The sequence below is a fragment of the Yoonia sp. BS5-3 genome (assembly GCF_038069655.2).
In the GTDB taxonomy this organism is placed as follows: Bacteria; Pseudomonadota; Alphaproteobacteria; order Rhodobacterales; family Rhodobacteraceae; genus Yoonia; species Yoonia phaeophyticola.
Map to the genome: position 1 here is coordinate 3032242 of NZ_CP150951.2, position 113919 is coordinate 3146160.

Below are 113919 nucleotides of genomic sequence, written 5' to 3' on the forward strand. Positions count from 1 at the left end.
GGCGCTTTTTTGAGGTGAAGGGGCGCGGTGAGTTTAGTCTGGGTTATCTCGACCTTGGTGCCGCATGGCGCACACGCTTTGTTGAGCTGTGCAATGCTGGTCACATGCAACGCGACCGGTTGCTGGATGCATCGCTTGCGGCGTTGAATCGCGACTTCAACGAAGCCGAGACACGCTGCTTTGTGCGCCTATATACCGAGCTTGAGCCAACGGCAGAGGAACAGCATGTCCGTTGCGGCAAATTGCTTGCGCTTCTTGATGCAGAGGTATCGTCGACGGTGTCTTTTGCGGTGAAGGCCATAAAGCAATTGAACAAGCATGACCCTATCCCTGCGGCAGACTTGATCAAGGCATTGCGACCGGTTTTTCTATCACCGGGCAAAGGGGTGGTCATGGACGCGATTGGGCTGGTGAAAGACGCCGCGAAGCGCGCGCCGGACACAAAGCCAGAGGCCATAGACGCCATTATGCAAGCTTTGCGTCATAAGCATGAGAGTGTTTCGAACGCGTCTCTTGCGGCCCTAGAGAATTGGGCCGCAGACCTTGATCCTAAGGCACTGCGAGAATTGCAGGCGTCGGTGCCTGCATTACTGCCTTCCGTTCAGGCACGCGCGCTGGCACTTCTTGACACAACCGGGCGCGCTGCTTTGAGCTAGACCGGTCATTTTTTGTGCAGCAACTTTGAACCCGGTATGTATACACTAGGCAATTCTTATCGTCGGATCTGGTCGCGCGACAAGCCGGACGATGGATGTGCATGTCGTGCAACTACGTAAAGTGTTAACGCGACACAGGGAGGAAGTGATCCGGTGGGCACGGCCCCTGACACCCGCTTAGCTAGCGACCCAGCATCGGACTTTCAGGCAGCAATATTCTGTACATACGCCGTGGTAGCAAACCAAATTGGCGAAAAGACAGTTGCCGTTTCAACGCTGCGACAACTGTCTTGGTAAGTTCTTAGTCGATTTTTTCCATTGCAATACCCAGCATGCCGTAGTTGACCGCCAAGTAGCCATTGGGTTGCATCACGACGGCCTCTGGTGTGTGCATCAAGACATCCTGGGCCATAACGCCTGAGTAAAGCTGTGTGTCGCCGATGTAACGGAAGCTGTAAAGCGGTAACCCGTTTGAGGTGGATCCGATTTGCGTGATGTCCTCTTTCAGGCGGATATCACTGGTCGCGATGACTTCCTCTTCCTCCTCCTCGTCTTCTCTGAGTGCTAAAGCGAGAAGCAGTGCAGCGACCACGCCCACAATTACGTAGGTACCGTTAATCGATGATCCAGTCGGGGACTCCACCTCCATGACTTCAACAGGGGCCTCAACGATTTCGTCTGAAAGACCGCCAGCTTGGGACGCGCTAGTAGTGACAAGCAGCGCGCTGGCTGCTAGAAATGATGTTGTGAAACGCATATTGCTTACCCTCCTCCAGGTTGCGTTGGGGGAAGTTATCATGCGCAATAATTGTTAAGCAACGATAACTTACAGCGACTTGCCCCACGGCCCGTGTTGTCCGCTGCCGCTATCGACGCGCGCGAACTGTGATCGCCGTCTTGTCGCAAAAGTAGCTCAGGTTGATTTAGACCTATCGCTTCGAGGTATCGTGCTCGCACCCGAACTATCAGGTGCGAGCATAGACTTACTGACTAGATATTAGAATTTATATGCAGCTCGCACTGACAGCGCAGTCGATTCTACACTTGCGTCGGGCGCTTCCAACCCGTCAACTTCAACAGAGTCGCCGGCGCGGAAAATAAACTCGCCACCCACAACGAAGTTATCGGAAACGGCATAGTCAACGCCAGCGCCAAAGCCCAAACCAGATGCAGTTGTATCATCATCATCATCTGAAAAGACGGCGGCAGAGACAGACAGCAAAGCGTAGGGTAGGATTTGCCCTAAATCGTAACCAGCGCGAAACTTCAAATCCCCATAGACAGCGTCTGCATCGGCCCCATTCGCTTCTACTGCCGAGAATGAGACGGCGTATTCTGCGCCATAGACAAACTGGTTGCTTTGGGCCTGATAACCCGCGAAAAATCCGATTGGATTGTGGTTTTCAGTTTCAAACTCCGTTACGCCAAATTGCTCAGCTTCATCTGTTGCTGTCACGCCCAGACTTCCGCCGAGGTAGCCACCGGCCCAGTCGGCGAAAGCTGATGTCGGTAAAAGGGCGATGCCCGCCAAGGCGAGTGATTGAACGATTTTCATAACGATTCTCCTATAACAAATCAGTCCCCAGCGCCGAATACCAAAGCTGGTTGTCGCTTGCGATATTGCGATTTAGGTAATGTTTAGATGTGGTGCATCTACCACATGACATACATCTTCTGGCCTGAATTAGCTGCCCCACGGCCCGTGATGTCCGCTGCCGCCATCGACACGCGCAAATCCGTGTGCACCAAAGAAATCCCGTTGCCCCTGGATCATATTCGCAGTACCGCGCCCAGTGCGCATTGTGTCAAAATAAGCCAGCCCGGACGAAAGCGCGGGCAGGGGGAGGCCGTGCAGCGCGGCTTGTGCCACGACCTGCCGCAAGGCGTTGTGGTTTTCCTGTAGTAAAGTCGCAAAGCGTGGTGCGAACATCAGGTTGCGGCCAGTGTCTTCGCCAAGCGCCGTTGCCATGTCATCCAGCATCGCCGAGCGGATGATACAGCCCGCCCGCCAGACCTTGGCGATTTCGGGCAAAGGCAGTGCCCAGCCGAAGCTTTCCGAGGCTTTGACGATCATGTCGAACCCTTGCGCGTAGCATAGGATCTTACCGGCCATCAGCGCCTGCTCTAACGTGCCAAGTGTCAGGGTGTCATGGGGCAGGTGATGCGGGGCTGCGCCAAAAAGCGCCTCGCCCGCCTGCCGTGTTTCCAGTTGTGACGACAGGTTGCGTGCCACAACAGCCGCCTCGATCGCGGGGATGGGGGCGGCCAGATGCTGCGCTTCGATTACCGTCCAGCGGCCGGTGCCTTTTTGGCCGGCTGCGTCGACAATCACCTCCAGCATTGGTTTGCCGGTTTTGGGGTCTGTCGCTGCAGCGACCTTGCCAGAGATTTCCACCAGATAGGATTTCAGCGGCCCGTCATCCCATGCTGCAAAGGTTTCGCCGATCGCTGCCGGAGCCATATCCATTCCGTCGCGCATGATGCCGTACACTTCGGCGATCATTTGCATATCGGCATATTCAATCCCGTTATGGACCGCTTTGACAAAATGTCCGGCTCCGCCTTCGCCCATCCAGGTTGCGCAAGCTGTGTCATCATGCTTGGCCGCGATGGCGTTCAATACGTCAGAGACCCGGTCCCAATAGGCGCGTTTGCCACCGCCCATGATCGACGGGCCGAAACGCGCGCCTTCTTCGCCCCCCGACACGCCGATCCCAAGGAAAGGCAGATCGCCTGCTGCGTCGGCACGGCGGTTTGTGTCATGGAAATTGGCGTTGCCCGCATCGATGATCAGATCGTCATCATCCAGCAGCGGGCGCAGCGCGGCGATTTGGTCATCAACCGCTTGGCCTGCTGGCACCATCAAGATGATCGCGCGGGGCTTTGCGATGCTTGCCACCAGCTCTTCAAGGGTTTCGGTCGGGGTGATCATCCCGGCCAGATCACCTGCGCCTGCGTGAAATTCTTGCGTTGTCGCTGTTGTCCGGTTCCAGACTGCAATCGGAAAACCGTTATCTGCGATGTTGAGCGCAAGTGCTGCCCCCATGGTGCCAAGTCCAATCAGACCGATCCGTGCATTACTCATGAGAGCTTTCCTTAATATGTTGAATTGCGGGTCATATACGCGTTTACTTTACGGAAGAAAACCGTTCTGCGTGGGAATTCCGGGTCGCTTGGTCTTGCCATTGCCATTTTCGTGAGCAATGTTCATTTACCGAGTGTGAGGGAATTTTAGGACTGATATGAAGATCGCAGGGATCGGATCCTATTTGCCACGGCAAATTCTCAGCGCAGAGGCGCTGGATCAACGGCATGATCTGCCGCCCGGTTCGGTTTTTCGCGCGACCGGCGTGCAGACCCGCCATTACTGCGCGTCAGATGAGGATCAGATTTCGATGGGTGCCGCTGCAGCCATGGCTGCGTTGGATGATGCGGATGTTCAGGTTTCGGATATCGATCTGGTCATTGCAGCGCAGGCCGTGCCCTATCAGCCCATTCCGGCCACTGCCCCGGCCTATATGCGCGCTTTGGAAATGCCCCCTGGACAGGCCTTTGGCCTTGATCTGAATAGCACATGTCTAAGCTTTCTATCTGCGATGGAACATGCGGCAGCTTTGTTGCAGCAGGGCCGTTACCGTCGCGCGTTGATCGTCACGTCTGAGGTTGCATCGCGCGCCTTGCCTTGGCCGGACAAGCCGCAGGTGGCTGGCCTGTTTGGTGATGGCGCGGCGGCGATGGTTTTGACGGATGGCGGCGTGTTACCGGTGATGCGCTTTGCCACATATCCCGCCCATTATGATGCTTGCGGCATCGGCGCGGGCGGGACGCGGTTTGATTTCCACACCGCGCCTGCGGACTTTGCCGCCCATGCGATGTTCGATATGGAGGGAAAAACCCTGTTCCGCCTGACCGCGACCCATTTTGTCCCATTCGTCGATGCGCTGCTGGATGATGCAGGTTGGCACCGCGATGAGATTGATCTGATCATTCCCCATCAAGCAAGCCCTGCCGGCCTGTCGCATATCGTGCGTCAATGCGGGTTTGATCCTGCCAAGGTCATCGATATCAGTCGCGATAAGGGCAATCAGATCGCGGCCTCCATCCCGATAGCCTTGGCGCAGGTCTGGCCGGGTTTGAAACCCGGCGCGAAGCTGCTGTTTCTGGGTACCTCTGCAGGCGTGTCCTTTGGCGGCGCGGCGGTGACGCTCTGATGGTGGTGCTTGTGACGGGCGCGACGGGGTTTTTGGGATCGCATGTGGCGATGGCTCTGAAATCGGAAGGGGTTGTCGCCACAGGCCGGAATAAGCGGGCATTAGCCCGGCTAGCAACCTATGGTCTGCGAGCTGTACCGATCGATTTGCGTGCCCCGATTGCGCAAGCGGATCGTGACCGCATCGGCCCTGTTACAGCGATTGTCCATTGTGCTGGTCTGTCATCGCCTTGGGGCAGCCCGGCGGCCTTTCATCAGGCGAATGTCGCGGCGACCCATCATCTGCTGGACATGGCCAGTGATATGGGCGTGTGCCGTTTTGTTTATATCTCGACCGCGAGCGTCTATTTTCGCTTTGCCGATCAGGATGGTTTGCAGGAGGACCAGTTGCCGCCGCGTTTCGTCAATGCCTATGCGCAGACCAAACGGCAGGCGGAATTGGCTGTGCTGGCTCGCGCTGAAGTGGGACCGGTTGTGATCCGTCCGCGCGGGATTTACGGGGCAGGGGATAACGCGCTGCTGCCGCGCCTGATGCGTGTTGCCCGCCGCGGCCCATTGCCCCGGTTTGCAGAGGATGGCGCGACCGATATCACCCATGTTGATGATGTTGTGGCGGCCATTCTGGCCGCTTTGCGGTCAGATGTGACAGGCGAGGTGCTGAATATATCGGGCGGGGTCGGCTTGCCCTTGCCGCAGATCATTGCCGCGGCCTGCACAGCAACCAATGTGCCGCTGCGCTGGCGCCATCTGCCCTTTGGCCCCACCCTGGCCGCAACGCGTATGGTTGAGGCCGCCGCCCGCATTCTGCCCGGCCGCCCAGAGCCGCCGGTTACCGCCTATGCGCTGGGTCTGCTGCGGTACCGTCAGACCATTGATATCAGCAAAGCGGCCCGGCTTTTGGGCTGGACCCCGCAGATCAGTTTTGAAGAAGGGCTGGATCGCAGTTTTGCCGATGGAAAAATGCGCGAGGGGGTGCTGTGATCCGGCCGGTTTTTGCAAATACGGCCTTTGTGCAGACCCGCGAACGTTTTGTTCTGCGCGGTGGCCGTGGCCGGGTGCGCCTGCGCGTCAGGTGCGGTTTGATCGTGCATCCTGTTCATGGGCCGGTCCTGATTGATGCTGGCTATGGGCCGCGCGTGACCGCCGCGCCGGGACGCAGTTGGGCGCTACGTGCTTATGCGGCAGCGATCCCGATTGCGCTGAACCCGCTCGAAAACCCGCTGGCCTTGCTGGCCGATCATGGGTTTTTGCCAGAGGATGTGAAAACGGTGATCGTCACCCATCTTCACGCCGATCACGTCAGCTATTTGCGGGATTTTCCGAATGCTCGCTTTTTGACGGATGATCAGCAAAGCGGCACGCTGCGCCATGCGATGTTCAACGAATTGCTGCCTGATGATTTCGCCGCGCGGCAGGATGCGATCCGCAGTCACACTGTGACTGATCTGCCTTTTGGGCAGGGGCAGGGGCATGATCTGTTGGGCGACGGGTCGGTGCTTGCCGTGCCCTTGCCCGGTCATGCGCCGGGGCATTTCGGCTTGTGTTTTCCGGGCGAGACGCCGCTGCTTTATGCGGTTGATACCCAATGGGTCTGTGCTGCGATATTAGAGGACAGGATGCCGGGCCCACCGCTGAGCCTAACCGCAGCAGACAGTCTGGCCGCAAAAGACAGCGCCGCATTTGCCCGGCGGTTTGCCCAATCAGGCGGGCAGATTTTGACCTGCCATGATCCGGCGCAATCGCCCTATGATTGGACGCCCCAAGGTGTTTGAACCGGTGCATGCTTTGACGGCCTATTGGCGGGCGGTGCGGTGCCGGGATGAGGCGCAGCTTGCAGCGTTGGCCAATCGCAGGCTGGACCATTGGTTGCGCCATTCAGTGCCGCGTGTGCCGTATTATGCGGGGCGCCAAATCCGCCGGTTGGATGATCTGCCGATCATCGACAAAGAGACCGTGATGGCCGATTTTGCAGCCTTCAACCGGGCCGGGATCACGGCAGAGGCCGGGTGGGACGCCTTTGCTGGCGACAAGATGATCGGCCCCTATATCGTGGGGGCAAGCACCGGGACCAGCGGCAATCGCGGCCTGTTTGTGGTTTCCCAGCAAGAGCGGTTTCGTTGGCTTGGGACAATCCTGGCCAAGGCCTTGCCCGGCTTTTGGCGCCGTCCACATCGGGTTGCGGTGCTGCTGCCCCTGAATACCCCGCTTTACGACAGTGCCAATCGGCTTAGCCGTCTGAAGCTGCGGTTTTTTGATATCGGCGAGGACTATTTTGACGATTTATGTGCCTTTGCACCCAGCGTTGTCATTGCGCCGCCCAAGATCCTGCGCGCTCTGGCAGAGGCAAAGGCGCCGATAGATCCGTCGCATGTCTTTTCGGGTGCAGAGGTGTTGGATGATCTGGATCGGGCGATCATCGAGCGTCATTTTCCCGCGCCTCTTGGCCAGATTTACATGGCAACCGAAGGGCTGATGGCGGTCAGTTGCGCGCATGGCAATTTGCATCTGTGCGAAGACACCATGCATTTTGAATTGCCCCAAGCCGGGGCTGATCCCGACTTGCGCGCGGTGATTATCAGCGATTTTTCCCGCGATGTGCAGATCATGGCGCGCTACCGGATGAATGACCTGATCCGGCTTGGCCCGCCTTGCCCCTGCGGTCTGCCGCACCGGACGGTGGCTGCCGTGGTTGGACGGGCGGATGATTGCTTTGATCTGCCGGGCGGTCTGGTCACGCCGGATATTCTGCGCAATGCTGTCGTGGATGCGGATCGGCGTATTACCGATTTCCGCGTGTTGCAAACCGGAGCAGAGCAGGTGGAGGTCGTAGTGCCGGAAGGGGTTGATTTGGCCGCCGTTGAACGGGCTTTTGCTGCGCTCTTTGAACGTAAAGGGATTGCGGCGGACGTTGCTGTGAAAAGCGGCCCATTGGCACCGCAGGCGGGCTGCAAGCTGCGCCGGGTTGAGAACCGCTATAGGCCCGGATGAGGCGGATTTTGATCACCGGCGCGCGCGCCCCGGCGGCGTTGCATCTGGCCCGGCTTTTCCATGGCGCAGGGCATCATGTGGTCATGGCCGACAGTTTGCATCACGTCGTTTCGCGTGTCTCGCGGGCCTGTGCCGCCTATGTCAAACTGCCCGCCGCAAATGGTGACCGCGCGGTTTATGCCGAAGCGATCCGCAAGGCCCTTTCTGATCATCAGATCGATTTGGTCATCCCTACCTGTGAAGAGGTCCTTCATCTGGCGGCTGTCTGGCAGGATGGCGGGATCACAGTGCCCCTTTTTGCGCCCGAATTTGGGGTGCTGAGCCGCGCCCATGACAAACACCGTTTTACGCAAATGGCGGCCTCTTTTGGCTTGGCTGTGCCTGAAACCCGGCTATTGCAGAGTGAGGCGGATGTCGCCCTATTACGCGATCGTGCCGCGCAATTTGTGTTCAAACCCGTTTGGTCCCGCTTTGCCACCGATGTTTTGATTTGTCCCGAAGAGGCGACAATTGCCCCGACGTCTGCCCGCCCGTGGGTGGCGCAGGATTTTGTCGCAGGCGAGGAAGTCAGCGTCTATGCCGTGGCGGACAAGGGCAAGATGATGACTTGGTCCGCCTATCGTTCCCCTTATCGGGCGGGCAAGGGGGCAGGTATTGCATTTTTGCGCGATGATGATCCGGCGATCGGCGCATTTGTGAACCGGTTTATTGGCCGCAGCGGTTGGCATGGGCAGGTTTCATTTGACCTGATCCGTAAACCGGATGGCGGTCTGGTTGCGCTTGAATGCAATCCACGCGCCACAAGCGGGGTGCATTTCTTTCGCCAGCCGGCGGCCTTTGCCGCAGCCTGTTTAGATGGGGTGCCCGTGCGCCCCGAGGTTCAGGGGTTGCAGGCAGTCAAAGCCGCCATGTGGGTCTACGGTCCCTGGCAGGCCCCGCGCCGTTTTTGGCGCGATATCAAGGCGTTGCAAGATGTTATGGTCTGGCCCGATGACCCGGCGCCTGCGCGCCAGCAATGGCTAGCTAGCTGGGAAATTCTAAAACTTGCCCTGCGCCACCACATCAGCCCGGCAGAAGCGACCACACTGGATATCGCATGGGACGGCTAGCGCTATAGGGCGAAGCGCCGCAGAACCCGGACCCCGATCGTTGTCAAAAGCGCTTTGATCACGCGTGTCGCGATCCGTTGCCGCCATTTCAGATGCCGGACGTAAACGGCTGTATATTCAATCGTTGCCACCGCGCCGCGATGGCGTTTGAAGGACGCGGCACCCGCGCTCATGTTATAGAACTGCTGCGTTTTGGCGGCCCGTTGCTGCCCGAGGCTGTTGAGCATCCGGTAAAGCCCGGTCTCTTGCGGTTTTGAGATGTCATAGCCCAGGATCGGGACAGTCATTGTATTGCCATTGGAAAACAGTCCAATCACCCCGTCCAATTGATCATCGGGCCCCCGTAGCCCGATGATTTCAAGCAACCCAATTTGATGTGCTTGTGCCAGAAAACTGGCGGTGTAATGCGGGTTTAGCTGCGTGTATTTGTCCAGATAGAGCATGTTATATAGCTGCTCAGCCCGGCTGAAATCATTTGCGCTGAAGGACGCGGCTGGCACGATCCGGTAGGGGCTATCTGCCAGCAGCTTGGCATCGCGTTTGATGTCGGGTTTGCTGCTTTGATCTGCCGCGGGATCGAGAACGTAGATTTGCCGCGAGGGCAGTAGCGCAAAGCCAGCGCCCTTCAGCGCATCGATGCTACTGTTATCTGCCATTGCGTTCAGTGAGCGGATCACAATGGCCCGGTCATGATGGGCCTGTATCATATCGTCACGCAATGCGGCGACGCTCTGCTGCGTCAATGGCGGCACCGGGTTTGTCGAAAAGAGCCAATTATTGGCCTGCACCTGATGATCAAGCCGCGCCAAAGCCAACAACGGCCTGCAGGCCGCGATCAGCCCCAGAAGTGGTTTTTGCACCCAAGGTTTCGTGGTGAAATGCCGTGTTTCTTCAATGGCATAGTCAATATAAGCGGTGCCTGGATCGCAGATGTAACAATTGCGCCCGCTGGACAGGCTGACGGGCATATGGATGCCGCCTGCTTGGGTCACATCCATGCTGGCGTCCAGATTGCCGACCAGATCCTGCATCGGCCCGCGCCCGCAGATTTTGACCAGCTTTGCGATCAGTTCGGGATCATTGCTGGGCGCGCTGGGGGCGGGCTCAGGCTGCGAAGCTTGGGACAAGATACTGGGCCAAGGTGAAAATGACATAAGCCCCGACCATGGCGTAGCCGACCGGTTTGGTGATCTTGCCGATTGTCAGCATCCAGGCGGTGAAACCCACGCTGACGGCCACAGTGGCCCACATCTGCAAGCCGGTCAGTACCGGATCGACCGGAAGCGGTTTAATGATCGCAGTCAAGGCGATGATCGACAGGATGTTGAATGTGTTCGAGCCGATGATGTTGCCCAAGATCAGCCCCAAAGAGCGTTTGCGTGCGGCAGAAATGCAGGTCGATAGTTCGGGAAGAGAGGTGCCGAATGCAACAACTGTCATGCCGATAATCGCCTCGGGCACACCGATGATACGGCCCGTGACCACAGCGCCTTTGACCAGCATTTCCGAGCCAACGGCCAAGGCGAGCAGTCCGCCCAGAAGGATAATCAGCGCGCCCTTCATCGTCTGAATGCCAGCGCCGTCTTCATCATCATCCTCTTCCTCAAGCTCCAGCGTGTTGGTGGCGTATTGATAGCCAACAAAGCCCACAAGGATGGCGAACATGATCAGCCCCAGCACCAGTGAAAACTGCCCCGTCATCATCCCATAGACCAAAATCGCCGTCGCGATCAGCATCATGACAAGGTCTTTGATCAGATCCTTGGCCTTGCCTTCGACCGTCAGGATCGTGGCCGTGGCCCCCAGAACCAACAAGATATTGGCGATATTGGACCCCAGCACATTGCCCAGAGAAATCCCCGGGTAGCCTGCAAGGTTGGCATTCACAGAGGCGAACAGCTCAGGCACGGAGGTGCCGAATGACAGGATCGTTGCCCCGATAAAGAGCGGGGACAGCCCGGTGCGTTCGGCGATGAATACGGCGGCATCAATGGTCCAATCACCGCCTTTGATCAAAAGAAACAGGCCGAAAAGGATGGCCCCTGCGGCCAGAACGAACAGGTCGTATGAAGAGATGTCCAAAGGATAAATTCCTGATCAGAGGTCAGTGGCAGAGCCGGGGATGCGCCGGGCCTGGGATTGCGTTGCAAATAGCTTTGCAGGTGATTGGGTCAAGACAGCGGCAGGCTGCGCGAGATTGCTCGCTGCGTCGTTTTTTGATGGCCCAAGCCGCATCTGTCCCCCCGGATTTGTTTCATCCCGCACTGCCGCGTCGATCACGGCTAGTGCGGGCGCTTCATATCAAAGTGACCGGCGGCATCAAGCCCGGCAGGTCGACTGTTTTGTTTTCGATAGGTTTTGGCGCGCTTTGGTCGCCCATTGATCGATAAAACCGGGCATTCGCGCGAATTTTTGGCGTTTATGGCTAGATATGCTGCTGCGCATCCGGCACCAGCTGATCAGCCGTCCGCCCATTCCCCGGAACCCCGATGGCCTTTAGCTGCCAATCACCGTCATTGCGCGTGATCACCGCCATCACGACGCCGGTATGCGCACCCTGATCGGACAGGGTGAAACGGCAAAGTTCGGTCTCGGTGTCATCGTCAAGCACCCGGCAAAAGGCGTTGTCGACCTCATCAAAGCTTTGGCCCTGATAGGAATTCACAAAAAGAACGAGGCTTTCGATTTTCGGATCAAGCTGGGTCAGGTCGACTTTGATCACCTCATCATCGCCGATATCATCACCTGTCAGGTTATCGCCGCTATGCACGATTGCCCCATCAGCAGATTTCAACTGACCAAAATAGACGATCCCAATGGGCTTTTTCCCCGCATCAAACGTGATCAGTGAGGCATCCAGATCGATATCTTTGGGGCTGGTCAGCTTGCCCAGAAACCCGTTTGGCATCACTGGGTCCCAGCCCACGCCGATATGCAATTTGCGCAGGCCAACAGTGTCGGCACCAAGGCTGATCGTCTGCCCTTTGGAAAGTGACAGTGTCATCACTACGTCCTCTTGCGATATTTCGCCTGCCTTACAATGTAGGGCACCCTGAGGAAAGGTGAAATCGGATCACGCAACCTTGTCTGATTAGGGTTTTGGCCCGTTCTTGGCCCTTTGGTAGATATAGAACAAAAGCAGTAGCACGCTGGCAAACAGCATCAACACGAGCAAGACTGGGGCAACAAATGCGCCCGTATCACAGATGCTGAGTGCGATGAGTCCGGCAAAAATGATACCGGTGCCAATCCAGACAAACCCGAATTTAAATGCCAGCTTATCCATGAAGCCGCTATAAAATGACCGCCAGACCAGTAGTGCGGTGAGCAGGAAGATCGCCAGCATCCCCGCTGCAAAATAGCTACGATTGGGGCAGATAAAGGTGCAGGCGCGGTCGGCTTCATCTTCGAAACTGGACAGCAGTGATGGCATGGTTTGTAAAAGCCATAGGTCCTGGAAAATGGCATTGATACTTTCAGCCTCGTTGCTGAAAGGGTCAGGTGCGGGCCAAAAACCTACGCCGGCGAAATTATCCTGAAAATATACCAGATCATCTACAAACTGGCTGAAATCCGCAGCTGCGGGCGTTGCTGTGGCTTGTCCTGTATGCACCAACTGATGCGCGGCGGGCGGTAAGACGGGCACGATCCGCCGCAGGATTTCGGCCCGGTCACTGCCCCCGAATACCCCGCTTTCCATCCGCGCGCGCAGGATTTTCTTACTGTCGGTTGTGGGCCGTTCAAGAAACAGAAGGATCAGATCCACCTTCGGATCTGCGCCGACCAGAAGCTCGGAGATGTCTTGAAACATCTTATCGCGCCCGTCTGTTGCCCCCAAATCAAGGTCAAAGGCCAGATTGATGCTTTGCCCCCGTGCCGACAAGGTACCCTGTAGCCGTGAGACCAATGAATTCAGGACCTGAATATTTTCGGCAGGGTCCGCTGTTCCGTCGTAATCATTGACGATCAACGTCACCCCGTCTGCCCGTGCCGGATCAAGGATGGTGGGAAATGCGGCAGCGAGGGCTGTGAAATCTGCGCTATCGGCCCGCGCGAAGGGGGCAATCGCATCGGTGATTTGCTGGGCTGCATCGCTGATTTGCAGATCCGACCAGTCTTGCCAGCCGCTTAGGGTGATCGCGAGATCCGCCTTGGCCCGGTGCCGATGGGCCGCCCGCACAAAGTCGCGCATCCCGAGTGTCCATTGTTCCTCATTGCGCAGATAAAGGTTGCCGCCATCGGTCAGGTCGAATTCCAGCCCGTAAAAGGCGGCCCGGTTCACGATCCCGAAATCAATCAAACGGCCAGCGGGCGCGCCGTCAGCGGCGGCGGCATCTTCGGCGATTTCACTGTCTGCGCTGTCTGCGCTGACGCGGGGCGGGGCCATCCAGAATGGCATAAATCCGTAAACCAGCGTATTGTCCTCGCGCCGGTTGGTGCAGCCGCAATCGGGCAGGGCGATATTTGTATCAAGACCGTCATTGGGCCCAAGGGCTGGGGCACTTTGTGCGGCGCTGGCGCGGATGTCATTGGCGATGATGCCCGATGCGAAGGGCGCAATTGCCGCATCAAAAAGCCGGGCTGTCGGATATTCCACGCCGATCAGTTCGGTCAGCCTTTGGGTGATTTCTGCGGTCTGCGCCGCATCTGGAACGCCTTGGGCGGCGGGGGCTGCGGCAATGGCGGCGCTGAGCGTATCTGTCAGCCCCCAAGATGTGTCCACGGCCGGTTGCAGTTGCACCATGGCGCGGTTCACGGCGGTTGCGATCTTCTCGGCGGCGATTGGATCAAGAATTTTGCGCGCGTCACTTTTCAGCACCTCGGCATTCGGGGCAGCCTGGTAATCGGCATCGAGCAAGGCATTGCGGAATTCGGCGTCCGCCACCGTTGCCTCAACCGCGCTATCGGTGTTGAGCGTCACGCCGATTGTCGGGTTGATGGTCAGCGGATCGAATTCCGGGACACCCTCAGGCCGGGTATCAAAAGTATCGCTGACCGGTTCGGCGGCGCTGGCCAGGACATCGGCTGCGGCCTCAACCTCGGCATCGATTTCGGCAGCTGTGGCGTTTTGCAAAGCGCCTCGGATGGCGGCCAAAAGACTGGCCCTGCTGGGTGAGCTTAGCCCGACAAAGGGCTCAACTATGGCCGCGTTTTGTGCGAAATCGTCTTGCAGGGCCAGGTTGGCGGCCTTTTCTGCATTAAGCATATAAGCCTGCCCGAAGTTTTCGGGGCTGTTCAGCGCCAGCAGAACCTGATCCATCGTGCATTCATTCACCTGCCCAACCAGCGCCGTTTCAATGGCCGAAATCAGGGCGGCATTGCTATCAAAGCTTTGCCCTGCAAGATCGCCAAGCAGGCTGTTCACATCAACCGGGGCCACAAGACTGTCGAATGCGCGTTGATCAAAGCTGATGTAATCCGTCGCCCGGCTTCCGGCCCCATGTGCACAGCTATCGGGCAGGTTTTGATAGATTGTGCTGAAATCACGGGGGGCTGCGGCGCGGTTTTCCCCCCGATACTCGGCCACCAAGGCCACGACCGCAGGGGGATTGCCCAACAGCCGCGGCCCCCGCAATGCGATATCCTCGCCCAGCCAAAGCGCAAAGTCAGGCGCAAGCAGTTGATTGATGCTGCCGGGCAAACCGGCCTCTATCATACCGATATTGCTGAGGATTTCGGCACTGGCTGCGGCCCCGCCGGCCAGATCAAGCTGGGTGCAGGTGGCGGCGGCGTCCGGCCAGATATCGGGATCAAGCCCGTTCAAAACAAGCTGTCCTGCCTGGGCGGACGGCCCCAGTGCCGCATCGATCTGCCCGGCGCAATCGGCGGCGCCGGTTTGATTTTCTAAGCTTTCGGTTGTTGTGCTGGCCGGTCCAATCAGGGCCAGGATCCGCGTGTTAAGGGCGCTGTCATCGCTGGGCAATAGCCGATCAGCGAAGGCATCTGCGCTGGCTATGTCCTTCCAGTCCGGGACATCTGCGGCCAGCTGCCCATAGGCGGCCGCAAGCGCCAATGTCGCATCCACATCCCCAGGTTTGCCCGGCAAGGGGAACAGGCGGCAGAATTCCACAAGCTGATCGCGCGTATAGTCCCCAAGCCTGCCATCGGACAAAAGTGGGTTGTTGTCGGAAAGCGCTGTGCGCAAACCGCGCTGGATCAATCCGATCTCTTCCGGTTCGGGTGGCACGCCCGTTACTTTGTTCAGATCGGAGCAATTGGCCAGTGTCATCGCGGGCAGCCATGCAAAGAGTAGCGTGAAAAGCAGGGTCCTTATTATGTTCATCCGGTCCGTCCTTCTTTGCGCATTTCGCCTGCAATGGCCTGTTGGATATCGCGTTGGGAAATGGTGTCAGCCTCGCGCCGCAGCGCCGAAATCGCCGCATGGCGTGCTACGTTGATAATGGCTCCGCCGGCTAAAATGTGGGCCTGGCCCAACGCGTCTGGGTTCACATCGTCACTAAGCGGCATTTTCCCCAAAACACTGCGCCATAGCGCGGCGCGCAGGGTCGCGTCTGGCTTGGGAAAGCCAATGGCCATTTGGAACCGGCGAAAGAACGCTTCATCAATATTGCTGCGCAGGTTCGTGGCCAGGATCACAAGCCCGCTGCATTCCTCAATCCGTTGCAACAGATAGGCGACCTCTTGATTGGCGTGGCGGTCATTGGCTGATGTTGTCGCACCGCGCGCGCCAAAAAGCGCGTCCGCTTCGTCAAAGAACAGGATCCAATCGCGCTGCTCGGCCATATCAAAAACCTGGGCGAGGTTCTTTTCCGTCTCGCCGATATATTTGGACACGACCATGGATAGATCGATCCGGTAGACCTCAAGCCCGGTGCGTTGCCCAAGCAGCGTGGCGGTCAGCGTCTTGCCAGTGCCGGGCGGGCCATAAAACAGGGTCTTGAACCCCGCGCCAAGCCGCGCTTGCATGCCCCAATCATGCAGGATGGTTTTACGGTTGCGCAGCCAGGCGGCGATGTGGTCAAGCCCATGAACCACCTCGCGCGGCAGGATCAGATCATCCCAGCAAAGCCCGGTTTTCAACCGCCGCGCTGGAAATTGCGGCGAGAAATCAGGTGCAGGGGTTCGTCCTTCGCAAAGCGCAGCCACCTTATGCGGCGCAATCAGCAAGGCACCTGACAACAGCGCATCAGAGCGATCCAGCGACACGCCCGCCATGCTGCGCAGCGGATGATCTGGCGCAAAAAGCCCCATCGCCGCGATCCGCCGGTCTGTGTCGCCACCGCCCAGCAGAAAAAGCGCGGTCTGGCCGGTGGGTTGAAAGAAGGTGCTGTCCTGGCGCAATGCCCCAAATTCGGTGAAAGGGCGATCAATCCCGGTATTGCGCACAAAGAACGGGTCCAGCACGGCAGGCTGGATTTGCGGTGCCAATGCGAGCGCAAGCACGAGGCGCCCTGCAGTATCCAGCGGTGCCTTGTTGATCAGCTGCGCGAGCGCCGCGCCTTCGGGCAACGTGGGGGCCGCTGGTGGTGCAAAGGGCGTATCCGTTCCGCCAAAGAAATGCGACAGGCGCGCTGCGATCACCGCAGAAAGCCATTCCAGCTCTGCTGTGATGGCTGCCGCATGGACATTGGATGGATGGCTTTGGTCAGTCATCGGATTGTCTCCAATCGACGTGAAGGGGCGCGTGCATCCATGGTAGGTGGACCATGTTCAGCGCCCAGGGCAGCCCATCGAGCAGCATGTCATAGGGGCCGGTATTAACGGTCAGCATCTGCCGGTCGCCATCGCAGCGCAGCACACCGCCGCGCTGGATAAATGCGGCCCGCAGCCCATCGGGCGAGGTGTTTCCAAGCCGACCCCATTGGCTGATGACCGACTGGATCAGCCCATCGATCAGATCTGTATCTGCGCCTGTCAGCACGTCCGGATCGGGCGATGCTGCGTCAGGTGCCAACCCCATCAAGCATTTTTGCAGCGCATCGGCAGGGATATCGGGCGGATGCGCGCCATGGATCAGATGATCAAAGGCCGCCCGAACCCGGCCGAGCCCCGCAGCGGCGAGCGCTTTACCGTTCCGCGCAACCTCCAACCGATCGCAGAGCATCGCGATATAGGGATGGAACAAGACCAACCCGGCAGCGGCGGTATCATAGCGCAGATCGCTGCGCGGTGCCGGAACGGGCTGGGGCTGGGGTTGTGGGTGTCCGTAAAGCATTGTTTCCAAGATAGTCTTGGCCGCTTTTGTCATGCTTTCGTCTGCCTTTGTTTGGTAGCCGTTACGCGCGATGGCACTGCGCAAAATATGCTCTTTGTTCTCTTGCTGCTGTAAAAGATTATCTGCGAAGGTTGCCGCGATTTGCGCAACATTGGGCTTTGTGGTTCGCGCCGCAGCATGTAGAGCGGCCGCCCAAAAAACCGTACGGCGTGGGCTTTCCCCGTTGTCAATGATCAGCTGCCCAATATGCTCTAGCAGGGGCAGGGCTGCGCTTGATATCTCTGGTGCAAGGTCGTGGAAAATGTCTGTCAGCCGGTCCTCTGTTTCGGTAGTGTCGGCAGGTTCAGCGGGCTTCGTCATACCGCCATCATTGGCCGCTGCTTTTGTGTTTTCGGTGAGCATAGCAGCCGCTTTATTGCCCGGCTCGTTATCTGTTTCACGGTCATGTCCGCTGTGCGCCCGCGCGTTTGCGCTATCCTGTAGCGGCGTTGGCTGGCTGGTTGGGGACGCATGCTCTATAGGGCGATGCTGGATCTGCGCGGTGCTTTTGTGGGCCGCAGACTGGTCTTGCGAAGGCCTGTTCGGTTCTGAGACATCGTTAAGACCTGGTGCGAAGGCAGATGAGGGATTGGCCATTTCATCCCTTTCCTGCGCGACATTCGGTGTCCGTGTCTCCTGGGCGGCATTGTCGCCGGTCGCCGCTGCTGCTGGCCTCGGTTTATGGGCCTTTGCATGAGGCGTTTGATTTGCGTCCGGTTCCTCTGGCGCGACAGGGATGTCTTTTGCCGCATCGCGCCCCGTATCGGTCGGGTCATCGTCACGCGGTTCATGCGAATCCTGACGCGGGTTCAGACCGGTCGTCTGATCAAATCGCAAAGCGCTTTCATCCGCGCGGCTGGGTGATGTGATTTCCCCAATGGGTGTTGACATTGGGTCGCCTGACCACAATTTCTCGGTCTCGGTCTCGGTCTCGGTCTCGGTCTCGGTCTCGGTCTCGGTCTCGGTCTCGGTCTCGGTCTCGGTCTCGGTCTCGGTCTCGGTCTCGGTCTCGGTCTCGGTCTCGGTCTCGGTCTCGGTCTCGGTCTCGGTCTCGGTCTCGGTCTCGGTCTCGGTCTCGGTCTCGGTCTCGGTCTCGGTCTCGGTCTCGGTCTCGGAATGAGAACGAGCAAGAGTATGGTGTGTTTCCCTCAATGGCGCAGCCTGATCGGGGGTGTCGAAACCCACACTGTCATATTGGGCATCGCGTGAGGGCTTTGGGCTGTCATCCGCCGTTGTCGGTTCTGTTGGGCGGGCATGGCTGGGTAGGCCTGCGGGCGATGTTGGATCGGTTGGTGTTGAATGGGCTGGTATGTCTTTGCGAACCAGATGCGCGCTTTCATCTACAGGATTGACCACATTCGCGTCTGGCTGCGTCGGCTTTGCGTGATCAGGCGGTGCTGCTTGATCAAAGGACGGCGGATTTGCCTTGCCGTTGTTATTAGACGCGTCGATGGATCCAGACCTAGTCGCATCCGTTCCACTTTCATTGCGCAGAGGATTGGTGCCAGAGCTACGGGGCTGGGAAGACTGCGGGGCTTTCTGCCTTGCAGCCTTGATCTGACTGACCGGCGGGGTGCCTGTTTGATGGGTTTTTGCCGGGGCTGACACCATTGCTGCGCCTTGGCGGCCCTTTGATTTTGTAGCAGTTTGGGGTGGCGCATTGCGCTTGATCGCATCCGCTTGATCTGTGCGATCAGGGCGCGGTTTGTAGTCTGGATGATCAGGAGCCTTTTGGCGTCTAGGCTGGGTGACATGCGCCCGCGCTGACAGCTGTTCTTTTAGGGCAGCGCTGTCTTCCAAACCATGGGCCGCGTTTGTCGCGGGGCTGTCATGGCGCGTCTGGTCTTTTCGGCCCAGCGCCACAACGCGTTTCGCGGCGCGTTCTGCTGTATCGCCCAAGGCGACAAAAAGCTTGCCCAGCATCAAATCCGGGGTTTTGCCAGCCGAAGGGGCGGTTTGCCGGAAGGCGACAATGTCGATTGGTTCGCGGCTGAGCAAGGCCGCCAAAGCGGCCCGCCTGGCTGCGATCGGGTGTGTTGCGCTTTTCAGGCTGTCGATAGCGTCTTGCAGATGCGCCGCGGTGTCCGGTAGCTGCTTTTGTAGCAGTGTATCAAGATCATCTTCAGGTGCTAATTGGCTGAAAAGAGAGTGAAATAGCCTATCATGACTGCCGTTTTCCGACGCACTTTCGGACCCCTGAAACTGCGGTTGATCATCACGATGGCCCAGCTTGGCATCAGCCAAAATCCTGCGCAGGATTGGCAGGTCATCAGAGCCGCCGTCGCCCGATATATGTGTTTGTTCTGTGCCGCGCCCAAGCGCCTTTGCGATTGCTTGGCAGTGCTTTTCGTTGCTGGTGCCGCCCTGTGGGCCGGGGATGTCGAGGCGTGCCATGATCGATCTCAGCTGATCATCCGTACTGGACCTTAAGGCGGCCATAAGGGTGGTCAGATCGGCCAAGGGCTGTCCGGTCAGCGCCTTGATGATCTCTTGCTGCACTGAAACGGATTGGGGCAGGGCGAAATCAGTCAGCGCCGCGCGCAATCCAGGCTGGTCATCGGCCGCAAATGCGGTGCTATCTTCGCTGTTGATCCGCTGCGCCAAAGCGCGCAGTTCGCGGACGGGCAGCTTGTCGATGGCGGATTGAACGTCGCGCCGTGTTGGGTCTGTCTTGCCCGTCAGCCGCAATCGAAGCGCTTTTGCCGTGATAGTCCCTGTGGCCTGGGGGCTGACCTGCGCCAGCATGGGCTTTTCAAAGTGCGGATGCCGCAGATAAGGGGCCAGGGCGCTAAGTAGCGCGTCGCGCAGAGCCGTGCGCACATTGTCCCAATCAGGCGGGTCACCGAATGTCCCAAGTGCCAGCGTGATTTCCGGGATCTGCACATCATCCGCGCCCATCGCCGCGAAATCCAAGGCTTGGTCGATGGTGGCCAGCAATTCCTGGCGGATGGCGATCAGCATCCTGTCTGGGCTCGCGATCTTGCTGCGGTGGTCTGCGACATCAAAATCAAACGCAAGCGTCTCAATCGCGTGGCGCTGGGGGGGATGCGGTTGCGGCAGGCTCATGTTCTGGCCTCATCCGCGGACATCTGGCTGAGGGTCTGGCGCAGTGCGTCACTGGTATCCCCCGCCAGAAGCAATGGTGCCAGCACCTGCATCTGCTGTTGGCAGAGCCAGAGCGGCCGCACATGGATATGGGCCGGGGCCAGGCGCAGGATCAGATCCGTGACATAATGCCGATAACTGGGATCACGGGTGCGTGCGGTCCAACCGGGGATAAGCGCTGTGCATTGGAATGGGGCGAAATAGCCCGCATTGCCCCGCAAGGTGATATCCTCAATGCACCATATCTGCTCGGCCTGCTGATGCAGTGTGATGAAAGTCTGACGTAAACGGTTGGCCCAGTCATTGACTTTGGCGCGGTTGCGATGTGTCCCGCAAACGTAAAACCCGCCACCCGGCACCGGTTGATATAGCACGTCCCAATCGCTTTTGCGGTTACGGGCGAGGATATAAGCCTCTGGCCGGGTGGCCCGTATGAAGTCGCCTGGGTCGATCCGCCCGTCGATGATCCAGGGGCAGGCGATGGCCAGTTTGGCAAGGCTTAGCGGTGCTGCGCTTTGATCTGGCACGACAAATGTATCAAGCGGGCGTATGGGCAAGATGACATCTTCGGGCGCGATTGTGGGTTCAGGCAGGGCCAGTTCGTCATCAAGGATCAGCCCCTCATGGGTAGGCGCGCTGCCGATCTGTAGATCGGCCAGATGCGCCAGCCGGGCCAGAAAGCCGAACTGAGGATGCGCTGTGCCTGAAAAGCGGTTAAATGCGGGCAGCTGGCGCAGATAATCCTCGCGCCAGTTGATCGCCCATGAAAGCTGCTGCTGTTTGCTGCGATAGGCATGCATGGTGGCCGGATCAAAGCCTGGCATTTCCTCGCCCTGCAGCGAGATCAGGTAGTCAAGCATGGTGATCCGTTCGCGGATTGCCGCCGGGTCGGTCATGTCCATCTGCCGCGCTGCCACATAATTTGCGTCAATTTGGTCAACAGGTTGGGCCATCCGTTGTAGATGATCATCCATCATTGTCCGGTAGCGCGTCAGCGATCCTTTGCGCCGGGTCTTGCGCTCGGCGATCCGGTAGGGGGCGGGCAGCATTGCATCTATGGGGCCGGGCGCGATGTGGCGCGATTTGCCGGGCCGTAGCACATCCCAATCCTGCGCGTTGCGCAGGTTGTTGCGGGCGGTGATGCGGGCGGCCTGCAGGCGTCCCAGCTCTTCGTGCAGCGTATCGTTGTTCAGCTGCACGGGCGCCCCGTCGCGTATGGCCGTCAGCGAAAAGCGCTGCCCGGTGATCGGCAAAACGGGCTGATAATAGGTCGCTTTGCGCCCTTGCAGCGGGCTATCGATGATCGCATCTGTGCCCGGATCACGCAGTTCAAAATCAAGCACGCGCGCAAGCCCTTCAATGCCGTGCAGGGCAGGCAGCGCGATATCCAGGGGCCGCCCCGCGCGTCCGCCGGCCGGTATCTTGGGCCAAATGGCGGCTGGATCTTTGAATACATCGCCGCGTGTGGTCCCTGTGATGCTGGTCTGATCAGTATGGTTCAGAAGCAGCCCCTTAAAGGCCAGCCCGATCCGGTGGATTGCGTTGGCAATGACCCTTTCTGGCAGGGCCAGCGTGTCAATCGCCAATGACCCATGCAGCGCGACAGGGATCGGCGTGGCCATTTCGACTTTGTTGATCGCGGTGCAAAGCAGCCGGTTTTCTTCAAAACGTGCTCTGACGGCGTCCAAAGCTGTCTTGTTCCAAGAAGGCAGATCGCGATTGCGCGGCGCATTCGGATCAACTGTGTCATGCGGGATGATCATCAGATCGACCATCCCTTTATTTGGCCCTTCGCTGACGAAGACCCGTTCTAACTGATCAAGTGCGGACAAGCAGCTGGCCAGATCAGTCAGGGTCACAGGACGGCCAGGTAGCACGGCATCGGCCGCAAAAAGCGCAAGCGAACCAGGGTCAAATATGCCCTGCGCGGTCGTCAGCAGGTCGCGCGGCGCATGATCGCCTTGATAGGCAAGTTCGCTGAGCGCAAAGGCGGTTTGTTCCAGCAGCGTGACGCCGGGATCATGCAGGTTGTAATCGGTCCAGATCTTACCCGACGCGTCCTGCGCCGCGGCAATTGCCTTGGCCCGTAGCGCATCAAAGCTGAGCGGAGGAGGTGGCTGATCTTCTTTCATATCACCTCACTGTCGCGTGTGGGTCCCCCGCGTGAGCCTTCCATGGTCGGATCGAACCAAAGCTGGGTCAGGTAATAGCGGATCGTCTTGTCCTTGCCGAAATGGGCGTTTGTGCGCATCTCAAGCCGGTAACTATGCGGGGCTTTTTCGGCGACCCAGCGCAGTCTGATCCGGTCGGCATAGCTGCCATAGACGGCTGTTTGCGCCTTGATCCGCCTGCGTCCAAAGAGCCGGTTGAGAATCCAGTTGCGCGGGTGATAGGCATTCATCGCAATGGCATGAAGCAACGCATAGCGGCCCTTGCCCGGCTGGCCGCCGGCGCCTGCCGTGATCTCAAATGCATGGCATCCGGTCAGCCCGCTTAGGATTGTGTGCCAGCCCCCATCAGCAGGCACTTCGGGGGTGCCTTCGGTGGCAAAGCCGATCCGGCCCCGCATCCGCGCGACGCCATTCACATCAAGATGCCAATCGGGCGTTTGCGTATGCACGCCCAGCCGTCCCTCGGGCGAGAAACTGACCCCCGGTGCATCGGCATTCTGATCGCCGCCCCGTTTAAAATGCAGGCTGCTGTCATCCTTGCCGTGATCGATCACCCAGGCGGGATATTCGGCACTGAGGCTTTCAAACAGGCTGAGCAGCCTTTCCGAGCCGCCAACCGAGGTCAGCCGCAAACCATCGGTCGCCGTCTTGGCATAGCCATCATCGATCTGGTTCACACCGCTATCTATCAGATCACGGTAATGTTCAGCCGTCGGCAATGCCCCGTCCCGGAAATAGGCCTTCAGCGTTGTGCGATCTTTTTTGGTCATGGGCGACTCTCCTGACCCACGATCAGCATGTCACCGATGCGCAAGCGTCCAATCCCGCTTTGGCTGGGGGCGACAAGCTGGCTATCCTCAGAGACCGTGATGGCGTGATCCATGGTCGAGAGCGGCAGCGCCCATGGCCGCGAGGGCCGGATGATCGTCCCCATTTTGCCGCGCCCGTCTGATTGGGCCGTGTCCGCCAGGCTATAATTGCCCAAATCATCGGCGACAAAATGCAGCACCGAGAAGTCAGTCACATGCCGCACATCTGCCGCATCGCTGATCAAGGCCTTGAGCATGCGCACATTCAGCTCCCATCCAAAGCGCGATATTTCGGCGGCTGCGGTCCAAACGGACAGGGCCTTTGCGATATTGACCTGTAGCCGCCTTGCCGCCGCGCCATCATCAAGAAAAGGGGCGAACCGCACAGCAGCGCGGACCTGAATCCTGTCAAAGCTGGGATTGACGACCTCATATGTTGCCTGCGGGGCCCCATGGCGCTGCAAAAAGGCGCGTATCTTTTCCAAACTGCCCACGTCAAAAAGCCGCTCTTGCGCGATGGTTTGCAGATCGGCGCCGGGCTCTGCCGGGTGGCGTAGCACCACCACGGTGACATGACCGGGCCGAGCCGCCGGACCCGTGCGGGACAGATGCGGCAGGCATTTCACGCGCCAGATATCGGGAAAGGCCTCAAGCACCATCCGTTCGATGTCATGCGGCGTGACAGCCCGCTGCCGGTGGCGCAACCTTTCGCTGATGCGGGCCAGATAATGGGGGCGGGTTTCAGGGGCGCGTGGGGGGGCACGTCTATTGGCCTCAACCGGTGTTGACATGCCGGGCTGCGCAATTTCAAAGCGCCAATCGCGCGGCCCGTCAGCCTGGGCGGTTTCGGTTTGATTGCAGACGGCCCAAACCCCATTGGTGCGCACCCGCGCCAATGTCGGGTGGGTCTTAAAGCCGGGCCAACGGGCCGAGATGGCCAACCAAACCCCACCCCCCGGCATTTCGCCATCAGGCGTTTCGGCATTGTCGGGCAGATCAAGCGTGACCACGCCTGACCGAAGGAGCCCATCTGTGGTATCGGAACTGATGGCGGTGCTGGGCAGGGTGACCCAGCCCTCGGCGGTCAGATAATGCCAATCAAGCGGCACTTGATCGGGGACCAGTCGTAGATGCCCACTATCGGCAATATCAAAAAGAATGCCTAGCTGGCGCAGTGCCCCTGCACCGGCCAGTTGAATGTAAAGCGTGCCCAGCCCAAGGCGCGGCGGGAAGATACCCAGATCACGGCGGATCAAACGCGGATAGCATTCGCGGCTGCCAAAGGGGGTCACCTGCGTGACCTTGTCGCGGGGTCGGGCCGTGTCGGGGGCGGCCAGGCTGATGATGGTGCTGGCCCGGTAACCCAATGTGATATTGTCCAATTTCGGGACGTAAGGTGCGGCAGGGACGGGCGGCTCGCCGCGGTACAGCGGGCGCGGACGCATCGCTTTGACCAGGGCAAGCGGGTATTGGGCTTGCCCAAAATCGCCGCAGCCGGTCATGGTCATGCGGACAGCGCCGGCCTTGATTTGCGCGCGGGTCCGGGGGCGCTGCGATTGTGCCTTGCCGCTGGCTGCTTGGCTGCTGCCCAAAACTGGGCCCTCTGCGGACCAATGAGGATCAAGCGTCTTGTCATAGCTGCGCGTGGCTATCAGCGGGCGCTTTTCGGTGCTCACTGGCTTCCATCCATCGGCGGATAGGTAATCCAGTCGGACCTGCGGGTCGGGGATGACCGTTTCAGACGGGTAGTGGGCATAATGACTGGCAAAGCCGCCAACGCTGCGCGGCAGGTCCGCCCATGTCATATTCAGGCTGATATCGGTGACCGGTTTGCACGCCATTTCGGTTGAGCCCAGCACAAAGCTGGCGCCTTCGGTCGGGCGGATGCCAAAGGGCATAAAGGATTGGCCCGTTGCAACCGGCCCGTCATCGCTGAACCCGGTCAGATTGCGCAGGCCCTGCGCTGCGACATCGATGCCGATCTGCTCAATGCTGTAACGCTCAAGGAAGCTGACCGGACAAATCCGCGCTTGCTGGTTCCAGCGCAGCTGCAGGCTGGGGGCGGCACCGGCCGCATCGGCGGGCGGGGCGATGGGGGGCATGTCGGCGCTGAAAGCCAAACGTAGCGTCAGCCCGGCATCGCCGGATTCGATCGGCAATATCTGGGCGATTTTGGCGCTGATCATGCCTTCGGGGGTTGTCATGCGGATGTCAAAAGCATCGCCCAGCAGCTTTTCGAACATGTCCGCAGGGCTGTAGATGAAGGTCCCGTTTTCCTGGGCAAAGGCTTCAACTACATTGCCTTCATCGCGGGTATGTTGATGCTGGCCGGTCAATTCGGATGCAAAGGCAGTGATGGCCCGTTCGAGGATCTTCCAGTAGTCCCCGGTCGGCCATGGGGTGCCTTCCATCAGGCCCAGCGTGACGATCCGGCCAAGCAGCAGGCGCAACGGTGCCGGTTTCAGGATATAGCCTGCGATCACTTCGTAAATCAGGCTCATCGATGGTTTGCACTGGCGTTTGCAGGCTTCCGCATGGACCATCTGGGTGATGGCCGCCACGCCTTCACCCAGGTCAGGAAAGCCAAGCGCCCGGATTAGGGCCGGGTCTGCGCGCAGCTCAAGCGCGATATCGGGATCGGGCGTGTCGCCGGGATCAAAGGCCGCATCATGGCTGGCCGCAGGCAGGTCGGTCGCCCGTTGCATTTGCAGATGCACCTCAACCACGCGGTCCCCTTCGGCCAGCAGGAACATATCTGACGCGATATCAAGCCCGATCCGCACTTCTGCCTCAGATGGGGCGACAAAGACGCTGCGGTTCAGCGGCTGCGCGGCGGCAGGCTCATAACTGGTCCGAATGCCGGTGATCCCGCCAAGCGTGGAATAAAGCGACACTTGCGGATCGGTGTCATAGGTCAGCCCGGCGGTGGCGATCACCCTTGCGGGTGTGACGGGCACATCTGTTTCGGTCCGAAAGCGCAGCTTGGTGCCATCGGCGCGGCGTGCGATCAAGCCAGTTCCTTTGGCCAGCAACCGCGATGTGCCGCCGGATGGCAGATGCAACAACGCCCGTTCCGGGACTGCCCCGCGCCGGGCTTGGCCGATCACATCGCCATAGTAAAAATCCGTGTGCCGGGTGGTGAACTGGTTCAGGCGGGCATCGACCGCAGATGCGGCGCTTAGCTCGGCAATGATCAACCCAATGGCCGGATCAATATCGCCCGATTGTAGCCGCTTATCAAAGGCAACAGACGCCGCCGGTTTCAGCGATGCAATGGCATGCATCATTTGGCGATGTGCCGCGCTGCTTGCAGAGACAGCTGCGCGCGCGTTCTCAAGGCTGCTGCGTGCTGCACCCTGACCAAAGCCTTTGCGGTCGATCACCCCAATCAACCGGGGCGGGGTGGCCGTTGCAAGTTCACGCGCCCGGTTGCTCAGATCCATCTGTTGATCCAGTGCCACCAGCGCATCGGTAAAGGTATCGGGCCATTGCCGGCGAATACGCGTCAGCCAATCGTCAACCTTCGCGGCCAGGGCGATGATCACCTTTGCGCTTGCTGTTGGTCCCGCGTCCTGTGCCAGATCAAAGCGCCAGCTTTCATCATCCAGCCGGAAGGCCATGATCTGGGCAAGCACGATCAAAGGCTCGCCCTGCAACATGCGGTCCCATGGCGAAGGCGCGTTTTGGGCCAGCGTATCGAGCGTGTCCGCAAGGTGATCTGGCCGCAAAAAGGGATTGGCTCCGCGCAAAGAAGCGGGCAGGCGGGCCCCGTCTTGAGAGCCTGGCGTGACGCGGATATCGGACCAAAAATGTGCCAAAATATTCTTTTCGTTTCATGCTTTCAGGGAAAAAGAGAGGGCGCGGTGACAGGTTAGGGCGGCCCGCGCGACAAAAAGACGGCCGTTAGGCTGCTGGTGTCGCCCTGGATCGCAAAGACCCCGCCAATATCTGTTGGCCCGTCATCGGCGGTGCTGCCTGCAAATTGGCTGGACTCCAGAACAAGCGTCCCTGCGCCAGGGTCCGCATCGGGGCCAAGCGTCGGGAGACGTGTACCATCGGCATCAAAGAGGCTGACAATTCCCTGTCCGCTACTGACTATCCGCGCGCCGCAGAGGCCAAGCTGAGTCCATTGCAGCGACGCAAAGGGCATTTGCGGCCCGGACGTCACTTGAAACCGGTTGGCCGTGAAGGTGGCCCGGCCTGATCCAAAGCCGATCCGCATGCTGAAATCGCCGCGCGCCTCGGTTACGGACACTGCGCCTGCATCATCCACGCTTGTGTAAGTCATCATTATGCCGCCAGCCCGCGTCACCTGGCCAAGCTGGGGGATATCCTCTTGCAAGGGGGGCAGGCCCGCAACCAAAGGGCCGGTGACAGTGACACCATCGACACGGTAGCTTAGCGCATAAGCCAGTGGCAGGGTCTGGCGGGTGTTCAGCGCGGCAATCGGGGTGGCCGCGCTTTGCCGCCAACCGCGCAGCGCGCCCGCCTCATCGGCCCGCACCCCCCATATTCTGCTGTCATCAATCGCCAGGTTGCGCGGCAATGGCGCCTTGCTGGGCCCGGCGCGCCCGGAAATGGCAAAGGTCGTCCCACCCATCGAACCATCAACCAGCTGCAAATACGCGCCGGTCAGTTTTCGGGCCTCAGACCGGTCAACATCGCAGGGCAAATCCGGGCCAAGGCCGATGATTTCAAAGGCGGGTGTGTCGCGGATCTGGTTGACCGCGCCTTCAATCTTGTCGCATCCGCCAAGGGCCATCAGCGATAAGGTCAGAGGCAGAGCAGGGGCAATATTCATCGATCCGCCCCCGCACCTTGGGGTTTATCGGTGATCAACGTGCCTTCATCGATGTAAAAGGGAAAGACGATATTGCTACGCGCATTGGTCTGGCGGATCCGGTAGGTCAGATCAGCGGCCAGCCGGCCCTCAAGCGGGTCAGTGGGATGCACCTTGATCTGCTCAAGCGTGATGCGCGGCTCAAAGAACAGGATGGCGCGTTCAATTGCGGCCTCCATGGCGCGCATGGTGGGAGCGTTCATCGGATCAAACAGATAATCATGGATGCGGCAACCATAGGTGGGATGCATCACACGCTCGCCCGGGCGGGTTTCAAACAGAATGCGCAGGCTTTGCATGATATCCTCGGCCTCGGTGACCAGGGCTGGCTCTCCGGTGGCCGCGTCAAAGCGGGGCGGAAAGGACCAGCCGCGTCCAAGAAATCCGGGGTCTTCGAAGGTCATCTGTCAGCCTCCGATAATCACAGTGGGGGCGCCGGTGATGATGCTGCCGCCATGGGATGTTGTGTCGCCCATCCGGGCGGCGGGGCTGCCGCCGATCATCACCGTTGCCGAGCCCTTAGAGATCGTGGCCGGTGGCCCAACACAGGTGCAACTGTCGCCCTGAATGGCCGCAGGCAGGCTGACGATCAGCACCGTCGCCTCGCCGGGGCCGATGATTGGCCCGCCCACATGGGGCACCGGCCCGTTGGCGGCGGGGCAAGTGTGCATATCGGTCAGGCGAGCGGCGGGCGGCATGGCGGGTCCTTTCTAGTTGATCATCACGATCGAGCCTTCGACCGTGGTTTGCCCAGATGAGCTGAAACTGGCGCTGGCGCTGCCTTCGGCGGTCAGCTCAACATCGGCGCTGGCGCTGACATTCATGCCGCTGATTTCCACATCCAGATCGCTGGCGATGGTGATGTTTTGCGTGGCGGTGATGTCCAGCGTGCCCTCTGCGGCGATGGTCATGCCACTATCGGCCATGGTGATCGTATTGCCTGTCACATCCGTCAGGGTGATGGTGCTGGCTTCATCGTCGATCACGATAGATTGCCCGGCAGGGGTTTCGGCGGTCAGGATTTCCTTTTGATCGTCAAAGGTGATGTGGATGCCGGATTTGCTGGTGATGGTCTTCAGTTCATTTTCTTCGGTGGCATCATTGGTACGGGCCAGACTGCCACTATGTAACGCGCCCAGAACAACAGGGGCACCGGGGTCTGCTGATAGAAATCCGATGATCACCTCATCGCCGACCTCTGGCAGAAACTGGATACCGGCCCCGGCCGTGGCATAGGGCTGGGCATAGCGCGCCCAAAGCTCTGCGGGGGTTTCACCCATCAAGGGCACGCTGACCTGGATCATCGCATCATCGGCCATCGGGTTTGTCCCGCCGCTGTCGATGATGCCCAGAACGGTCGCCACATGTAGCCCTTGCACGGGCGCGGTCAGCCCCGCCGCGCCCGGTGCTGCCATGCCAAAGCTATCACTGCGCCAGCCCATCGGCAGCCCTAGCCGGGCGGTTGTGCTCCAACTGCCGGCGCTGATCTCATGGCTGATGCCGCAGACAAAGGCGGTTCCACCCATCCTTTCGCCGACACCGGCCAATTCAATCGTGTCGCCGGGGGTGGCCAAGGTTGAGCCGGGATATTGGCAAGTGCCGCTGATCGCAGCCAGCGGCGGACGCAGGGCGCGGGCCTTGGCCATGGTGGCCAGATCAACCTGACCCGCGGCATAAGGCGTGGCAATATTGTGTATGCGGCTGCCAGTTGCATCTGTCAGATCAGTAAAAGGGGTGTTGCCCCATTTGCCGCCATCAGCGACGTCCTCTGTTTCGGTTGTGGCGGCTTGCGATGCCGGATCCCAGCCGCTGATCTGCGCGCTGGAAAACAATGATCTTGCGTCTATTTTACAATCAAAATCAAAGATATCCATGCCAGCCGTCAGCGTCATCACTGCGCCGGTGCTTGGGGCAGGCGCGGCGCTGGTGATCGTGCCATCATCGACAGACAGAACCTGGCCATTGCGATCCGCCAGCATCCGCAGGAAATCCCAATCGGTACAATCATATTGCACGATATCGGTCGGATCACCGGTGGTGGTGGTCACATCGGCGACCAGCCCGGCATCCGTAATCACGGTAGACATCACATCGGAATCGGTGACCTGCGCCGCGCTTGTCGTTTTGCGGATATCCGTCAGGCAAATCGCCTTGTCACGGCAGGTCAGCTCAAGCGACCCACCGCCGCCCGAAAGACGCAGGCGCGTGGCGGTGATGATGCCTTTGAACAGCGACTGTTCCGCGCCGCCACCAAAAAAGGCAAAGGCCTCAATTTCGGTGCCGATTTCAAAATCGGTGCCATCGGTTAGCGGGAATTCCTGTGTGGCGACAGCCCCGTCAGCAAGGGTGATCAGGGCCTGCGGGATGCGGTTCAGATCGGTTGTCACGCGCACCGTTTCAACCGCGATATCATCTGCAATGGCAGCGCCAGAGACCTTGATGATCACGCCCAAGGGGCCATCAACGCCAGTGATTGGTGAATCGGCCATGGCTTATCTCATCGGGGGGAAACGCAAGAGCGTGTCCGGCTTCAGATTGCGGAAATTATCAAGATCGTTGAAGCGCGCGACCTCAAGGTATTTGGAGACATCTTTGTAAATCCGCTCGCAGAGCAGGGGCAGGGTGTCGCCCTCGCGGACCTGAACGATATGGGTCAGATCGGGGGATTGGTTATTGGCCTCAAGGGCAACCTGCGCTTCGGTCAGGGCTTCGATGAATTTCAGCTTCATGGCAGCGCGCAAGGGCACACCATCAGGATCAAATAAGGTATAATCGATCTCAAGGCTGGTCAGGCGGCCCTGAAAGGCCTTCAGCTCATCCCCCCAGTCGATTTGGACCGCATCGGGCTCATGTTCCTCGCCCGAATAGGCATAGGCGATATCGCGCAGCTTGTTGATCTGTTCGGCGACCGTGGTGCCTGCCGCATCGGGGACAACACCTGTGCCATCCAGGGTCAGATCGAACGATACCTCTTCGGGTTCAGAGGCCGAGAATTTTGGCACCGGCGCAGGTTTACCGATCGCCGCGCCCTGATCGGCGCTGGCCCCGGAGAATTTGGTGCCATATTTGCGGTTATAGGATGAGGGGTTGATCGTTGTGGTAAAGACATTTCCATCCCCGCTCATAGGCGAGATTTGCGATGTGCTGGTGCTGCACCGGGTGATGGTCATCTTGGACATTACAAAAGCCCTTCCTTGATGCGCTGCTCCGAGGCGGCAATCTGCTGGGCCAGCGCCTCTTGAAATTCGCGGCGCAGCCGGTTGGCCAGATCTTGGATCTGCGCCTCACTTAGCCCGCTATCACTGGGCCGCGCCTGACCAAATGAGCCGCGTACGACAAGGCTTCCAATCTCGATTGCCATCATGCCATCCTTTGTAAGGTCGTGTAGGCCAACTCTATGGTTTCAAAGGCCAATTCGTTTTTCATCGCGTCCAGATCGCTGACGGTCCATTTGACCGGAAAAGCGTTGCCAATGGACCAGACAGCAACGGGGATCCGCATTTCATTCAGCAGCGAGACGGTCATATCCTTGGGTATGATCGGCTCGGCCAGCCCGCCCTCAAGCGAAGACCGACACCATTGGACCAGCCCACTGGCTGCGGTTGTCATGCCGCGCTTGAGCTTGAGATTGCTACGCTTGGCCGGTTTGGGCAGTTGATGCACAAACCGGTTCTCGCCACCTTCTTCAAGGCTTTCCAGTTCAAGCGATGTCTCTAGCCCGCTGACCTCCTGAAACGCCATATCGGGGACTGGCGGGACGAACCCAATGAAAACCACCGAAAAATGAAACGCGACAGGAGGGTCAAAAAAGGCCATGACTTTAGGCGTTCTCGATCACAAAGCCTTCATGGGCGATCTCAATGCTTTCGACCGCGACTTCGTTACCTTCTGCTTTCAGATCGGTGCCGATCACCTTGACCGGAAAGGCATTTTGCACTTTCCAAACCATGGTCGGGGCCTGGGCCTCATCGAGCAGCGAGATCGTCAAAGCCTTGCGTGTGATTGTGTTCATCTTGATTTCGTTGAACCAATCAAAGATCGCATTGTCCTTGGCGAACACGCCTTTCTTCATGGTGATATTGCCCGATTTGATCATCCCGGGCATTTTCGAAGTCGAAAACACCGGGTTGTTGCCCGCGCGATATTCCAGCGGCTCGGTTTCGATATCGAGGCCCGAGACCTCTTGGAAGGCCAGTTCGGTGTCGTCCCATTTCACCTGAAAGTGGAACTTGGGAAGGGGCCAGATCGACGCGGATTGGGCGGAACCATCTTCTGCCATGGGTGAACTCCTTTAAAAGATTATGATTTCTGCATTTGCTGCTGGAAGGTGATTTCGATGAATTCCGCAGGGCGCACGACGGCCAACAGAACGGTGATGCGCAAAATCCCCTCAAGGATATCAACCGGGGTCATGGTCTCGCCCAGACCCACATGCACACTGAACGCGTCCGATGGCACAGCGCCAGCCAGGCCGCCTTGCTTCCAGATCGAGGTTAGGAAGTTTTCGATCATTGAGCGCATGGTCACCCATGTCTGGGCGGTATTGGGTTCGAACACATAGGCTTTGGAGGCCAGGCGGATCGATTCCTCGATCATGATCATCGTCCGGCGCACGTTGATGTAACGCCAATCCAGGCTGTTGCCGTCCAGTGTCCGCGCGCCCCAGACCAAGGTGCCTTCGCCCACAAAGGGTCGGATCGCGTTGATCGATTTGCCGGTGGTCGAGACGTTCAGGTTTTCCTGCTCTTCATGGTTGATGTTCACCATGGGCGAGGTGACCGAGCCGACGCTGACATTGGCGGGCGCTTTCCAGACGCCGCGCGTGCCGTCGACCATCGTGTAAAGTCCGGCCATCGCCGAAGAGGGCGGCATCGCGTTCAGGCGCTTGGTCATTGCCTCCATCACATCGTTATAAAGCGGGACAACGGCGCGCATCGTTTTATCGATCGTCGCAGGCGATGGCGTGTCGGTTTTGACAACGGCCAGCGGGCTGTCAGGGACCAAAATGCGCAGATCGGCAAAGGGCAGCGGGGCATCATCTTTGGTCATGGTATAGGCCACTTTGGCCTCGGCCCCGACAAATTCGGCATTGGGGGTAAAGGTCACTTTACCGCTTTCTGCCTGCCAGGTGCCGACCCCATCGATGTCCTTGGTCTTGCCATCATCGCTGGTGGCATCACGCAGCACGATGCTGTCGGGATCGGCCCCTTCATTATCGGCGGCAACGTCGATCTCAACCGGGGTTTGCTGCTGCACGCCAGACAGGTTCAACAGGCCGCCCACAACCTCAACCGCGATTTCGCTGGCATCTGTGGCGATGCCGTTTGCATCTGTGACGACAACGGCAAATTTGCCTGCCTTGGTGGTGCCATCATGGACAAAACTGACCGCACCGGTTTCCAGCTCTTCCTGGGTAAAGCTGTCGATGGCCGCATCAGGCGCATCGGTTTTGACAACCTTGCCGCCCATCTTGGCCGCATCACCAATCACGCTATAGGTCAGCGCGTCATCGCTTGTATCATCGTCCTCGGCATTGATGTCGGCCTTGGTGATCGGTGCCGTCAGGCCAGGGGTCAGTGACAGCGTAAAATCACCGGTCAGGGCCGGGGCGCTGGTTTTTTCGATCTCAGCGGCAAGTTCCTTGTCGCCCGGCACGCTCATCTTCAAGAGCTTGATCAGCTTTTGGCGGGCCTCGGGGACGATGTTTTCATATGTGACATCGCGCACCCCAAAGACCGAGGTATTGACCCATGGATAATAGGCCGCGCCAAAATCCAGCTGGTTGATCCCGATATCACTGCGGAAGGCGGCAACCGGGTTGCCCATCGGGCCACCCTGCGGCAGATGCCCGCCAAACACGTCAAGGATCGCAAAGCGGTTGCGCATCTCAAGCCCGCAGTGGGACAGCATTTTTTGCTGCACCGAAACGCAATCCTGGCGCGCAAGCCGGGTCGCTTCGGGGATCACGACCATGGTCGGCTCGGATTCCTTTTTCAACGCATCAATGGCCGCCTTCATGGCGTTCGCGTCGATGGCGTTATGCTCTTTCTCGCCAGTGTCTGAGCCTTCCACATCGACCATATATTCGCCGATCGAGACGATGTAGCAGGGGCCACCGCCATTTTCAAAGAACAGCTTCATCGACCCATAAAGGTTGAAGGCCGGGGTTTTCTGGACCAGCTCATGTTTGACCGGGCCCAGCGGTCCCTGGGTGGTGAAAACCGCGCGCGGCAGGCTGTCTTTCATCCCAACGCCATCTGCGGAGAGGGGCGAGGTGCCTTCGTGATCTTTGTAGCCGACAATGTCGAACATCGGTTCGGGCGGGCCGCCGAAATAGGTGATGAACTCGCCCATCGATGTGATGCGCTTGGGCGCCATATGCAGGGACACATTCCCATTCAGCGCTTTCTGCGTATAGCCGATAAAGGCCGGCACGGCCGTCGCGACTTGCACCACCGAATTTGGGAATGCGCTTTTTTCGACGATGTAGACGCCGGGGGTCTTCATGACCATGGGGACTTCTCCTTTACCATAGGCTGACGAAAATGTCGGATTGCAAGGGCGCGCGCGCAGCCGGATCAGCGGCGCGGCGCAGATGGACCCCGGCTGCGGGCAGCACTGGGATCAGCGTAATCGGATCAAACGGAGGGGCCTGAAGGGCCTCAAGCGTAAAGCGCGCATCCGGCCGATAACGCAGCGGGATCGCTTGGGTTGATCGAAAGACCCGCGCCAGCGCGCCATCAGGCAATGGGCTTTGGCCCAGATCTTCAAATGTGGCGTTGTTATTTTGATCAATAACTTGCAAATCCACCCCTCCCTTGCTGCCTGTCACGTAGTAGGCCCAAAGCGTCGCCACCGCAGTCAGTCGCAGTGTGATCAGACCCGTGCCCTCCGCCGCGACAGGCAGGTTAACACGCAGTAAAGGATCACCAGGAAGGCGCGGCGCGTCTGTGAGAATTGGCACATCAACCAGGGCGATATCGGTATTTTCCGTCATCCCGCTCAGGTCGAGATGCGGTGTGCGGCCCCAATCCTGTCCATCGGTCAGCGCCAGAATATCGGTGTCTGCGCTGGTGACATCGACGGTGATTATCTGATTGTTATCAAAGACATCGTCGTCCGCAATCAGATCAATGCGGGCCGGGCTGCGCTTGGCCAATACTCCGGCCATTGCCAATGCGTGCGGGTCGCTTGGAAAAATTTTTAGCGGCACAGTTTCATCGCCCCAGTAGTCATGGGCGATTTGAAACGAAAGGGCGATCCGGTGGCTCATGTGGTGGTTTCCCTTGCGGGTGCAACGCCTGCGGATGGTTTGCGGATTGTCGGTTTGATCGACTTGATGGCGCCGCTTGACAGGGTGATTGTGCGGATCTTGAACATGACAGAAGGCACATAGCGCCCGCCCAGGTTGCCCCACATCTGGCCCATTTCTTCGGGGCGAAGATTGCTGATCTCAAAGGACAGTTGCTGCATGTCGCGCGGCATCTGGGGCGTGTTTTGTGGGGTCATTACCGGGTAGGTTTGAAAAAACATCAGCGCCGCAGACAGCATTTTCAGCCCTTCGGTGTAGATGTTCGGATCGTGGTTGGCCGCCAGCATGGCGTAGATATCCAAATGCAATGGCGGGGCATCCGCCGTACGTCCCATGACTGATGCAGCGCGGCCCCGATTTTGGCGGGGCATCGGATCTTCTGCGATATTGGTGACAAACAGGGCCAGACGATTGCGTGAGATATCCGATGGTTTCCGATCGGAATCGGTGAGCGGCGCGAGAACCACGAGATCCTCAGCCGCCTCAAACCGGCCGGCCAAATGCCCATTCAAGCGCTCGGCGGTCAATGACAAAGCAGCATCAATCACCAAAACACCCCGCCAAAAAACTTGCGGACACGCGTGTAGAGTCGAGTGGCCATGCGGCCCCCTGTTTTCGTTTTACATTCGGAACAACAAACGAGAGTGGCGTCTGTCTTTTGGGGGCAAAAAAATACAAAATATGAAAAGAGGTTGCCCCTGCGTTAAGCTAGGCACAGCACTGAGTGGCTTGGCAAGAGCTGTTTTCTGAAATTTAATAAATTTAGTAATAACAGTATGTAACGCTGTACTGTTAATGTGACGTGCAGCACTGAAGCACAATAATATGCCTGAATTTCATCTATAGGGCGAGTCGGGTTGATCAGGTTTTTAGGCCGATCTTGCCCAACCGTTCTGAACGTTTTTGCGCGGTGAAAAACCTAGGTTTAGGGATATGGATCGCGTACAGAAACTGTACAGATGCTGTATGTACACCGCCCGCTTATGCGTGCAGGGCGATGGCTGCGATCCCGACACCGGCCTCGACCGCGAAAAAGATGAATTTGCGCTGTGACATTCCGTCCAAAACCAGCGATGTGAGCCGCCCGACCGCTGCGCCGCACCAACAGAACCCAAGCATCAGATAGGCGTCAGTGCTGCCCAGGATCAACGCGCCGATGCCCATGCCGACAAATAATGCGCCAACCGAGGCGCGGATTTCTGACATACCCATCGTCGTTGGTCCCGGCGAAAGATCAAGAGCGCCCATCGTGTAACGCGGTGCCAACCAGCCAAAACAGCCCAGCGCAATGCTGAGCGCGGCGAAGATGAAGTTGATGATGTCCATGGGGCCTTCCTGCGCTGCTCTGCCCTAAAAACTGGGGCAGGGCGGGCGGACATCAAGAGACTTTTGCATTTTCCTGACAAACGCATGGCGGCGGCGCGATTGTTATTGAATAACAAGGGACGTTTTTCTAGGGGCAGGCATGCATTTATTCAAAAAGGCCCGAAAAATGAACCTATTAGCGACATCGTGTTTAAGTTGTGCTTTGGTATTTGGTTTGACGCACACCGCTACTGCGCAGACGAGCGCAGAGCAAATTTGGGAGGAGGCCAGCAGCCTGTTCCTACCCAACTATCTGAGCAAGTTAGATAGCAGTGAAGTGCCATCGGTAGATCGCGCACTGGGAACGATCCACAGCTTTGAACGTGAAGATCAGGCTGACGGAAGTGTCATTATCCGTGCCCTTGAGCTTGAAGTGAAAATGGGGCGCGGCAAGGCAGTGATGCTGATCGATGAAATCACGATTGCGCAGAATGAGCAGGGCGATGTGTCTATTCAATTGCCGACGCAGTTTCTGATCAGTCATCATGAACGTGCGTCGGCTCGGCAACCGGATCTGTACAGCGTCTTTTCAAGCGGTCTGATGCTGACGGTCGAAGATTTCGACGCATATCCAACCTATCGCCTAACTGCCGACAGTGCCTCAATTGACGGTCCCGGTCATGATGAACTTGCCAGTCTTGGCTTATCGTTCCGAGATCTAGACATTAGTTATACGATTTCGGCCCCCATAGATATAGCCGGAGCGCAGGATGATACCTTGAAGTTAGCTCAACATGTTATTGAGTTGAGCGCCGGTGCTGTAAATGCAGACTTCGATATTAGTGGTCGCGACCATCAATTCGTGGTCGGTAGCGTAAATCTAGACAACCTCAGTTTCTCAGCGAACTTGGGCACTTTCGATGTTCGACAGGAGGAAATCGTGGTGTCGGGCGCTCTCTTGCCACTGCAACTGATGACACTGCAACTTTCAAATAGTCAAGGAATGCGTGACCAAATATCAAGTGGCTTTCTGGATTTCACGACTGAATTAAGGGCGCATCGGCTTTCTTACGATATTGAAATGAATAATTCCGACAACGGTTATGCGCGTTCATCTTTTGAAAGTATCCATCCCGGTTTTGAGTTTTCTGCTGACCGTGATCGACTAACTGTTTCATATAGCCTACAGGGCGCCCGCAGCAGGCAAGGGGAGCCGTTACAGCATATGGGGCGCGGGCCGTTTCCATATCAATCCCAACTCGATCGTCTGTCCGTGTTCCTTTCGATACCGTTTGGCCGCACGGAGGAACCGGAACCGTTTGAGATGCGTTTCATTTTGAACGAGTTGGAACTTGATGAAAATGGTTGGGCCGTGTTTGATCCTTCCGGCGCTTGGGAGCGTGGTCCCATTAACGCGTACGCGCGACTTGAAGGAACCGCCGAACTGCTGGTCGATATGTTTGGTCGCAATAATTTTCAGTGGATTGCGTCTTTGGATCCTCGTGCAATCAGGCTTCATTCCATTCGTTCAGCTGCTGCCTTGCCTGGTTTGCCGGATATTTTACTGTCCGGCCCAGGGACCGCTTTGGAGGCTGAGGTAGATCTGACTTTTGATCCGTCTGACACGAACACGGCCGCCGGTTTTCCGCAACCAAGTGGGGAAATCGTGTTTGAGCTGATGGGGCTGAACAGTCTGCTTGATAATCTGGTTGGTTCGGGCCTGATGGAGGACCGCGACATGACCATATTGCGCGGTATGATTGAGAGCGTCGTCCCACTTGCAGAAGATGATATTCTGCGCAAAACCGCGATCTTTGATGAAAACGGCGGGTTTTCGATTGCCGATACAGTCGCCGAAGAGTGACAGGCTATGCCGTGACCTTTTGTTTGCCGCCCGGTTTGCACCGGGCGGCTTTTTGTTTCAGGCCAACTGGTCGATAAAGCAGGATGTGATTTCGGCGATCTGCTCGGCCGTACTTTCCCGTTTGAAGAATGTCGCGAACCCGGTTTCAGGGAACATCAGATAGGTTTGCGTGCTGTGATCGACCAGATAGTAGTCTGGATCGTCATCATGGGCCCGGTAATAGGTCCGATAGGCCTTTGATGCCGCGTCAACCTGTTCGGCGCTGCCTGTCAGCCCGATCATATCCTCGTGGAAATTATCGGTGAAGTCGCGAACCACTTCGACCGTATCCCGTGGGGGATCAACAGTAATGAAGACCGTCCCGATATCGATCCCTTCATCTGCCAGCATATAGGCTGCCGCCGCGTTTCGCGCCGTATCAAGCGGGCACACATCGGGGCAGAATGTATAGCCGAAATAGACCAGCGTTGGCTTGGTGATAACGTCAACATCCGTCACCGTTTCACCGGTTTCCGAAACCAATTCGAACGGCCCGCCGATGGCCGACCCTGCAACGGCTGTATCGCCACATGGATGTGCGCCAGCGCTTTGCGTTTGCCAGGCATAAAGCCCAAGCCCGGCAGCTGCGGCCAAAGTTGTCACACCAAAGATGACATGTTTCATGATCAATCTCCGTCAAAAAAGGGGGCGGCGCCTGATTTGCACCGCCCGGAAAAGGTTAATGCCCGTCATGGCCGCTATGATCGTCGTGCCCGCTGTGATCATGCCCGTCTATGTCCCGCGTGACGATGTCAAAGCTGATTGGCACCTCGCCTGAGACCTCAAAGATCAGCGTCGCATCGACCGTTTCGCCTGCCACAAACGGCGCATCCCGCAGCCCCATGAACATTACATGCTGCCCGCCGGGCGCCAATGTTACCGTTTCACCTGCTGGAATGCTGATCCCGTCTTCCAGATGCACCATCCGGGCGACGCCTTCGCTGTTGAATTCGGTCGTGTGGATTTCGACCCGGGGGAAATCGGCCAAAACGCCGATCAGCTTGTCGTCGCTATCGCCCGTATTGGTGATCTCCATAAAGCCGCCGCCTGCCATCGCAGAGGGCGCGGTTTCAAAGGCCTTGACCTGATTGATTTGCAGGGCTGGATCGGCAAAGGCCGGTTGGCTGAGCGCGCAAAATGCGGCCAGCGCGAAGGATGTACGTGTCATTACATGTGTCTTTCGTCATGAAGGATAGGCCTGCATCGTTTCATATCTGCAGGCAGTCTGAGATCGGTTTGGGTCGATCAGACGAAAGGGGGCGCGCGGGCTGCGTGCGGCGCATAGGCTGCGGCGGTTTTCAGCTCCACCGCTGTGATCTTGCCCCTTGTTGCAATGCTTTGCCCGATCTGCCGGGCCGCAATTGCCATGCCGGGCAGGGCGCAGCCTTGGCTGATCACGCAGGCCGGGCATTCTTTGTGGATGCCTGCCGGACCGGTCCCATCCGTGCAAAGCGCGCCCAGATCGCCACCGGCCAGCACATATGCCTCAAGCTGGGCCTGTTTACCCGGTGGCAGCATGTGATGCCCCCAGCTGGTCAGCGCTAGGGCAACCAGCAAAGCGGCAGATATGATCCAGCGGGATATCATGTGGTGCGTTTGATCTTTCGGCGGTGATGGGTCAAGGCCCGACTTATGTGGCGGGGTACCTTCGGATGGATTTATCATGTCAGGTTGCGCAATCAATGCCGCTTGTATCCGAAAGGCCCTTGTGGGGCAAAGGGACGCAGACATGAATTGCGCATTTCCGTCGCCATTCAGTGTTAAATGAGACAGCCCGGTCCAAGAGCGCGCCTATGATGATCGCAACACGCATCATTATCGGAAGGAACACAAAAATGTCAGAGCGCTTAACCAATACCCGTTCGTCGGTCCCGAGCCAGCCGCCTGGGAGCGTGACGGGCGCGGATAGTGTTGATGGGGAAGCAAATCGCCTGGCGGGGCAGGCTATGTCGGTCCATGAAGGCAAGAAGCCTGCAAGTGTTCGTGCAAAAGTCTCGGGTTTGATATCACAGGCTCGCAGTGCCTATAACCGCTTTACCGCAAATTTTTCCGGCAAAAAGCCGACCGCATCTTCGGAGTTGCCGTCGGCCCAACAGCGGCAGGGCCCCCGGTTTTCAGATTTCTATTCGTCAGACGGGAGTATTTCTGAAAGTAGTACAGTAAAATGGACCAAACTTCTTTTCGAAGATTCGGAAACATCTGAGGATTCGGATACGGCAGGCGCGGGCAACAACGACGATGCTGCGCAGCGCGGGACAGGTGGTTCAGCGAAACCAGCACTGGAAATCAGAAGTAAGCTCTTGCAACAATTTGATCCGCCGGCTGCCGAAACTCCGGTCACTGATGAAACTGCGGAGGTGACATCAGATCATGCAGGCGCTGCCGATGCTACGCAACGCAGGACAGATGGGGCGCCGCGACTTAACATGGCCACTCTTTTGAGAATGCAAGAACAGGCCAGTGAACATCCGAGTTTGTCAAGCGAAGCCCAGGGCGATACAGAGCCAGTTCAGCTGGAACAAGATGGTTCAGCAAAACCACCGCTGGAAATCAGAAGTAAGCTTTTGCAACAATTTGATCCGCCAGCTGCCGAAACTCCGGTCACTGATGGAACTGTGCAGGTGAGATCGGATGATGCAGCCGCTGCCGCTGAGCGTAGGCGGGATAGTATGGAGCTGGATGCATTTTTGTACGCTGATGCCAATGACGAGTCGGAGCAGTTTTGGGACAAGGCGCATGCCGGTGAAGAATACGATCTTAAGAAATACTGGGGCGACCAAGAGGATGATGGGTCCGAGGTATAACACTGCGCCGTAGAAAAAAGGGCCCTCTCATCAAAGTCTGATGTGAGGGCCCTTTGCGCCAAAGGCGCATGAAACGAAAGCGTCCCTTAGAAACCGGCTTTGATCAGCTCAAAGGTTTCCGCCTGCCGCTCGCGCAGTTCATTGCTCATTGGCAATTGCGCCAAAACAGGCACGTCAATCACCCCAAGCCCGGACGCTTCGAGGTCGTCGGCGGTCACTTCGGATGTCAGCGCGGCCGCATTGGAGGACCCATAGCCTGCATCAAGCAGCGGCAGGACCGAACTTTCGGCCAGCATGGCGTTGATATAATCATAGGCCTTGTCTTCGCTGCCTTGCCCTTTGGCCATGTTCACATATCCGCAAAGCCAGAGCGATGATCCCTCGGCGGCTTCGCGTTGAAAGGCGATGGGCCGACCTTCTTCCACCATTGTCGGATAGGTTTCGTTCCAGGCCCAGCTGACCAAGATCTCACCCGATGCCAGCAATTGCGCCAGTTCTGCCGGATCCGTCCAGTAGGTCCGCAGGTTCGGATGCACCGCGCGCAGCCAGTCTGAGGCCGCTTCGAATTGTGCATCCGTGGCGGTGGTCCAGTTATCAACGCCGGTTGCCAGATAAGCCAGCGCATAGGCGTCATCCACATTGTCCGGCAGTGTCAGCCGCCCCGCATAGGCGGGGTTTGTGAAGACGTTCAGGCTGGCCACGTCCTCGGCCGGGACCTGATCTGGGTTATAGGCGATCGCGGTTGAGCCGAAATCGGTTGGGATAAAATAGGTGCCATCGCCGCCGACATCGGTGCCGGTCAAATTGCTGTCCAGATCCGCATAGGCGGGGATTCTGGCGGTGTCCCAAGGTTCGATAATGCCGCTTTCGGTCCATTTGCTGACCGAGCCTGCGCAGATATGTGTCACATCAGCGGCGAAACCGGCGCGGATTTTCTGGAACGCCTCATCCTCATCCCCGAAAAAGGAAAAAGTCGGGCTATCCCCATGGGCTGCGATATAATCTTGGTGAAATGCAGGGTCTTCAAAGCCCGAATAGTCAAAGACCAAAAGGTCTGCGTCCTGGGCCGTCGCTGCGGTGGTCAGGACGAGGACTGATACAGCCCCAAGATACGTGGTGCGATTCATGATAGGGTCTCCCGATTACGCTTTGACGGGCAAGCTAGAATTGCTGCATCGCGGCGGCAAGGGGAAAATGCCAGAGTATCGTTAGGTTTTGCAGCCATCCGCGCAGACCATCCGTCTCTGATCGAACAGCAAAAAAGTGACTTGACCCTGACACTAGCGTCAAACCGTTAAGGCTGGCGCTGCGTCACGATGATGCACAGGTTTTAGATAGGAAAAAGACGACATGACACAAAACAACCTTTGGCAAGATAAGGTCGCGATTGTGACCGGCGGTAGCGCAGGTATCGGCGCGGCGACAGCACATGCGCTTGCCCTGGAAGGTGCGCGCGTGCTGATCACCGGGCGTGACCCTGACAAGCTGTCCCGCGTGGCTGCAGACAGTGATACCATCGAGCCCTTGCAGGTCGACAGTGCTGACCCTCACAATGCCGCCCGCATTGTCCAGGCGGCCACCGATCGCTGGGGCCGTCTGGACCTGATCGTGAATAATGCGGGCGCGGGCCAGCCTTTGCCGATCCCCGCCTATGATGCTGATATCATCATGAAAATGGCGGCGGTTAACATCGCGGCCCCGTCGCTGTTGTTAAAAGCGGGCCTTGCCGCTTTGCGCGAAAGCAAAGGTGCTGTGGTGAACGTTGGCACAGCTGCGTCCCGCATGTCAGCGCCGATGATGGCGCATTACACAGCGACCAAGGCTGCATTGGATCAGTTGACCAGATCATGGGCCATCGAATTGGCCGGTGATGGTATCCGTGTGAACGCTGTGGCCCCTGGGCCCGTCAAGACCGGCGCTTTGACCGGGATGATGGGGTTGCCTGATCAGATGGCCCAGCAGATCGAGCAGCAAGAAGCGGCAGAAGTTCCATTAGGCCGCCGGGGCATGACAGGTGACATTGTCCCGTGGATCTTGCGTTTGGGAAGTGCCGAAAACGCGTGGTTGACGGGGCAGGTTATTGCTGTCGATGGTGGTTGGTCACAGCGAATTTGACGCAGCACTTTGGCTGGGCGAATGGGCAACCTTCGCCTGGCTCCCTTGATGCCCTTTGACTGCGTTTCCATATAGGATCGGTCGAAGCGGAGAGGGATCAATATGCAGGCGAAAGAGGCAGCTGCCCATCTGGGCATTACACCGCGCATTTTGCGCCATTATGAAAAAGAAGGTCTGATGGATGTCGCCCGTTTGGTGAATGGATACCGCAGCTACGGCGCAGCGGATCTGCGCCGTGCGCGCCGTATTCGTGACTTCATTGCATCTGGTTTTTCGACCCGCGAAATTCGTGCCATGCGCGCGTGCCTATCAGATGATGCCGACGGCCCGTGCGAAGGAGGTATTGAAAAGATGGTCGCGAAGCTGGCGCATATTGACCGCCTCATGTCTGACCTGCACGCACGCCGCCAGTCTGTGCTTGATCGCATTGAAGATTTGCAAAGGGCGCCCCTTGTTGCTGCGTCGCAGGATTGACCCACCGTATTGTCTTGTGATCACCCGCTACTTGGTTTTTTCGGCCCGCGCTGCAAAGACGCTTTGCGCAAGGTTTTGCGTTTCTTCTTCCAGCGCCGTCAGGGCCGTGGCCGTTGCTTGCCCGTCTGAGGCCGCGATTGCGTCGGCGATTTGCGTGTGCAGCGCGACGATCTTTTCCCGGTCCCGTGCCCCGAAGGTAATCATGTTCATCAAGGGTTGCATCGCCTCGACCGCCCCCGCCAGTTGATAGGACAAGACCGGGTTGCCCGCCGCATCGACCAATGCCCGGTGAAAGGCCACATCTGAGGCGCAAAAGGCTTCATCCGTCAGGCCCGGTTGCGCCTGACGATGTGCCTCGGCCCGCATTGTCGCCAAATGATCGGCCGTCCGCCTTTGGGCCGAGTAGGGCGCGCAGGCCCGTTCAAGCGCGTAACGCGCCTCGCATGCCGTGGCGAAACTGACATCATTCATCGATAATAGCAGGGTCGAGGTGGTGATTTGCTGGCCATATGCCTCTTCAAAGCGCAGGCGGTTCACAAAGGCCCCGCCCGTGGCCCCGCGCTGGGTGCGGATCAAGGATTGCGCGGCCAGCCGTTTCAGCGCTTCGCGCACGGTGGGGCGCGAGACGTCGAATTGCTCGGCCAGTTCGGCCTCGGATGGCAGGCGTTCGTCAACCGGCAACGCGCCCGAGATGATCGCGTCGCGGATTGCCTTGGCGATTTGCGCAGAAAGGTCTGCGGGGTTTGAGGGGTCAATTTTCATTTGTCAGACAATTAAACGTCTGACATATCATTGCGCAAGTCTTGAGTCGCGTTTGGGAGGACGCCCCGGTGCCGCATTTGATCCGCTCATCTCTGTGGTTGGCCTTTTTCGGGGCCATTCTGGCTGCGTGGTGGATGATGTATGTCATGGCCGTGGATATGAATCTGGACTTGCTGGGCCGCCCTAATTTGATCGAGCAGGAAATGGCGGAAATGTACCCCCGCACGTCGATGACTATGCCCATGGCGCGTTTTGGTCCGCTGTTTGCAATGTGGGCGATTATGATGGCTGCGATGATGTTGCCGACGCTGGTGCCGACGCTGACGACCTATGAACGCCTGATCGTGAGTGCAGAGGGCAGCCGTGCCGGATGGTGTGGTTTAGTGCTTGGTTATTTCATTGTTTGGGTCGGGTTTGCAGCCGTGATCGCGGGCGTACAGCTTGTCCTACTCTATGGTGGATTTATCAATATGATGGGGGTCGCCGAGATTTGGCTGTCTGCGCTGTTATTGATTATTGTTGGGGCGTTTCAATTTACCCGTATCAAAGAGGTGTGCCATGGCGTTTGCCATGCCCCGATGACCTACTTCTTGGGCCATTGGAAAACCGGATTTGGTGGTGGCTTGCGTATGGGGCTGGGCCTTGGTGCGTTTTGTGTGGTGTGCTGCTGGGGCTTCATGGCACTTGGTTTTGTAGGTGGCGTGATGAGCCTGTTATGGATGGGTCTGGCCACGCTGTTGATGATTTTCGAAAAACTGCCCGACATTGGGCATCATGTGATTAAGCCAACCGGGGTGCTGTTAATTGCAGCGGGTTTGGCTTTGGTGATTTTATAAGGAAAGGTACGAGATATGGCCGAGAACAACAGAGCCCCAAGCGACCGGTTGCCGATCTCGCAGCGCATCGATCAGCGCATGGCAAGCAACCCGCTGCGCCGCAAGAAACAGCCCACCGAATGGGCCATCAAGGGCGAGCTGTTTCTGAACTGCTCTTGCACCGTTTTTTGCCCGTGTGTGGTCAGCCTTGGTGCCCATCCCCCGACCGAGGGTCATTGCCATGCCTGGATGGCGATCGCCATTGATGAGGGACATTTTGAGGGCGAGCCGCTGGATGGGCTGAATGTGGGGCTTTTGGTGGATATCCCGGGCCGCATGGCCGAGGGCAATTGGAAAGTTGCCGCCTATGTTGATGAGCGTAGCACGCAGAAGGCTTATAACGGTATTCTAAAGATTTTCAGCGGCGTTGCCGGCGGCACGACGGGCCTGTTTACGATGCTGGTTTCCGAAATTATCGGAGCCGAGCGCGAAAAGGTTGAGATCGTCCGCGATGGCAATAAGCGTGGCATTTATATTGGCCGCAAGATCCAAGGCGAGATTGAAACGATGCAGGGCGCCAGCCCGGACCATCCGGTCATGATCAGCAATTCAAAATATTGGATGGGCCCCGATATCATCGCCGCCCAAGGGACGAAATCACGGGTCCGCGATTATGGCCGTGTCTGGGATTTTGGCGGCAAATCCGCCGAGATTTGCCCGATTGACTGGAAGGGGCCCAAACCATGATCACGCCTGAATATTGTCAAACCATGGCCCGCTATAACGCCTGGCAAAATGACGGGCTACGCAAGATGATCCCTGAGATGGAGCTTGAGGAGTTGCACAAGGATCGCGGGGCCTTTTTCGGGTCGATCATGGCAACATTGAACCATCTACTATGGGGCGACACGCTTTGGATCAGTCGCTTTGATGGTGGCGCGGGGCCTCAGGTGCCCCCGGAAGAGCATAAGGAAATGACCCCAACCCCAGCGGTTTGGGCGGCCGAACGGTTTCGTCTCGATGCGCGGATTACCCTATGGGCCAATAGCGTTAGCGCCATTGATCTGACCGGCGATCTGACTTGGTATTCCGGCATGTTTGATCGCGAGTTTTCGCGCCCCAGGGCGATTTGCGTGATGCAGCTGTTCAATCACCAGACCCATCATCGCGGGCAGGTCCATGCGATGTTGACGGCTGCAGGTCAAAAGCCGCAGGATACCGATATCCCCTTCATCCCGGACAGCGCCTGATGGCTGTCATTGCCCCATCGCGCCGCATTCGCCGCACCCCCTTTACCGAAGGGGTCGAGGCGGCGGGCGTGAAGGGCTACACAGTCTATAACCATATGCTGTTGCCGACGGTCTTTGAAAGTATTGAGGCCGATTACCATCATCTGAAATCGGCTGTGCAGGTCTGGGATGTCGCGGTAGAGCGCCAGATTGAACTGCGCGGCCCCGATGCAGCCCGGCTGATGCAGATGCTGACCCCGCGCGATCTGCGCGGCATGATGCCGGGGCAGTGCTATTACGTGCCGATCGTGGATGAAACGGGCGGCATGCTGAATGACCCTGTGGCCTTGAAACTGGCCGAGGATCGCTGGTGGATTTCCATCGCTGACAGTGATTTGCTGTTTTGGGTCAAAGGTTTGGCCTATGGGTATCGGCTGGATGTGCTGGTCGATGAACCCGATGTGTCGCCCTTGGCCGTGCAAGGACCATTGGCAGAAGAGCTGGTGGCCCGTGTCTTTGGCGATGCCGTCCGCGCCATTAAGTTCTTCCGTTTCGGCTGGTTTGATTTTGACGGCACCAGCATGGCCGTCGCCCGGTCAGGGTATTCCAAGCAGGGCGGTTTTGAGATTTATGTTGACGGCACCCAGAACGGTATGCCGCTTTGGCATGCCTTGTTCGAGGCGGGCAAGGATTTGGATGTCCGCGCCGGTTGCCCCAATCTGATTGAGCGGATTGAAGGCGGGCTGTTGTCTTATGGCAATGACATGACCCGTGAAAACACGCCCCATGAATGTGGGCTGGGCCGGTTTTGTTCGACCCAGACGGCCATTGGCTGTGTGGGCCGCGACGCATTGTTGCGCGTCGCCAAAGAGGGGCCGACCCAGCAAATTCGCGCCCTTGCGATCGCCGGAGATCTGCCGCCCTGTGATCGCCCCTGGCCGCTGATAGCCAAGAACAAGAGGGTGGGGCAGGTGACTTCGGCAGCGCTGTCGCCCCAATTTAAGACCAATGTCGCCATCGGTATGGTCAAAATGACCCATTGGGACGAAGGCACGCAGATTGCGGTGCAAACACCGGACGGGATGCGCGATGTGACCGTCCATGAAAATTTCTGGATTTAGAAGGAAAAGATGATGTTCAACGCGTTGCTTGTCGAAAAGGATGATGCGGGCAAGACCACCGCCGCCGTCCAGCCCATCAGCGAAGATCAACTGCCCGAAGGCGATGTGTTGGTGGATGTGGCCTATTCCACGGTGAATTACAAAGACGGGCTATGCATTGGCCCAGGCGGTGGACTGGTCCGCAATTATCCTCATGTCCCTGGCATTGATTTTGCCGGCACGGTCGCGGCATCCGATGACCCGCGCTACAAAATAGGCGACAAGGTCGTCCTGACCGGCTGGCGCGTGGGCGAGGCCCATTGGGGCGGATATGCCCAAAAGGCCCGCGTCAAAGCCGATTGGCTTGTGCCCTTGCCAGACGGGCTGGATGCAAGGCAGGCGATGGCTGTGGGCACCGCTGGCTTTACCGCGATGCTGGCGGTCATGGCGCTTGAGGATCATGGGATCAAGGATGGCCCGGTTCTGGTCACTGGTGCTGCGGGCGGTGTTGGTTCGGTTGCCACAGCGATCCTGGCCCAGCTGGGCTATGAGGTCGCCGCAGTCACAGGCCGCCCCGAAACGGCTGATTATCTGAAAGGATTGGGCGCAACCCAGATCATCCCGCGTGATGAGATCAATGAGACCACAAAACGCCCGCTTGAGGGTGAAACCTGGGGCGGCTGTGTCGATGCCGTCGGGGGCGCGATGCTGGCCCGTGTGCTGGGCCAGATGAAATACGGTGCCTCAGTTGCCGCTGTCGGGCTGGCTGGCGGTGCGGGTTTGCCCGCCACGGTGATCCCGTTTTTGCTGCGCGGGGTGAACATGCTGGGCATCGATAGCGTGATGCAACCTTATGAAAACCGCCTGCGCGCCTGGGAGCGGATCGCAAGTGATCTGCCCATGGACAAGCTGGAGGCGATGATCAAACCCGCCACCCTGTCTGATCTGCCCCAGCTGGGGGCGGATATTCTAAAGGGGCAGGTCCAAGGCCGTGTGGTTGTGGACGTCAACCAATGAAAAAGGGCCGGGATGTACCCGGCCCTTAGCAATTGATGACTTAGCCGCGCCGGCGTCTGCCGGACCGGCGGCGCCCTTCGCCTTCTTTGGCGGGGCTCTGGTTGAATTTGATCCATGCGCCGCCCGATGGGTCATTATCGGTCAGGAAATTGGCGGCCCGGATGGCTTCCATTTCTTTACCAGGGCGCGGTTTGGTGGATCCCATGCCGAACATCTGCACGAAAGCTTCGTCATCCATATCTTCAGGCAGCACGATCCCGGCGGCGGCGATCTCGGCCTTTTTTTCGGCGATTTTCTTGGGGCCGACGGGCAGTGCCACCGGGTTCATGATGGCTGATGTCATTCCCGCGGTCATGGCCATTGGCAGAAACGCGTTGTTAATCCCGTGCCGGTTGGGCAAGCCAAAGCTGATATTCGAGGCGCCGCAGGTCGTGTTCACGCCCAGCTCATCGCGCAGACGCCGCACCAGCGTAAAGACCTGAAGGCCAGCCGTGCCCATTGCCCCGATGGGCATCACCAGCGGGTCCACCACGATGTCATGGGCCGGAATGCCAAAATCGGCTGCCCGTTCGACAATTTTCTTGGCCACGGCAAAGCGGACATCAGGATCTTCGCTGATCCCGGTATCATCGTTCGAGATGGCAACCACGGGGACGTTGTATTTCTTAACAAGCGGCAGGACGAGTTCCAGGCGTTCTTCCTCGCCGGTGACCGAATTCAAGAGCGGGCGCCCTTCGGCGGCGGCAAGCCCGTTTTCCAGCGCGCCGGGCACTGAACTGTCGATGCAAAGCGGGATATCAGTGACGGCCTGCACCCGTTCGACCATTTCCTTCATCAATGGCGGCTCAACAAAATTGTTATCCGCATAGCGCGGATCCTCGGCCATTTTGTTGGAAAAGACTGCCCCGGAATTGATATCCAGCACATCTGCCCCAGCGGCGACCTGGGCCAGCGCATCGGCCTCAACCCGGCTGAAATCGCCTTGTTCCAGCTCGGCAGCGAGGATCTTGCGCCCGGTGGGGTTGATCCGTTCGCCAATCACGCAGAACGGTTCATCGAAGCCGATGATGGCGGTCTTTGTTTTGGATTCGATGATCGTGCGTGTCATAGGACGTCCTTAATTTTGGTTGGCCGGAATGGCCGCGTTGCCACCATTGGCGATGGCCCAATTGGCGTTGGTCTTGATCCCGCCCAATGGGAAGAAATGAACATGGCTGACATTGAAATCGGGTTTGGCGGCCTTGTGGGCGGCAAGGGCGGTCAGCACCTCGGTCGGCTCATAGGGGAGCAGCAGTTTTGAGACATCCATCGCACGTTTCTGTAGCACCTTCAACGACGGCCCGACGCCGCAGGCAATGGCGAATTTGATCAAGGTCTGCAACTTGGCCGGACCTGCAATGCCGATATGGATCGGTATTGTGATCCCCGCATCGCGCAAAGCATCTGCCCAGGCGATAATCGGGTCCGCCTCAAACGCGAATTGGGTCGCGATGGCCATGTCCGCATCGGTCGTTTCTGAAAAACGCTGTTTCCAATGCAGCGCCTCCATGACGTTTTTGTCCGAGCCGTCCTTGTCGATATCTTTGTTACCCTCGGGATGGCCCGCCACATGCAGTCTTTTAAACCCGGCCTTGTCAAAAAGCCCCGTTTCCAAGAGCTGCATGGAAGAGTGAAAATCGCCATGTGGCTGTGCGACGCCCCCGGCCAAAAGCAGCGCCTGATCGACGCCTGCTTCGCCCTGATAACGGGCGATCCAGTCGGCAAGTGTGGTCTGATCTGCGATGATCCGGGCCGGGAAATGGGGCATGACATTGTACCCATCGGCGGCCAGACGGGCGGCCGTTGCGACCATGTCATCTATCGGGGTGCCTTCGATATGGGCGATGTATACGCGGGTCCCGGCAGGCAGAAGATCGCGGAAATCGTCCACTTTCTCGGCTGTGCGCGGCATGACCTCAATCGAGTAATCCTGCAAAAACGCCTCAAGCGCGGGATTGGCCCCGGGGTCGGCAGTATCTTTGGTTTTGCGAAAGGACAGCAGGGACATGGCAAACTCCGAAAGGCGGGTGGGAAAGAACGGGCGCGGGGTCAAGCCCAGCCATCATTGGCAATCAGCGCCTTGATGCGGGTTTGATCATATTCGGTATCGATTTTGGCAACGGCAGCGGCAGCGGCTTCTGCATCGGTCCCTTCGCCTGGGATTGGGTCCGCTTTGCGGAAACCGGCCATATAATCATCAGATTCGGCCGCGCCCGATTTCATGGCCGCCCGGTCAATCGCCTGTTCGAAACGTTCAGGCAGCGGCAGCTTGGTTCCGCGGCGTCCACGCCCGACAATAACCTGCGCTGGAATATCGCGCCAAAAGACGATGGTGACGTCGGGCATATGATTCCCCTTTGGACCTTTTCTTTCGTTCTATCACCCGCATTTACCATTCAATGCCAAATTTCGACATCACGAGGCCGTTGAGCGACCGTGAAGGGTTAACCGATCCAAAGGCCCAAAGGCGAGGGCATGCCGGGGTCAAATTCTTCATCTCAAACATGTGAGAATTTCACATGATTGTTCACAAGACTTGTGCAAATGCAATTCGCGGCCTAGCTTGGGGGTAACTCGAAATGGAGGGCGTAAAAATGGCGCCCAAGCGTCCCAAAGGTGCGGGCGCGTTCCCTAAAGCGGTCGATACCCCCGCGCCAACCCCGCCTGATCCGGCGACGCTATATGCGGCATTGGATTTGGGCACAAATAGCTGTCGTATGTTGATTGCCCAACCCAAGGGCAGCCAATTTCATGTGCTCGACAGTTTTTCAAAATCCGTGCAACTGGGGCATGGGCTGGAAAGCACAGGCCGTTTGTCGCGTGCGTCAATGAACCGGACGATATCTGCCATGCGGATTTGCCGGGAAAAGTTGAAACGTCACGGGGTGAAACGGATGCGCCTTGTCGCAACCGAGGCCTGCCGGCGCGCCCTGAACGGTGAAAACTTCGTGGCCCAGGTGCGCCGTGAAACCGGCCTTGATCTGGAGATCATCAAACCTGAGGAAGAGGCGCGGCTGGCTGTGATTTCCTGCGCGCCACTGGTGAGCGTGAATACAGAACAGCTGTTGGTGGTTGATATTGGCGGCGGCTCGACCGAGCTGGTCTGGATTGATCTGACCAATGTGCCCCAACGCGAACGCCCCCGCGCGATCATGCGCCTGCATGCCGGTTTCACGTCTGATCCCGGGCCTTTTGCCGCCGCCAAGGTCGTCGACTGGATATCCGTGCCTTTGGGTGTTGCGACATTGCGCGATCAGTTTTCCGATGTCGAAGATGACGCCGCCCGTTTTGCCCTGATGAGCTGGTTTTTTGAGGAAAACCTCGAAGAGTTTTCCCCCTATGCCGCCGCCCAGGCCCGCGAAGGGTTTCAGATTATCGGCACCAGCGGCACCGTGACGACCGTTGCCGCCAGTTATCTGGGTCTGCGCCGCTATGACCGGACCAAGGTCGACGGGCTGCGCATGACCTCTGACCAGATTGACAAAGTGATCCGGGATTATCTGGCGCTGGGGCCTGCGGGCCGCCGCAATGATCCGCGTATTGGCAAGGACCGGCAGGCGCTGATCATGTCAGGCTCGGCCATTTTGCAGGCGTTGATGCGGCTGTGGCCAACGGATAGGATGTCGGTGGCCGATCGCGGGCTGCGCGAGGGTCTGCTTTATGCGCAGATGTCTGCAGATGGGGTCTTGGAAGACCGGCCGTTTTAGGGGATAGGCAGCAGATGGCCAAGAAACCCACAAAAAACAGCTCCGGTCGCGGTTATCGCGATCTGACCGTGAAGGTAAAGACCGCCAAAGGGCGCAAGATCAGCTCAACCAATTGGTTGCAGCGCCAGTTGAATGATCCTTATGTCAAGCGCGCCAAGACCGATGGCTATCGGGGCAGGGCGGCTTATAAGATATTGGAACTGGACGATAAATATCGGTTCTTGGTGCCGGGCGCGCGCGTTGTTGACCTGGGTTGCGCCCCGGGCGGCTGGTGCCAGGTTGCCGTCAAACGCGTCAATGCCCTGGGCGAGCGGACGTCAAAGGCCCAAGGCTATGTGCTGGGCATCGATCTGCAAGAGGTTGAACCGATTGCCGGGGCCGAGATCTATCAGCTGGATTTCATGGAAGACGACGCCGACGTTAAAACCCGTGAATGGCTGGGCGGGACCGCGCATGTGGTCATGTCCGATATGGCCGCCAGCGCCTCGGGGCATAAGCAGACAGACCACCTGCGGATCATCGCGCTGTGCGAAGCGGCGGCCTATTTTGCTTTTGACGTTCTCGAAGAAGGCGGGACATTCGTGGCCAAGGTTCTGGCCGGTGGTGCCGAAGGTGATCTGCAAAAGCTTCTGAAGCAACGGTTCACCAAAGTGGCCAATGTAAAACCGCCTGCATCGCGCTCGGACAGTTCGGAGAAATTCGTCGTGGCGACAGGGTTTAAAGGGTGAAGCGAAGCTAATCCTGTTCGGACGGGCGATCCGTTAGGACGTCCAATAGCTTCTGCAAATCCGCGGCGTCGATCTTAGCCGTAAGCGCGTTGTCCAACTCTGCAAACATGTGGCGGGCTGCGGCAATCAAATGCTCGCCCTGTTCGGTGATTTGAATGACCTTGCTGTTGCGCAGCGCAGGGTTCTGGGCCGTCGTCACATAGCCAAGCGCGGTCAGCTCGCGCACTGTTTTATGCACCGCCTGACGCGAAATATTCAGCCGCCGCGCGATCTCGGACGCCATGTTATCCGCGCAATCAAGCGCCGCGATAAAGGCCACGTGGGTGCTTGTCAGATCGGCAAAGCCTTTCTCGGCCAACCCGTTGATAAGCCATGCGGTTTGCCGGGTTTGATAGGCGGCTATCGCCTGCCATAGGGTCAGAGCCTGGCTATCGACAAGGGCAGTACCGGCTTGGGGTGATGTTGTAATCGTGGTTGACAAGGTGTGGCTCTCCTATATTGTCATCCTAGTTGACAAGGTGGGGGCTGGCAATGCTCAGGCGATTTCTTTGGATGAATGCGGCGAGTTGTCTTGGGTTTGGATTGCTGTTCCTTTGCGCATCGCAAGCGAGCGCGCAGTTCATAGGCGATCCGCCTGTCATCGTGGTGACTGCTCTGGGTGGCTTGCTGCTGGTCAATGCGGGTCTGCTGGCCCTTACCGCGCGCTACTGGCCGGCAAAACAGCCTTTGATCGCCTTTTTTGCTCTAGGGGATGCGACGTGGGTCATTTTGACCTTGGTGTTGCTGCTGGCGGGGCTCTGGATCAAAGGCACTGTCGCCACCCTTGCCGCAATTGCCGTGGCTTGCGGCGTTGGGGCACTGGGTTTTGGGCAGTATTACCATGGGTTACGGCAGGTGCAGCACAATGGATGATCCTTGCGCAGCTGCTGAATGCTGTGATCGCCTATTGCGTTTTTGTGGCCGAATGAAACGATGTCACCCGGCTGTTCGGGCTGGGGCATTTGGTTTGGATCTTTCCATTTTGGATGTTTGTCAAAGACATAAGATCGGAGAAATGGAACGCGTACCGGGCCTATGCGCTGACTGCGGCGGTGACGATTGCGATCAGCCTTGCCTTTGATTTTGTCGATATCTCCCTTTGGATCGGTGGCGAAAGGCAGAGCGTTTTAGAGGGTTTTGATTAGCGACACCCGCGTTTGCCAATCGATACAGCGATGGGCCAGCGCCTCGGACGGGATGTTGTCGGTGACAAAATGGTCGACCTGCGCCAGTGAGGCGATTTTTACAGGTGCCTTGCGTGTGAATTTTGATGCATCGGCCACCAGAATTGTGGCCCTCGCTGCTTTGATCACTTGCTGGCTGACCCGCACCTCTTCGGGATCGAAATCCAAAAGATCGCCGCTTTGATCAATCGCAGATGCCCCGATCACGGCAAAATCGACTTTGAACCGGTCGATGGCCAGCGCTGCGAGATCGCCCACCAGTCCGCCATCCGTGCGCCGCAGGCTGCCCCCGGCAACGATCACGTCGCAGCTTTGATTACTGGCCAGGATATTGGCGACGTTCAGATTATTGGTCACAACCATCAGATTGCGATGGGCATGCAGGGCATGGGCAACGGCCTCGGTCGTGGTGCCGATATTCAGAAATAGCGAGGCATTGTCGGGGATCAGCTGTGCCGTGCGCCGGGCGATCCCGATTTTGACATCGCGGTTCAGGGCGCGCCGGTCGTCATAACCGATATTACTGACGCCCGAGGGTAGCACCGCACCGCCATGCACGCGCTCAAGCAGGCCTGCCGCGCAAAGCTGCCGCAGATCGCGCCGAATGGTCTGGACTGCGACGCCAAGCTCGGTCGCAAGCGCCGTTGCGGCGACGCGTCCTTCGGTCTGGGCGCGGGTGCGAATGTGCTGGTGGCGGGTCTCGGTATCCATGGGTTCGTTTTTGCTGATGAACGAACGCTTGGCAAGTGGAGCCCTCACAAAATTAGTAATTTTGTGTATTCGCTTAGGGTTCGCTTGGCGGCGGGCGAACATTTGATGGCGCCAGGCTTGCGTCTGCCGGCATGGGGCTTATGACCAAAACCAACTTACTGGGGCACGCGATGCAAACCGATTTTGACATCTTTATCATTGGCGGCGGCATCAATGGCTGCGGGATCGCGCGGGATGCGGCGGGACGGGGGCTGTCGGTGGGGCTGGCCGAGATGAACGATCTGGCCTGGGCGACCTCTTCTGGGTCGACGAAACTGTTCCATGGTGGTCTGCGTTATCTTGAATTCTTTGAGTTCGGACTGGTGCGCAAGGCGCTGATCGAACGCGAAGTTCTGCTGAAAAACATGCCGCATATCAGCTGGCCCATGCGTTTTGTGCTGCCTTATCACCGTGATATGCGCTTTGAGAATGACACGCCCACATCGAAGCTGCTGTCAACGGTGATGCCTTGGATGAAAGGACGCCGCCCGGCCTGGCTGATCCGGTTGGGGCTGTTCCTCTATGACACGCTTGGCGGACGGCAGATATTGCCGGGGACGACGACGGTGGATCTGGGTGCGGACCGGGCGGGCGCGCCGCTGAGGGCGAAGTTTCAGCGGGCTTACGAATATTCCGATTGCTGGGTCGAAGATGCGCGGCTGGTGGTCCTGAACGCGCGCGATGCCGAAGAACGGGGCGCCAAGGTGATGACCCGGACCAAGGTGATCAGCGCTGCACGGGCAGGCGATCATTGGGAAATCATCACCGACACGGATGGGCAGAAGACCACGTATACTGCCCGCGCCCTTGTGAATGCAGGCGGGCCATGGGTCGAGAACATTGTGCGTTCCGTCGCCCGGCTGAACACATCAGAAGGCGTGCGTCTGGTCCGTGGCAGCCATATCGTGACCAAAAAGCTGTTTGATCACGACAAGGCCTATTTCTTTCAGGGCGAGGATGGGCGGATTATCTTTGCCATTCCGTATGAGACCGATTTCACGCTGATCGGCACCACGGATGCCGAACATGATGACCTGCACCAGGTCCCTTACGCGACCGATGCGGAACAGGACTACCTCTGCGCCTTCGCCTCGCAATATTTCGAAAAACCGGTGACCCGCGATGATATCGTCTGGACCTATTCCGGCGTCCGCCCGCTTTATGATGACGGTGCGAAATCGGCAACGGCGGCGACCCGCGATTACGTATTGTCGTTGGACGACACCGGGGCGCCTTTGCTGAATATCTTTGGCGGCAAGATCACGACGTACCGCAAACTGGCCGAAAACGCGCTGAAAAAGCTGGAGCCGATGATCGGCGGGCAGGGGCCTTGGACCGACGCTGCACCGCTGCCCGGTGGGGATTTCGCGGTGGCCGACCGCGATAAACTGTTGGATGATCTGCAGGCGGCATACCCGTTCCTGACGGACGCTTGGGCGCTGCGTTTGATCCGGGCCTACGGGACCGAGGCCAAGCTGATCCTGGGCGATGCTCAAAGCGCCGCTGATCTGGGCCAGGATTTCGGTGCGACCCTGACCGCGGCTGAGGTGGCCTGGCTGCAAAGCAAGGAATACGCCCAAACCGCCGAAGATATCGTCTGGCGGCGCAGCAAGCTGGGCCTGCGGATGAGCGCGGATGACATCGCAGCCCTTGACGCGTTCATGGCGGCTTGAAACAACACCGCAAACGGGGGATCACATGACATATATTCTGGCCATTGACCAGGGCACTACATCCAGCCGGGCCATCATTTTTGATGCGCAGATGCAGGTTGTCGCGAGCGCGCAGGAAGAATTTACCCAGCATTTTCCTAAATCAGGCTGGGTCGAACATGATCCGGCGGAAATCTGGTCGACGGTCGTCGCAACTTGCCGGGGGGCCATTGAAAAGGCGGGCATTTCAGCAGGCGACGTCGCGGGTATTGGCATCACCAATCAACGTGAAACCACGCTGATCTGGGACAAAAACACGGGCCAGCCGGTTCATAACGCAATCGTCTGGCAGGATCGGCGGACCGCCCCTTTTTGTGCAACGCTGCGGGAAGAAGGCTTTGAGCCTGAGATCACCAAGCGCACCGGATTGCTGGCCGACCCCTATTTTTCAGGCACAAAGGTGCATCACATCCTGACCCATGTAGACGGCGCCAAGGCGCGCGCGGCGTCTGGCGATCTGCTTTTCGGGACGGTTGACAGCTATCTGATCTGGAAGCTGACGGGCGGCAAGGTCCACGCCACTGACGCCACCAACGCCGCCCGGACCATGCTTTACGACATTCGCAAGGGGCAGTGGAGCCAGACCATTTGCGACCGCTTTGACATTCCTATGGCCATGCTGCCCGAGGTGCGCGATTGCGCGGCGGATTTCGGCACGACCGATGCAGATCTGCTGGGCGCGCCAATTCCCATTCTGGGCGTCGCGGGTGATCAACAGGCGGCGACCATCGGGCAAGCCTGTTTTGAACCCGGCATGTTGAAATCCACCTACGGAACCGGCTGCTTTGCGCTGCTCAACACAGGCGATACGCTGGTGGAAAGCAAAAAACGGCTGCTCGGCACAATCGCCTATCAGTTTGACGGCAAGCCGACCTATGCGTTGGAAGGGTCGATCTTTATCGCAGGCGCGGTTGTGCAATGGCTGCGCGATGGGCTGAAAATCATCAGCGCTGCGCCTGAAACGCAACCTTTGGCCGAAACAGCGGATGCGGGGCAAGAGCTTTATATGGTGCCCGCCTTTACAGGGCTGGGCGCGCCGTATTGGGACGCGGATGCGCGCGGCGCGATCTATGGCTTAACGCGCAATTCCGGCCCTGCGGAGTTCGCCCGGGCCGCCTTGGAAAGCGTCGGCTTTCAGACTCGCGATTTGCTGGAAGCGATGAAAAGCGACTGGCAAACCTCGGATACGGATGGGGTTTTGCGGGTTGATGGCGGGATGAGCGCCTCTGACTGGTCCATGCAATTTCTCTCCGACATCATCGGCGCGCCGGTGGACCGGCCAAAGGTGCTCGAGACGACGGCGCTGGGGGCTGCTTGGCTGGCCGGGATGAAGGCAGGCGTTTACCCTGATCAAGCAGGATTTGCCGCCGAATGGGCGCTGGATCGGCGGTTTGCGCCGCAAATGGACGCCGAAACGCGCAAAAGGCGCTATGCCGGATGGCAAGACGCGGTGCAGCGGACGCTGACCGCGTCGTAACTTTATCGGTTGATGGTCTGCGTGATCAGATCATTGACCAATTCCGGCGTTTCGATGGAGGATGAATGACCTGATCCTTCGAAAATCGTCAGGGTTGAACCCGCGATGGCCGCATGAATTGCCTCGGCCTCTTCGGGTTTGGTGGCGATATCTTCGGCGCCAACACCGACACCCACGGGCAGGGTGATCTGACCCAAAAGATCAAAACAGGCGGGCCGGTTGATCACCCCTGTTACGGCGCGTGTCACCCCGGTTTTGCTGGCGCCCGCGATCTCGTGCCACCATTTATCCTTTTCGGCTTTGCGTGCAGGATCATTCAGGAAGGTCTGGCCAAAGAGGTTCTTCATCGCGCTGCTGGTGACAGCCCAAAGGCCAAAGATGCGGGCGATCAGGTTCGACAGCCAGTATTTGGGCTTGTTATTCTTCGGCTCTGCCCCGGCAGAAGTATCCAGCAAGGTCACGCTTTTCAGCAGCTCAGGGTGACGGGCGGCGATGCGCATCGCGACGAAACCGCCCATGCTGAGCCCGACAAGATGGCAAGGTGGCAATTCCAGATGTTTGATCAGGGCAACGGCATCTTCGGCCAGCGTGTCCATATCGTAGCCATCTTTGGTAACGCCGCTTTGGCCCTGACCACGATGATCAAATGTGATGCAGCGATAATTGGGCGAAAAATGCGCCACCTGCGCGTCATACATCTTGCCGCTGAACAGCAACCCATGCGCGAAGACGATCACATCCCCATCCCCGCCGCTGTCAGTATAGTGAATATGTGCACCGTTTAGGTCAGCATAGGGCATAATCGGGTCCTTCCTGGCAGTTATCGTCTGCCTAATTCCCATATTTCAAATTCGGCGGCGCGCTTTTGTCTCAACTTGGCGGCGACCGCATCGGATAATTCCAAATCCATCTTGGGCGATACGTTCTTCTGCTTCAACGTAATTGTGACATCCAGCCGCTCTTCGAGATAAGCGATGACCTTGTCCCATTGTTCATATTGAAACAAATGCTCGGCCCCGACCTGACCGTCATTGATCCGCAAAAACTTGTTTTGTGAACCGACATTGGCAAAAGGGGCCGGGCTGCCTTTGCAATATTCCAGAACAAATTCATCAAAGCTGACATTGCGGGTGCTGTTTTCATGCCCAATTAGATCGTCACGCGTGCGGTATCTGTACCAACTACCCAGCCAATCAATGGGATTGCGGACCACGGCCATCAGCTCGGGTGTTTGCCCGCCCGCTTGTACAAAAAACGGCCGCAGGAATCGCTTGTAGCGATAACAGGGCGCGTGTTTGAGATGTGGCGGATCACGCAGCACCATGGATGATCGCGGCGCCAATGCGCCTTCGAGCGCCGTTGATCCGGTCTTGGGTACTGCAAGCAGAACCAGATTTTCTTTCCAGAAAACAAGCATTTGCTATGTATCCTTCGCGCACTCTTTATCCGTACACCAAACTTTAACCAGTATTGGCCAAAGGTGAACAACGAAAATTTATGTTGCAATGTTCCTGTTTTGATCTCATTAACGAATGAGAACGCAACAAGAACAAAGCAGTGATTGCCGCCTCGTCGGGCGCGTGAAATAAGGACAGGACATATGGCAACGGCAGATCTCCTACAAATGACTGATAAGAAAACCGCGGAAAAAGAAAAAGCGCTGGAAAGCGCGCTGGCCCAGATCGAACGGCAGTTTGGTAAGGGCTCGATCATGAAACTAGGGCAAAATAACCCCAATGCGGATATCGAGTCGACCTCGACCGGGTCGCTGGGCCTTGATATCGCCCTCGGCATTGGTGGTCTGCCCAAGGGCCGCATTATTGAGATTTACGGACCAGAATCGTCTGGGAAAACCACGCTGACCCTGCATGCGATTGCAGAGGAACAGAAAAAGGGCGGTGTTTGCGCCTTTGTCGATGCCGAACATGCGCTGGACCCCACTTATGCGAAGAAACTGGGTGTTGATCTGGACGAGTTGCTGATTTCGCAGCCCGACACGGGCGAACAGGCGCTTGAGATTGTGGACACGCTGGTGCGCTCTGGCGCCGTCACCATGGTCATCGTTGATTCTGTGGCCGCATTGACGCCAAAGTCTGAGCTGGAAGGCGATATGGGCGACAGCAGCGTCGGTGTGCATGCCCGGCTGATGTCCCAAGCCATGCGCAAATTGACCGGTTCGATCAATCGCTCGGGCTGTATGGTGATTTTCATCAACCAAATCCGGATGAAAATTGGCGTCATGTTCGGCTCGCCCGAAACGACGACCGGCGGGAATGCATTGAAATTCTATGCGTCCGTGCGTTTGGACATCCGTCGGATTGGTGCCCTGAAGGACCGCGATGAAGTCGTCGGTAATGCCACCCGCGTCAAGGTTGTGAAAAACAAGGTGGCCCCGCCATTCAAACAGGTCGAATTTGACATTATGTATGGCGAAGGTATTTCCAAGATGGGCGAGCTCCTTGATCTGGGGGTCAAAGCTGGCGTTGTTGAAAAATCCGGTGCGTGGTTCAGCTACGGTGATGAGCGGATCGGGCAGGGGCGTGAAAACTCCAAGCTGTTCTTGAAAGAGAACACATCTATTGCCCTGGAAATTGAGGATAAAATCCGCGCCGCGCATGGGTTGGATTTTGATTTGCCCGAAGGCAGCAGCGACGATTTGGTTGAATCCTAAACCCTACGGCAAGTTTTACAAAACAAAGGGCATCGCTGCGGCGGTGCCCTTTTTGCATGATACTGTGGACAGTACAGGGGCACGGGGCTATTTCTCGCTTTCAATGTAACGCATCTTTGGAATTGCACCATGTCCAGCCTCGCTGATATCCGATCGACCTTTCTGTCCTACTTTGAAAAGCAGGGTCACGCGGTCGTGGCCTCCAGCCCGCTGGTGCCGCGCAAAGACCCGACCATGATGTTCACCAATTCGGGGATGGTGCAGTTCAAGAACCGGTTTACCGGTGTGGAAAGCGGCGACTACCAGCGCGCGACTTCGGCACAGAAATGCGTGCGCGCTGGGGGCAAGCACAACGATCTGGATAACGTGGGCTACACCGCCCGTCACCATACTTTTTTTGAGATGATGGGAAACTTCAGCTTTGGCGATTACTTCAAAAAAGAAGCAATCCCTTTTGCCTGGGAGCTGGTGACGAAAGAGTTCGGCATCGACAAATCCCGTTTGCTGACAACGGTTTACCACACCGATGATGAAGCATTTGAGATTTGGAAATCCGTCGGGGTGCCCGAAGACAGGATCATTCGCATCGACACCGATGACAATTTCTGGCGGATGGGTCCAACGGGACCTTGTGGGCCGTGCACCGAGATTTTCTATGATCATGGCGATCACATCTGGGGCGGCCCCCCAGGCTCGCCCGAGGAAGATGGCGACCGGTTCATTGAGATCTGGAACGTCGTTTTCATGCAAAACGAACAGTATGCGGACGGGCGGTTGGAACCGCTTGAGATGCAGTCGATCGACACCGGTATGGGGCTGGAACGCATCGCCGCGCTTTTGCAAGGCAGCCACGACAATTACAACACTGACTTGTTTCAGGCACTAATGACGGCCTCGGGGCATGCCACCTCGACCGATCCGTTTGGCGACCAGAATGTGCATCACCGGGTGATCGCGGATCACCTGCGCTCGACCTCTTTCCTGATCGCCGAAGGTGTGCTGCCGTCAAACGAAGGGCGCGGCTATGTGCTGCGTCGGATCATGCGGCGGGCGATGCGCCATGCCCATTTGCTAGGTGCGAAAGACCCTGTGATGCATCAGCTGGTGCCAGCCTTGGTACAGCAGATGGGGGCCGCCTATCCGGAGCTTGGGCTGGGTCAACGGCTGATCGAAGAAACGCTGTTGAACGAGGAAGTGCGGTTCAAGCAAACGCTCGACCGGGGCTTGAAGCTGTTAGATGACGAATTGGCGGGGCTGGCCGAGGATGCAGCGCTGCCGGGCGAGGCGGCGTTTAAGCTCTATGATACCTATGGCTTCCCGCTTGATCTGACCCAGGATGCGCTGCGCGAAAAGGGCCGCACAGTCGATACCGACGGGTTCGACACCGCCATGGCCGCGCAAAAGGCTAAGGCGCGTGCGGCATGGTCTGGCATGGGCGAGGCCGCAGATAGTGCGATTTGGTTCGACATTGCCGACGCGTCGGGCAGCACCGACTTTCTGGGCTACGACACGCTGACCGCCGAGGGCGAAATTGTTGCTATCGTCACGGATGGCGCAACCGCCGACAAGGGTACGGGCGAAGTGCAGATCGTGCTGAACCAAACCCCATTCTACGCCGAGGCCGGTGGTCAGGTTGGTGATGCGGGTACGCTGAAAGCCGAAACCGGCACGGCCAAAGTGACCGATACCAAAAAGGTTGCCGGACTTTATGTGCATTTTGCGACGGTGACCGAAGGGACCTTGCAAAAGGGGCAGGGGGCTGAACTGTCGGTGGATGCCGCACGCCGCGCCGATATTCAGGCCAATCATTCGGCGACGCATTTGCTGAATGAGGCCCTGCGCGACGTTTTGGGTGATCATATCGCGCAGCGCGGGTCGCTTAATGCGCCGGACCGGCTGCGGTTTGATTTCAGCCATACGAAGGCGCTGACGTCTGACGAATTGGCGCAGGTCGAACGGGATGTGAACGCGGTGATCAGGCAGAACAGCCCGGTCGAAACCCGGATCATGACGCCAGATGACGCGCGTGCACTTGGGGCGCAGGCGCTCTTTGGAGAGAAATACGGCGACGAGGTCCGCGTTGTGTCCATGGGCCGTCAAGCTGGGTCTGGCAAGGGCACGGCGGGCGATACTTATTCGCTTGAGCTTTGCGGCGGCACCCATGTCAAACAGCTGGGCGAGATCGGCACCTTCGTGACGCTTAGCGACAGTGCTTCCAGTGCGGGCGTGCGCCGGATTGAGGCGTTGACGGGCCAAGCGGCCCTTGACCATCTGCGCCTGCAGGACGCGCGGTTGGGGCAAGCGGCTGCGGCCTTAAAAGCCCCGGTGACCGAGGTCGCCGACCGGGTCAAAGCATTGCTGGACGAACGCAAGGCGCTAAGCAACGAAGTCGCTCAGCTGCGGCGCGAATTAGCCATGGGCGGCGGTGGTGATGATGCCACCCAAGTCGAGATCAATGGCGTCTGCTTCATGGGGCAGGTCATGACCGGCGTATCGGGCAAAGACCTGCCGTCACTGGTGGATCAATTCAAGGAAAAGGTCGGCTCTGGCGTCGTGCTTTTGATCGCGGATACGGGCGGCAAAGCTGCCGTGGCCGCAGGCGTGACAAGCGACCTGACGGACCGGATCTCGGCGGTGGATATCTTGCGCGCGGCAACCCCGGAACTGGGCGGGAAAGGCGGCGGCGGACGCCCGGATATGGCCCAAGGCGGCGGCGCCTCGGCCCAGAATGCAGATGCGGCGATTGCGGCCGCAAAACAGGTATTGGAGACCCTATGACAGCCCTATGGATAGCCCATGTGACCGTGACCGACGAAGTCGCCTACGGTGAATATGCAAAGCGCGCGACAGTCGCTATTGCGGAGCACCAAGGCGTCTTCTTGGCGCGCGGCGGGGCCTATGAACAGCTGGAAGGACCTGACCGGCCGCGCAATGTGGTGGCACGGTTCCCCAGCTTGCAGGCGGCCCATGATTGCTATTACTCGGAGGCCTATCAAGAGGCGCTTGGCTTTGCCAAAGGTGCGTCGCAACGCGAATTGTCGATCGTCGAAGAAATTCAGTAGAGACAGCGGACCCAGACTTTTTGAAAAAGTCTGGGCCAAAATTTTAGTAAAATTTTGTCGGCTCACCCTGCGCGGGATTGCCGTTTCCGTTCATGCGGATCCAGATAGCGCTTGCGCAGCCGGATTGCGTTTGGTGTAACTTCCACCAGCTCATCATCATCAATATAGGCAATCGCCTGTTCCAATGACATGATGGTTGGCGGGGTCAGACGCACGGCTTCATCTGTCCCAGAGGCACGCACGTTGGTCAGCTTTTTGCCTTTCAGCGGGTTCACTTCCAGATCATTCTCACGGCTGTGTTCGCCGATGATCATACCGGTATAGACAGCTTCCTGCGCACCGATAAACATCTTGCCGCGATCTTCCAGGTTCCACAGGGCGAAGGCGACTGAGGTACCGTTTTCCATGGAAATCAGAACACCCTGTCTGCGGCCTTCGATCTTGCCTTTATAGGGGGTGGTGCCGTGAAACAGGCGGTTCAACACGCCAGAGCCACGGGTGTCCGTTAAGAACTCGCCGTGGTAGCCGATCAGGCCCCGTGACGGGACGCGGGCGATGATGCGGGTTTTGCCCGCACCGGCGGGTTTCATTTCAGTCAACTCGCCCTTGCGCGGGCCGGTCAGCTTTTCGACCACAACGCCCGTGTATTCGTCATCCACATCGATGGTGACTTCCTCGACGGGTTCATGGCGGACACCATCGATTTCGGTGAAAATCACCTGCGGGCGCGAGATCGACAGCTCAAACCCTTCACGGCGCATGTTTTCGATCAAAACGCCCATCTGCAATTCGCCACGACCTGACACCTCAAAGGCGTCGCCGCCGGGGGTATCTTCGATCTTGATGGCTACGTTGACTTCGGCCTCTTTCATCAACCGGTCACGGATGACGCGGGATTGCACCTTTTTGCCGTCCTTGCCAGCCAGCGGGCTGTCATTGATGCCAAAGGTCACGGTGATGGTGGGCGGATCAATTGGTTGGGCCGGGATCGGCTCTTCGATAGACGGATCACAAAGCGTGTCGGCCACGGTTGCTTTGGTCATACCGGCGACGGTGACGATATCGCCCGCCTCGGCCACATCGATGGGTTGTTGCTGCAAACCGCGGAAGGCCAAAATCTTTGACACCCGGAACTGTTCGATCTTCTCGCCTGTGCGTGACATGGCCTTGATCGTGTCGCCTGCCTTCAATGTGCCAGCCTCAACCCGACCGGTCAGAATGCGGCCGATAAACGGATCGGCAGACAGGGTGGTGGCGAGCATCTGAAACGGCTCATCCTTGCGTTCAATCTGTTTGGGGGTGGGGACGTGATCAATGATCAGATCAAACAACGCATCTAGGTTTTCGCGGGGGCCGTCCAGTTCGTGATCGCACCAGCCAGACCGGCCTGAGGCAAACATCGTCGGGAAATCAAGCTGATCATCATTGGCCTCAAGGGCGGCAAACAGATCAAAACAATCGTCAACGGCGCGGTCCGGCTCACCATCTGGCTTGTCGACCTTGTTCACCACGACAATTGGGCGCAGGCCCAAGGCTAGGGCTTTAGAAGTCACAAATTTCGTCTGCGGCATGGGGCCTTCGGCGGCATCCACCAGCAAAACGACACCGTCGACCATGGACAAGATCCGCTCAACCTCGCCGCCGAAATCGGCGTGGCCGGGGGTATCAACGATGTTGATCCGGCTGCCTTTCCATTCGACCGATGTACATTTGGCTAGAATCGTAATGCCGCGTTCGCGTTCGATGTCATTGCTGTCCATCGCGCGTTCTTGCGTGGCCTCATTTTCACGGTAGACACCGGATTGTTTGAGAAGTTCGTCAACAAGTGTCGTCTTGCCGTGGTCAACGTGCGCGATGATCGCGATATTGCGGATATCCATTACGGTTTTGCCTTTTGGGTAAGTTGCCGCGCGGATACCGTGCAATTGCAGCAAATACTAGCCCTTATTATGATCGTTTTGGCCCCAAAACCGGGGGGCCTAGCGCCGCTTTTGATGCACGATGCGCAGGAAAGTTCCGATTAAGCACCTTCCTGAACGATGTTGCCTATTTTTAGCCGCATAAAGTGATTAACAATGGATCGAAGCAAAGACAGCCGCTGTACAGGAATATCTTGATGAAGAATTGTTTTGTTGCCCCGTTTGCATGCATCGCGTTGGTGGGCCTGTCGGCCTGTGGCAGTAGCGACGGGGGCGGCGGTGGCACTGCCGGTAGTAATGGTCTGGACTTCGGTGCCGTCGGGCAAGAACTGTCCGATGCCGAGGGCAACGCCGTAACGATGAGCGCTGGCACTTTTCAGGTTGGCAGCGGGCCCAGCATCTCGGACGCGACCATCACCGTAGATTCAGGGTTCTTCAACGGTGACCTCGACGGAACAATCGAGATCTTTGGCGAAACGGTGACGATCACGGACGGCGTGGGGTCGCTAACGACAGGCGAAGAAGTCAGATTGACATATGAAGATAGCCGTTCGGGTACCTATGCCGCAGCGGTCGAAGCGTCCGTGTCGAGCCTGAATGATATCAATGGCGAAGGCGCATATGTCTTCGGATTTGAAACCAATCCAACAACGGTTGATGCCCGGACAGGGTCATTGACCTATGTTGGTGACTTTCAGGCGACCGGCAGTGTCGGTGGATCAACCACGCAGACAGAATACGAAGGCGGTCTGACCGTCGTTGTGAATTTTGACAGTGATGAAGCGGATTTCACTTTTGACGGCGTTTTGGACGGGTCAACAGATGTTGATCTTGGTGGGGATGGCCTTGATATTGTTGGCAACCAGATCAGCGGCGATCTTGGTTGCGATCTTGGCTGCTCGGGCAGTGCGTCCGAAGTCGATGCGACCTTCTATGGCCCCGATGTTGATGAATTAGGGGGCGTTTTGATCATTGATGTGAGCGTGACCGGGGTGGGGACCTATGATGGTGTGGGGACATTTGTCATTACTCCCTGATTTTGAACATAACGACAAAAAAAAGGGCCGCATCACTGCGGCCTTTTTTTGTCACTGAACGAAGGCTTACTTCGCCACGTTCTGGTTCTCATCCGTCTGCTAAACGAACATTTGGTGGTCGGACGTTTCTGATCGATATCAACGAGCACGAACCCTGATGCATGTTGCCTGTAGATGTGGCGGACACCGCGATTGGGACGTCTTCGTTTCTTTTGCTGCCACACCAGGGGGAACAATTGTGACAGACGTGCCCGTCTGGAAAATAGAACGCAGGAGACCCGCGAAACGTGCATCAGCAAGAAACCTCTCATAGGGTGTAAATCGACTTAGTAGCAGTCTTTATCGACTTTATAACAATTGGCATGGCGAAGAACGCCAAATTGAAGATAAGGACTGATGTATATGAACTTACGTATTTCTTCTCAGGTTTTTTTGTTAGCTATTTTGGGTGTTTCAGCTTGCAGTAACAGCAGTAGCGAAGCCAATGCAACGCCGGGAACGAACGGCCTTGATTATGGCGCTCTCGGCCAAGAACTTTCTGATGCGGAAGGTGCCGCGGTCACGATGAGGTCAGCAAATTTTCAGACCGGTGATGATACGGGTGCCACAACTGCGACCATAACGCTGGATGAAGGCTTTTTTAATGGGGATCTGGATGGAACCATTGAGATCTTTGGCGAAACCGTTGTCATTACGGACGGTGTAGGAAAGCTGGCGAATGGGCAAGATGTGCGTCTTACCTACGATTCAAGCCAGTCGGGAACATATGCTGCAGCGCTTGATGCAACTGTTTCGGAAATGAGTGATATAAACGGAGGGGCGTCCTACGTATTGGGTTTCGAAACTAATCCCGACACGGTGGATGCGCGAACCGGATCAGTAACATATTCCGGAGATTTCCAGGTGGCCGGTAGTCTTGATGGTTCCACAACACTGGTCGCATATGAGGGCGATATTACGGTCGTTGTAGATTTCACTGCAGATGCTGCAGATTTCGAATTAGATGGGGTCCTGAACAGTACAACCGATGTCACAATGGATGCCAGCCAGCTTGAGCTGTTTGGAAACGGGATCAGCGGCGATCTGGAATGCCTGGAAGGTTGCGCCGACAGTGTGTCAGAAGTCGATGCGACCTTCTATGGCCCAAACGCTGATGAGCTGGGTGGCATCTTGGAGATCAACATTGAAGTAGACGAAGATCTTTACCTTGGTGCTGGTACATTTGTCATCACGCCTTGAAGGGACTTGCGCTTGATGGCCGACTGCTCAGTGCTGACTACAAAACAAAAAAGGGCCGCATCACTGCGGCCCTTTTTGTATTCTGCCTGCGAGCTTACATCGCCGCGTTCAGGTTCTCATCGATCTTCTCAAGGAACCCTTCGGTGGTCAACCATTTCTGATCGGGGCCAACCAGCAGGGCCAGATCTTTGGTCATGAAGCCGCTTTCGACGGTGTCCACGATGACCTTTTCCAGTGTCTCTGCAAATTTGGTCAGCTGCGCATTGCTGTCCAACTTGGCGCGGTGCTTGAGCCCGCCGGTCCAGGCAAAGATCGACGCGATTGAGTTGGTCGAGGTCGCCTGACCCGCCTGGTGCTGGCGATAGTGACGTGTCACGGTGCCGTGGGCGGCTTCGGCCTCAACCACTTTACCATCGGGCGTCATCAGCTGCGATGTCATCAACCCGAGCGAGCCAAAGCCCTGCGCCACGGTGTCAGACTGCACGTCACCATCATAGTTCTTACAGGCCCAGACAAAGCCGCCATTCCATTTCATGGCACAAGCAACCATGTCATCGATCAGGCGATGCTCATACGTAATGCCGGCTTTTTTGAAGTCTGCTTCGAACTCTTGCTCATAGACTTCTTGGAACAGCTCCAGGAAGCGGCCATCATATTGCTTGAGGATCGTGTTCTTGGTGGACATGTAGACAGGCCAGCCAAGGTTCAGACCATAGTTCAAGGATGCGCGGGCAAAGTCGCGGATCGAATTGTCGAGGTTATACATCGACATGAACACACCGCCGGATGGGGCGTCAAAGACCTCGTGCTCGGTTACGGTGCCGTCTTCGCCGACAAATTTCATCGACAGCTTGCCCGGCCCGGGGAATTTCATGTCGGTGGCGCGGTATTGGTCACCAAAGGCGTGACGACCGATGACAATCGGCTGGGTCCAGCCTGGCACCAGACGCGGAACGTTGGAACAGATGATCGGGGCGCGGAAAACAACACCACCAAGGATGTTGCGGATCGTGCCATTGGGGCTACGCCACATCTTTTTCAGGCCGAACTCTTCAACGCGGGCTTCATCAGGGGTGATGGTCGCACATTTGACGGCAACACCAACTTCTTTGGTCTTCTCGGCGGCGTCGATTGTGATCTGGTCTTCGGTGCGGTCACGCTCTTCGATGCCCAGATCGTAGTAGAGCAGATCAACATCCAGATAGGGCAGGATCAGCTTTTTCTTGATGAAATCCCAGATGATCCGGGTCATTTCATCGCCGTCCATTTCGACGATGGGGTTCTCTACCTTAATCTTGGACATATGTCCCTCCGCATAAATTAGATATGGTCTGGCGCGGCCATAACCGAAATCAAACCAAACGGAAAGGTGGTATGCACTTGTATACAGGTTTTATGGCGATTCCTGCGTTCGTGTCAGCGCGTCTCGGTCGAATTTGCCGGGTTGGTTTGTTCCAGCTCTTTTCGGGCGCTCGTGGTCAGGCTTAGCCCATCGGTTTGATCCAGAATGGAAAACAGGACGTCGCGCGCCAATTGATTGCGCAGACTTTGGGCCTGATCGGGTGTCTGAACCAAATAGAGCGGCTTACCTTCACAAAGATATGCGGGCAGTACCCTGTTCAACACGCCGGTATTGATCTGCTCGCGGACGTAAAAATACGGTGCTTTGACAAAGCCTAACCCGTCTTGCACCGCTTGGAGCAGCAAATTGGGGCTGCGCGCCGCAAAGGCCAGTTTTATCGGCGCGACGATTTCGACGCCATCGGCGTCAAAAAGGGGCAGGCTGTCTTCAGTGGGGTCCTCAAGATATTGCACATAGTCGAGATTGATCAGATCGGCGGGTGTTTGGGGGCGTCCAACACGGTCCAGATATTGCGGGGCTGCGACCAAGACGCCTTTGATGGTGCCGATGCGGCGGATCACCCCGCTGCCATTCCCGCCTGTGCCGCCACGCAAGGCAAGATCAATCTCTTCTGCTTCGATATCCAGCAGGTCGTCGCTGGGGATGATTTCAACTTTCAGCTTGGGTGCGCGGCGCCGCATTTCACTGAAGAACTGCGCAGCAACTGTCTGAGAAAAAATGATATTTGTTGTGAAACGTAGCGTGCCGGAAATCGTTCCATCCAGCGCATCAAGCGCCTTGTCCATATCGTCAAATCTGCGCAGCACGTCCTTGGTATGGGCATATGCAATCTCGCCTGCACGGGTCGGGCGGATCCCACGCGGTATGCGGACGATCAATTGACGGCCCATGGATTGCTCAAGCTGTTGCAGATGTTGGCTGACGGCGGGTTGGGTCAATCCCAAGTTACGTGCTGCAGCGCTAAGCGAACCAGCCTCAATCGCGGCGGCCATGCTTCTCAGTTGGGCGATATTATACATAAGAAATGCTTATACCCCATATAATGAAAGGCCCCCTAATCGGGCCTGCATGCCGAAATTAGTTATGGGTTGTTGTCAAACAATCAAGGATAAATCCATGACACTCTCTCGTCGTCACTTGTTTACAGGCGCTGCAGCTGCACTGGCTGCGCCCGCCATCATTTCGGCCAATACTGCTGCCGCGCAGCCGCAACAGGCCCCGATCCTCGGCGGGGATATTCGCCGCGATTTTGTCGGAAATATCGAGGTAATCGCGCTGTGGGATGGGTTTGCGCCGTTGCCCAATGGCATCATTACGGGCTTTGATGCCGGTGAAGGTGCCGCCGCCGCTGCGGGCGCTTACAAACACTTTGATGCAGAAACGTCAAAGATCAGCATTAACGGATATATCATCAAGACCGCGGACCGGATCATCGCCGTGGATACCGGTGCACCCCCAGCAATGGCGCCTACGGTCGGCCGCTGGCAGCAGTCACTGGCACTGGCAGGCTTGACGCCTGATATGATCGATTCGGTCTTTCTGACACATATGCATGGCGACCACGTTGCGGGGCTGACTGATATAACTACCGGGGCGGCACGCTTGCCGGGTGCCCGTTTGATTGCAGCCCAAGCAGAGTGGGATTTCACCTTTTCAGATGAAGTTTACAACGCACTGCCAGCCGCGTTTCAGCCAAATATCGATTTGGCGCGCGGTTTGATCCAGCCCTATCGCGACGTGTTTGAAGGGATCCCCATGCAAGGTCAGACAGATATCGCGCCGGGCGTTACGGCAATTCCTTTGCCCGGTCATACACCGGGGCATATGGGGCTTTTGATCAGTGATGGTGACGAACATCTATTAATCTGGGGTGACGCCGTTCACCTTCCGGCGTTTCAGTTCGCGCATCCCGATTGGGGGGTTATCTTTGATGCCGATCACGGCGCTGCGGCACAAACGCGCAAAAACCTGCTGGATATGGCTGCAACGGATCGTTTGCGCGTTGGGGGTATGCATTTGGATTTCCCATCGCTCGGTTATGTCGAACGCAGTGGCGATAGCTATCGGTATATCCCGGCACCAGCGTCTTATCACGGCTGACGATGCATACATCTGGGGAAAGTGGTAGGCCCGGAGGGACTCGAACCCCCAACCAAAGCGTTATGAGCGCTCTGCTCTAACCAATTGAGCTACAGGCCCCCTTGCTCACAGGGATTACCAGATGGTTCAGGTGGGTCAAGCGCTGTTGCATCGGCGGATATACAAATCGCGGGGCAACGATGCGCCCCGCGTCCAGAACGTCAAAATGAAAGGCGGCGGTTGCAAAATAACAACCGCCGCCGCGAAACCCAGAGACTTGAAAGAACATGAGGAGGGCGCTTTCGTCTCAACACCTAGATGCCCCAAAAGTGTTAACGAAGGGTGTAATCAATCAATATTATTTGTCTTATGTCCTTTGCATCCCGTTGCGCCGCGTTGGGCCATCCGCTATCGGACATGCAACAGATAAACGGGGTGCCCTGATGATAAAAAATGGCCTGACCTACGCAGATGCGGGCGTCGATATTGACGCAGGAAACACGCTGGTCGAGCGGATCAAGCCCGCAGCCAAAAAGACGGCGCGCCCCGGCGTGATGGCGGGCCTTGGCGGTTTTGGCGCTTTGTTTGATCTCAAAGCCGCCGGATATACCGATCCGGTGCTGGTTGCGGCCACGGATGGGGTGGGCACCAAGCTGCGGATTGCAATTGATACCGGCAATGTTGACACGATCGGGATCGATCTGGTGGCGATGTGCGTCAATGATCTGGTCTGCCAAGGGGCAGAGCCCTTGTTTTTCCTTGACTATTTCGCCACTGGCAAGCTTGAGCTGGATCAGGCCACCCGGATCATCGAAGGGATCGCCGCAGGCTGCAGCGCTTCGGGCTGCGCATTGATTGGCGGCGAGACGGCCGAGATGCCAGGCATGTATGGCGCTGGCGATTTTGATTTGGCCGGTTTCTCGGTCGGCGCGATGGAGCGCGGCGCGGCCTTGCCCGCCGATGTGCAGGAAGGCGATGTTTTGCTTGGGCTTGCATCGGACGGGGTGCATTCAAACGGCTATTCGCTGGTGCGCCGGATTGTCGATATGTCCGGCCTCAGCTGGGATGATGACGCTCCCTTTACCGATGACACGCTGGGGGCCGCGTTGCTGGCGCCAACGCGGCTTTATGTCAAACCGGCCTTGGCTGCGATCAGGGCAGGGGGCGTGCATGGGCTGGCCCATATCACAGGCGGCGGCTTGACGGAAAACCTGCCGCGCGTGCTGCCAGAGGGGCACGGCGCCGCGATCGACCTGAACACATGGGATCTGCCGCCTGTCTTTGCATGGCTGTGCAAAACCGGCGGTCTGGCGCAGGCTGAGCTGCTGACGACCTTTAACGCAGGGATCGGCATGGTTCTGGTCGTGGATGCAGCGCAGGCCGATAACCTGACAGAATTGCTGCGCGCGTCCGGTGAGACGGTCCATGCCCTTGGCCATGTCACGAAAGGCGACAGCATCAGCTATTCGGGCGCACTTTTGTGAACAAACGCGTTGCAATTCTGCTCTCTGGCGGGGGCTCAAACATGGTGGCGCTGGCCCAGTCGATGACGGGCGATCATCCGGGGCGTCCGGTTTTGGTGTTGTCCAATGATCCGGATGCGGGCGGGCTGGCCAAGGCGCAGGCCATGGGCATTCCGACGCAAGCCATTGATCACAAAGCCTTTGGCAAAGACAGGGCCGCGTTTGACGATGCGCTGCACAGCGCCTTGATTGCGGCCAAGCCGGACATTGTGTGTCTGGCCGGGTTCATGCGCATTTTGGGGGCCGATTTCATGGCCAAATGGGATCGGCAGATGCTGAATATCCATCCCTCATTGCTGCCCAAATACAAAGGGCTCCGCACCCACGCGCGTGCGCTTGAGGCAGGCGATAAGACCCATGGCTGCACGGTGCATGAGGTCACAGCAGACCTCGATGATGGCCCAATTCTGGGGCAGGCCGAGATCCAGATCGGCCCCGATGATACAGCCGAAAGCCTTGCCGCACGGGTTCTTCCGTTTGAGCATCAGCTTTACCCGGCGGTGCTGCGTCGCTACGTCACCGGGGACCGCACACCCGTTTTCCTGCAACAGTCCAGCTGACCGTCTATCTTTTACCAACGCAATCGCCTATGTAGGCGGACTTAAGGCGGGGGCCAAGAACGAGTTACGGACCAAGAATGAAGAAGATCACGACGACCGAGGCGCTCGCGGCATTCTGTAAAGAGGCGGCAAAGCGGCCCTATGTAACGGTCGATACAGAGTTTTTACGCGAACGCACCTATTATTCGAAACTCTGCCTTGTCCAGCTGGCCTATCAGGACGAAAACGGCGCGGATGCGGCGTTGGTTGACCCGCTTGTCGATGATCTTTCGCTTGAGCCGCTTTATGATCTGTTCCGTGACCCTGGCATCGTGAAGGTGTTTCATGCCGCCCGGCAGGATCTTGAGATTTTCTATGTTGATGCGGGCCTGATCCCTGCGCCGCTGTTTGACACACAGGTTGCGGCTATGGTTTGCGGTTTTGGCGAACAGGTCGGGTATGAGACGCTGGTGCGCAAGATCGCCAAATCCGATCTGGATAAGTCATCGCGCTTTACCGATTGGTCCCGGCGGCCGCTGACCGATGCGCAGGCAAAATATGCCATTGGTGACGTCACCCATCTGCGCGACATCTATGAGCATCTGTCAGCGCAGCTGCAAAAATCCGGTCGTAAGAAATGGGTGACCGAAGAAATGGATGTGCTGAACGACCCTGACACCTATATCACCAACCCCGAAGATGCCTGGAAACGGGTCAAAACCCGCACCACGTCAGGCCGCTTTCTGGCGATCGTGCGTGAATTGGCCCGTTTTCGTGAAACCTATGCGCAGGAACGCAACATCCCGCGCAACCGGGTCTTTAAGGATGACGCGCTGGTCGAGCTTGCCTCAACCAAGCCGCAGGACGAAAAAGACCTGGGTCGTTCGCGCCTTCTTTTGCGTGAGGCGCGCAAGGGTGATATCGCGGCGGGTATTCTGGACAGCATCAAAGCCGGGCTTGCGGTGCCCAATGATGATCTGCCCAAAGTCGATGCACGGCGGGCCAAGCTTCAGGTGAACCCGGCGCTGGCCGATATGCTGCGCGTTCTTTTGAAAGCCAAAACTGATAGCGAAGGGGTTGCGCAAAAACTGGTCGCGACGTCGGCGGATCTGGACGCGATGGCGGCAGGGCAACGGGACGTCGCCGCGCTCAAGGGCTGGCGGCGCGAGGTCTTTGGCCATGACGCGTTGCGCTTATGTGAGGGGCAGGTTGGGTTGGCCGTGAAAGGCCAAAAGGTTGTCACCGTAAACCTGTGATCGGACCGACGGGGTTTCACCCCGGCACGAATATCGCTACCTATCGGGGCAATCAAAACTTGGACACGCAGGCCCATGGCAAACCCAGAATTTGAAGATTTGGTCGAGACATTTGAATTCCTCGATGATTGGGAAGACCGGTATCGGCATGTGATCGACATGGGCAAGGCAATGCCCGCGCTTGAGCCTGCTTTGCAAGTACCAGCCACCAAGGTCGATGGCTGCGCCAGCCAGGTCTGGCTGGTCCCGCAGATCAAGGACGGGGTGTTCACCTTTCGCGGGGAAAGCGACGCGATGATCGTGCGCGGTCTGATCGCGGTGCTGCTGGCGCTTTATAACAATCAACCGGTCGCGGATGTTGTGAAAATCGATGCAGCCGCTGAACTGGGGCGGCTTGGGCTGAACGACCATTTGTCAGCGCAACGCAGCAACGGACTGCGCGCGATGGTCGAGCGGATCAGAGAAACGGCGGCTGGTTAGGCAGGGCGGAGCGTCGGCTTGGCGGACAAAGCCGATCTCTCTGATCAACTCTGCGTAAATCGGCGGCTTGTTGTTTAGCCCTACCAGGATTTGCCAACCCAAAATTCGGACCGTCCAGTCACAGAGTTGTGACAAAGGCGGGGTAATTGCCTGCCAAAACAGGCAAATCGGACAAAGTTGTGGATTGGATTACACCAATATACCATTTGGCGCTTCGTTACCTTACCGGATCGCCAGAGGCGTTATGTTCCCGAGCGTGGCGACGCCAAGATCACTTAGCGTCACGCATACTCATTTCCTTGGTCGGCTCGAAGCACTGTCAAGAAAGCCATTGTTGGTGGCAGGACAGGATATGATGGCCGTCTGCTACAAGGACAGTACCGTCAACATCTGAAAATATTGAACAGTTGACCTCCGCCAGCGCGACGCAGACGTTCAAGTCAGTTATTCTGACGGCGAACCTGCGGACAAAGGGTGAATTCGCTGCTGCTGCGCTAATGTCGGCTTTGGGCCGAACATCTATCCCATATCCTTCTTGAGCCATTTGACAAAAGTTGAGACACAGGGTTTTTCGTAGCTATCTGCAAGGGCGACGGCGTAATATGCGAAGGCCGTCGGCCATGTGACATCCAAGGCACGTACCAGCTGCCCGGATGCCAAGCCTTCTTTTACATAGATATCACTTAGCAGAGCGAGGCCTTGGCCTTCGATCACAGCTTTGACCGTCAGAAAGTCATTGCCATATTGCGGACCATAGGTTGCCCCGCTGGCATCAATCCCCAGCGCTTCAAACCAGATCGACCAATCCTTGCCTGTGGCGTCAGGCAACAATTTATGACGCAGGCATTCGGACGGATCGTTTGGCCGCCCACTCTGTTCCAGCAATGCCGGGCTCGCGACAAGCACCAGTTCTGGCGCACACAGCCATTCAGATCTCATGCCCGAATAGGTGCCAAGCCCGTGGCGGATCGCAAGATCAACCGGTTCTGATCTGAGGTCTACCAAACGGTCTTCGGTTTCCACCGATACCCTGATCCTCGGATGCGCCTCGGCAAACCGCCCAAGACTGGACACTAGCATGGAATGGGCAAAGGTCGCGGATGTGCTGATACGGATTGCATTTCTATGACTAGAAAAGTGTTTTTTGCCAGCGGCTTCAATCGTCGCGAATGCCGCGCTGACGTCAGACTGAAGCGCCAGTCCTGCCGCTGTCAGCGAGAGACCATTTTTGCTACGGGTAAAGAGCCGTAAGCCATGACGGTCTTCTACGGCGCGTATCCGCTGGCTGATTGCACCGGGCGTAACACCAAGTTCATGGGCAGCATCCTGCATTGTGCCAGCGCGCGCAACGACGTGGAATGTGTGGAGGTCTTGGATACGTATGGTCATAAATAACTTTAGGTCAGCTAAAGTGATTTAACCAGCTTCTCGTTCGTCACACTGAAACTTCTGTGGCATCGAGTGGAGACAAGGAGACCCCATATGTCAGAAACCGCCCCCGACCAACCCCAACAAAACTGGACTGTTGTCGTTTTCGGATTTTTAGCACTGTCGCTAGCCTTTTCCAGTCGCGCCGCGTTGGGATTGATCATGCCTGTTTGGCAAGCAGAGTTCGGCTGGACCAGCAGCTATATCTCCGGCGTCGGGGCTACCGCACTTGTGGTTATGGCAATTGTCGCTCCTTTTGCTGGGCGGTTAGTGGATCGTCGTGGCTCGCAATTCACACTTAACCTTGGCATGGGTTTGCTGGGGCTGGGGTGCGCAATCGTGGCACTGATGAATGGAAAGCTGATGTTCATCATCGGCTTTGCGGGGTTCTGCGCCGTAGGATTTGGTATCGTCGCCACGCATGTTGTGGCCACGGCTGTCACCCGCAACTTCTCAGACAACCAAGGGCTGGCAACAGGGATCGGCACATCGGGGGCCACAGGTGGTCAGTTTTTGATCGTACCGTTGATCGCGGCCCTTTTGGCGTTTGCAAGCTGGCGTTGGAGTTTTGGGGCGTTGTCACTCGCCAGTCTTGCCCTGATCCCCTGTATCCGCATGAGCTTGCGGGCAGATGTTCCGCCGGAAGAAGAGAACGAGCCAAACGATGCCCCCTCAACCATGCGGCAAGACCTGGCCGTGATCGTACAAAAACCAGCCTTTCACATCCTGTTTTGGAGCTTTCTGATATGTGGGTTCACCACAACCGGCGTGATCGAAACCCATTTGTTGCCCTTTGCTGCGTTTTGCGGTTTTCCTCCTATTCCAAGCGCAACCGCCTATGGCCTGTTATCTTTGGTGAACCTGATCGGAATGATCGGGGCCGGTTGGCTAACAGATCGGGTTAATCGTCCAATGCTTCTTGCCGCAATATACCTGCTGCGTGCACTGACATTCATGCTGCTTGGAAGCATTCCCGGCACCTCTATTGAAATGCTATTCTTGTTCGCCATTCTGTTTGGGGCAGTCGATTATTCGACCGTGCCAGTTACCGCGAGTTTGGTGGCAAACCACGTCGGCATCAAGATGATGGGCCTTGCGATGGGGCTAATCTCAGCCGGGCATGCGATTGGTGGCGCAATGGGAGCCTTCGCCGGTGGCTATTTGTTTACCGTAACGCAGACTTACGATCTTGTTTGGACGGGCTCTGTCTGGCTCGCGGTTGTCGCAAGCGTCTTAACTTTATTCCTGAAAGCCCACGCAACAGGCAAGACAGCGGCATAGCACCCTTTCGGACTGTGTGCAGCGTCCAACACTTTGGGCTCAAACCAGACGTTGTTCCGTTCGCCCATATTCCAGCTAAACTCCCGCCAGAACCTTCGTCAAATCCCCATAGCCTGTAAAACGCCGCTCAAAGGTCAGGCCTAACCGATCCGCGCAGGCTTCAGCCTTTGCTGTCAACGCCGGATCATCCGTTTGCGCCTGATACACCAGCTTTTCGTAGTTTCCGAAATACATCTCGCGCAGGTCAGGATGGCGGTCGAGGCCCAAAGGTTCCCATACGAAGGCATCAAACTGGCGGACCAGAAAATCGGTCAGGTAGAACGCTGTCACCTCGCCGCGCGCGGCAAATGCATCAGTGCCTTCGAAAAAGGCATAGCAATGAGGGCCGGGCACCATCTCAACCCCCATCTCGGCGCATGCAGCCTGCAACAGCCCGCCCGTGCCGCAATCGGCGTAGACCACAAAAATCTGGGCATAGTCTGCGCGATATTTGGCGACGGCTTGTCTGACGGCAGGGACGATACGGTCTGGGTGATTATGCAGGATGGCCGGCAAACATTGCAGGTCCAGATGGTCCCACCCGTTCAGACGCTTCAGGTCAAGAATTTCGCGGGCCAAAGCACCGCAGGCAATCAATAAAACACGGCCCGTGCCACTGGGCGATAACCCATCACTGGTCAGGGCCGCATCATCTGTCATGACAATTTGACAGCGGTTCCATAGGCCACGATCTCGGACGCGCCAGCCATGATGGAAGAGGTTTCCATCCGAAATCCAACCACCGCATTGGCGCCCATCGCCTGGGCATCGGCAACCATCCGGTCAAGCGCCTGTTCGCGCGCGCCGGCCATCAACGACGAATAGCCCGTCATCTCGCCGCCAACGATGCTTTTCAGCCCCGCAACGATATCGGTTCCCACATGTTTTGACCGCACGGTTGAACCGCGTACCAAACCAATCACCTGGTGAATTTCGCGTCCGGCCACGCCATCTGTTGTGCAAATCAACATCTTAGTTTTCGAACCTGTCATAGTGATCATCTTCCTCATTGCCGACACGTTCGGCAATCACGCGCCAAAAGACATAGGCGCCAAGGGCGATGACACTACAAATGCCAAAGCCCAGAAGCGGCGGCAGCTGCATGCTGGCAACAAGGGCGAGCCCGACATAAACAGTCAAGGCGGCGCCCCCGATCACAGTGACAATGATCAGGACGAATTTATCAAGCGGCATGTAACATCTCCCTTCTTAGGACAGATAGGTATGCAGGCCGCATGATAAAAGATCAGGCCCGTGCGCCCCCCTGGTTATGCTTGCGGGACATAAAGGATTTCGCGGTTTCCACGGCCACCGCTGCATCGCGGCAATAGGCATCAGCGCCAATAGCCTTGCCGAATTCGTCATTCAGCGGCGCACCGCCAACCAACACGACGTAATCGTCACGCATGCCTTTTTCGACCAGGGTATCAATCACCACTTTCATATATGGCATGGTCGTGGTCAGCAGGGCGGACATGCCCAGAATGTCGGCGTCTTCGGCCTCAAGCGCCTCGAGATAGGATTCGACCGCATTGTTGATCCCCAGATCAACCACTTCGAAACCCGCGCCTTCCATCATCATCGACACAAGGTTTTTGCCGATATCGTGGATGTCGCCTTTGACTGTGCCAATGACCATCTTGCCGACGCGGGGTGCACCGGTTTCGGCCAGAAGCGGTTTGAGGATGGCCATGCCACCCTTCATCGCATTAGCGGCCAGCAGCACCTCGGGGACAAACAGGATCCCGTCGCGAAAGTCATTGCCAACAATGGTCATGCCGCCAACCAGCGCCTCGGTCAGAACCCTGTAAGGCTCCCAGCCGCGACCCAGCAGGATCTGCACGCCTTCTTCGATTTCTTCCTTCATACCATCATAAAGGTCATCAAACATTTGGGCGACGAGATCTTCGTCGTTCAGTTCCGCTAGGATGATGTCATCTTCTTCGTCAGACATGCCGGGCCTCTTGCATTGATCGTTGTCTCAGTAGTGCGCGCGAACGCTACAATCTACCAACACAATTGCGACATTCGCATATACGGCACCGACCTACCATTGTTTGGGTTCATGAAATGTTCTAATAACGATTATGTCCCAATATCCGATAAGGCCGCAGCACCGCCGTCCGGGGCGCGCTGCGATGACAAATCCAGATATTCGCTACGACCGGATCGCTGTCGAGGCCGTTGATGATGGCTGGGACATTGACGAAGATGAACCGCTTCCCGTCCTGCGCACTGATGTGACCGAAGAACGGCTGCGTCAGGCGATCAGCCGCAATCACTCGCCCGATCTGTCCTTTGATCGCTCGGTTAATCCCTATCGCGGCTGTGAGCACGGGTGTATCTATTGTTTTGCCCGACCCAGCCACGCGTATCTGGGCTTGTCCCCGGGGCTTGATTTTGAAACCAAGTTGATTGCCCGGCCGAATGCGGCAGCGCAGTTGTGCAAAGAGCTTTCCAACCCGCGCTATCGCCCTGCGATGATCGCCATTGGGACAAACACAGACCCTTACCAGCCGATTGAAAAAGAACGGCAAATCATGCGTGAGGTGCTGGGTGTTTTGCGCGATTTCAATCATCCTGTCGGTATCGTGACCAAAGGGGCCTTGATTGAAAGGGATATCGATATTCTGGGGCCGATGGCTGCGAAAGGGCTGACGCGTGTGGGCATATCGATCACCACGCTTGATCCCAAGACCTCGCGCGCGATGGAGCCCCGGGTTCCGTCACCTGCGGCAAGACTGCGCACGATCCGCCGGCTGACAGATGCGGGGGTGCCGGTGCGGGTCATGGTCTCACCGGTTGTGCCCGCGCTGACCGATCACGAGCTCGAGGCAATTTTAGAGGCCGCCCATGATGCCGGTGCGGTGGCGGCCTCATCTATCGTGTTGCGATTGCCGCGTGAGGTGGCCGGGCTGTTTCGCGACTGGTTAACCGCCCATTATCCGGACCGCGCCGCGCGGGTGATGGGCCGTGTGCGCGAATTGCATGGTGGAAAAGACTACGATCCGAATTTCGGATCACGGATGACCGGGCAGGGCGCATGGGCAGCAATGATCCGGCAGCGGTTTCAATTGGCGACCCGCAAGCTGGGTCTGGATCGGTCTTTGCCGCCGCTACGTACCGATTTGTTCGCCAAGCCACCGGCGCCGGGTGATCAGCTCGATCTGTTCTAAACAGGCACAGCGTATGTACAGAATCTGTACAGCTTCTGTACGCATTGTTGCAGGTGCTGGTTTAGCCCCGGCGGCGGCGACCGCGGCGTGGTGCGGCGGCAGGTCCTGCGCCGTCTGTGCCGTCCGATTCCGATGAAAATCCGCCAAGCGCCTGGGTGATTTCCTCAAGCGAAGGCGCGTCGCCTTTTGGCTGGGTTTCCAACGCGGCACGCATGGCGCGCAAGTGGTCCGGTGTCGTCCCGCAACAGCCGCCGATAATCGTTGCACCGCAATTGCGGGCAAGGACGGCGTAATCGGCCATTAGCTCTGGCGTGCCATCATAATGGATGTGGCCGTCATGGTATTTCGGGATTCCCGCATTCCCCTTGGCAATAACCGGCAGGCTGGCCCCCGCGCTGCTAAAGCCAAGTACCGTCCGCAACAGATCAGACGCTCCAACGCCGCAATTTGCCCCAAAACCAATGGGTTGGTAGTCGATCTTGTTGACTTTTTTGACCATGTCAGCCGAGGTCAGCCCCATCATGGTGCGCCCGGCGGTGTCAAAGCTCATCGTGCCGCACCAGGGCATGTCCGCAAGGGCAAATGCCTCGGCGGCTGCGGCGAATTCTTCGCTGGCGCTGATCGTTTCGACCCACAGCACATCTGCGCCGCCCGCCTTAAGGCCCTCGGCTTGTTCATGGAACATCTCAACCGCGCTTTCATGGGTCAGGCTGCCCATAGGGGACATGATTTCGCCGGTCGGGCCAACAGAACCGGCCACAACAACGGGGTGGTCGGCGCTATCGGCCACGTCGCGGGCGATCTCGGCGGCGGCTTTGTTCAGCTCATGCACGCGGTTCTCGGCGTTATGCAGCTTCAGCCGCGAGGCATTGGCGCCAAAACTATTGGTCAGGAAGATATCGCTTCCGGCGTCAACGGCCCCTTTGTAAAGCGTTGTAATCTTTTGGATTTCATCCACGTTCCACAGCTCAGGCGCGTCGCCTGACATCAACCCCATATTGAACAGGTTTGTCCCTGTCGCGCCATCCGCTAATAGCCAGTCGCGGGATTTCAGCAGCTCGGACAATGCGTTTGTCATGGGATCAGGACCTTTTGTGAATGCGGGTGTCACGTGTCACGAATGACGGCCAAGTTCAATTGGAAAGCGGCCCCTGACCGCGGAATTGCGCATTTTCCGCAGCATGCGACCCAGTCTAAAGGGCATATTCGCAAGCGGTCGGTAGATGGCGATCCCGATGATCATCCCGGAAAGCCAGAATGTGGCACGGTTCGGCGCGGCATGATAGCGGGGCACCCAGATCGGCCCGAAGCTGCGTTTGAATTGGATCAGACCGGCCCGCCGTTTTGACCAGAAAGCGGGCGTGTAGCGCGGGTCAGGGGCGCAGGCGAGCGACAGATGCGTGACGCCCGCCGCCTTCGCGCTGCCGATTGCAGCGGTAATGGCGCATTGGATTGCGCCATCCGGGGTGTTGTGGACATGTCGGATCAGATCCAATACCCAATCGTCTTTGCTACCGTGAAATGTCACAAAACCAATAAGTTGCGCGTCGTTTTTGATTAAAAAGACATGCTGGTCCTGGACGTAGGCAGGCGTGTAGCGTCCCATGGAAAACCCAAGCTCGCCGCCGTGGGATATCGCCCAGGCCCGTGCGATTTGATCCATCTCTTTGATGGGCAAATCAGCTCCGGCTTTGGTGATGGTCACGCCGGCCTGCGCGGCGTTGCGCAGTTTGCGGCGCAGCGTTTGGCGTTTGCCCCCCGCAGTTGACCAGGTTTGCGGGCGGATCATCGCCTCCATCGCGGTGCGCCTGACATGCCAGCCCAGATCGCGCGCCGCCTTGGCCATGCGCCGGTCGCAATTATAAAGCACCGCGATCCGTCCGTGGAAATGCGCGTCCGTGTTCAAGGCGTTGATTTTACGGGATTTCGCCTGCACGGATGGATGGGCGCCAAAACTAAGCGTCAGCCCCGGCAGCCAGCCCAGATGCCAACCACCCTGCAATGCGCCGGATTGTCTGGCCAACCCCCAGCTTGCGGGGCCGTCTGCCGGATCGTTGGGTGCCGCGCCCGGCCGGGCCAGCCCGATCAGTGCAATCAAAGCCGGTGCAAGGTAATAGACGATCCGAAAGGCCAGCAGGGCGGCCACCAGCGGCTCGGGCGCATCCAACGGCACCAGCGCCAGCACGGTCAGATCAAAGGACCCCGCACCGCACGGTGTGTTTGAGATTAGCCCGATCCCCAGCGCGATGACATAGGCCGCTGCAACGGTACTAAACGGCAGACCTGTTCCGGCAGGCAGTAAAATGTAAAGGGCGAGCGCCGCGCATGCCATGTCGACAGCCGTAAGCCCTGCCAATGTGCCGATATCGCGGCCCGACAGAGCAGGTGTAAATTTTTGGTAGCTGATTGCGACGATGGACCCAAAAACCATGAAGATAATCAATATCATAAAGGGTGATATCCCGGCCTTATCCGGATCGATGCCAAGCCACCAGATCGCGCCAATCGCGTAGGCCGCCCAGCAGGATGTGAAGGTGACCGTGACCGCCAATGTCAGATGTGCCGTCTGCCACAGACTAAGCGATGGCAACGCCCGCCAGCGCACCAGGCTGCCGGTAATCGCCCCAAATCCAAGCGTTTGCGCGATAGCGATGGCCTGAATGCCCGCCCGCCTTGCGGGGAAACTGGCAATGCCGGTTTGCAAGACCCGGTGCCATAGGGCGTCATAACGCCCGATCGCGTGAAAACTGCCCCATGTGGCTACCCCGGCCAGCGCCCATTGCAGCGGGGTGACCTGACCGATTGCCTGTCCGATCGCGCCGATATCCATCGCCGTAACCCTTTGCCACAAAAGCCCGCCGCAAATCAGTAAGATCAATAGCGGCAGGCCAATACGCAATATTGTCTGGGCCTGCGGGCGTGTGGTTGCGGGGGTAATCATGACTGGCTCCGAACGCGTTACCCATTTTGGGTAGGGCGGCGGAATGAAGCAGCCGTTAAGTTTTTCGCCCCAGATGTGCAAACGGCGGCGCAGAGGCTCTGCCGCGCCGTTAATCTGATTAAGACTTAAAGTTAATCAGATTTCGCTGAGCAATTGCGCCTTGGCCTCTGCCATCAGTTCAGCCATTTTGGCGCGGATTGTGGTCTCATCGGATTTGGCACCCAGATCGCCCGAGACTTTACGATAAACATCTTCATCGCCCGCTTCTTCGAAATCGGACTTGATCACCTCTTTCGCGTATTCATCCGCATCGGCACCGGATTTGCCCAGCAATTCTGCCGCCCAAAGGCCCAGCAGCTTGTTGCGCCGTGCCTCTGCTTTGAATTGCATATCGGCATCATGGGCGAATTTTGCTTCAAAGGCATTTTCGCGATCATCAAAACTGTTCATGGAACCCTCGTTGTTGGATGGTGTTATCTTGTCCCAGATATGGCCTTGCTGGTGCTTGCCCGCAAGGGGGGCTTGCACTATGACGCGCAAGTGAGGCAGCTCGCGTTGGGTCTGCGCAGTCGGTAAGGGGTGAGCAATGGCACGCCGTAAAAAGATTTACGAAGGCAAAGCAAAGATCCTGTATGAAGGCCCAGAGCCAGGCACGCTCGTCCAGTATTTCAAGGATGACGCAACCGCCTTTAACGCCGAGAAGAAGGCCGTGGTCGAAGGGAAGGGCGTGTTGAATAACCGCCTGTCCGAGTTTTTCATGACCGGCCTGTCAAACATGGGAATCCCCACCCATTTCATCAAACGCCTGAATATGCGCGAGCAATTGATCCGCCAGGCCGAGATTGTTCCGCTTGAGGTGATCGTTCGCAATGTCGCTGCGGGCACTATGGCCAAACGTATGGGCATGGAAGAGGGCACGCCGCTGCCGCGCCCCATTGTTGAATTTTCCTATAAGGATGACAGTCTGGGCGATCCGCTGGTTCCCGAGGAATATATCATCGCCTTTGGCTGGGCCAGCCAGCAGGACCTTGACGACATTGTCAGCCTTGCTTTGCGCGTCAATGACTGGATGTCGGGCGTTATGTTTGGCGTCGGCATCAAGCTGGTGGATTTCAAGATTGAGATTGGCCGCGTTTGGGACAATGATTTTCAGCGTCTGATCCTGGCAGATGAGATCAGCCCCGATAGCTGCCGCCTTTGGGATATCGAAAGCGGGCAGAAGCTGGACAAGGATGTCTTTCGCCGTGATCTAGGCGATCTGGCCGATGCCTATACCGAAGTGGCCCGCCGTTTGGGCGTGATGCCTTCCAATGTGACCCACCGGCCAGCCAAGCCGACGCTGATTAACTGATAAAGGACCCCGCCCATGAAAGCCCGCGTACATGTAATGTTGAAAAATGGCGTTTTGGACCCGCAGGGAGAGGCCGTACGCCATGCGCTTGGCACATTGGGCTTTGACGGTGTCGAAGGTGTCCGTCAGGGTAAGGTCATCGAACTTGATCTGGCTGAGGGCACATCTGAGGCTACCATCAAGGACATGTGTGAAAAGCTGCTCGCCAACACGGTGATCGAAAGCTATCAGGTCGAGGTGCTGTGATGCGCGCAGCCGTTATCGTTTTTCCTGGGTCGAACTGTGATCGCGATATGGCGGTTGCGCTGAAGGCCGCTGGCGCGGATGTGCAGATGGTCTGGCACAAGGATGCCAGCCTGCCTGATGGCATTGATCTAGTTGCTGTCCCTGGCGGGTTTTCTTTCGGCGATTATCTGCGCTGCGGCGCGATTGCGGCCCAGTCGCCCATTTGTAACGATATCGTCCGCCATGTGGAACGCGGTGGTTATGCTTTGGGTGTGTGCAACGGTTTCCAGGTCCTGACCGAAACGGGTTTGCTGCCCGGCGCATTGATGCGCAACGCAGGTCTGAAATTTGTCTGCAAGACTATTCCGCTCAAGGTCGAAACCTCGGCCAGTGCATTCACCGAAGGGTATAATGCGGGCGATACGGTTGGTTTTCCAATTGCCCATCATGATGGCAATTACACCGTTGATCCCGATATGCTGACGCAGCTGGATGATGAAGATCGCGTTGCGTTCCGGTACACCGAAAACCCCAACGGATCGGTGTCGGATATTGCAGGTATTCTAAGCGAGAACCGCCGCGTTCTGGGCCTGATGCCCCATCCTGAGCGGGCCGTGGACGAAGGCCATGGCGGCACGGATGGCCAGGCTTTGTTCCGCGGTCTGATCGGACAATTTGCCAACGCCTAACTTGGGTTCTTGCTGTAGGCCGGGCAGGGACTTAGTGTAGGTCCATGTTTGGGTTTGGAAGAGACTCGCTGCGGCGAGGAAAGGGGCGCTGGTTTATGCGCCTGTCGGTCTTGGTGATCTGCCTTTTCGCGGTCATCGTGATCTATGTTTCCAACCAATATCTGACCAAGCGATTTACCGAAACGATCAGCGCCCGCTCAGAAGTGCGGTTGGCGCTCTATGTCACCAATTTGATGAGCGATTTGCAACGCAACTCGGTTGTGCCGCAATTGCTGGCCCGTGATCCTGAACTGATCAGCGCCCTCGAAAACAGTGATTATTCGATGTCCACATCCCGGCTTTTGTCCTTTGTGGACGAAATAGGGGCGGCGTCGCTGACCCTGCTGGATCGGGACGGGCGCGCAGTGGCGGCGACCGACCGTGAGGTGCTGGGGGAGAATCACCGCAATGCGCCTTATTTTGTGAATGCGCAGCGCAATAACCAGACGGTCTACACCACCCATCGCGATGAAGAGGGCAGATTCGCGTTTGTCTATTCGCGCAAGATCGAAATGGCTGGTGAACTGCTGGGCGTGATTATGGTGGCCGTAGATGCCGAACGGCTGGAACGCGGATGGACGGGTGTGTCAAATGCGGTCTTTGTCACGGACAGTCAGGGCATCATCATCATGTCGACCGCCCCGCGCTGGCGCGGCCTGGCCGAAGAAGAAGCGCTTGAGATCGAATCCGCCCCATCTGCGATTGAACGGGCGTTCCGCTTTACCCAAGGCTGGGCCGCCCTGCCTGCGGATGCCTATATTGAGGGCGAGGCGGTGCTGCGCCGCGAAGTGCGGGTGCCGCATCAGGGCTGGAAAATGGTCAGCTTCACGACCTATTCCTCGGTCCGTCAGCAGGTGAACGGCATCTTGGCGCTTGAGGTGATGGGATTCGCCATTTTGCTGGCCATCGTTTTTTGGTTTACCTCGCGTAAAACCGCGTCACGATTGGTTTTCTTCCAACGCGAGTCAGCAGAGCTTCGCGCATTGAACCGCAGGCTACAGCGGGAAATTGCCGAACGTGAGAAGGTCGAACAGACCTTGCAAGTGGCCGAGCAGACCATCGCCCAATCATCAAAGCTGGCCGCTCTGGGCGAGATGTCCGCCGCTGTGAGCCACGAGCTGAACCAGCCGCTGGCCGCGATGAAGACCTATCTGGCCGGTGCCCGGCTTCTGTTGCAGCGCCAGCGCCCCGATGAGGCGCTATCGTCTTTCCAGCGTATCGATGATTTGCTTGAACGGATGGGCGCGATCACCCGCCAGCTGAAATCCTATGCCCGCAAAGGGGCTGAGGCCTTTGAACCCGTTGATACACGGGCCGCTGTGTCTACAGCGCTTGCGATGATGGAGCCGCAGCTGAAAACCCGCGCGGTCAATATCATCCGCACAATCCCCAATGATCCGGTCATGATCTTAGGTGATCGGCTGCGCCTTGAGCAGGTGATTATCAATCTTTTGCGCAACGCGCTGGACGCGACAAAAACCGCAGATAACCCAACGGTCGAGATTTTGCTGGCCGCAGGGGATACGATCAGTCTGCAAATCCGCGACAATGGCGAGGGGATCGAAAACCTCAATGAGCTGTTTGAGCCGTTCTACACGACCAAGGCGCCCGGCGATGGGGTCGGTCTGGGGCTTGCTATCTCGTCCGGCATCGTGAACGATTTGGGCGGGCGCCTGACCGCACGCAATGCGGTTGATGGCGGGGCTATTTTTGAGGTGCAACTGCCCACAATGAGGCAGGACGTCGCCGCGGCAGAGTAAGGAAGAGAACCATGAACAAGGCTATGAAAATCGCAATTGTCGATGACGAGAAAGATATGCGTCAGTCGATCAGCCAGTGGTTGGCCCTGTCGGGATTTGACACGGAAACATTTGCATCCGCCGAAGATGCGCTAAAGGGCCTTGGCAACGACTATCCAGGTATCGTCGTCAGCGACATCAAGATGCCTGGCATGGACGGGATGCAGTTCCTGAAAAAGCTGAAAGGCGTCGACAGCTCTTTGCCGGTGATCATGATCACAGGGCACGGGGATGTTCCAATGGCCGTTGAGGCAATGCGTGTTGGCGCATTTGATTTCCTTGAAAAGCCGTTCAACCCTGACCGGATGACCGAGCTGGCCAAAAAGGCCACACAGGCCCGCCGTCTGACCCTGGATAACCGTGCGCTGCGCCGTGAATTGTCTGATGGCACGGCCCTGATGGGCAAGCTGATCGGGCAATCCGTCCCGATGGAGCGTCTGAAAGAAGATATTCTTGATCTGGGCCAAGCCGATGGGCATGTGCTGGTCGAGGGTGAAACTGGTACCGGCAAAACCCTGGTCGCACATGCGCTGCATGCTGTGGGCGCGCGCGCTAACAAGAAATTCGTGCTGCTCAGCTGTTCGGCCTATGATGAGGAAACGCTTGGCCGCCGTATCTTTGGTCCGGCCAAGGATGATGATCCGATCCCGGCCATGGAAGAGGCCCGTGGCGGTACCTTGGTGCTGGAGGATATCGAAGCCCTGAGCCACTCGCTCCAATCGCGTCTGCTGACAGCGATTAACGATCAAGGCACGCCAGCGGAAACCCGGATTATCGCGATCTGTAACCTGCAAGAGCAGGACAAGACCTGCGAAAGCGTGTTGCGCCCCGATCTGTTTTATCGCCTGGCCGCCCTGCGCATCACGGTCCCGCCGCTGCGCCAACGCGGCGAAGATATTCTGATGCTTTTCACCCGTCTGAGCGAGCAATTCGCCGATGAATACGGTTGCGACGCGCCAGAGGTCAGCGCCCAGGAAGCAGCCCAGCTATTGCAAGCCCCCTGGGCGGGTAATGTGCGTCAGCTGATCAATGTGGCCGAACGCGCCGTGTTGCAGAACCGGCGTGGTACAGGCTCGATCGCTTCATTGCTGATGGCCGATACCGACGAGGAAGAGACCAAGCCTGCAATGACCACCGAAGGCAAGCCGCTGAAAGAATTCGTTGAGGCGTTTGAGCGGATGTTGATCGATAACACGATGCGCCGCCATAAGGGCTCAATCGTGTCTGTGATGGAAGAGCTGTGCCTGCCGCGCCGGACGCTGAACGAAAAGATGGCGAAATACGGGTTGCAGCGGTCGGATTATCTGTAACCGGGCCTTACCGGTTTTCAACAAGGCGGTCTGCCGCCTTGTTTTACCACTCGACATTCAATTGTCTTGGTTTGCCAATAATGGGCCGATCACCTCAATCCGGTTTGTCCACAAATACCCGTCAAAATCCGCGGGTACTTTGGCGAACGTATCGGCATCATCGATCCCGCTTGAAAAGCCGGATCCATCATAGGGACCGGCCAGAATGACAGTCGTGCCTGCCGCCTTCATCCGCTGCGTAAACCGGTGCGGCCAGCCCCACAGCAGCGGCGCGTAATTCTGCGGGATCAAGAGAATCGTGTTTTGGCAATCTTGCGGGACATGGCCGCTCCACCCTAAGGCCAGATAGCGCGTGAGGCACGTTTTGATCGACGCCCTGTCAAAGCCCCGCAGACCAGGCAGGGCGCCGGTTGCCGCACGGGTTGGCGGCTGCCCGCCATAAACGCCGAAAACTTGTGTGTTTACCCTAGTATCCGCCAGCATATTGGTCAGTGCGATACCTTCCTCGGTTCGACGGCTTTTGAAGTTGATAAGAAACTGACCCTCCATTTCGGCGGCAAAAACCTGCGAGAGCGATGGCATTTGCTCAATCCCTGTTCCGCGCAACGGGTAGGTTTGGGTGCCGTCATCAATCCGGTAGCCCAGATCAAGTGTTTGCAGATCCGCGAAAAGATGGCTGTTTGTCACGCCGCTGCCATTTGTCCGGCAATCAAGCGTCCAATCGTGAAAGACCGCAAAGACATTGTCAGGCGTCAGATGGATATCAAGTTCGACTACATCGGCCCCAAGCCGGAATGCCTCTTGCATAGAGGACAAGGTGTTTTCGACGAAGCGATGTGTCATTGGGGCGACAGGTGCCGCATGGCAGGCATCGATTGATCGATCTGTACCCACGTAGATTTGATGAACGCCGCGATGAGCAATCAGGCGCGTTTGATGCTGATCCAGACCAGATACAAGGCGGGATGTATTCCCGGCCCAAAGCGCCGCGATCAACAGCAGGGCCCCGATTACCAGCCTCTTAAACAAGCGTTTCATGCGCGCATCCTAGTCCGCTTCGCCATTGATGGACAACATTAACCAAAACTTAACCTTCGCATGCGAGGCGCGAGATGCCCGGGTGTCCGAAACAGGCCACCCGGGTGGTAGGGCGAAATTGCCATTGTAATACCGGCCTGTCCTACCTTATGTATGGAATGTGGATAACTTGTGCCCCCGGTGCATGATTATCCCAGACAGAGATTCTCTGTTCCCGCCGATAGGGGCCACATGCCCGGCGCGCAGGAACAGCTGATTTGGCCGAAAGGCCAGTAGAACGCCCTTGGCTGCGCGTGTGTTGCGCAGACCGGGCCTTGAACGGGCCCCGGACCTGATCCGGGGTCGGAGAAGAAACGCGATGCAACGCGCACAGATGAGAGGCAAAGATGCAGCGGCCCTGAGGGGCCCGGACTTTGCCCGCGCGCAGATCGCCTTAATCAGACATGTAACACGGATATCCGCGCCCCCTGGGGCGCCCCCGCGGTTATATGCGAATGGAAAAAATGCCAAAGAAAATGCTAATCGATGCCACACACGCGGAAGAAACCCGCGTTGTTGTGGTCGACGGGAACAAAGTCGAGGAATTTGATTTTGAAAGCCAGTTCAAGCGTCAGCTTGCTGGGAATATCTATCTGGCCAAGGTTACACGGGTTGAACCATCGCTGCAGGCCGCGTTTGTGGATTATGGCGGCAATCGCCATGGGTTCCTTGCCTTCTCGGAAATACATCCTGACTACTACCAAATCCCTGTGGCGGACCGCGAAGCGCTGATCGCCGAAGAAAAGGCCTATGCCGAAAGTCTGAAAGCGCAGGACGAGGAAGAAGAAAAACCCAAGCCCAAACGCCGCCGGCGCAGCAGGGCCAAAGCCGCCGAGGCTGAGGGCGAAGACGCCGTTGTAACGGCCGAGGTTGACACAGCGCCCGATGACAGCAGCACTGATATCAGCGGGATGGAAACCATCGATCTGGATGATCCAGACGAAGGCAGCTCGCCCATGGAACTGGTCGCTGAAACACCGGTTGAGACCCCTGCAGGCGATGAAGATACCGATGAAGGCGATGATCAGCCAAGCGTTGATGCAGGCGCCAAGGATGAGAGCATTGAAAGTGTCGCTGAAGAAGACGACACCGACGAAGTGCGCCCGGTGCGGAAGCCGCGCCCGAAACGCTATAAGATCCAAGAGGTTATCAAAGTCCGCCAGATTCTTCTAATCCAGGTGGTTAAAGAAGAGCGCGGCAATAAGGGCGCCGCCCTGACAACATATCTTTCACTGGCGGGCCGCTATTGCGTCTTGATGCCCAACACCGCCCGTGGTGGCGGCATCAGCCGCAAGATCACAAATGCGGCGGATCGCAAAAAGCTCAAAGAGATCGCCAGCGGCATGACAGTGCCGGATGGCGCCGGGCTGATTATCCGTACCGCCGGATCGCAACGGACCAAGGCCGAGATCAAGCGCGATTACGAATACTTGCAGCGTATGTGGGAACAAATCCGCGAGCTGACGCTAAAATCCATTGCCCCGGCTAAGATTTATGAAGAAGGCGATCTGATCAAACGGTCGATCCGCGATCTTTATTCCAAAGAGATCGATGAGGTGATCGTCGCAGGCGAGGCGGGGTATCGCACCGCCAAGGACTTCATGAAAATGATCATGCCGTCCCACGCCAAAAACGTGAAATTCTACACCGAGCAATTGCCACTTTACGCCCGCTATCAGGTTGAGGGCTATCTGAACGGTATGTTCAACCCCACGGTCCAACTGCCATCGGGCGGCTATATCGTGATCGGCATCACCGAGGCGCTTGTCGCCATCGATGTGAACTCTGGCCGGGCAACCAAAGAAGGCTCGATTGAGCAGACCGCAACCAAGACCAACCTGGAAGCCGCTGATGAAGTGGCCCGCCAATTGCGCCTGCGCGATTTGGCCGGTCTGATCGTGATCGACTTCATTGATATGGACGAACGCAAGAACAACGCCGCCGTTGAGAAGCGTTTCAAGGAGAAGCTGAAAACGGATCGTGCCCGCATTCAGGTGGGCCGGATTTCCGGCTTTGGCCTGATGGAAATGTCCCGTCAGCGTCTGCGCCCTGGCATGTTGGAAGCCACAACGCAGATGTGTTCGCATTGTCACGGCACGGGTCTGTTGCGGTCTGACGACAACGTTGCCCTGTCCATCCTGCGTAGCCTTGAGGAAGAAGGTGTGCGTGGCCGCTCCAAGGAGGTGCTGATCAAAGCACCGATTTCGATTGCCAACTTCCTGATGAACGGCAAACGCGAACATATCGCGGATATCGAGGCCCGTTATGGCATGTCGGTTCGGATTGAATGTGATCCGACGCTGGTTTCGCCTGATTATGCGATTGAGAAATTCAAAACCGCCACGCGTATCGTGCCGGATGCGGCGCCTGTCGTGACCTCTGCGGTGATCATGGATGATGCTGATGACGTCATTGTTGATGAGACCCCGGATGAAGAAACCGGCGAAGAGGATCGGCCCAAGCGTAAGCGCCGTCGTCGTCGTCGCCGCCGGGGTGGTAGCAATGGTGGTGAAAACCAGCAGGCTGAAAATGCGGATAACGCGGCCGAAACGCCTGATGCCGATGCGCAGGTCAAAGAGGTAGAGGCAGAAGCTGCAACGCCGGATGCCGTGCAGACCGAAGAGACGCCAGAGGAAAAGCCAAAGCGCAAGCGCACACGGCGTAAAAAGGCGGATGAACCCGCAGCTGAGGCTGAAGCGGAAGCGGCGCCGGACGCTGAAACGCCTGAAGAGGCGACTGAGGAAAAGCCAGCACCGAAAAAGCGCACCCGCCGGAAAAAGGCAGAGCCTGCAGCGGAGGCGGCTGAAGCTGAAAAACCTGACGCTGTAGAGGCTGAGAAGCCAAGCGAAGAGGAAAAGCCAAAGCGCCGTAGCCGTGCCAAGCCCAAAAAGGTGGAAGAGGTTGCCGAAGAGCCACCTGCAACGCCGGAACCTGCAACACCGGCAGCTGAGGCACCGACACCGATAGCTGAAGAACCCGCGCCCGCCCCGGAACCGGCGCCAGAGCCTGTTGCGGCCACGCCGGAACCCGAGGCCGAACCGGCCAAGCCAAAGCGCAAAGGCTGGTGGTCCCTTGGCCGCTAGCGCAGGCTGATCCAAGAATAAAAGCCGCCCCAGTCAGTGGGGCGGCTTTTCATTTTGGTGTCTGGCGTTTCAGCACACCTATTTGACGCCGATGCAATCGACCTCAACCGCGGCCCCCAGGGCCAGGCCATCTGCACCAAAGGCGGCGCGGGCCGGGAAGCGGCCCGGTGCGAAATATTCCGCATAGACCGTGTTGAAATCCCCCCACTCAGAGATGTTGTCCAGCATAACGGTGCATTTGACGAGGTTTTCAAGGCTATACCCATGCGCTTCAAGCGATGTCTTGATGTTCTCCATCACCTGGCGGGATTCGCCTGTCACGCCGCCCTCGGCCAATTCCAATGTGCCGGGCACATTGCCGATCTGACCAGACAGATATACCGTATCGCCTGCAACGACGACTTCGGAAAACGGCAAATTGGTCGGCAACACTGCGCCGGAATTCAGATAATCGGCTTCAGCGGTGGCCATACCGGCCATTGCGCTGATCACGCCGGAAAGAACAAGTGATTTGGGAAGGTTTTGAGACAGCATCACGCGGGCTCCTTTCATTTGGATTGATAGGCAGCAGGCTCACCGGATGCTGGGCAATGGTCCAGAGCGGGGCCGGGCGCGCGGCGGAAGCTGGCGGAAAATGGCAGAGCTGGGCGTTATTTTTGGGCAAACTGCCCGTGAAATAGCAGCTTGGTCGGCGCTGGCATCTGTGGTCAGTCGAAATTCAACCGATAGACGTTGTTCAGATAGGCCTGGTCATCGATGCGAAACTGTGTCTCGCCAACCTGGCTGAACCCTTGGGCCAAATAAAATGCAATCGCCAAGTCATTCTCGGCATTTGTCGCGAGCCAGATGGAGCGCGCGCCCCGCTGCCTTGCACATGTCGTCGCTGCATTCAGCAGACGTTTGCCGATCCCTTTGCCATGATGGCGGGGTTGCACATAAAGCGTGGAAATCTCATAGCTATCGCAGTCAGGGACCGGGGCTTTGCTGCCCACTGATACACGAACGAAACCGTCGATCCCTTGCTCATTTTCTGATACGGTGAAGTGCTCCGTCGGCGATGTCATCAGATTTTGCATCTTTTGATCCGTGAAGGTTTGTAAGGCGTAATCTGCAAAAAATGCGTTTACACCCTTCTTGATATATGTGCCCAGCCACACCTCAATTGAGATTGCCGCAATGCTAGATGCATCCGAGAGTCGAGCTTTGCGCAGTTTCATATCTTCAAAATCAACGTTTTTGAGGGTGATCGTCGCTGTTCCTGATCCGGGAGAAAATCAGCCCTTGCGGATCATGTAAACCTGCACTGCGCCGCGATCCTCGGTACTAACTAGATCATGCCCGGCTTCGCTACAAAAATGCGGTATGTCGATGATCGCGGCGGGATCGTCTGCTTCGACTTCTAGAACATCGCCGGGCGCCAAAGACCGTAGCCGTTTGCGGGCCTTTAGGACGGGCAGGGGGCATAGCAGCCCCTTGGCATCAAGGTGATGTGTTTTGGTCATGACCGCTCAGTTAGGATGCATGTTTCAACTTGTCCACTGACTTGTGACTAGAACGTCAGTGACGTCTTTAGATTCGTGCCGTAGGTAAGGGTCAAGGAGAGCCGAATGCTTGATACGGGAATCATTTTTGACGCAGCGCTATTGCCCGCCATGTTGGTGGCAATCTTGGCTGGTATCTTTTCGTTTCTCAGTCCCTGTGTTTTGCCGGTTGTACCGCCCTATCTGGCCTATATGGGCGGCGTTTCGGTCAGCGAAATGGAACAAGCCGCTGCCGCGCGCCGCCGCGTGCTGATCTCAGCGCTTTTCTTTGTCCTTGGCCTATCGACCGTGTTTTTGCTGCTTGGTATCGCGTTTTCGGCCATGGGGCGGATGTTGCTGCAAGTGCAGGAATGGTTTGTCATCGGTGCCGGCGCCGTGATCATGATCCTTGGGGCGCATTTCGTTGGCGTATTCCGCATCGGTTTTCTGGACCGCGAAATGCGTGCTGATGCGGGGGACCGGGGCGGATCGGCCTTTGGCGCGTATCTTTTGGGGCTCGCCTTCGCCTTTGGCTGGACACCTTGCCTGGGACCAATTCTTGCGGCCATCCTTAGCCTTGCGGCCTCTGAGGCAAGCGTCACGCGTGGGACTGTTCTGCTGGCATTCTATGCTTTGGGGCTTGGTATTCCTTTCTTGCTTGTGGCCGCGTTTTTCCCGCGTCTTCGCGGGGTGATGGCCTGGATGAAACGGCATATGGAACGGATTGAGCGGATATCCGGCCTGCTGCTATGGACCGTCGGCCTGATGATGCTGACCGGCCAGTTTGCTGCCTTTAGCTATTGGCTGCTTGAGCAGTTCCCATCCCTTGCAACATTTGGCTAACGCTTAATCGCTTCATTTCATTGCAAGAACCTGTAAAGATGCGCCCATCAGCTGAGGGGCGCCGATGCAGAGCGATATCAAACAGGTCAGAAAACGCCGGGTGTTTCACATCCCCGGTTATGATCCGATCCATCCGCGCCGCTACCGCGAGCTTTATCGCAGCGAGGCAGCAGCACAGGCCAAAATCAGCGGTTACGAGATCGCTGTGCAAGCCCAGCCCAGTGACGATACTTTTCACTGGGCAGTGAATGCCCAGATTGAGGGCGCCCGCGTTACCGCCCGTGTCGATGTTTTGGTCTGGTCGGATATTGTGCGCGACAGCATGGCCCAATCCATTCCGGCGACCTATTGGCAGCTTGCCAAGACAACCTGGATTTACGCAAAGACGGGGACGCTGCGCCGATTGATGATGATGCGCAAAGGGCCGGTGATTGCGGCCCTTTACCCTGTGGGGATGCTGCTGCTGCAATTGATTGTAGCACTTTGGCTTGGCTGGTTTTTGGGCAGTCTGCTTGAAGATGCGCTTTTGTGGCTTTTGTCTTTGACCGGGCTGACTGAAGGCATGTTCGCCTCAGCTCTTGGCAGCATCGCCATGCTATTAAAATACGCGATCTTTGGCGGAGTGATCTTTACGCTGCTGCGTTGGTTCAAATCCAAGGATAACAAGCTGTTCGCGTACTACCTGATGCATGATTATGCGTTTTCAGCGCAGAAATGGGGGGCAAACCCCGACGCGCTTGAGGCGCGGATGACAGTATTCGGCGATCAGATTGCCGCCGCGTTGCAAAGCGATGTCGATGAGGTGTTGATCGTTGGCCATTCGTCGGGGGCGCATCTGGCGATTTCGATCATTGCCGATCTGATCCGCGCGGGCCGTGTCCGCAGCGATGGGCCTAAGCTATCATTTTTGTCGCTCGGGCAGGTGGTGCCAATGGTGTCCTTCCTGCCCAAGGCGCGTCGTCTACGCGGTGATCTGGCGTTTTTGGCAACCAGTGACGCGCTGACCTGGGTGGATGTGACCGCACCGGGGGATGGCTGCTGTTTTGCGCTGTGCGATCCGGTCGCTGTCACGGGCGTGACGCCGCCGGGCAAACAGTGGCCGCTGGTGATTTCAGCCGCTTTCACCCAAAGCCTGACACCAAACCGCTGGAAAGAACTGCGCTGGCGTTTTTTTCGGCTGCATTTCCAATATCTTTGCGCCTTTGATCAGCCCAAGGACTATGATTATTTTCAGATCACCGCTGGCCCGCTATCACTGGCGGATCGCTATCGGGGCCGTTCGCCGTCGAAATCGCGTATCGATATTGCGGTGTCAAAATACACCTCTATTCTGCCCAGATGAGTGATCTACCGCCCAAGCCACCGGTGCGGCCGGAGAAAGTATCCTTGTGGCGGTATATGCGGCTATTTCGGCGCGATATCCTGTCGGCCCAACCGGCCAAGCTCTACCGCGCTTGGATGGCCGAGTTTCGCACGCCCTTCTTTCGCAGCTATCTGATCAATGATCCGCAATTGACCAAAACGGTGCTGAAGGACCGCCCAGATGATTTTCCCAAATCCGAACGGATCGGGGCAGGGCTGCGCCCCTTGCTGGGTGATAGCGTCTTTTTGACCAATGGCGCCCAATGGAAACGACAACGCCGGATCATTGACCCGGCTTTTGAGGGCGGGCGCCTGCGCGATACGTTTCCAGGCATTGTTGCTGCAGGCCGCGCCGCCGCTGCCCGTTTGCAGAGCAAGGCCGACGGCACCGCGCAAGAGATAGAGGCGATCACCAGCCATGCGGCGGCTGATGTTATCTTTCGCACGTTGTTTTCCATCCCGATTGAAGATGACACCGCGCAAAAGGTATTTACCGCCTTTCGGGACTATCAACGCAGTCAACCGATCTTGAACCTTGCGGCCTTTGTACCTGGTCCGCGTTGGATGCCGCGTTTTTTTGGGCGGGATACAACGCGAACCGCGCGCGCGATCCGGGCGTTGATCACAGATATGACCCAGCAGCGTCTTGCGTTGATCGCAGCGGGCACAGCCCCTGATGATCTGGCCACCAAGATCATGACAACGCAAGATCCTGAAACCGGACAGCGCTTTGACAGTGATGAAATGGTCGATCAGGTCGCGATCTTTTTCCTGGCGGGGCATGAAACAAGCGCATCGGCTTTAGCTTGGGCCCTATACCTGTTAGCGCGTTATCCCGCGTGGCAGGATCGGTTGGCCGCAGAGGCCCAGCAATTCACGGGCGATTTTTCCCAACTTTCGGCGCTGGTGCAAACCCGCGATGTATTTCGCGAGGCGCTGCGGCTCTACCCGCCGGTCCCGATGATGGTGCGCGAAACAACTAAGCCCGAGCATTTTCGCAAACGTGCGATCAAACGGGGCGCGCAGGTTGTTCTGTCACCTTGGCACATACATCGCCATGAGCGGATGTGGGACAACCCCGATGCTTTTGATCCCGCACGCTGGCAAACCGAAGCAGGCCAAGCCGCCGCCCGCGATGCCTATATGCCCTTTTCCAGCGGCCCGCGTGTTTGCACGGGGGCGGGTTTTGCGATGATTGAAGGAGTGGTTTTGCTGGCCTCGCTGCTGCGGGATTACCGATTTTCAATCGAAAATTGTGCAGCGCCAATTCCGGTCGCCCACCTTACAGTGCGTGCACGCGACGGTATCTGGGTACGAATCGCCCCACGGGCGAATTCTTGAGGTGTCTAATTGGGTAGAAAATCTGCCTTTGGCGCAATTTTAGAAACCTAAACTGTTTCAAATATGGCGGGAAAATGGGCGGCGTTGGCGGATTTCAACCCGTTAACCCCAAAAATAGGGGATTCCCGCCGATATTCGGGCAGCGACAGTAAGGTCGGGTTTGCGACAGCGCCACCTTTGTGCCACAAACAATCCATAGTTAGTTTATCTGTGAAACGACGCATGTGGGGGCGACATGACAATTTCTCTACCAGGATCAAAGAAGAGCGGGCTTGCCGGGCTTTTGGGACGTAAGAGCCAGGATGAAGGCACGAAGGTTGCACCGAAAAAGCAACTGGCCGGACATGAAGTCGCCAAGCTGTTCAATAAATCCGCGCGCACGGCAGCCGCCAAGCCGGTTAAGCCTGCCAAACTGAATGATTATGAAAAGCAAGATCGTGAGCGTATTTCCAGCTTGCGTGGTGCGCTTTATTCAAAAGACTGAGCGCGACTCAGCACCCTTTCAAATACGTAGACCCTGATGGCCGATGCGAGACCGATATCTCCGCGGCCTTCGTCTATTTCTGCAGCAAGCCCGTTGATCGTTTTGCCATCCGTTTCGGCAATCTGCCGAAATGTGTCCCAGAAGATGTCTTCAAGTGATACGCTGGTACGATGACCGCGTAAGGTGAGGGATCTTTTGACGGGGCGGCGATGCGCGCGCTTACTCATCTTCGAATTTCATTGCGGACAGACGGTCATTGGCCTGTTTGACCTTGGCGGCATCCAAAACACGTTCCGCCTTCGTGCGCCCAAAGCGGATCGCATTCTGATCCGCTTTGGCTTTGGCATCGGCGCGGTTTTTGGCCTTGCGCACCTTATTCAGATTGACCGGCTTCACTTGGGCCCGATCATATCTTCGGGACGTACGACCTGATCAAATGTGGCTTCATCCACGAAACCCAGATTGATCGCCTCTTCTTTTAGTGTCGTGCCATTCTTATGGGCCGTTTTGGCGACGGTCGTCGCGTTATCATAGCCGATGGTCGGGGCAAGTGCGGTAACCAGCATCAACGATTCCCGCATCAGCTTTTCGATCCGGTCTTCATTGGCCTTGATCCCGACAACGCAGTTATCGGTAAAGGCACCCGCCGCATCGCCGATCAATTGCATCGATTGCAGCACATTATAGGCCATCATTGGCTTCATCACGTTCAGTTCAAAATGACCCTGGCTGCCGGCAAAACCAACGGCGGCGTCATTGCCCATCACATGGGCGCAGACCTGGGTGATCGCTTCAACCTGGGTCGGGTTCACCTTGCCGGGCATGATGGAAGAGCCCGGCTCATTCTCGGGTAGCATCAGCTCGCCCAACCCGCAGCGCGGGCCAGAGCCGAGCATGCGAATATCCGCTGCGATCTTATAAAGCGAAGCGGCGACCGTTTTCAGCGCGCCTGACATTTCAACCAATGCGTCATGCCCGGCCAAAGCTTCAAATTTGTTTGGTGCGGTCACGAAAGGCAGACCAGTGATTTCGGCCATGTTTTTGGCAACCGTTTCACCCCAGCCTTTGGGTGTGTTCAGACCGGTGCCAACGGCTGTGCCCCCTTGGGCCAGTTCATAAATGGCGGGCAGGGCGGCCTTGATCCGGCGAATACCCATCGCAACCTGATGCACATAGCCCGAGAATTCCTGACCCAAAGTCAGCGGCGTCGCGTCCATCGTATGGGTGCGGCCGATCTTGATGATCTTGGCGAATTCCTGTTGCTTGACCTCAAGCGCGGCATGCAGCCTGGCCAGCCCGGGCAGCAAAACGTCATGGGCCGTTGTGGCCACAGCGATATGCATCGCAGTTGGGAAAGTGTCGTTTGACGATTGCCCCATATTGCAATGATCATTGGGGTGAACCGGATCTTTCGATCCGATTGTACCGCCCAGCAATTCAATTGCCCGGTTTGAGATCACTTCATTTGCGTTCATGTTCGATTGCGTGCCCGAACCGGTCTGCCAGACAACCAGCGGAAAATGATCATCCAGCTTACCTGCCACAACCTCTGCGGCGGCTTCGATCATGGCGTCAGCCAGTTTGCCATCCAGCTTGCCGCGTTCTTTATTGGCCATCGCGCAGGCCTGCTTGATCACGCCAAGCCCGCGGACGATTGCGACGGGCTGCTTTTCCCAACCGATTGGGAAGTTCATGATGGACCGCTGTGTTTGGGCGCCCCAGTAACGATCTGCAGGGACCTCAAGTGGGCCAAAACTATCGGTTTCTGTGCGTGTCGCGGTCATATCTGAGAGCCCTTTTGAAAATGTCAGGGCACAGATATCCAATCACCAACTTCTTGGCAATTGGTCAGATGCCGGGCTATTTGCGGAACTGATCCAGGCTGACGACTTCGGCCTCTTGCGGCGCATCGTCGCCCTCATCCTCAGGTTCGACCATTTCGTCCATCGGTGCCTCATCAGCATCTTGGTCATCGTCGTCATCATCCTGCGTCTCAAAGCGCAGACCAAATTCGACGGATGGATCAACGAAAGTTTTGATCGCGTCGTAAGGGATATACAATGTCTCAGGGCTGTCACCAAAGTTCAACGTGATGGTGAAGCCTTCTTCGGTTACATCCAGATCAGCAAACCAATGCTGGATCACAACGGTCATTTCGCCCGGATACCGGTCAGACAGCCAATCGGCGATCTCAACATCCGGGTGCATTGTATCGAAGGTGATGAAGAAATGATGCTCGCCGGGCAGCCCATCCTCGCGGACGCGTGTCAACACTTTCTGGATCAAGCCGCGCATGGCCTGATGCATTAGGTTGCCGTAGTCAATCGTGCCGGTCACAGTCAAAAACCCCCATCATTGCAGGATCTAGCATAGGGGATTCGGGGCCGGTGAAAAGGGGCCAGTTTGCCCCATCATTGACGAAAGGTCAGGATCAGGCTGAGCAGCGCTGTCATCAGCAGCACAAGCGGCAATGGCCAGCGGCGCCAGAGCAGCATGACCCCCGCAATAAGCGCCAGCCCGATCGCTGCAGGTTGGATCGATGTCAGCGCCGGCCAATGCAGATAAAACGGCCCAAATGCGAAGGTCGGGACCTCTGCAAAGAACAAATGCATCGCGAACCACAGCGACAGGTTCGCGATGACCCCGACAACGGCGGCGGTGATGGCGCTGAGTGCATCTGTTAATCTGGGCTGTCCGTCTAGCCTTTCGATCAGCGGGGCCCCGGCGAAAATCCATATAAAACAAGGGATAAAGGTGACCCAAAGTGTCAAAACTCCGGCTGCCAGCGCCATCGCGACCCCGCCCTGCGCCATTCCGGCGATCATTGCCACAAATTGGGTGATCAAGATCAACGGTCCCGGTGTTGTTTCGGCCAACCCAAGCGCATCCATCATCTGCGGTGTGCTGAGCCATCCATGCGCGATCACAACCTCTTGGGTCATATAGGCGAGCACTGCGTAGGCCCCACCAAATGTCACGACGGCCAGCGTGGAGAAAAACTGCGCGATATCAAGCAGAAAGGGGCTGCTGACGATCAGGGCGATTGGGGCTACCCAAAGCGCCAGCCCAATAAGCAGTGTCAGACATGTCGCGCGCAGCGGCCATGGCGTGTGCGATTGATTGGCCTTGCCTGCAGTGCTGGTTGCCGCGCCAATCAACGCGGCGACTGCGATCACCAAAGGAAAGGGCAGGGCGAAGGCAAAAAGCGCGACGAAAGCCACAAGTGCGATGAACCTGTGGCCCTGGGTTTTCAAAGCGCGTTTGCTGATCTTGATCATGGCTTCAATCACGATCACAACCACAGTGGCTTTGACGCCTAAAAACAGGGCCTGCGCAATGGGCAGATTGCCAAATTGCCCGTAGGCCAAGGCAAGCAGCGTCATCACAATCGCGCCAGGCAGCACGAATAGCCCGCCCCCGATCACACCGCCCAGTATCCCCGCCCGTTGCCATCCAGCATAGGTGGCCAATTGCATAGCCTCGGGGCCTGGCAGCAGCATGCAAAAGGATAGGGCGCGCAGGAACTGTGCCTCGGTCAGCCAATTGCGGGTCTCAACCAGTTCCTTATGCATCAATGCGATCTGCGCCGCAGGTCCACCGAAGGACAGCAGGCCGATACGGCCGAAGACTTGGATAAGTTCAGATGTCATGAATGCGGCCTTTGGTTTTGCCGCAGGCCTAACCGAAAATGCGGCTCAGCTCACGCAGAATTTTCGCGCGGATCGTCTCGGGATATTCGCGGTGGGTACGGGCGGTCATGACAAAGCCATCGCGGGTGATCACAGCGCCGCGGTAGAAATTTGTGATGGCCAACCCCATGGATTCAATGGCGATTCCATTGATCGTCACACCCGCACGCTGGGCAGCGTTCCGGGCAGCCCGCGTATCGGCGCCTGCATTTGGAGTGCCATCGCCCGAGATATCAATGACATGCCGGTTACAATGCGCAACCGCGTCAAATAGGCTGAGCGAGAAATAGATCGCCTCGGCCGGGGCGGTATCCGATAGCACAAAGGCGCGCTGCATCTGGCGGGCCTGCCTTGACAGCCGTGCCGCATCAAGTGTCGTACGGATTTGGGTCCATGGGATTGAAAGGCTTTGCTTATCAACGCCCGACCACTGAACAACGGCCAGTGTTGCTTCACCCTGGACCATAACCTCAACGATTTCAGGGTCTTGCAAGGCGTCCGCCAGCCCGTCTGTTTGCAGCCGATATTCGGCAGTGTCGATTGAGTTCGAGACATCGATGGTCAGAACCAATGCCGTCCCACAGGCCTGTGCAGCCAAGGGGGCCGAGGCCAGGAAACTGGCGACAAGAAACGAGCAAACGCGCATGGCGTGGATGGTGCACGGGAAGGCACGCACATTTCAAGTCACAAGAATGACAGCGCGACCACATCGCATATATGCAATTCTATTCAGTGGTTTGCGGGGGGATGTTAATGCAGGTTTCTGTTGCCAGGTACCTGCGAACCCCGCCTAAGGTCGCTAAACCCTAGGAGTTAGATTTCAGTATTCCGCACTGCTTAAGCAGCGAGGGCAACTGGAGCTCTGTTGTCATTTGCAACTAGCTTAATTGAACCGATAACGGTGGTATCTCACCGAAACAAAGCAAACCCCTTTAGACGTTCGTCGATCCTATTTCGGCCCCATGATCCCCAAATGAAGGATGTTTGGTGGAGCCGCCGGGTACCGCCCCCGGGTCCGATCCGCTTATTACGAGCGCGTTTATGTTCATAGTCCCGAGGGACAGACCAGACATAAGCAAGCGGTGGGGCTGCTGCAAGGGGGCTGGGGCATCTGCGGCAAGAAAAGGCCCCTAGGGCGATGAAATAATACGTACAGAACGCGTACATATGCCGTATGTATCAGCGCAATTTGGGGGGGCTGTGTGACAACATGGATATCTCTGGCGCGGCGGCCTGCCGCTGTTCAGCCGGTTGAATTGTATTATCAATCCAGTCATAGTTTTGAGTGAGTGGGTCGCGGAACGAGGAAGGTGCGTTACTATTGGTAGAGCGAGTTGCGCATTGTTCGTGCACGTTTACCAAGCGTCATGCCCAACTTTTGTCGCAACTTTGTGCGGTTTTTGCCATTTAAGTTAGTAATTGTTCTCATACAGGCATCAATACCAGTCTTTGTCGCCAGGCGTTGATACTCCGCATGAAAATAACGCGTCTGCTCAGGGAAAAGGTAAGGTGGTGTTGGAGATGATATTTAGGTTTTGCCCAATGGTGCAGGTTCTGCGGTTTTTGCTACTGGTCGGTTTGATGGCTTTGCCCGTCGCCAGTGCCGCGCAGTCAAATGATCGGTCCGTGATGCGCATGGTGTGCTTTGATTCGGATCAAACCGCGTCTGGCCAAAGTACCGGCGGTTGGACAGCGATCATCACGCAGATGAACAATGAACAATATCCGGCAACGACCTTTATTCCCGATGAACAAGGGCAATATGCCGAGAAATTTCCGATGTTTGAGAACATCATATTCTTCATGTTTGTTTTTGAGGAAACGACCGGCCTAAGCGCGGCCACTGATGCGCGCAGCCTGGCCGAAGAACTTTTGGCCAGCGGCAGTGCCCCTGTGCCTGTGCTGGCTGAGGGCAACCGCGTTGGGAGCCTTTTTGACATGAGCTGGGGAGGGTCCAGCACGTTCCAATACGATTCAGCTGATCAGTCAAAGAATATCTATTCCGACGTTGATCAATCCGAGCAGCGCGTGCCGGTTTGCCAGCCACCGTTTGTCTATGTCGCCCCCAGCGGGAATGGTTAAGATAGCCAATGCCCCCGCTAGTGATCTGTCTTTGGGAGGAAAAATTGTTTTTGACCCGTATCTTATCATGGCTTTTCGCCCCGGCACGGACCCGGTTAAGGCCGGTACTGGTTCCAGTCGCACAGCCCCAAAATGCGGCGCCCCGCAATGCACAAATGCTTCGAAATAATATCAAGGAATGGTGAAAATGGACATGAAACACCTGAATATAAAGGCCGCCCTGCTTGGCACGGCGATGTGCTGCGCAAGCGTTGCTGCCGCACAAGAGGTCAATCTTAAATCGCCCGATGGATCAATCGATCTGACCGGCGAGCTGATCGAGTATCAGGATAACATTTACGTGATCAGCTCACCGCTTGGGTCTGTGCGCGTCTCGGGCGACCGAGTTGAATGCGTCGGCGGCGGTTGCCCGGATACTGAGGTTCTTGACCAAGAGATTACATTCTCGGGCTCTGACGCCATTGCCGATGGTCTGTTGCCCGTCTTGTTGGCCAGCTACGCGACGTCGCTGGAGGCTGAGCCGGTCCTGACAGAGACAGTTGGTTCCTTTGAGACAAGCACGCAGTTCATCGACAATTTCGGTTTCGGAGATCTGATTGAGTCCTATCGGATCCGCGCATCGGTTTCGTCCGACGCCTTTATGAACCTGCTGGGCAAATCGGCCGAGATTGGTGTGTCATCACGCCGGATTACCGTGGATGAAGCCCGTTTGCTGCGCGAATATGGCGCGGGCAGCATGGTCAGCACCGAAAACGAACATATTCTTGCGACCGATAGTATCATCGTGATCTCAAACCCTTCCAACCCGATACAGGCCATCACGCTTGAGCAGCTGGCAGGTATCTATTCGGGTGCGATTTCGAACTGGTCCGAGTTGGGCGGCAACGACGCCCCGATCAACGCGGTGCATTTGGCCCGTGGATCCGGTACCCGCGGCGTTTTTGAAGAGCGCATCCTGCAAGACACGCCCGGTCAGCCGATCAATGTGGTTGAGGCCGAAGGCAGTGTTGATATGGCCGCCCGTGTGAATGCTGATGAAAATGCGATCGGATACGTATCGATCGCCTTCCGCCGCGGTGCGCAGGCGATGAGCCTTACAAACGAATGCGGGATCGCCACCGAACCTGATGAGTTTGCCGCGAAAACCGGCGAATATGTCCTGCAGCGCCCGCTTTATTTCTACACCCGCGGCGATACAACCACCGACGAGGTACGCGATTTCCTGACATGGGCTAAATCGGGTGAGGCAACAGCCGCTGTTGCGAAATCGGGCTTTATCGATCTTGGCGTTAGTGCTGCTGCTCAAGAGGTGGATTCGCTGCGTGCCCAAAACCTGCAGAACGCCAATCTGGATGATTACGAGGCCTCATTCGCGGATACATTTGTGGATCAGATGGTGAACTATGACCGTCTGTCATCGACATTCCGTTTCTTCACCGGTTCCAACCGTCTGACACCACAATCCCGCGTGGTTCTGGACCGTTTGATCGACTATCTTGAAGATCAGCCCGCTGGCGAGGTCATGCTGGTTGGTTTCACCGACGATCAGGGCCCGTTTGATGCCAATCTGCGCATCGCCGAAGATCGCGCGGCCTTTATGGTTGAGGAAATCGCATCGGTTGCCGGTGGTCGTCTGGACCATATCACCTTTACCACAGCAGGATATGGTGAGCTGGCCCCGGTTGCGTGTAACGCCACAAGCAATGGCCGTGCCATTAACCGCCGTATCGAAGTCTGGGCTGCGAAGTAACTCAGCGCATCGCAAATGACATTTGTTGTCGGCGGCGCTGCCGCCTGACAGCAACAGACACGAAAGTGAGAGACATGAAAAATTTTGTATCCATCGCGGCTCTGACGGCGACAGTGGCAACTGTTCCAGCCGTCACCAACGCCGCTGAGCTGACCATCGCAACCGTGAATAACGGCCATATGATCACCATGCAGCAATTGGCGCCCGAGTTCCTTGAGCGCTATCCGAATATCACGCTCAATTGGGTGACCTTCAACGAAGGCGAATTGCGCGAACAGGTCACCGCCGACATCACCGAAGGCGGCGGCCAGTTTGATGTGATGACCATCGGCATGTATGAGGCCCCGATCTGGGGCGAGCGTGGCTGGCTGGCCCCGCTGAACTTTAGTGCCGAATATGAGCAGAATGACCTGCTGCCTGCTATTCGCGACGGCCTCAGCCATGAGGGTACGCTTTATGCGGCCCCGTTCTATGGTGAAAGCTCGATGATCATGTATCGTTCGGACTTGATGCGCGATGCGGGTATTACCCTGGGCAGTAACCCCAACTGGGATGAGGTCATCGCCGCTGCCGAAGCCATGACCGATCGCGACAATGGTGTTTACGGCATCTGCCTGCGCGGTAAGCCGGGCTGGGGCGACAACATGGCCTTCCTGACCACTATGGCAAACAGCTTTGGTGCGCAGCTTTTTGATGAAAACTGGCGTCCGACGCTGGAATCAGATGAATGGCGCGATGCGGTATCGCTTTATATTGATACGCTGACCAAATACGGCCCTCCGGGATCTGAAGGCAATTCGTTCAACGAAATCCTGTCTTTGTTCAACGAAGGCCGTTGCGGGATGTGGATTGATGCCACGATCGCCGCATCCTTCATCACCGACCCCGATCAATCATCCGTTGCGGACGATGTCGCCTTTGCGCAGGCCCCAAGCGGCGTGACAAACAAGGGCGCCAACTGGCTTTGGGCCTGGGCGCTGGCTGTTCCGGCAGGTTCAAACGCGACCGTTGAAGCCACGACCTTTATCGAATGGGCCACATCACAGGCCTATATCGAGCTGGTCGGCGAAAAACGCGGCTGGGGTCAGGTCCCGACCGGTACCCGCCAGTCGACTTATCGCAATGCTAACTTCCAGGATGCGGCCTTGTTTGCCGATGCCGAGTTGAACGCGATCTTGTCCGCTGATCCGACAGATTCCACGCTGAACCCATCGCCTTATGTGGGCGTTCAGTTCGCATCGATCCCGGAATTTGCGGATATTGGCGGCTATATGGGCCAGCAGATGACAGCCGCCCTGCGCGGTGATCTGAGCATTGATGAGGCGCTGGCCAATGCCCAGGCCTATGCCGATGCTGCCATGCAAGAAGCTGGCTATTATTAAGCTAAATTCACCGGCCAGCTTTGGCTGGCCGGTGCCCCCCGGGATTGTGATTAGCGCGCCGCGCCCGGCCTTGTTAGGCAGGCTTAATTCCGGCCGCTGATTTTTGAGGGTTCCCATGCGCCATCTTATCCTTTGTCTGTGCCTTTTCGCCATGCCTGCCAATGCCGAAATGGCCCCCCGCGATGGCTGGGATGTCATACCGACCCAGAAAACATATGATAATCTGATTGATGCTGTGCGTGCTGCTGCGGGCGAAAATGGGATGGGTGTTGTCACCCAGGCAGGGCCCACAGGTGCGGCCCGTAATCGCGGTATCACCATCCCCGGCAACCGTGTGATTGGTCTATTCAACAATTTCTACGCGGTCCGCATCCTTGATTTGTCGACCGCCGCGATGATCGAGGCGCCGATCCGTGTCTATGTGACCGAAAACGCCGATGGCACGGCGACCTTATCCTATAAGCGTCCCAGCACTGTCTTCGCCCCCTATATAGATGAGGCGGGCCCGGGTTTGGCTAAGGCGGCTGCGGAATTGGATGAGATTTTCGCGGCAATCGCAGCAGATGCCACCCAGTAGCCAGCTGCGCTTGACCTGACTGCAGATGCGCTAGATCACCCTCCAACACCTAGGCGCGATGCGCCTACTGCGGAGGCATGATGAGTAACACCCCAATATTGCTTTGGTTTCGGCGCGATCTGCGGTTGGCCGATCACGAATCGCTGCGCGCCGCCTGCGACAGTGGTCGTCCCGTCATTCCTGTCTTTGTCCATGATGATCAGGTTGCCGATTTAGGCGCCGCGCCAAGGATGCGGCTTGGGCTGAGCGTGGCGCATTTCGCGCAACAGCTTGAAGCCATGGGCAGCCGCCTGATCTTGCGCAAAGGGCCTGCATTGCAGGTCTTGCGTGATCTGGTCCAGGAAACCGGGGCAGGGGCCGTCTATTGGTCGCGCCTTTATGATCCGGCCGCCAAGGCGCGCGACACGCAGATTAAATCTGCCCTTAAGGAGGATGGTTTGGCGCCGCGCAGTTTCGCGGGCCATCTGCTGTTTGAGCCTTGGACCGTTGAGACCAAAACCGGTGGATTTTACAAAGTCTACACTCCGATGTGGAAAGCCGTGCGGGACCGCGATGTGCCGCAAGCGCTGACGGCACCGGGCCGCATGCTGGCCCCGGAAAGCTGGCCGCAGTCGGATTGCTTGGATGATTGGCAAATGGGGCGCGACATGCGCCGCGGCGCATCGGGTCTTGCCGCCCGTTGCTGTGTTGGCGAAGCTGCCGCGCGTGACCGCCTGACCCGGTTTATGGATGGGCCGGTAACAGCTTACGTCAAAAACCGGGATTTGCCGGGCGTCGATGGCACCTCGCGCTTGTCCGAAAACCTGACCTATGGCGAGATTAGCCCGCGCGTATGTTGGCATGCCGGTTGGGCGGCTTTGCAAGCCGGGCAGGGTGATGCCGAGGTGTTCTTGAAAGAACTGGTCTGGCGCGAGTTTGCCTATCATCTGGCCCATCACACGCCCCATATCACCACAGGCAATTGGAAGCCCGATTGGGACGCTTTCCCGTGGAATACCGATGAGACCGACAATGTGCAGGCCTGGAAACAAGGACGCACGGGCGTTCGCTTTGTCGATGCGGCTATGCGCGAGATGTATGTTACCGGGACGATGCATAACCGGGGCCGGATGATCGTGGCCTCTTATTTGACCAAGCATTTGCTGACCCATTGGCAGATCGGGCTGGACTGGTTCGCCGATTGCCTGATCGATTGGGACCCGTGCAGCAATGCAATGGGCTGGCAATGGTCCGCCGGATCAGGCCCGGATGCGACGCCGTATTTTCGTGTTTTCAACCCGGTCACTCAGCTTGATAAATTCGACAAGGATCGCGCCTATGTCAAAACCTGGATCGCCGAAGGATACCGCACGCCCAGCCAGACCGCATTGGACTATTTCGACATGATCCCGCGTAGCTGGGCGATGTCCGCCGCGGACAAATACCCCGATCCCGTCGTACCTGCGGATGAGGGCCGCAAACGCGCATTGGCCGCCTATGAGACGCGGGGCTTTTGAGCCCCATTTTCCTTCATAGTGATTTTTTTTGATCGTCTTCGGTGACTTCCGCGTAATAATAAATAACTTCAACGCCCAAGATGCCGGGAAAAACCGTGCACGGGACCAAGACGACAGGAAGATACATGATTTTGACCAGTACTGACGGCCAAGCCGGGCTGCCGCGATACTTCGCCCAGGTTTTTGACCAGATCAAAGATCTTAAGAAAGGTCAGATCGATATCTTTTTGCCAGATGGCCGCCACTTTCGCGCGAAAGGCCCTGCGCCCGGTCATATCGCTGAGGTCCATGTTCACAATGATGATCTATTTGCCCGGACTATCCGCGACGGCGATGTCGGCTTTGCCGAGGCCTATATGGATGGCTGGTGGAGCACGCCTGATCTGATGGGCGTGATGTATCTGATCCATGATGATGCCGACCATATCTATGACGGCTTCCCGGCCCAGCGTCTGGTCCGCCTGTATGAACGGTTCCGTTTCTGGATGCAGCGTAATTCAAAGACCCAAGCTCGCAAGAACATCAGCTATCATTATGATCTGGGCAACAAGTTCTATGGGCTGTGGTTGGATGATACGATGACCTATTCCTCGGCCATCTTTGAAACTGGTCAGGAAAGCACCGAGGCGGCGCAAGCTGCCAAATATGCCAGCATGATCGATCAGATGGGCGCCAAGCGCGGGGACCATGTTCTTGAAATTGGCTGCGGCTGGGGCGGCTTTGCCGAATATGCCGCCAAAGAGCGCGGCATCAAAGTGACCGGTTTGACCATCAGCCAGCAGCAACATGATTATGCTATTGCCCGGATGGCCAAGGCTGGCCTTTCCGACATGGTCGATATCAAGATGCAGGATTACCGCGATGAGACTGGCACATATGACGGTATAGCCAGCATCGAGATGTTCGAAGCCGTAGGTGAGAAATATTGGCCAACCTATTTTGAAACGGTGCGCAATTGTCTGAAACCGGGCAAGAACGCAACACTTCAGATCATCACCGTAAAGGAAGATCGCTGGCATACATACCGGCGCGGTGTGGATTTTATCCAGAAATATATCTTCCCGGGCGGCATGCTACCCAGCCCGAATGTCCTGCGCCAAGAAGTTGAAAAGGCTGGATTAAATGTATCTCGATCAATCGAGTTTGCCGAAAGCTATGCGCTGACACTGCGCCGCTGGTACGAGACCTTTAACGAAAAGTGGGATCAGGTGGCCCCGCTGGGCTTTGACGAACGCTTTAAGCGGATGTGGGATTTTTATCTGACCTCTTGTGCGGCGACCTTTGATAGCCGAAACTGCGACGTGACGCAGATTACGGTAACGCGGACCGCCTAGGCCCGCGTTCATCAAGGAAGAGGACACAAGACAATGCCAACAGCTGGACGGCTTGCCGGGGCGGTCATTTTTGCCCTGTTCGGATGGTATATTGCGGGCATTTCCACCCCCTTCTTTCCAGAGGAACGCCCGCCGCAATATATCATTCCGATGTGTTTTTTCGTAGGCATTTTCGTTGGTTGGAAAGTATGCGGGCCGCGCACCGGGCAGGGATATTACAACGCGATCAGTAACGGCCTAACAACAACCGCCGCTTTTTCGTTTTGCGTGCTCGGAATTATCGCGTTTAACGCCATGATCGTGAGCGCGCTGCGTAACCGTTATGATGGCCCGATGGAGGCGATTGTCGGGATGTTTGAGCTTATGCTTGAGCAAGGCTTTGCATTTTTTGATATCCCGTTCCTGACCACATTGATTGGTGGCGGGATCCTTTGCGCCATGATCGCAGAGTTCTTCGGTAAGAATTACTCTTAAAGAATGCTGGACCTTTTCGTTTACGGCACGCTGCAATCCCCCGCGTTGATGCAAGCCGTCGCGGGCGGCGCGATCCCAAAGCCGATCGCCGCGACGTTACCGGAATACAGCCTTCGCACACTTCGGGACTATGTGGTGCCTTGTTTGGTGTCCGATCCGTCCGGCTGCGTTGAAGGCGTCGTTTTTCGCGGCCTGACACCAGATCAGATTGCACGCCTTGATCTTTATGAGGGGGCTTGGGGATACACCTTGGCCCCGACGCGGGTGGATGCAGCCACGCCTTTGCGGGATGTATACGTGTATCTGCCGCCCGCCCAGGGGGTGGCGCCCGACGGCCCATGGTCTTTTGCTGATTGGCAAAGCGAACATGAAAAGCCAGCAGTCGACACAGCGATTGAGCTGTTTTCCCACGATCCGCTGCCTGATCCAGAGCTGCTTCGTCAAACCTGGCATATGATGGAATCGCGCGCCTGGGCCAAGCATCGCGCCGTTGCGGCCCCGCAAACCCGCCGTTACGCGCCCGATCCGGGTGATGTTGCGATCCACAAGCTGCGCCCGCCTGTGGGCAATTTCTTTCGTATGCAAAGCATGAATGTCAGCCACAGCACCTTTCAGGGCACAAGGACGGACCCCTTGCGCCGCGAGGTCTTTGTCGGTGTCGATGCCGTGATTTTGCTGCCTTATGATCCTGTGCGCGACAAGGTGCTACTGGTTGAGCAGGTCCGCATGGGTCCTGTTATACGCCGCGATCCAAACCCATGGATGCTTGAGGCGGTCGCCGGCATGGTTGATGCCCGCGAAACGCCCGAGGCGGCTGGCTGCCGCGAAGCGACAGAAGAGGCGGGCGTAACCCTGCAGCATTTGGAACCTGCCGGATCCTATTACCCTTCACCCGGCGGTACCACGGATTACTTTTACACCTATGTCGGTCTGTGCGATTTGCCGATGACCGAGACCTATTTAGGCGGGCTGTCTGACGAAGATGAGGACCTGCGCCTACATCCGATGGGGTTTGATGAGGCCATGGCCCTCACAACGAGCGGCGAGATTGCGACTGGCCCGTTGTTTCATTTGCTTTATTGGTTGGCGTGGCATCGTGATCGGCTGGGTCAATTCCTTTGATACGACGATGGCTTGATGTCCTGCGGGTGCGGTTCTACACAGATCCCACGTAATGAAAGGCCCTTGCTATGACGATCCGATCTGATCTTGCCGATGCTGTTGGAAATACACCGCTGATCAAGCTGCGTGCAGCGTCAGAGGCGACGGGCTGCACCATCCTGGGCAAGGCAGAGTTTTTGAACCCCGGCCAATCCGTCAAGGATCGCGCGGCGCTGTTCATGATCCGCGATGCGATTGCGCGCGGCGATCTGAAACCAGGCGGCACGATTGTTGAAGGCACGG

General features: G+C 57.3%; 109 protein-coding genes, 1 tRNA gene and 1 other RNA gene (2 of these 111 cut by a window edge). 52 read left to right on the forward strand and 59 right to left on the reverse strand.

Annotated features, from left to right (window positions below):
* A protein-coding gene (locus AABB29_RS15445; RefSeq protein WP_373636611.1) for a DUF6493 family protein crosses the window boundary here: on the forward strand, window positions 1-656 show its 3' portion. Its footprint begins 124 nt before the window's first position; the window shows 656 of its 780 coding nt (coding positions 125-780); its start codon lies beyond the left edge, outside the window; its stop codon occupies window positions 654-656.
* A gap of 301 nt (window positions 657-957) precedes the next feature.
* Here AABB29_RS15445 and AABB29_RS15450 read toward each other — a convergent pair whose 3' ends face one another.
* The 3 genes from AABB29_RS15450 to gndA form a co-directional block, all read right to left on the reverse strand.
* Entirely contained in the window at window positions 958-1413 is a 456-nt protein-coding gene (locus AABB29_RS15450) for a tail fiber domain-containing protein (RefSeq protein WP_341366065.1), read from the reverse strand.
* Between the two features lie 240 nt (window positions 1414-1653).
* Entirely contained in the window at window positions 1654-2211 is a 558-nt protein-coding gene (locus AABB29_RS15455; protein WP_341366064.1) for an outer membrane beta-barrel protein, read from the reverse strand.
* Between the two features lie 129 nt (window positions 2212-2340).
* Window positions 2341-3741 (reverse strand): NADP-dependent phosphogluconate dehydrogenase, encoded by a 1401-nt coding sequence (gene gndA, locus AABB29_RS15460; RefSeq protein ID WP_341366063.1) that lies wholly within the window; start codon window positions 3739-3741, stop codon window positions 2341-2343.
* Between the two features lie 157 nt (window positions 3742-3898).
* Here gndA and AABB29_RS15465 point away from each other — a divergent pair, with 157 nt between their 5' ends.
* From AABB29_RS15465 to AABB29_RS15485, 5 genes are read left to right on the forward strand one after another with little or no spacing between them, the layout of a single operon-like run.
* On the forward strand, window positions 3899-4867 hold the full coding sequence (locus AABB29_RS15465) for a 3-oxoacyl-[acyl-carrier-protein] synthase III C-terminal domain-containing protein (RefSeq protein WP_341366062.1): 969 nt from the start codon (window positions 3899-3901) through the stop codon (window positions 4865-4867).
* Window positions 4867-5847 carry an NAD(P)-dependent oxidoreductase gene (locus tag AABB29_RS15470; RefSeq protein ID WP_341366061.1) on the forward strand — a complete coding sequence of 327 codons (981 nt, stop codon included), beginning with the start codon at window positions 4867-4869 and terminating at the stop codon, window positions 5845-5847. Before AABB29_RS15465 ends, AABB29_RS15470 begins: the two co-directional genes overlap by 1 nt.
* Window positions 5844-6638 (forward strand): MBL fold metallo-hydrolase, encoded by a 795-nt coding sequence (locus tag AABB29_RS15475; RefSeq protein ID WP_341366060.1) that lies wholly within the window; start codon window positions 5844-5846, stop codon window positions 6636-6638. Before AABB29_RS15470 ends, AABB29_RS15475 begins: the two co-directional genes overlap by 4 nt.
* Window positions 6613-7854 (forward strand): CoF synthetase, encoded by a 1242-nt coding sequence (locus AABB29_RS15480; RefSeq protein WP_341366059.1) that lies wholly within the window; start codon window positions 6613-6615, stop codon window positions 7852-7854. Before AABB29_RS15475 ends, AABB29_RS15480 begins: the two co-directional genes overlap by 26 nt.
* Window positions 7851-8963, forward strand: coding sequence for an ATP-grasp domain-containing protein (locus tag AABB29_RS15485; protein WP_341366058.1), 1113 nt, complete (start codon window positions 7851-7853; stop codon window positions 8961-8963). Before AABB29_RS15480 ends, AABB29_RS15485 begins: the two co-directional genes overlap by 4 nt.
* Before the next feature lie 2 nt (window positions 8964-8965).
* Here AABB29_RS15485 and AABB29_RS15490 read toward each other — a convergent pair whose 3' ends face one another.
* The 21 genes from AABB29_RS15490 to AABB29_RS15590 all read right to left on the reverse strand — a co-directional run bounded on the left by AABB29_RS15490 (window position 8966) and on the right by AABB29_RS15590 (window position 36741).
* A complete protein-coding gene (locus AABB29_RS15490; protein WP_341366057.1) occupies window positions 8966-10117 on the reverse strand; it encodes a GNAT family N-acetyltransferase in 1152 nt (383 codons plus the stop codon).
* A complete protein-coding gene (locus AABB29_RS15495; RefSeq protein WP_341366056.1) occupies window positions 10068-11045 on the reverse strand; it encodes a calcium/sodium antiporter in 978 nt (325 codons plus the stop codon). The genes AABB29_RS15490 and AABB29_RS15495 overlap by 50 nt, the downstream gene beginning before the upstream one ends.
* 343 nt (window positions 11046-11388) lie before the next feature.
* Complete coding sequence (locus tag AABB29_RS15500) at window positions 11389-11967, reverse strand: TerD family protein (RefSeq protein ID WP_341366055.1); 579 nt, start codon at window positions 11965-11967, stop codon at window positions 11389-11391.
* 87 nt (window positions 11968-12054) lie between these two features.
* Window positions 12055-15246: a hypothetical protein gene (locus tag AABB29_RS15505; RefSeq protein WP_341366054.1), complete on the reverse strand. Its 3192-nt coding sequence runs from the start codon at window positions 15244-15246 to the stop codon at window positions 12055-12057.
* Window positions 15243-16577, reverse strand: a complete 1335-nt coding sequence (locus AABB29_RS15510; protein ID WP_341366053.1) for an ATP-binding protein — start codon at window positions 16575-16577, stop codon at window positions 15243-15245. The genes AABB29_RS15505 and AABB29_RS15510 overlap by 4 nt, the downstream gene beginning before the upstream one ends.
* Complete coding sequence (locus AABB29_RS15515) at window positions 16570-20244, reverse strand: contractile injection system tape measure protein (protein ID WP_341366052.1); 3675 nt, start codon at window positions 20242-20244, stop codon at window positions 16570-16572. The genes AABB29_RS15510 and AABB29_RS15515 overlap by 8 nt, the downstream gene beginning before the upstream one ends.
* A complete protein-coding gene (locus AABB29_RS15520) occupies window positions 20241-22415 on the reverse strand; it encodes a hypothetical protein (RefSeq protein WP_341366051.1) in 2175 nt (724 codons plus the stop codon). The genes AABB29_RS15515 and AABB29_RS15520 overlap by 4 nt, the downstream gene beginning before the upstream one ends.
* Window positions 22412-23224 carry a hypothetical protein gene (locus AABB29_RS15525; RefSeq protein WP_341366050.1) on the reverse strand — a complete coding sequence of 271 codons (813 nt, stop codon included), beginning with the start codon at window positions 23222-23224 and terminating at the stop codon, window positions 22412-22414. Before AABB29_RS15525 ends, AABB29_RS15520 begins: the two co-directional genes overlap by 4 nt.
* The gene (locus AABB29_RS15530) at window positions 23221-27081 is read right to left on the reverse strand and encodes a hypothetical protein (protein ID WP_373636612.1); all 3861 of its coding nucleotides are present in this window, start codon (window positions 27079-27081) and stop codon (window positions 23221-23223) included. Before AABB29_RS15530 ends, AABB29_RS15525 begins: the two co-directional genes overlap by 4 nt.
* Before the next feature lie 53 nt (window positions 27082-27134).
* A complete protein-coding gene (locus tag AABB29_RS15535) occupies window positions 27135-28064 on the reverse strand; it encodes a hypothetical protein (protein ID WP_373636613.1) in 930 nt (309 codons plus the stop codon).
* The gene (locus tag AABB29_RS15540; protein ID WP_341366045.1) at window positions 28061-28507 is read right to left on the reverse strand and encodes a GPW/gp25 family protein; all 447 of its coding nucleotides are present in this window, start codon (window positions 28505-28507) and stop codon (window positions 28061-28063) included. Before AABB29_RS15540 ends, AABB29_RS15535 begins: the two co-directional genes overlap by 4 nt.
* Window positions 28508-28510: 3 nt before the next feature.
* The gene (locus AABB29_RS15545; RefSeq protein WP_341366044.1) at window positions 28511-28801 is read right to left on the reverse strand and encodes a PAAR domain-containing protein; all 291 of its coding nucleotides are present in this window, start codon (window positions 28799-28801) and stop codon (window positions 28511-28513) included.
* A gap of 12 nt (window positions 28802-28813) precedes the next feature.
* Window positions 28814-30592 (reverse strand): phage baseplate assembly protein V, encoded by a 1779-nt coding sequence (locus tag AABB29_RS15550; protein WP_341366043.1) that lies wholly within the window; start codon window positions 30590-30592, stop codon window positions 28814-28816.
* Between the two features lie 3 nt (window positions 30593-30595).
* Window positions 30596-31282 (reverse strand): peptidoglycan-binding protein, encoded by a 687-nt coding sequence (locus AABB29_RS15555; protein WP_373636614.1) that lies wholly within the window; start codon window positions 31280-31282, stop codon window positions 30596-30598.
* Window positions 31282-31467 carry a hypothetical protein gene (locus AABB29_RS15560; RefSeq protein WP_341366041.1) on the reverse strand — a complete coding sequence of 62 codons (186 nt, stop codon included), beginning with the start codon at window positions 31465-31467 and terminating at the stop codon, window positions 31282-31284. The genes AABB29_RS15555 and AABB29_RS15560 overlap by 1 nt, the downstream gene beginning before the upstream one ends.
* On the reverse strand, window positions 31464-31919 hold the full coding sequence (locus AABB29_RS15565; protein WP_341366040.1) for a phage tail protein: 456 nt from the start codon (window positions 31917-31919) through the stop codon (window positions 31464-31466). The genes AABB29_RS15560 and AABB29_RS15565 overlap by 4 nt, the downstream gene beginning before the upstream one ends.
* A 4-nt stretch (window positions 31920-31923) precedes the next feature.
* Window positions 31924-32382 (reverse strand): phage tail protein, encoded by a 459-nt coding sequence (locus AABB29_RS15570; protein WP_341366039.1) that lies wholly within the window; start codon window positions 32380-32382, stop codon window positions 31924-31926.
* Window positions 32383-32402: 20 nt separating this feature from the next.
* Window positions 32403-34616 (reverse strand): cadherin-like domain-containing protein, encoded by a 2214-nt coding sequence (locus AABB29_RS15575; RefSeq protein ID WP_341366038.1) that lies wholly within the window; start codon window positions 34614-34616, stop codon window positions 32403-32405.
* Window positions 34617-34629: 13 nt separating this feature from the next.
* Complete coding sequence (locus AABB29_RS15580) at window positions 34630-35376, reverse strand: hypothetical protein (protein WP_341366037.1); 747 nt, start codon at window positions 35374-35376, stop codon at window positions 34630-34632.
* On the reverse strand, window positions 35373-35963 hold the full coding sequence (locus tag AABB29_RS15585) for a DUF4255 domain-containing protein (protein WP_341366036.1): 591 nt from the start codon (window positions 35961-35963) through the stop codon (window positions 35373-35375). The genes AABB29_RS15580 and AABB29_RS15585 overlap by 4 nt, the downstream gene beginning before the upstream one ends.
* A gap of 433 nt (window positions 35964-36396) precedes the next feature.
* The gene (locus AABB29_RS15590; RefSeq protein WP_341366035.1) at window positions 36397-36741 is read right to left on the reverse strand and encodes a DUF4345 family protein; all 345 of its coding nucleotides are present in this window, start codon (window positions 36739-36741) and stop codon (window positions 36397-36399) included.
* 139 nt (window positions 36742-36880) lie between these two features.
* Between AABB29_RS15590 and AABB29_RS15595 the strand changes: the two genes are divergently transcribed.
* A complete protein-coding gene (locus AABB29_RS15595; protein ID WP_341366034.1) occupies window positions 36881-38584 on the forward strand; it encodes a hypothetical protein in 1704 nt (567 codons plus the stop codon).
* 57 nt (window positions 38585-38641) lie between these two features.
* Here AABB29_RS15595 and AABB29_RS15600 read toward each other — a convergent pair whose 3' ends face one another.
* From AABB29_RS15600 to AABB29_RS15610, 3 genes are all read right to left on the reverse strand, one after another.
* Window positions 38642-39247, reverse strand: a complete 606-nt coding sequence (locus AABB29_RS15600) for an SCO family protein (RefSeq protein WP_341366033.1) — start codon at window positions 39245-39247, stop codon at window positions 38642-38644.
* Window positions 39248-39302: 55 nt separating this feature from the next.
* On the reverse strand, window positions 39303-39791 hold the full coding sequence (locus AABB29_RS15605) for a copper chaperone PCu(A)C (protein WP_341366032.1): 489 nt from the start codon (window positions 39789-39791) through the stop codon (window positions 39303-39305).
* Between the two features lie 77 nt (window positions 39792-39868).
* Entirely contained in the window at window positions 39869-40210 is a 342-nt protein-coding gene (locus AABB29_RS15610; RefSeq protein WP_341366031.1) for a hypothetical protein, read from the reverse strand.
* 206 nt (window positions 40211-40416) lie between these two features.
* Here AABB29_RS15610 and AABB29_RS15615 point away from each other — a divergent pair, with 206 nt between their 5' ends.
* Window positions 40417-41427: a hypothetical protein gene (locus tag AABB29_RS15615; RefSeq protein WP_341366030.1), complete on the forward strand. Its 1011-nt coding sequence runs from the start codon at window positions 40417-40419 to the stop codon at window positions 41425-41427.
* A gap of 86 nt (window positions 41428-41513) precedes the next feature.
* Here the strand turns inward: AABB29_RS15615 and AABB29_RS15620 are convergent, their stop codons facing one another.
* The gene (locus tag AABB29_RS15620) at window positions 41514-42554 is read right to left on the reverse strand and encodes an ABC transporter substrate-binding protein (RefSeq protein WP_341366029.1); all 1041 of its coding nucleotides are present in this window, start codon (window positions 42552-42554) and stop codon (window positions 41514-41516) included.
* Window positions 42555-42777: 223 nt separating this feature from the next.
* Between AABB29_RS15620 and AABB29_RS15625 the strand changes: the two genes are divergently transcribed.
* On the forward strand, window positions 42778-43542 hold the full coding sequence (locus AABB29_RS15625; RefSeq protein WP_341366028.1) for an SDR family oxidoreductase: 765 nt from the start codon (window positions 42778-42780) through the stop codon (window positions 43540-43542).
* A gap of 102 nt (window positions 43543-43644) precedes the next feature.
* Window positions 43645-44016, forward strand: a complete 372-nt coding sequence (locus tag AABB29_RS15630) for a MerR family transcriptional regulator (RefSeq protein ID WP_341366027.1) — start codon at window positions 43645-43647, stop codon at window positions 44014-44016.
* A 27-nt stretch (window positions 44017-44043) separates the two neighbouring features.
* Here AABB29_RS15630 and AABB29_RS15635 read toward each other — a convergent pair whose 3' ends face one another.
* The gene (locus AABB29_RS15635) at window positions 44044-44778 is read right to left on the reverse strand and encodes a FadR/GntR family transcriptional regulator (RefSeq protein ID WP_341366026.1); all 735 of its coding nucleotides are present in this window, start codon (window positions 44776-44778) and stop codon (window positions 44044-44046) included.
* Window positions 44779-44846: 68 nt separating this feature from the next.
* On the opposite strand from AABB29_RS15635, the gene AABB29_RS15640 reads away from it, so the two are divergent.
* From AABB29_RS15640 to acuI, 5 genes are read left to right on the forward strand one after another with little or no spacing between them, the layout of a single operon-like run.
* Window positions 44847-45614, forward strand: a complete 768-nt coding sequence (locus AABB29_RS15640) for a DUF2182 domain-containing protein (RefSeq protein ID WP_341366025.1) — start codon at window positions 44847-44849, stop codon at window positions 45612-45614.
* Between the two features lie 15 nt (window positions 45615-45629).
* Window positions 45630-46340, forward strand: coding sequence for a DUF1326 domain-containing protein (locus tag AABB29_RS15645; RefSeq protein WP_341366024.1), 711 nt, complete (start codon window positions 45630-45632; stop codon window positions 46338-46340).
* Complete coding sequence (locus AABB29_RS15650; protein ID WP_341366023.1) at window positions 46337-46843, forward strand: DinB family protein; 507 nt, start codon at window positions 46337-46339, stop codon at window positions 46841-46843. Before AABB29_RS15645 ends, AABB29_RS15650 begins: the two co-directional genes overlap by 4 nt.
* Complete coding sequence (locus AABB29_RS15655) at window positions 46843-47943, forward strand: dimethylsulfoniopropionate demethylase (protein WP_341366022.1); 1101 nt, start codon at window positions 46843-46845, stop codon at window positions 47941-47943. Before AABB29_RS15650 ends, AABB29_RS15655 begins: the two co-directional genes overlap by 1 nt.
* Before the next feature lie 12 nt (window positions 47944-47955).
* Complete coding sequence (gene acuI / locus AABB29_RS15660; protein ID WP_341369076.1) at window positions 47956-48939, forward strand: acryloyl-CoA reductase; 984 nt, start codon at window positions 47956-47958, stop codon at window positions 48937-48939.
* 40 nt (window positions 48940-48979) lie between these two features.
* On the opposite strand, the gene AABB29_RS15665 is transcribed toward acuI, so the two are convergent.
* Genes AABB29_RS15665 through AABB29_RS15675 form a run of 3 tightly spaced genes read right to left on the reverse strand, consistent with a single transcriptional unit; the run spans window position 48980 to window position 51324 of the window.
* A complete protein-coding gene (locus AABB29_RS15665; protein WP_341366021.1) occupies window positions 48980-50047 on the reverse strand; it encodes a methyltetrahydrofolate cobalamin methyltransferase in 1068 nt (355 codons plus the stop codon).
* A gap of 9 nt (window positions 50048-50056) precedes the next feature.
* The gene (locus tag AABB29_RS15670) at window positions 50057-50986 is read right to left on the reverse strand and encodes a methylenetetrahydrofolate reductase (protein ID WP_341366020.1); all 930 of its coding nucleotides are present in this window, start codon (window positions 50984-50986) and stop codon (window positions 50057-50059) included.
* Window positions 50987-51027: 41 nt separating this feature from the next.
* A complete protein-coding gene (locus AABB29_RS15675) occupies window positions 51028-51324 on the reverse strand; it encodes a virulence factor (protein ID WP_341366019.1) in 297 nt (98 codons plus the stop codon).
* Between the two features lie 248 nt (window positions 51325-51572).
* On the opposite strand from AABB29_RS15675, the gene AABB29_RS15680 reads away from it, so the two are divergent.
* The gene (locus AABB29_RS15680) at window positions 51573-52685 is read left to right on the forward strand and encodes a Ppx/GppA phosphatase family protein (protein ID WP_341366018.1); all 1113 of its coding nucleotides are present in this window, start codon (window positions 51573-51575) and stop codon (window positions 52683-52685) included.
* A gap of 14 nt (window positions 52686-52699) precedes the next feature.
* Window positions 52700-53413, forward strand: coding sequence for an RlmE family RNA methyltransferase (locus AABB29_RS15685; RefSeq protein WP_341366017.1), 714 nt, complete (start codon window positions 52700-52702; stop codon window positions 53411-53413).
* Between the two features lie 7 nt (window positions 53414-53420).
* Here the strand turns inward: AABB29_RS15685 and AABB29_RS15690 are convergent, their stop codons facing one another.
* A complete protein-coding gene (locus AABB29_RS15690) occupies window positions 53421-53894 on the reverse strand; it encodes a MarR family winged helix-turn-helix transcriptional regulator (RefSeq protein WP_341366016.1) in 474 nt (157 codons plus the stop codon).
* 50 nt (window positions 53895-53944) lie between these two features.
* Between AABB29_RS15690 and AABB29_RS15695 the strand changes: the two genes are divergently transcribed.
* Together AABB29_RS15695 and AABB29_RS15700 are read left to right on the forward strand one after the other, a co-directional pair.
* On the forward strand, window positions 53945-54325 hold the full coding sequence (locus AABB29_RS15695) for a hypothetical protein (protein WP_341366015.1): 381 nt from the start codon (window positions 53945-53947) through the stop codon (window positions 54323-54325).
* A 113-nt stretch (window positions 54326-54438) separates the two neighbouring features.
* Complete coding sequence (locus AABB29_RS15700; RefSeq protein WP_373636615.1) at window positions 54439-54597, forward strand: hypothetical protein; 159 nt, start codon at window positions 54439-54441, stop codon at window positions 54595-54597.
* Here the strand turns inward: AABB29_RS15700 and AABB29_RS15705 are convergent.
* On the reverse strand, window positions 54580-55347 hold the full coding sequence (locus tag AABB29_RS15705) for a DeoR/GlpR family DNA-binding transcription regulator (RefSeq protein ID WP_341366014.1): 768 nt from the start codon (window positions 55345-55347) through the stop codon (window positions 54580-54582). The two genes, AABB29_RS15700 and AABB29_RS15705, sit on opposite strands and share 18 nt — an antisense overlap.
* 140 nt (window positions 55348-55487) lie before the next feature.
* Between AABB29_RS15705 and glpD the strand changes: the two genes are divergently transcribed.
* Window positions 55488-57059, forward strand: a complete 1572-nt coding sequence (gene glpD / locus AABB29_RS15710; RefSeq protein WP_373636616.1) for a glycerol-3-phosphate dehydrogenase — start codon at window positions 55488-55490, stop codon at window positions 57057-57059.
* Window positions 57060-57084: 25 nt separating this feature from the next.
* A complete protein-coding gene (gene glpK / locus AABB29_RS15715; RefSeq protein ID WP_341366012.1) occupies window positions 57085-58575 on the forward strand; it encodes a glycerol kinase GlpK in 1491 nt (496 codons plus the stop codon).
* Window positions 58576-58577: 2 nt separating this feature from the next.
* Here glpK and AABB29_RS15720 read toward each other — a convergent pair whose 3' ends face one another.
* Together AABB29_RS15720 and AABB29_RS15725 are read right to left on the reverse strand one after the other, a co-directional pair.
* A complete protein-coding gene (locus AABB29_RS15720) occupies window positions 58578-59375 on the reverse strand; it encodes an alpha/beta hydrolase (protein ID WP_341366011.1) in 798 nt (265 codons plus the stop codon).
* A gap of 20 nt (window positions 59376-59395) precedes the next feature.
* A complete protein-coding gene (locus tag AABB29_RS15725; RefSeq protein ID WP_341366010.1) occupies window positions 59396-59992 on the reverse strand; it encodes a gamma-glutamyl kinase in 597 nt (198 codons plus the stop codon).
* Between the two features lie 183 nt (window positions 59993-60175).
* Here AABB29_RS15725 and recA point away from each other — a divergent pair, with 183 nt between their 5' ends.
* The 3 genes from recA to AABB29_RS15740 all read left to right on the forward strand — a co-directional run bounded on the left by recA (window position 60176) and on the right by AABB29_RS15740 (window position 64308).
* Window positions 60176-61246: a recombinase RecA gene (gene recA / locus AABB29_RS15730; RefSeq protein ID WP_341366009.1), complete on the forward strand. Its 1071-nt coding sequence runs from the start codon at window positions 60176-60178 to the stop codon at window positions 61244-61246.
* A 129-nt stretch (window positions 61247-61375) separates the two neighbouring features.
* Window positions 61376-64024, forward strand: coding sequence for an alanine--tRNA ligase (gene alaS, locus AABB29_RS15735; protein ID WP_373636617.1), 2649 nt, complete (start codon window positions 61376-61378; stop codon window positions 64022-64024).
* Window positions 64021-64308 (forward strand): DUF1330 domain-containing protein, encoded by a 288-nt coding sequence (locus AABB29_RS15740; protein ID WP_341366008.1) that lies wholly within the window; start codon window positions 64021-64023, stop codon window positions 64306-64308. Before alaS ends, AABB29_RS15740 begins: the two co-directional genes overlap by 4 nt.
* 62 nt (window positions 64309-64370) lie before the next feature.
* Here the strand turns inward: AABB29_RS15740 and typA are convergent, their stop codons facing one another.
* Complete coding sequence (gene typA / locus AABB29_RS15745) at window positions 64371-66188, reverse strand: translational GTPase TypA (RefSeq protein WP_341366007.1); 1818 nt, start codon at window positions 66186-66188, stop codon at window positions 64371-64373.
* Between the two features lie 236 nt (window positions 66189-66424).
* Between typA and AABB29_RS15750 the strand changes: the two genes are divergently transcribed.
* Entirely contained in the window at window positions 66425-67264 is an 840-nt protein-coding gene (locus AABB29_RS15750; protein WP_341366006.1) for a hypothetical protein, read from the forward strand.
* A 402-nt stretch (window positions 67265-67666) separates the two neighbouring features.
* Entirely contained in the window at window positions 67667-68503 is an 837-nt protein-coding gene (locus tag AABB29_RS15755; RefSeq protein ID WP_341366005.1) for a transferrin-binding protein-like solute binding protein, read from the forward strand.
* A 94-nt stretch (window positions 68504-68597) separates the two neighbouring features.
* Here the strand turns inward: AABB29_RS15755 and AABB29_RS15760 are convergent, their stop codons facing one another.
* Both AABB29_RS15760 and AABB29_RS15765 read right to left on the reverse strand, forming a co-directional pair.
* Window positions 68598-69806: an NADP-dependent isocitrate dehydrogenase gene (locus AABB29_RS15760; RefSeq protein ID WP_341366004.1), complete on the reverse strand. Its 1209-nt coding sequence runs from the start codon at window positions 69804-69806 to the stop codon at window positions 68598-68600.
* 113 nt (window positions 69807-69919) lie between these two features.
* Window positions 69920-70885, reverse strand: coding sequence for a LysR family transcriptional regulator (locus AABB29_RS15765; protein ID WP_373636618.1), 966 nt, complete (start codon window positions 70883-70885; stop codon window positions 69920-69922).
* A 97-nt stretch (window positions 70886-70982) separates the two neighbouring features.
* Between AABB29_RS15765 and AABB29_RS15770 the strand changes: the two genes are divergently transcribed.
* Entirely contained in the window at window positions 70983-71966 is a 984-nt protein-coding gene (locus AABB29_RS15770) for an MBL fold metallo-hydrolase (RefSeq protein ID WP_341366001.1), read from the forward strand.
* Window positions 71967-71988: 22 nt separating this feature from the next.
* Here AABB29_RS15770 and AABB29_RS15775 read toward each other — a convergent pair.
* Window positions 71989-72065, reverse strand: a tRNA-Ile gene (locus tag AABB29_RS15775).
* Between the two features lie 323 nt (window positions 72066-72388).
* Between AABB29_RS15775 and purM the strand changes: the two genes are divergently transcribed.
* The 4 genes from purM to AABB29_RS15795 all read left to right on the forward strand — a co-directional run bounded on the left by purM (window position 72389) and on the right by AABB29_RS15795 (window position 75743).
* The gene (purM, locus tag AABB29_RS15780) at window positions 72389-73429 is read left to right on the forward strand and encodes a phosphoribosylformylglycinamidine cyclo-ligase (RefSeq protein WP_341366000.1); all 1041 of its coding nucleotides are present in this window, start codon (window positions 72389-72391) and stop codon (window positions 73427-73429) included.
* On the forward strand, window positions 73426-74028 hold the full coding sequence (gene purN / locus AABB29_RS15785; RefSeq protein ID WP_341365999.1) for a phosphoribosylglycinamide formyltransferase: 603 nt from the start codon (window positions 73426-73428) through the stop codon (window positions 74026-74028). Before purM ends, purN begins: the two co-directional genes overlap by 4 nt.
* 77 nt (window positions 74029-74105) lie before the next feature.
* Window positions 74106-75263, forward strand: a complete 1158-nt coding sequence (gene rnd, locus AABB29_RS15790; RefSeq protein ID WP_341365998.1) for a ribonuclease D — start codon at window positions 74106-74108, stop codon at window positions 75261-75263.
* Window positions 75264-75338: 75 nt separating this feature from the next.
* Window positions 75339-75743: a SufE family protein gene (locus AABB29_RS15795; RefSeq protein ID WP_341365997.1), complete on the forward strand. Its 405-nt coding sequence runs from the start codon at window positions 75339-75341 to the stop codon at window positions 75741-75743.
* A gap of 519 nt (window positions 75744-76262) precedes the next feature.
* Here the strand turns inward: AABB29_RS15795 and AABB29_RS15800 are convergent.
* The gene (locus tag AABB29_RS15800; RefSeq protein WP_341365996.1) at window positions 76263-77132 is read right to left on the reverse strand and encodes a LysR substrate-binding domain-containing protein; all 870 of its coding nucleotides are present in this window, start codon (window positions 77130-77132) and stop codon (window positions 76263-76265) included.
* Window positions 77133-77225: 93 nt separating this feature from the next.
* Here AABB29_RS15800 and AABB29_RS15805 point away from each other — a divergent pair, with 93 nt between their 5' ends.
* Window positions 77226-78452: an MFS transporter gene (locus AABB29_RS15805; RefSeq protein WP_373636619.1), complete on the forward strand. Its 1227-nt coding sequence runs from the start codon at window positions 77226-77228 to the stop codon at window positions 78450-78452.
* 75 nt (window positions 78453-78527) lie between these two features.
* Here AABB29_RS15805 and AABB29_RS15810 read toward each other — a convergent pair whose 3' ends face one another.
* Genes AABB29_RS15810 through AABB29_RS15825 form a run of 4 tightly spaced genes read right to left on the reverse strand, consistent with a single transcriptional unit; the run spans window position 78528 to window position 80445 of the window.
* Window positions 78528-79151, reverse strand: coding sequence for a DUF1638 domain-containing protein (locus AABB29_RS15810; RefSeq protein ID WP_341365994.1), 624 nt, complete (start codon window positions 79149-79151; stop codon window positions 78528-78530).
* Window positions 79148-79483, reverse strand: coding sequence for a YbjQ family protein (locus AABB29_RS15815; protein ID WP_341365993.1), 336 nt, complete (start codon window positions 79481-79483; stop codon window positions 79148-79150). Before AABB29_RS15815 ends, AABB29_RS15810 begins: the two co-directional genes overlap by 4 nt.
* Complete coding sequence (locus AABB29_RS15820) at window positions 79464-79685, reverse strand: hypothetical protein (RefSeq protein WP_341365992.1); 222 nt, start codon at window positions 79683-79685, stop codon at window positions 79464-79466. Before AABB29_RS15820 ends, AABB29_RS15815 begins: the two co-directional genes overlap by 20 nt.
* A gap of 52 nt (window positions 79686-79737) precedes the next feature.
* The gene (locus AABB29_RS15825) at window positions 79738-80445 is read right to left on the reverse strand and encodes a B12-binding domain-containing protein (protein WP_341365991.1); all 708 of its coding nucleotides are present in this window, start codon (window positions 80443-80445) and stop codon (window positions 79738-79740) included.
* Between the two features lie 133 nt (window positions 80446-80578).
* Between AABB29_RS15825 and AABB29_RS15830 the strand changes: the two genes are divergently transcribed.
* Window positions 80579-81667: a PA0069 family radical SAM protein gene (locus AABB29_RS15830; protein ID WP_341365990.1), complete on the forward strand. Its 1089-nt coding sequence runs from the start codon at window positions 80579-80581 to the stop codon at window positions 81665-81667.
* A 61-nt stretch (window positions 81668-81728) separates the two neighbouring features.
* On the opposite strand, the gene bmt is transcribed toward AABB29_RS15830, so the two are convergent.
* The 3 genes from bmt to AABB29_RS15845 all read right to left on the reverse strand — a co-directional run bounded on the left by bmt (window position 81729) and on the right by AABB29_RS15845 (window position 85058).
* A complete protein-coding gene (gene bmt, locus AABB29_RS15835) occupies window positions 81729-82745 on the reverse strand; it encodes a betaine--homocysteine S-methyltransferase (RefSeq protein ID WP_341365989.1) in 1017 nt (338 codons plus the stop codon).
* A 36-nt stretch (window positions 82746-82781) separates the two neighbouring features.
* Window positions 82782-84608: a phosphatidylglycerol lysyltransferase domain-containing protein gene (locus tag AABB29_RS15840; protein WP_341365988.1), complete on the reverse strand. Its 1827-nt coding sequence runs from the start codon at window positions 84606-84608 to the stop codon at window positions 82782-82784.
* Window positions 84609-84743: 135 nt separating this feature from the next.
* Window positions 84744-85058 carry a DUF1476 domain-containing protein gene (locus tag AABB29_RS15845; RefSeq protein ID WP_341365987.1) on the reverse strand — a complete coding sequence of 105 codons (315 nt, stop codon included), beginning with the start codon at window positions 85056-85058 and terminating at the stop codon, window positions 84744-84746.
* A gap of 136 nt (window positions 85059-85194) precedes the next feature.
* Between AABB29_RS15845 and purC the strand changes: the two genes are divergently transcribed.
* The 5 genes from purC (at window position 85195) to AABB29_RS15870 (ending at window position 90021) form a co-directional block, all read left to right on the forward strand.
* Window positions 85195-85959, forward strand: coding sequence for a phosphoribosylaminoimidazolesuccinocarboxamide synthase (gene purC / locus AABB29_RS15850; protein ID WP_341365986.1), 765 nt, complete (start codon window positions 85195-85197; stop codon window positions 85957-85959).
* Window positions 85960-85974: 15 nt separating this feature from the next.
* On the forward strand, window positions 85975-86205 hold the full coding sequence (purS, locus tag AABB29_RS15855; RefSeq protein ID WP_341365985.1) for a phosphoribosylformylglycinamidine synthase subunit PurS: 231 nt from the start codon (window positions 85975-85977) through the stop codon (window positions 86203-86205).
* Complete coding sequence (gene purQ / locus AABB29_RS15860) at window positions 86205-86873, forward strand: phosphoribosylformylglycinamidine synthase subunit PurQ (protein ID WP_341365984.1); 669 nt, start codon at window positions 86205-86207, stop codon at window positions 86871-86873. The genes purS and purQ overlap by 1 nt, the downstream gene beginning before the upstream one ends.
* Before the next feature lie 95 nt (window positions 86874-86968).
* Window positions 86969-88672 carry an ATP-binding protein gene (locus tag AABB29_RS15865; RefSeq protein WP_373636620.1) on the forward strand — a complete coding sequence of 568 codons (1704 nt, stop codon included), beginning with the start codon at window positions 86969-86971 and terminating at the stop codon, window positions 88670-88672.
* An 11-nt stretch (window positions 88673-88683) separates the two neighbouring features.
* Complete coding sequence (locus AABB29_RS15870) at window positions 88684-90021, forward strand: sigma-54 dependent transcriptional regulator (RefSeq protein ID WP_341365982.1); 1338 nt, start codon at window positions 88684-88686, stop codon at window positions 90019-90021.
* Between the two features lie 57 nt (window positions 90022-90078).
* Here AABB29_RS15870 and AABB29_RS15875 read toward each other — a convergent pair whose 3' ends face one another.
* On the reverse strand, window positions 90079-91059 hold the full coding sequence (locus tag AABB29_RS15875; protein ID WP_341365981.1) for a glycerophosphodiester phosphodiesterase family protein: 981 nt from the start codon (window positions 91057-91059) through the stop codon (window positions 90079-90081).
* Between the two features lie 503 nt (window positions 91060-91562).
* Here AABB29_RS15875 and AABB29_RS15880 point away from each other — a divergent pair.
* Window positions 91563-94181, forward strand: coding sequence for a ribonuclease E/G (locus AABB29_RS15880; RefSeq protein WP_341365980.1), 2619 nt, complete (start codon window positions 91563-91565; stop codon window positions 94179-94181).
* A 78-nt stretch (window positions 94182-94259) separates the two neighbouring features.
* On the opposite strand, the gene AABB29_RS15885 is transcribed toward AABB29_RS15880, so the two are convergent.
* The 3 genes from AABB29_RS15885 to AABB29_RS15895 all read right to left on the reverse strand — a co-directional run bounded on the left by AABB29_RS15885 (window position 94260) and on the right by AABB29_RS15895 (window position 95683).
* On the reverse strand, window positions 94260-94715 hold the full coding sequence (locus AABB29_RS15885) for a RidA family protein (protein WP_341365979.1): 456 nt from the start codon (window positions 94713-94715) through the stop codon (window positions 94260-94262).
* Between the two features lie 173 nt (window positions 94716-94888).
* Window positions 94889-95398: a GNAT family N-acetyltransferase gene (locus tag AABB29_RS15890; protein ID WP_341365978.1), complete on the reverse strand. Its 510-nt coding sequence runs from the start codon at window positions 95396-95398 to the stop codon at window positions 94889-94891.
* Between the two features lie 57 nt (window positions 95399-95455).
* Window positions 95456-95683, reverse strand: a complete 228-nt coding sequence (locus tag AABB29_RS15895; protein ID WP_341365977.1) for a sulfurtransferase TusA family protein — start codon at window positions 95681-95683, stop codon at window positions 95456-95458.
* A 105-nt stretch (window positions 95684-95788) separates the two neighbouring features.
* On the opposite strand from AABB29_RS15895, the gene AABB29_RS15900 reads away from it, so the two are divergent.
* The 4 genes from AABB29_RS15900 (at window position 95789) to AABB29_RS15915 (ending at window position 99731) form a co-directional block, all read left to right on the forward strand.
* On the forward strand, window positions 95789-96544 hold the full coding sequence (locus AABB29_RS15900) for a cytochrome c biogenesis protein CcdA (protein WP_341365976.1): 756 nt from the start codon (window positions 95789-95791) through the stop codon (window positions 96542-96544).
* Between the two features lie 64 nt (window positions 96545-96608).
* Window positions 96609-97886, forward strand: a complete 1278-nt coding sequence (locus AABB29_RS15905) for a hypothetical protein (protein WP_373636621.1) — start codon at window positions 96609-96611, stop codon at window positions 97884-97886.
* Window positions 97883-99247 carry a cytochrome P450 gene (locus tag AABB29_RS15910; RefSeq protein ID WP_341365975.1) on the forward strand — a complete coding sequence of 455 codons (1365 nt, stop codon included), beginning with the start codon at window positions 97883-97885 and terminating at the stop codon, window positions 99245-99247. The genes AABB29_RS15905 and AABB29_RS15910 overlap by 4 nt, the downstream gene beginning before the upstream one ends.
* 235 nt (window positions 99248-99482) lie before the next feature.
* Complete coding sequence (locus AABB29_RS15915; protein WP_341365974.1) at window positions 99483-99731, forward strand: hypothetical protein; 249 nt, start codon at window positions 99483-99485, stop codon at window positions 99729-99731.
* Here AABB29_RS15915 and AABB29_RS15920 read toward each other — a convergent pair.
* The 7 genes from AABB29_RS15920 to ssrA form a co-directional block, all read right to left on the reverse strand.
* Complete coding sequence (locus tag AABB29_RS15920; protein WP_341365973.1) at window positions 99716-99958, reverse strand: ribbon-helix-helix domain-containing protein; 243 nt, start codon at window positions 99956-99958, stop codon at window positions 99716-99718. The two genes, AABB29_RS15915 and AABB29_RS15920, sit on opposite strands and share 16 nt — an antisense overlap.
* Window positions 99951-100127 carry a DUF4169 family protein gene (locus AABB29_RS15925; protein ID WP_341365972.1) on the reverse strand — a complete coding sequence of 59 codons (177 nt, stop codon included), beginning with the start codon at window positions 100125-100127 and terminating at the stop codon, window positions 99951-99953. Before AABB29_RS15925 ends, AABB29_RS15920 begins: the two co-directional genes overlap by 8 nt.
* Complete coding sequence (gene fumC / locus AABB29_RS15930) at window positions 100124-101515, reverse strand: class II fumarate hydratase (protein WP_341365971.1); 1392 nt, start codon at window positions 101513-101515, stop codon at window positions 100124-100126. The genes AABB29_RS15925 and fumC overlap by 4 nt, the downstream gene beginning before the upstream one ends.
* Before the next feature lie 76 nt (window positions 101516-101591).
* Window positions 101592-102068 carry a ClpXP protease specificity-enhancing factor SspB gene (locus AABB29_RS15935; RefSeq protein ID WP_341369074.1) on the reverse strand — a complete coding sequence of 159 codons (477 nt, stop codon included), beginning with the start codon at window positions 102066-102068 and terminating at the stop codon, window positions 101592-101594.
* Between the two features lie 74 nt (window positions 102069-102142).
* On the reverse strand, window positions 102143-103381 hold the full coding sequence (chrA, locus tag AABB29_RS15940) for a chromate efflux transporter (RefSeq protein WP_341365970.1): 1239 nt from the start codon (window positions 103379-103381) through the stop codon (window positions 102143-102145).
* Window positions 103382-103409: 28 nt separating this feature from the next.
* Window positions 103410-104066 (reverse strand): DUF1194 domain-containing protein, encoded by a 657-nt coding sequence (locus AABB29_RS15945; protein WP_341369073.1) that lies wholly within the window; start codon window positions 104064-104066, stop codon window positions 103410-103412.
* A 106-nt stretch (window positions 104067-104172) separates the two neighbouring features.
* Window positions 104173-104521, reverse strand: a transfer-messenger RNA (tmRNA) gene (gene ssrA / locus AABB29_RS15950).
* Between the two features lie 441 nt (window positions 104522-104962).
* Between ssrA and AABB29_RS15955 the strand changes: the two genes are divergently transcribed.
* The 9 genes from AABB29_RS15955 to AABB29_RS15995 form a co-directional block, all read left to right on the forward strand.
* Window positions 104963-105502 carry a hypothetical protein gene (locus AABB29_RS15955; protein ID WP_341365969.1) on the forward strand — a complete coding sequence of 180 codons (540 nt, stop codon included), beginning with the start codon at window positions 104963-104965 and terminating at the stop codon, window positions 105500-105502.
* A 187-nt stretch (window positions 105503-105689) separates the two neighbouring features.
* The gene (locus AABB29_RS15960) at window positions 105690-107252 is read left to right on the forward strand and encodes a substrate-binding domain-containing protein (RefSeq protein WP_373636622.1); all 1563 of its coding nucleotides are present in this window, start codon (window positions 105690-105692) and stop codon (window positions 107250-107252) included.
* Between the two features lie 74 nt (window positions 107253-107326).
* Window positions 107327-108634, forward strand: coding sequence for a sugar ABC transporter substrate-binding protein (locus tag AABB29_RS15965; RefSeq protein ID WP_341365966.1), 1308 nt, complete (start codon window positions 107327-107329; stop codon window positions 108632-108634).
* Between the two features lie 115 nt (window positions 108635-108749).
* Window positions 108750-109211 (forward strand): DUF302 domain-containing protein, encoded by a 462-nt coding sequence (locus tag AABB29_RS15970; RefSeq protein ID WP_341365965.1) that lies wholly within the window; start codon window positions 108750-108752, stop codon window positions 109209-109211.
* An 80-nt stretch (window positions 109212-109291) separates the two neighbouring features.
* Window positions 109292-110707, forward strand: coding sequence for a deoxyribodipyrimidine photo-lyase (locus tag AABB29_RS15975; RefSeq protein ID WP_341365964.1), 1416 nt, complete (start codon window positions 109292-109294; stop codon window positions 110705-110707).
* 125 nt (window positions 110708-110832) lie between these two features.
* Window positions 110833-112041 carry a cyclopropane-fatty-acyl-phospholipid synthase family protein gene (locus AABB29_RS15980; protein ID WP_341365963.1) on the forward strand — a complete coding sequence of 403 codons (1209 nt, stop codon included), beginning with the start codon at window positions 110833-110835 and terminating at the stop codon, window positions 112039-112041.
* 33 nt (window positions 112042-112074) lie between these two features.
* Window positions 112075-112515 (forward strand): TrgA family protein, encoded by a 441-nt coding sequence (locus AABB29_RS15985; protein ID WP_341365962.1) that lies wholly within the window; start codon window positions 112075-112077, stop codon window positions 112513-112515.
* A gap of 3 nt (window positions 112516-112518) precedes the next feature.
* Entirely contained in the window at window positions 112519-113637 is a 1119-nt protein-coding gene (locus AABB29_RS15990; protein WP_341365961.1) for a gamma-glutamylcyclotransferase, read from the forward strand.
* 68 nt (window positions 113638-113705) lie between these two features.
* Window positions 113706-113919, forward strand: the start of a protein-coding gene (locus tag AABB29_RS15995) for a cysteine synthase A (RefSeq protein WP_373636623.1). 815 nt of this gene lie beyond the right edge of the window; only the first 214 of its 1029 coding nucleotides appear in the window; the start codon lies at window positions 113706-113708; its stop codon lies off the right edge, out of view.

Bases quoted from the DNA above. Each gene is read 5' to 3' on its own strand.
- AABB29_RS15450 (WP_341366065.1), bottom strand. From the start codon at position 1,413: ATGCGTTTCACAACATCATTTCTAGCAGCCAGCGCGCTGCTTGTCACT.
- AABB29_RS15455 (WP_341366064.1), bottom strand. From the start codon at position 2,211: ATGAAAATCGTTCAATCACTCGCCTTGGCGGGCATCGCCCTTTTACCG.
- gndA (WP_341366063.1), bottom strand. From the start codon at position 3,741: ATGAGTAATGCACGGATCGGTCTGATTGGACTTGGCACCATGGGGGCA.
- AABB29_RS15465 (WP_341366062.1), top strand. From the start codon at position 3,899: ATGAAGATCGCAGGGATCGGATCCTATTTGCCACGGCAAATTCTCAGC.
- AABB29_RS15470 (WP_341366061.1), top strand. From the start codon at position 4,867: ATGGTGGTGCTTGTGACGGGCGCGACGGGGTTTTTGGGATCGCATGTG.
- AABB29_RS15480 (WP_341366059.1), top strand. From the start codon at position 6,613: ATGATTGGACGCCCCAAGGTGTTTGAACCGGTGCATGCTTTGACGGCC.
- AABB29_RS15485 (WP_341366058.1), top strand. From the start codon at position 7,851: ATGAGGCGGATTTTGATCACCGGCGCGCGCGCCCCGGCGGCGTTGCAT.
- AABB29_RS15490 (WP_341366057.1), bottom strand. From the start codon at position 10,117: ATGTCATTTTCACCTTGGCCCAGTATCTTGTCCCAAGCTTCGCAGCCT.
- AABB29_RS15500 (WP_341366055.1), bottom strand. From the start codon at position 11,967: ATGACACTGTCACTTTCCAAAGGGCAGACGATCAGCCTTGGTGCCGAC.
- AABB29_RS15505 (WP_341366054.1), bottom strand. From the start codon at position 15,246: ATGAACATAATAAGGACCCTGCTTTTCACGCTACTCTTTGCATGGCTG.
- AABB29_RS15510 (WP_341366053.1), bottom strand. From the start codon at position 16,577: ATGACTGACCAAAGCCATCCATCCAATGTCCATGCGGCAGCCATCACA.
- AABB29_RS15515 (WP_341366052.1), bottom strand. From the start codon at position 20,244: ATGAGCCTGCCGCAACCGCATCCCCCCCAGCGCCACGCGATTGAGACG.
- AABB29_RS15520 (WP_341366051.1), bottom strand. From the start codon at position 22,415: ATGAAAGAAGATCAGCCACCTCCTCCGCTCAGCTTTGATGCGCTACGG.
- AABB29_RS15525 (WP_341366050.1), bottom strand. From the start codon at position 23,224: ATGACCAAAAAAGATCGCACAACGCTGAAGGCCTATTTCCGGGACGGG.
- AABB29_RS15535 (WP_373636613.1), bottom strand. From the start codon at position 28,064: ATGAATATTGCCCCTGCTCTGCCTCTGACCTTATCGCTGATGGCCCTT.
- AABB29_RS15540 (WP_341366045.1), bottom strand. From the start codon at position 28,507: ATGACCTTCGAAGACCCCGGATTTCTTGGACGCGGCTGGTCCTTTCCG.
- AABB29_RS15545 (WP_341366044.1), bottom strand. From the start codon at position 28,801: ATGCCGCCCGCCGCTCGCCTGACCGATATGCACACTTGCCCCGCCGCC.
- AABB29_RS15550 (WP_341366043.1), bottom strand. From the start codon at position 30,592: ATGGCCGATTCACCAATCACTGGCGTTGATGGCCCCTTGGGCGTGATC.
- AABB29_RS15555 (WP_373636614.1), bottom strand. From the start codon at position 31,282: ATGTCCAAGATGACCATCACCCGGTGCAGCACCAGCACATCGCAAATC.
- AABB29_RS15560 (WP_341366041.1), bottom strand. From the start codon at position 31,467: ATGATGGCAATCGAGATTGGAAGCCTTGTCGTACGCGGCTCATTTGGT.
- AABB29_RS15565 (WP_341366040.1), bottom strand. From the start codon at position 31,919: ATGGCCTTTTTTGACCCTCCTGTCGCGTTTCATTTTTCGGTGGTTTTC.
- AABB29_RS15570 (WP_341366039.1), bottom strand. From the start codon at position 32,382: ATGGCAGAAGATGGTTCCGCCCAATCCGCGTCGATCTGGCCCCTTCCC.
- AABB29_RS15575 (WP_341366038.1), bottom strand. From the start codon at position 34,616: ATGGTCATGAAGACCCCCGGCGTCTACATCGTCGAAAAAAGCGCATTC.
- AABB29_RS15580 (WP_341366037.1), bottom strand. From the start codon at position 35,376: ATGAGCCACCGGATCGCCCTTTCGTTTCAAATCGCCCATGACTACTGG.
- AABB29_RS15590 (WP_341366035.1), bottom strand. From the start codon at position 36,741: ATGGACATCATCAACTTCATCTTCGCCGCGCTCAGCATTGCGCTGGGC.
- AABB29_RS15595 (WP_341366034.1), top strand. From the start codon at position 36,881: ATGCATTTATTCAAAAAGGCCCGAAAAATGAACCTATTAGCGACATCG.
- AABB29_RS15600 (WP_341366033.1), bottom strand. From the start codon at position 39,247: ATGAAACATGTCATCTTTGGTGTGACAACTTTGGCCGCAGCTGCCGGG.
- AABB29_RS15605 (WP_341366032.1), bottom strand. From the start codon at position 39,791: ATGACACGTACATCCTTCGCGCTGGCCGCATTTTGCGCGCTCAGCCAA.
- AABB29_RS15610 (WP_341366031.1), bottom strand. From the start codon at position 40,210: ATGATATCCCGCTGGATCATATCTGCCGCTTTGCTGGTTGCCCTAGCG.
- AABB29_RS15615 (WP_341366030.1), top strand. From the start codon at position 40,417: ATGATGATCGCAACACGCATCATTATCGGAAGGAACACAAAAATGTCA.
- AABB29_RS15620 (WP_341366029.1), bottom strand. From the start codon at position 42,554: ATGAATCGCACCACGTATCTTGGGGCTGTATCAGTCCTCGTCCTGACC.
- AABB29_RS15625 (WP_341366028.1), top strand. From the start codon at position 42,778: ATGACACAAAACAACCTTTGGCAAGATAAGGTCGCGATTGTGACCGGC.
- AABB29_RS15630 (WP_341366027.1), top strand. From the start codon at position 43,645: ATGCAGGCGAAAGAGGCAGCTGCCCATCTGGGCATTACACCGCGCATT.
- AABB29_RS15635 (WP_341366026.1), bottom strand. From the start codon at position 44,778: ATGAAAATTGACCCCTCAAACCCCGCAGACCTTTCTGCGCAAATCGCC.
- AABB29_RS15645 (WP_341366024.1), top strand. From the start codon at position 45,630: ATGGCCGAGAACAACAGAGCCCCAAGCGACCGGTTGCCGATCTCGCAG.
- AABB29_RS15650 (WP_341366023.1), top strand. From the start codon at position 46,337: ATGATCACGCCTGAATATTGTCAAACCATGGCCCGCTATAACGCCTGG.
- AABB29_RS15655 (WP_341366022.1), top strand. From the start codon at position 46,843: ATGGCTGTCATTGCCCCATCGCGCCGCATTCGCCGCACCCCCTTTACC.
- acuI (WP_341369076.1), top strand. From the start codon at position 47,956: ATGTTCAACGCGTTGCTTGTCGAAAAGGATGATGCGGGCAAGACCACC.
- AABB29_RS15665 (WP_341366021.1), bottom strand. From the start codon at position 50,047: ATGACACGCACGATCATCGAATCCAAAACAAAGACCGCCATCATCGGC.
- AABB29_RS15670 (WP_341366020.1), bottom strand. From the start codon at position 50,986: ATGTCCCTGCTGTCCTTTCGCAAAACCAAAGATACTGCCGACCCCGGG.
- AABB29_RS15675 (WP_341366019.1), bottom strand. From the start codon at position 51,324: ATGCCCGACGTCACCATCGTCTTTTGGCGCGATATTCCAGCGCAGGTT.
- AABB29_RS15680 (WP_341366018.1), top strand. From the start codon at position 51,573: ATGGCGCCCAAGCGTCCCAAAGGTGCGGGCGCGTTCCCTAAAGCGGTC.
- AABB29_RS15685 (WP_341366017.1), top strand. From the start codon at position 52,700: ATGGCCAAGAAACCCACAAAAAACAGCTCCGGTCGCGGTTATCGCGAT.
- AABB29_RS15695 (WP_341366015.1), top strand. From the start codon at position 53,945: ATGCTCAGGCGATTTCTTTGGATGAATGCGGCGAGTTGTCTTGGGTTT.
- AABB29_RS15700 (WP_373636615.1), top strand. From the start codon at position 54,439: ATGTTTGTCAAAGACATAAGATCGGAGAAATGGAACGCGTACCGGGCC.
- AABB29_RS15705 (WP_341366014.1), bottom strand. From the start codon at position 55,347: ATGGATACCGAGACCCGCCACCAGCACATTCGCACCCGCGCCCAGACC.
- glpD (WP_373636616.1), top strand. From the start codon at position 55,488: ATGACCAAAACCAACTTACTGGGGCACGCGATGCAAACCGATTTTGAC.
- glpK (WP_341366012.1), top strand. From the start codon at position 57,085: ATGACATATATTCTGGCCATTGACCAGGGCACTACATCCAGCCGGGCC.
- AABB29_RS15720 (WP_341366011.1), bottom strand. From the start codon at position 59,375: ATGCCCTATGCTGACCTAAACGGTGCACATATTCACTATACTGACAGC.
- AABB29_RS15725 (WP_341366010.1), bottom strand. From the start codon at position 59,992: ATGCTTGTTTTCTGGAAAGAAAATCTGGTTCTGCTTGCAGTACCCAAG.
- recA (WP_341366009.1), top strand. From the start codon at position 60,176: ATGGCAACGGCAGATCTCCTACAAATGACTGATAAGAAAACCGCGGAA.
- alaS (WP_373636617.1), top strand. From the start codon at position 61,376: ATGTCCAGCCTCGCTGATATCCGATCGACCTTTCTGTCCTACTTTGAA.
- AABB29_RS15740 (WP_341366008.1), top strand. From the start codon at position 64,021: ATGACAGCCCTATGGATAGCCCATGTGACCGTGACCGACGAAGTCGCC.
- typA (WP_341366007.1), bottom strand. From the start codon at position 66,188: ATGGATATCCGCAATATCGCGATCATCGCGCACGTTGACCACGGCAAG.
- AABB29_RS15750 (WP_341366006.1), top strand. From the start codon at position 66,425: ATGAAGAATTGTTTTGTTGCCCCGTTTGCATGCATCGCGTTGGTGGGC.
- AABB29_RS15755 (WP_341366005.1), top strand. From the start codon at position 67,667: ATGAACTTACGTATTTCTTCTCAGGTTTTTTTGTTAGCTATTTTGGGT.
- AABB29_RS15760 (WP_341366004.1), bottom strand. From the start codon at position 69,806: ATGTCCAAGATTAAGGTAGAGAACCCCATCGTCGAAATGGACGGCGAT.
- AABB29_RS15765 (WP_373636618.1), bottom strand. From the start codon at position 70,885: ATGTATAATATCGCCCAACTGAGAAGCATGGCCGCCGCGATTGAGGCT.
- AABB29_RS15770 (WP_341366001.1), top strand. From the start codon at position 70,983: ATGACACTCTCTCGTCGTCACTTGTTTACAGGCGCTGCAGCTGCACTG.
- purM (WP_341366000.1), top strand. From the start codon at position 72,389: ATGATAAAAAATGGCCTGACCTACGCAGATGCGGGCGTCGATATTGAC.
- rnd (WP_341365998.1), top strand. From the start codon at position 74,106: ATGAAGAAGATCACGACGACCGAGGCGCTCGCGGCATTCTGTAAAGAG.
- AABB29_RS15795 (WP_341365997.1), top strand. From the start codon at position 75,339: ATGGCAAACCCAGAATTTGAAGATTTGGTCGAGACATTTGAATTCCTC.
- AABB29_RS15800 (WP_341365996.1), bottom strand. From the start codon at position 77,132: ATGACCATACGTATCCAAGACCTCCACACATTCCACGTCGTTGCGCGC.
- AABB29_RS15805 (WP_373636619.1), top strand. From the start codon at position 77,226: ATGTCAGAAACCGCCCCCGACCAACCCCAACAAAACTGGACTGTTGTC.
- AABB29_RS15810 (WP_341365994.1), bottom strand. From the start codon at position 79,151: ATGACAGATGATGCGGCCCTGACCAGTGATGGGTTATCGCCCAGTGGC.
- AABB29_RS15815 (WP_341365993.1), bottom strand. From the start codon at position 79,483: ATGACAGGTTCGAAAACTAAGATGTTGATTTGCACAACAGATGGCGTG.
- AABB29_RS15820 (WP_341365992.1), bottom strand. From the start codon at position 79,685: ATGCCGCTTGATAAATTCGTCCTGATCATTGTCACTGTGATCGGGGGC.
- AABB29_RS15825 (WP_341365991.1), bottom strand. From the start codon at position 80,445: ATGTCTGACGAAGAAGATGACATCATCCTAGCGGAACTGAACGACGAA.
- AABB29_RS15830 (WP_341365990.1), top strand. From the start codon at position 80,579: ATGTCCCAATATCCGATAAGGCCGCAGCACCGCCGTCCGGGGCGCGCT.
- bmt (WP_341365989.1), bottom strand. From the start codon at position 82,745: ATGACAAACGCATTGTCCGAGCTGCTGAAATCCCGCGACTGGCTATTA.
- AABB29_RS15840 (WP_341365988.1), bottom strand. From the start codon at position 84,608: ATGATTACCCCCGCAACCACACGCCCGCAGGCCCAGACAATATTGCGT.
- AABB29_RS15845 (WP_341365987.1), bottom strand. From the start codon at position 85,058: ATGAACAGTTTTGATGATCGCGAAAATGCCTTTGAAGCAAAATTCGCC.
- purC (WP_341365986.1), top strand. From the start codon at position 85,195: ATGGCACGCCGTAAAAAGATTTACGAAGGCAAAGCAAAGATCCTGTAT.
- purS (WP_341365985.1), top strand. From the start codon at position 85,975: ATGAAAGCCCGCGTACATGTAATGTTGAAAAATGGCGTTTTGGACCCG.
- purQ (WP_341365984.1), top strand. From the start codon at position 86,205: ATGCGCGCAGCCGTTATCGTTTTTCCTGGGTCGAACTGTGATCGCGAT.
- AABB29_RS15865 (WP_373636620.1), top strand. From the start codon at position 86,969: ATGCGCCTGTCGGTCTTGGTGATCTGCCTTTTCGCGGTCATCGTGATC.
- AABB29_RS15870 (WP_341365982.1), top strand. From the start codon at position 88,684: ATGAACAAGGCTATGAAAATCGCAATTGTCGATGACGAGAAAGATATG.
- AABB29_RS15875 (WP_341365981.1), bottom strand. From the start codon at position 91,059: ATGAAACGCTTGTTTAAGAGGCTGGTAATCGGGGCCCTGCTGTTGATC.
- AABB29_RS15880 (WP_341365980.1), top strand. From the start codon at position 91,563: ATGCCAAAGAAAATGCTAATCGATGCCACACACGCGGAAGAAACCCGC.
- AABB29_RS15885 (WP_341365979.1), bottom strand. From the start codon at position 94,715: ATGCTGTCTCAAAACCTTCCCAAATCACTTGTTCTTTCCGGCGTGATC.
- AABB29_RS15890 (WP_341365978.1), bottom strand. From the start codon at position 95,398: ATGAAACTGCGCAAAGCTCGACTCTCGGATGCATCTAGCATTGCGGCA.
- AABB29_RS15895 (WP_341365977.1), bottom strand. From the start codon at position 95,683: ATGACCAAAACACATCACCTTGATGCCAAGGGGCTGCTATGCCCCCTG.
- AABB29_RS15900 (WP_341365976.1), top strand. From the start codon at position 95,789: ATGCTTGATACGGGAATCATTTTTGACGCAGCGCTATTGCCCGCCATG.
- AABB29_RS15905 (WP_373636621.1), top strand. From the start codon at position 96,609: ATGCAGAGCGATATCAAACAGGTCAGAAAACGCCGGGTGTTTCACATC.
- AABB29_RS15910 (WP_341365975.1), top strand. From the start codon at position 97,883: ATGAGTGATCTACCGCCCAAGCCACCGGTGCGGCCGGAGAAAGTATCC.
- AABB29_RS15915 (WP_341365974.1), top strand. From the start codon at position 99,483: ATGACAATTTCTCTACCAGGATCAAAGAAGAGCGGGCTTGCCGGGCTT.
- AABB29_RS15920 (WP_341365973.1), bottom strand. From the start codon at position 99,958: ATGAGTAAGCGCGCGCATCGCCGCCCCGTCAAAAGATCCCTCACCTTA.
- fumC (WP_341365971.1), bottom strand. From the start codon at position 101,515: ATGACCGCGACACGCACAGAAACCGATAGTTTTGGCCCACTTGAGGTC.
- chrA (WP_341365970.1), bottom strand. From the start codon at position 103,381: ATGACATCTGAACTTATCCAAGTCTTCGGCCGTATCGGCCTGCTGTCC.
- AABB29_RS15945 (WP_341369073.1), bottom strand. From the start codon at position 104,066: ATGCGCGTTTGCTCGTTTCTTGTCGCCAGTTTCCTGGCCTCGGCCCCC.
- AABB29_RS15955 (WP_341365969.1), top strand. From the start codon at position 104,963: ATGGTGCAGGTTCTGCGGTTTTTGCTACTGGTCGGTTTGATGGCTTTG.
- AABB29_RS15960 (WP_373636622.1), top strand. From the start codon at position 105,690: ATGGACATGAAACACCTGAATATAAAGGCCGCCCTGCTTGGCACGGCG.
- AABB29_RS15965 (WP_341365966.1), top strand. From the start codon at position 107,327: ATGAAAAATTTTGTATCCATCGCGGCTCTGACGGCGACAGTGGCAACT.
- AABB29_RS15970 (WP_341365965.1), top strand. From the start codon at position 108,750: ATGCGCCATCTTATCCTTTGTCTGTGCCTTTTCGCCATGCCTGCCAAT.
- AABB29_RS15975 (WP_341365964.1), top strand. From the start codon at position 109,292: ATGAGTAACACCCCAATATTGCTTTGGTTTCGGCGCGATCTGCGGTTG.
- AABB29_RS15980 (WP_341365963.1), top strand. From the start codon at position 110,833: ATGATTTTGACCAGTACTGACGGCCAAGCCGGGCTGCCGCGATACTTC.
- AABB29_RS15985 (WP_341365962.1), top strand. From the start codon at position 112,075: ATGCCAACAGCTGGACGGCTTGCCGGGGCGGTCATTTTTGCCCTGTTC.
- AABB29_RS15990 (WP_341365961.1), top strand. From the start codon at position 112,519: ATGCTGGACCTTTTCGTTTACGGCACGCTGCAATCCCCCGCGTTGATG.